Below are 112,489 nucleotides of genomic sequence, written 5' to 3'. Positions count from 1 at the left end.
GGCCGGCTCGGACAGGATGCGCGCCGAAGCGATAGCGTAGAAATTGCGGTTCTTGAACAGGCGTTTCCAACTGCCTTTCTGGGCAGGTGCATCCTTGAGACGCGATTCCTGGCCGTTGAGAATATAGTCACGCTCGGCATCGCCCAGACGCTTCTGGTCACGCGGGTGCTTGTACAACAGCAGCCATAGCCCGCTCCACACGATACCCAGACCACCGACAATCAGAAACGCCAGCTCCCAGCCACTTTGCAGGATGGCCCAGACCACCAGCGGGGGCGCAAGCAATGCGCCGAACGACGAGCCAATGTTGAACCAGCCGATGGCAACCGAACGCTCCTTGGCCGGAAACCATTCGGTCGTGGCCTTGACGCCTGCCGGCAGGCCCGCTGCTTCGGTCAGCCCGAGCATGCCACGGAAGATGGCCAGGCTCTGCCAGCCGGTTGCGAACGCTGCGGCAGCGCAGGCAGCCGACCAGGCAATGGCAAAAATCGCAAAACCCATTTTGGTGCCGATGGCGTCGATAATGTAGCCCGCCACCGGCTGCATGATGGCGTAGCACAGCTGCCAGGCGACGACGATGTGCGCGTACTGCTCGGTGGAAATGCTCAGTTCGCTCATGAGCGTCGGCGCTGCGACGGACAGCGTGTTGCGTGCAAGGTAGTTGACGACCAGGCCAGCTGTTACCAGCCCCACCATCCACCACCGAATGCCTTTTATTTTCATCTCTTCACCCTGTTTATTTTTAGATTGGCGATGAGCGTCCCGCGGCCATGACCGTGAGGCGGCTGGTTTTATGTAACTTCAGGTTACGGGCGTTCCAGGCAGGGCTATCGAGGTAATTCGCCGACAATCGTGCGAAAAAGTCGAAAAAACGGGGGATATAAACTTTTTTATTGCCTGAGAAATCAGACTGGTCATGGACTTGTTACTCTTTGAATTATTTTTGTGGTTGTAATTTTCTGCAAGTCTTAGGTTGTCGTACAACATGGCGCATTTATAGTCATTTGCCGTGCCAGTGTCAAATGACATCATCGCTCGGCTTCCTCAAGAAAAGGGCCCGCGGAGGTTTACTGAAAAGGCTCGGTTTTTTTGTTATACGACAACTGCTTGATCGAAGCATATTCATAGGCCGCTTTGACCTATTCAACGCTGCCCGACGCCCCTGACACGTGACGACTGCCGCCCGATGGCAAGAAACGTGTCTAAAGACTTGTACAACTGTCACAAAAGCTTTCATTCTTGGTCACGGCGTCAGGCAACGGAAATGCCCCGCGAAACCATGTCGGCACAGCCCGACGCTGAATCACCTCATGTCAGGGAGAGGCGTCCACATGCCTGAGCCAAGCAGTCTCGCCAGCTGGACCCCTGCATTGCGCAAGCAGCTCGATGCCTTGGGCTTGGATAGCAACGCGTTGTGCCAGAGCGCTGGCATAGACCCGAGTATGCTGGGTGATCCCGGCGCACAGTTTCCCTCAGACATCACCGCCGACCTCTGGCAGCGAGCGGTACAGGCCTGCCTCGATCCAACCCTGGGTTTGCGTGTCTCGCGCTTTGTCAGCCCCACGTCGTTCCACGCGCTGGGCTATACGCTGGTGGCCAGCGGTTCACTGCGTGAGGTTTTCGAACGCATCGTACGTTACCGCTCAATGGCTGAGGACTCTCTGGAGCTGGACTTCAGAACGGTGGGCGAGCGCTATGAATTCCGCTTCGGCACGCCGAAATCGTGTCAGCTACCCGCGCATGAGTTGCTGGATGCATTCGCCGCCATTTATGTGCGCACCTGCCGCAACCGGTTAGGCAGGGGCTACGCGCCGCTGGCGGTGCATCTGCAACGTCCCGCACCTGATAATCCGCAGCCCTGGCAGGATCTGTTCCGCTCGCCGGTGATGTTCGCGGCGCAAGAGAACTTGCTGGAATTTGGCGGTGATCAGTTCGACAGCCACCTGGATGACGGCCCGGTACAGGTAAACGGGCAGGAATCCAGGGGCGATCCGTTACCTTCGCTGATCTGGGAGCAGCGCGTGCGCTCGGCCATCGAAACCCTTCTGCCGGATGGCGAACCCACCGTCAGAACCATCGCCGAAGCCCTGCACCTGAGCACCCGCAGTTTGCAACGTCATCTGGCCGACGAGGGCTGCTGTTACGACCTGCTGCTCAATCAATGCCGCCAGAACCTGGCATTGCTGCACATGAACGATCCGCAAAGCTCGCTGAGCGAAATCGCCTACCTGCTGGGCTTTACCGACACCACCAGCCTGAGCCGCGCCTTTAAACGCTGGACCGGACTGACACCAGGGCAGTATCGCAACGGATTGGTGCGCTGAGTATGAGGAACGATCATCAACTATCGTGCGACGCTCCGCGTCGCATGCCGTTCTGGACGCTCTGCGTCCTCCCTTGATTAAGCGGTGCGGCGCACACGCAAGGGATTCCTACGCTGGAGCATGAGGAACGATCTTCAACTATCGTGCGACGCTCCGCATCCGACCCTATAGGATAGTGGCGGGCTCAAGCCGCGCCAGCTCAGGCAAATCTCCCGACAACCCCAACGCTTCGCGCACGAACAGTGCCTTGGCTTCGGGCATCCGGTTGACCATTTTCAAACCGGTATTACGCAACCAGCGCAGTGGCAATTGGTTGGCCTGAAACAGCCGCTCGAAGCCTTCCATTGCGGCCATCAGCGCCAGGTTGTGCGGCATGCGACGACGCTCGTAGCGGCCCAGCACGCGCAGGTCAGACCAGCGTTCACCACGCCCGGCAGCGTGGGTCAGGACTTGCGCCAGCACGGCTGCGTCGAGAAAGCCCAGGTTCACGCCCTGCCCGGCCAGCGGGTGAATGGTATGTGCCGCATCGCCAATCAGCGCCAACCCCCTGGCAACGTAACGCTTGGCATGACGCTGACGCAGTGGCACACAAACGCGCTCATCGGCAGACACTACCTGGCCCAGACGCCCTTCGAATGCCTGTTCCAGTTCACGACAGAACAGGTCATCTTCCAGCACCATCAGGCGCTCGGCTTCAGCCGGTGTGACTGACCAGACAATAGAGCACCAGTGCTCGCCCTCGCGCTCCAGTGGCAGAAAAGCCAAGGGACCGTCGTCGGTAAAACGCTGCCAGGCAGTTTTCCTGTGGGAATCAGCGGTGCGCACACTGGTGACGATAGCGTGATGCAGGTAATCCCACTCACGGGTCGGCGTTTCGGTCAGGCGGCGCACCGCAGAATTGGCACCATCGGCGGCAACCACCAGCGGTGCGCGCAACTGGCGACCGTCGGCCAGGGTCAGCAGCCAGTCATCTCCGGAGTGGCGCATCTGCTCCAGCCGCGCATTGGCCAGCAAGCCGATGTCGCTTTCATGCAGGCGATCGAGCAACGCATCCTGCACCACGCGGTTCTCGACGATATGGCCCAGCACATCAGCATGCACGCTGGAGGCAGAGAAGTGAATCTGCCCGGTGCCGCTGCCATCCCAGACCTGCATGTGCGCGTACGGGCTGATGCGACGGGCCGCGATGCCTTCCCATACGCCCAGCCGCTGAAGAATTCGCTGACTGGCTGTCGACAAGGCACTGACCCGTGGCTCGAAAGCCGACTGTTGGTCAAAGGGTTTGACGCTCAGCGGCCCACCGTCGACCACCAGAACATCAAGACCGCTGCCCTCCAATGCAAGAGCAAGGGCGCTGCCGACCATTCCGGCTCCGACAATCAGCACATCTGCGCGCGTTTCCATGGTCAAACCGTTCTCGCTTGCGGCCGCAGCCGTGTGTTTAAAGTGTGTGATTCACACATCGGATCGGGTCCCCAGGCCCATCGCCTGGCGGGCAAACCAGCGCTTGGCGGCTGGCAACAGGTCCAGGCCCAGCAACCCGACGTTACGCCCGGTGGCAACCGCCGACCGGGAGCTGCCGAACAGGCGTGTCACCTTGTCGGAGAAACCCACGGTCAATTGCTGATCATGACGCTGACGCTCACGGTAGAGCTGCAGAGTAGACAACTCACCGGGCGGCGCGGCGCTGTCCAGCAGCGTCTCGGCCAGTGCATCGGCGTCACGCAAGGACAGATTGAACCCCTGCCCGGCAACCGGATGCAGGCTGTGCGCCGCATTACCCAGAATCACCAGATGCGAACGCACCTGCTCTTCGGCCTCGATCAGCGCCAGGGGGTAGACATGCCGTGCACCGACCTGACGCAGCGTGCCCAGACGATAGCCAAACACGCCCTGCAGCTCTTCCAGAAAACTGCGGTCGTCCAGCTCGGCCAGGCGCTGGGTATCGTTGCCCGGACGCGTCCAGACCAGCGCACAGCGGTTTTCCGGCAATGGCAGCAGCGCCATCGGCCCGTCCTCGGTAAAACGTTCGAACGCCTGCCCGCAGTGAGCTTCGCTCGGCGTGATATTGGCAATCAGCGCATGCTGGTCGTAGGGCCGTTGCCGCACTCCAATACCCAGCTGCTCGCGCAGGCTGGAGCGACCGCCATCGGCCAGCACGGCCAGATCACAATCCAGCTCGGTTTCGTCACTCAGGCTCAGGCGATAACCATCGGCCAGCGGCTGCATGTGCCTGACCTCGGCCGGCACACGCCAACTGACGACATCCCGATCCAGCGCCGCCCACAGTGCCTGACCGAGCCAGGCGTTCTCGACCACGTAGCCGAGCGCCGGAACACCCTCTTCAATCGCAGACAAACGGGTCGCGCCGAAGCGGCCACGGTCCGAGACCTGAATTTGCAGAATCGGCTCGGCGCGGCGGGATATCTGCTGCCAGAGGCCAAGCCGCTCATAGATGCGTCGCGAGCCGAACGACAGTGCCGAAGAACGCGCATCGTAGCTGGGCTGCCAGGCTTCACCCGGCGCAAAGGGTTCGATGAGCACGATCTTCCAGCCACGTGCCCTGGCACCGGCCTGAAGTGAAAGCGCGAGACTTGCACCCACCAATCCGCCGCCGACGATGGCGATATTAAAGCGGCTCATGCGACCTGTGCCTTTGCAGCCGCCATCAGCGCCTCGATCTCGGCGACGGTCTTGGGCACGCCACCGGACAGAATTTCACAGCCCTGCCTGGTTACAACCACGTCGTCTTCGATTCGCACACCAATACCTCGCCATTTCTTCGCGACGTCCAGATTGTCGGGGGATATGTAGATCCCGGGTTCAACAGTCAGCGTCATGCCGACCTCCAGTACACGCCACTCGCCGCCGACCTTGTATTCGCCGACGTCGTGTACATCCATGCCCAGCCAATGCCCGGCACGGTGCATGTAAAACATCTTGTAGGCCTCGCTCTCGATCAACTGATCGACGTCGCCTCGCAGCAAACCCAGCTCGACCAGCCCTGCGGTAATCACCTTGACCGTCGCTTCGTGCGCCTGGTTCCAGTGCTTGTCGGGGCCGATGGCCTCGAAAGCCGCATACTGAGACTTGAGCACCAGCTCGTAGATCGCTTTTTGCTCGGGAGAAAACTTGCCGCTCACCGGAAACGTCCGGGTGATGTCACTGGCATAGCAGTCGATTTCGCAGCCCGCATCGATCAGCACCAGATCGCCATCCTTGAGAACCGCATCGTTCTGCTGGTAATGCAGGATGCAACCGTTGCGCCCCGAGGCGACGATTGAGCCGTAGGCCGGCATCTTCGAACCGCCCTTGCGAAATTCGTAATCCAGCTCGGCTTCCAGGCTGAACTCGTGCAGTCCTGCGCGACAGGCCTGCATTGCTCGCACATGGGCACGCGCAGAGATGTCCGCCGCGCTGCGCATGACTTTGATTTCCGCCGCCGATTTGTACAGGCGCATGTCGTGCAACAGATGATCCAGCGCGACAAATTCCTTGGGCGGCTGAGCACCGAGGTGCGCCTTGGAGCGGATCACGTTGATCCAGTCCATCAGATGCCGGTCGAATTCAGGGTTGCTGCCCATCGCCGAATAGACCCGGTCACGGCCCTCGATGAGGCCCGGCAGAATTTCGTCGATGTCGTTGATCGGGAATGCATCGTCCGCACCGAAATCGCGGATCGCGCCTTCCTGTCCGGCGCGCAGACCTTCCCACAATTCGCGCTCGGGGTTGCGTTCACGGCAGAACAAAACGTACTCGCCATATTCGCGTCCGGGAATCAGCACCACCACCGCTTCCGGCTCGGGAAAGCCGCTCAGGTACTGAAAGTCACTGTCCTGCCGGTAGACATGCTCGACATCACGATTGCGAATGGCAACCGCCGCAGCAGGCAGGATGGCAATGCTGTCAGGCTCCATCTGAGCCATCAGAGCCTTGCGGCGGCGGGCGTATTCGGACTTCGGGATCTGAATCATGGGCAGCAGGAGTCCTGATGGAGTCTACCGGGCCGCACTGTCGTCAGCGCGGGCCGGTGTCGCAGTGATGGGCAATCAGTGCAGAGAAGGCTTGGGTTGCGGCGCAGCAGGCTCATTGAATTCGGTGAACAGCAACAATGGCGCTACGCGCATGTATTCCATGACTTCCATATAGTCGGTCTCGCCGTCTTCGGACTCGTCCAGTGCGTCCTGAACCTGGGCAATGGCCGCCAGATCCTCAAGAACATCCTTGGCTTCAGTGCCGAGCGTCTTGTCGCCAATGGCCAGACCGAAGCCTGCCAGAAACCCCTGACACCATTGGCCCAGCGCGGCAGCACGCTCGGTCAGCGGCTCATCGTCGCCCGGCAGCAACAGCACGACGGTCATGTCGTCACCGGTGAGTTCGCCCTTGACCATCTCTTGCAAGCCGATAAGCGCCTGGCGGATATTGTCTTGCGGCTCGGTTTCCAGCAGCACCGAAGCATCGGCAAACCAGCCTTCGTTATCGAAACCGGCACCTGCGCAACTGCGCCCCAGCAGCAGGCCATGCAGCTCGGCAGGGGATACCTGGTGACCGCCACTGTTAAGCAGAGTGGCGAACGCTTTGTACGGAGAATTCTGAATGGGCATGGGTAGCTAGTCGCCAAACGGCGCAATGTCTAGAATGAAGGCCTTGTATCCTAGACTATCCGCGCGACAAGATCACCCGGACGGCGGTTCGAGCTTGAGCACAAGCATCGCCTCCCCTGCCATTCATCAGAAAGTATTCAGTGGAAAACAATGGAAGACACCGACCTGCAAGCGCTGATGAAACGTGTGGAGCTGCTCCTGAAGTATGCCGAGCAACTTAAAGGCCAAAATGCAATCCTATTAGCTCAGGAAAAGACCTGGCGCGAGGAACGCGCCCAACTCATTGAAAAAAACGAAATCGCCCGGCAGAAGGTCGAGTCAATGATTTCGCGCCTCAAAGCCCTGGAGCAAGACTCATGAGCAATGGCAACAGCGTTACCGTTCAGATCCTCGACAAGGAATACTCGATCATCTGCCCTCAGGAAGAGCGCACCAACCTGGTCAGTGCCGCCCGTTATCTGGACGGCAAGATGCGTGAAATCCGCAGCAGCGGCAAAGTCATCGGCGCCGATCGCATCGCCGTGATGGCCGCGCTCAACATCACTCACGACCTGCTGCACAAGGAACATTTGCCTGACGTACAGACTAGCGGTTCGACTCGCGAACAGGTCCGCGATCTGCTCGACAAGGTCGATCTGGTGCTGGCCACAGACACGCCCGGCACACCGGATTCAACTCGGGGCTGATTATTGCGAGGCATTTCTGTATACTCGCGCTGCTCCCTGGAGTGCTTGCCAGTCGGTCATGTCCCTGAGCCGATACGCACAACCACGGGGGTTGCACGTTGGGGTTGGTGTGCATGTCCGCTCGACGGAAAGCCTTAAAACCTCCTGCAATCTCCACCTTGAACTTTCGGGTTCAAGGGCTAAACCGACAGCGGTTCGTCGGGGAGTCCACATTCAGTTCGTTGCCAGCCCTGCTGTCTGGCAACGACGATTCTGCTCTGGTTTCAACTCCCTTCCCGGATCAGCCTGCATGACCTTCTGCTCATGACCAGCGCCCAATCGCTCACCCGTCCGCAACTGCGCCGCCAGCTACGCAAGGCACGCAGGGCGCTGACTCGCAGCCAGCAACGCGAAGCCGCCCGCGATGTTTACCGACAATTGGCGCAGCACCCGCTGTTTCGACGTGCCCGGCATGTTTCGCTATACCTGCCGATGGATGGCGAGATCGACCCGCGGCTGCTGCTGCGTGAAGCACAACGACGCGGCAAGGCCACTTACCTGCCAGTGCTCAATGCATGGCCGCGCACGCGCATGGTTTTTCAGCGCGTGCGTCCAGGCGAGAAATTCATCCCCAATCGCTTCCGCATTCCCGAGCCTCTCATCAACCGCGCGAAACAACGCCATGTGTGGGCACTCGATCTGGTGCTTATGCCATTGGTAGGGTTCGATAACGAAGGCGGTCGCCTGGGCATGGGCGGAGGGTTTTATGACCGAAGCCTGGCGTATCTGGCGCGCAGGAAGGCCTGGCGCAAACCGGTTCTGCTCGGGCTGGCTCACGAATGTCAGAAAGTGGATCGACTGGCGCAGGCCAGTTGGGATGTACCGCTACAAGGCACGGTATCTGATAAAGGCTGGTATCTGACACAGATACTCTGATCGTTCAGCCAACAGGGCAATCAACGATCAGAGCAGAAGCAGGGCTTAATGCCTGCCGGGGACTTTTTGCTGTTGTTGAGTGATCTCGACTGGAGCGTCATCCTTGCTGGTCCACAAGCTTTGCGCATAACCGGTTGTCACGACACCCAAGCCAAACAGAATAACCAGAATCCAGAGTAAATCAGGCTTGCGTTTCATTGACTGCCCTCCTTAGGCAAATCAATACGATGTCAGCATCGGTTTTTGTATAGGCCGTGCAACAGCGTGGAGCTTTAAAGGGCGGCATTTTGCGGTAACGTGAACCAGTACGCAAATAGTGGCGCAAGCCGACTGTCGGTTTGTGATCAAACTGTCGGTAATACCGTGAACTTTTGTCTCTGGAGAGAGAGCAATGGCCTATTGGCTGATGAAGTCCGAGCCTGACGAATTCTCGATCAGCGACCTGCAAAACCGGGGTAACGCTCGCTGGGACGGGGTGCGCAACTATCAGGCGCGTAATTTTTTGAGAACCATGGCAGAGGGTGACGAATTCTTTTTCTACCACTCCAGTTGCCCGGAGCCGGGAATCGCCGGCATCGGCAAAATCGCCAAAGCCGCTTATCCAGACCCCACTGCGCTGGACCCCGACAGCCACTATCACGACGCCAAGGCCACCGCGGATAAAAACCCGTGGAGTGCCATAGACGTCGAGTTTGTGGATGTCTTCAAGAGCGTGCTGGGGCTCGGTTATCTGAAACAACAAAGCCAGCTGGAGCAACTGCCTCTGGTGCAAAAAGGCAGTCGGCTTTCAGTGATGCCCGTCACCGCCGAACAGTGGGCGGCGATCCTGGCACTGCGCTGACACGCGTTATTGAACGATGAAGTTATTGAACAGCAAGTCTTCGACAATCGGCTTGCCTTCTTCATCGTTCATGACGCGTTGCACCTGCTTGAGCGCTTCCTGACGAATGTTTTCCTTCGCTTCAGCACTGCTCATGGAATCAACCGTCTGCTGAGTGAACAGCGACACCAGTTGATTACGGATCAAGGCGTCATTGCGCTTCACCGCCGCCTCGGCATCGGCACCCGTTACACGCAACGCGATGTCAGCCTTGTAGACGCGCAGCTTGGGGCCGCCATCCAGCGCGTAGTTGCCCACGAACGGTGGCGTCAGCGAGACATAGGCCGCTTTGGGCGGGCCGCCTTCTTCCTTGGCTTCCTCTTGCGCCATGACAGGCAATGACAAGGCCAGCAATACCAGAATCCACGCTTTCACAGTCCACTCCTTAATACGGTTTGCCACGTAGCTTACAGCTTATGTGTGCTTATCAGGCCGGGCCATGCTTGTTGACCCGAGAACCCACTTAACTCACTTTATCGGCCATTACCGAAAAAGGAATAGCCTAATGAAAGCCCTGTTATGCAAAGCCTTCGGTCCGGCCAGCACGCTGGTGCTTGAAGACGTGCCTGGCCCCGAGATCAAAAAGAACGAAATCCTCCTCGACGTACACGCCGCCGGGGTCAACTTTCCCGACACGTTGATCATCGAGGGCAAATACCAGTTCAAGCCACCCTTCCCTTTCTCGCCGGGTGGCGAGGCCGCCGGCGTGATAGCGGCCGTCGGTGAAAAGGTGTCCCATCTCAAACCCGGCGACCGCGTGATGGCCCTCACCGGCTGGGGCAGTTTTGCCGAGCAGGTCGCTGTACCCGGTTACAACGTACTGCCGATACCGACGAGCATGGACTTCACCAGCGCTGCGGCGTTCAGCATGACCTACGGCACCTCCATGCACGCGCTCAAACAACGCGCCAACCTGCAAGCCGGCGAAACCCTGCTGGTGCTCGGCGCATCCGGCGGCGTGGGCCTGGCCGCCGTGGAAATTGGTAAAGCCCTCGGCGCCCGCGTCATCGCCGCCGCCAGTAGCGCGGAAAAACTTGAAGTCGCCAAAAACGCAGGCGCAGACGAACTGATCAATTACAGCGAAACCAGCCTCAAGGACGAAGTAAAACGTCTCACCAACGGCAACGGCGCCGACGTCATCTACGACCCGGTCGGCGGCGACCTCTTCGACCAGGCCATCCGCGCCATCGCCTGGAACGGCCGCCTGCTGGTCGTCGGCTTCGCCAGCGGCCGCATCCCGGACCTGCCCGTCAACCTGACCCTGCTTAAGGGCGCATCGGTGGTCGGCGTGTTCTGGGGCTCGTTTGCGCAGAGACAACCGCAGGACAATGCGGCGAACTTCAAGCAGCTGTTTGCGTGGTTTGAAGAAGAGAAATTGAAGCCGCTGGTGTCAACGGTTTATCCGCTGGAAAAGGCCGGGGAGGCGATTGATTTGTTGGGTGAGCGCAGGGCTGTGGGGAAGGTGGTGGTTTTGGTGAATTGATACCTTGAGCCTGTACTATTAAGTAAATCGTTAGTATCAAGTCGAAACTGTTAAGAAAAATATATATCTACACCACCTAACCACTCTTGAGGAAATACTGTATCGCCATACACAAACAAGGACTTAATGTATGGCAGACCAAAACCCTAATGAACAAGAACAAAAGCATCTATACGTAGTACCTAACATGGGAGGTAACAAAAGCGTAAATACCAGTATTACTGGACCTGGAAGTAACACGGGCGGCGGAATTGAAGTAAAGGTCAGCCCTCAGCATACCGGCGCCCCTGATGCTACTCACGGATCCAGAACACGCCAGGGTGGCGATTGGTCGTTCGGCTTCAACAGTGGAACTGGTGGTGGCTTCAATGGAGGACTCAGCGGCGGCTTTGGTGGCTCAAGTAGTAAAAGAGCCAAAAAACGCGCCCGCGCTCGCGCTCAAGCCAGATCAGAAGCTCAGGCTTCGGCCCAGCGGCAAGCGGAAGAACACGCGGCCCACCTCGCAAGAGTAGACGCTGAGGCACATGCCCAGGCAATGGCAGAAGCCGCCGAGCGAGAACGTATTGAAGCGCAAGTACGTGCACAGGCCGAAAAGGATCAGGCTCATCGACTGGCTCTTGAAGCGCTGACGAATGCCTACCCGTCGTTACAATCTGGATTTGCACAAAACTATTTACTGGCTTCTGCGTCGCTGCCGAATACTCTTCAAAAAGAAATAGCGCCGGGTCATGACCTGAATGTTGATTACCCAGGCGACAAGCAGGCTCTTGAGCTGATACTTCAGAAAAAAACCAGCGTTAACTACTTACTCGCAACCAAACAGCCTTTACTGGAAGAGCGTCGCACTCAGGCTATTAGTCTGACCGGTCAAGAACTTGACCATGCCACACAAAAGGACCACCTCAACTATTTGGTGTACTTCAGCCAGGGTGATCCTCTACGTGTGCAGCAGGCCCATGAAGCGTGGGTAAACGCGTTATCTCAAACCTACCAAGCAAAGCTTCTTGCCGAGTCGGTCACGCTGCTCAATGAACAATCAGCAGCACTTTCCATGCGCCATGCTGAACTGTCGCTAGCCGATAAAACGGCGAGTCAGGATGCAGATCGGACATCATCCCGACAGGCCGCTGGCATCAACAAGCTGTGGTCAGCTATTGCCCCCGCGTCAACCACCACCGCAGCACCGGGCATCAGGACCGTTGCGACCAACATCGCGAAAGACCAGCTCATCAGGATCGCGACCAGAACGCTTGGCAGCAATCTGGTCACCTTGCTGGCGATGTATCCACAACCGTTGGGCGACTCAGAGCTGCCGCCTGCTGTGATCGCCACACCTCTGTCGCAGCTCAACCTGCCACCGCATATCGATCTGCAGTACCTTGCCAGCGTCAAAGGCACGCTGGATGTGCCTCATCGACTGACGTCCGATGGAGCTGGCGCAAGCGGCGCTGCACGCTGGGTAGCTGCGGATGGTGTGAAAGTAGGTACCAAGGTTCGCGTAAGAACTTTCACCTATAACGCACTGAACAATTCCTACGAGTTTATCCGAGACGGGGAATCGACACCGGCCCTTATATGGACGCCAATAGCACAACCGGCGGACAGTTCGACAAGCTCACCCGCAGGGCCACCCGCGTTGCCGAAAGATCCAGGCAACGTGGTGACACCTTTTGTACCCGAGCTTGAAGCTTACCCGGCGATTGATCGAGATGATCCTGATGATTACATTCTCATATCGCCGATTGATTCAGGGCTGCCGAATAGCTACCTGCTGTTCAAGGACCCGAGGTCGATTCCGGGGGTTGCGAGTGGGTTTGGTGAGCGCATAACAAACACTTGGTTAGACGCTAGGACTCGGGCTGAGGGGGCTCCAATTCCTTCTCAAGTTGCAGATCAATTGCGTGGGGTACGCTTCAGCAATTTCGGCCGTCAGAGAGAATCCATCTGGAAAGCTGTGGCAAATGACTCAGAAATCAGTCAACAGTTTAGTCAGCGGAACCTGCAATTAATGAGGGCCGGTAACGCACCGCATCCAAAATTAGAAGATCAGGTAGGACGGCGTACAAAATTCGAGATTCACCACAAGGAAGAAATTGCAAACGGCGGGGCGGTGTATGACGTAGACAATCTAGTCATCATGACACCAAAACAACATATAGAGCATCATAGGAACCGTTCACAATGATCATGAAAGAAAAATTTGAAGATTACACTGAAGAAGAGTTTCTTGATTTTTTGAGGGAGTTCTCTCCCGAGCGCAACAAGCTTGAAGGGAAAGAATATGGGGCATATGTCGACGTATTGTTGCAGCATTTCATTAAAGTGACCGAACACCCCGCACAGTCGGACGTAATATTTTATCCTGAGGAAGGCCAAGAGGACAGCCCCGAAGGAGTTCTGAAAGTAATCAAAGAATGGCGAGCTAAAAATGGCAAGCCTGGATTCAAAAGTTAAGCCCTCCATAAACTAACAGCTCAAACACTATAAAAAGGAAATCATCCATGGAAGAATTACATCATCACCTTCAGCAATTACCTGGCTTTCTGCAAGCCGAGCTTGCGGCTCACGTCGGCGACTGGAACGGAACACGTTACATCGATATAACCGATAAACACATACACGCTATCAATCATCTGGTTGCCAGCAAACGTGCGCCCTTGCGACAGGACCACATCGACAATTCGTATTTTTTGTGGGGCACTGCCCCCTGGGATAAATCGTCTCTTGAGTTAAACGCACAGATGCGGGGTATGCCAAGCGGAGTGCCCACTGATTTTTACTATATGACGGGAGACGCCCGCTTTCATATGGAGAGCATCCGCTTTCTAAACGAACTCAAAGGCAATCTCGAGTCGCTGCATGCTCGGCTAATAGAACAGGAACGCGAGTATAACGAGCGCATGGCCCAAGAAGCCGCACACCGCCAAGCCGAAGAAGCAGCGCGCGCAAGAGCCGAGGCTGAAGCGGCAGCTCGACGACTCGCGGAGGAACAAGCAGCGCAGCAGCGGGCCATAGAGGCCGCGTTACAACTTGCACAGCGTCAGGTCGAAGAAGCCAAGCACGCTTTGGCCTTGCGCAACGCCGAGGAAGCTCGCGCTAAAGAGGCCGAATCCCGCCATGCGGTCGAGGTGACATTTGGACCTGAAGCATCGCGAGAAATCGATAATGCAATCAAGGTACTGAGAGGCACTATCGAAATCGCGATCACAGACTTCTCGAACGCGATCAACGCTCACGGCGCGCTCGGACTGAGCCAGCTTGAAACAATTCAACATATGAACGCCACTCACTAATCTTTCGCGACAAGGCCGGGACCAAGGCGATGACGCTTTGGTCCCGGCACTGTGCATCAAGTGGAACTGACACAAGGCATCAAAACAGACCTGATCGCTACTCAAATCATGCTCGACCCTGACCTCCGCCTCCTTGAAATAACTGATAGCAACTTCGCCGTTAACACGATTAAAGCTGTGAGAAAATAGCCGCTTTCCCGACTCGGGCCTTGCTTGTTACGGACGACTTGATTTTGTCAGCATTAACGCCGCCGACCGAGCCTGACTTGGCTTACCAGGTAACGCAGACTGTTTTGGCCACGGCGGATATGCCGACAGCTTATGACTTTTCCACTCTAGACAAAGATTATTGCATCCCTCACCCGACCTCAGGAGAGTTGAGCTTCGGTTACATTTCTATGTACGAAAGCCGCAACCTGACCTTGCCAGGCGGAGAAATTTATTTGCGTGTAGGTAAGCATTTCGGCTTCAGTAGCGGTTTTGGAGTCAACCACATTTGGCAGGGGCACGGTCATGAACTGGCCAAGTCTGGCTGCAAAACCATTCAGGATGTATCTGCATTTGTTGCCGGAATTTTAAGTGCAGGTGCACAGATTTATTGCGAGGGTTATCAGACGCGTGATGGGCATCGACTTACGGTCATACGCAATGCCAGAGGGTGCGCAATTTTGTCGCCACAAGAAGAAGCTGAACGAGGATTTTTCTACTCGGTGGTCACCGCCTACAAAATACTTAGGAGGCGACCGGCGATCAAAGTAGGGACTCTGAAACCAAAAAAAGCGCCATAGGCGCCTTTTTCAGAGTACGAGAGGGCTGGTAGTCGCAGCGCTTGCTTAGCACGTCCAGACACGAGGCCTGAAAGGGGTCGAAAGCCAACCGTTGTCGCCAGTTGCCGCTACCGCACGAGTGACGCCTCGCACAATCCACACCTGCTCGCCGGTATCGTCATTGAATCGAGCAGGCCCTGCTCTTATTGAGCCCTCGCGAGCATTCTGATGAAACACAGGGTCGTCGTCAACCACAGGGCTGCATTCTGAAACTGCTTTGATACTGGCACTTCGCTGATGCCCCGCCCTTCCTACAACACCTTCCTCACATTCTCCGGCAAATAATCCACATACTTACGCATCGGATTCTTTTGACATTGGGCGATAATGCCCGGCGCCGCCTCCAGCAGCTCAACAACCAATGCCTGACGCTCGTCCAGGGTGAGAAATTGCTCTATGACCGGACCGCTCGACAGGTACAGCTCTGTCCGCATTAGCGCATCCGGCTTGACGTCCTTGCGCCATTTGCGACCCTCGAACATTTCCCTGTTCAACTGCCAGCACAACTCCTGCTTCAGCTCGGCATTGGCTGTCAGCGGCGGGTTGCTGTGTGGTCGCCCTGTGAAGGTAAACGTGACTGTGACTGCTTCGCCCTCGGGATGAGAGGCCGGTGGGTCCCAGGGTTCAAAGGTCCATAGTTCAACAGCACTTCGGGTCAGGCTGATGAACCTCGGATCAGTTGCCCCCCGCACTTCAAGAAAGCGCACGCCGCCATCGGCCTGAATGAAAATCCTGACGGTGACACTGTTTTTTACCAAGGCATAACGCATCGACGCCGGATAGTCCGGCTCCGGCATATACAACGGTACCGGATACGACGGCAACGCCTGTGCTGTCCCCGCCGAGAGTAACCCCGCCAACACGATCACACTCAGCACGCGGCTCATTCGCTGCCCTCCGCTTGCTCGGCCAACCCGACCATCAATACCTTGACCGGCCCAGGCAGGTAATCCCCATATAGATGATCCGGATTGCTTCTGCAGTTGCTCACTACCGCAGGTATCGACGCTCCGAGCAATTCAAGCAACGCCTTGCGCTGGGGCTCGCTGCGCTGGTGGGCAACATGACTGCCGAACAGCGCCTGCCCGGTGTACCAGAACACGTCGACTTTACTCAGCGGCTCTTTGGGATAGTCCTGGCGGGCGGATTTCACTTCGTGGTTGAGGTAACCGCAACGGATATTGCCCAAGCCGACGGTGACTTCGGTATTGAAACGCCTATAGCCATGGGAGCCGAAAATCACCGGCACGGTGATCGTGGTCATGGGCGGCGCGCCGACTGTTCCGACCCAGGGTTTGTAACGCCACTGGCGGAGCGCCTGCTCCACCGCTTCGGCGAGTTGCGGGTGGCCGCTCTCTACGGCCCTGACTTCGCGGACCTGACCGTCGGACTTTATCCACAGCTGTGCCCGGACCTTGCCTGCGTAGCGGGTCTTGACCAGTTCAGGAGGAAACACCGGTGCTGGCGTGTACACCGGCACCAGAAATGACTCCGTCGCGCCAACGTGCGGGGCCAGTGCGACGGCAATCATAAAGGCGGAAATTCTCATTGTTGTAAGGGCTCATCGTCGTGGTGCGCCGCTGCGGCGCAATGACGACGATGGTAAAAGCCTGCCGAAAGGCCAGTAAGCACGCGTCTTCCGATACGCCTGTAGGATCCATCCCAAACTTTTGAAACACATACAAACGCTCGCCAAATGTTCATAAAAGAACAGGAAAACGTCCGTATCTCCTACAAAAAATCAGTCCAAAGGCACTGCTTTTTTCTGTAATGAAAATGTAATATTCGCATTCGCAAAAAAACAATAATCAGGAGCTTCTCCATGTTTGGGTTTTTCCGCCCTGCCAGGCATCAGGCACCCCTTCCCGAAGAAAAGGTCGATAGCACTTATCGGCGTCTGCGCTGGCAGATCTTCGCAGGCATCTTTATCGGTTATGCCGGTTACTACCTGCTGCGCAAGAATTTCTCGCTGGCGATGCCGTATCTGATCGACGAAGGCTATACGCGTGGCCAGCTGGGCGTGGCGATGTCGGCCATCGCGATTGCCTACGGCTTGTCGAAATTCCTCATGGGGATCGTTTCGGACCGCTCCAACCCGCGGTACTTCCTGCCCTTCGGCCTGCTGGTATCTGCCGGGATCATGTTCATCTTCGGCTTCGCGCCGTGGGCGACGTCCAGTGTCACGATCATGTTCGTGCTGCTGTTCATCAATGGCTGGGCACAGGGCATGGGCTGGCCGCCAAGCGGGCGGACGATGGTCCACTGGTGGTCGCAGAAAGAGCGCGGCGGCGTGGTGTCGGTGTGGAACGTGGCGCACAACGTTGGCGGCGGCCTGATTGGCCCGCTGTTCCTGCTTGGCATGGGCTGGACCAACGACTGGCACGCAGCATTCTATGTGCCGGCGGCCGTTGCGCTGCTGGTGGCGGTCTTTGCTTTCGCCACCATGCGCGACACCCCGCAATCGGTGGGCCTGCCGCCTATCGAGCACTACAAGAACGATTACCCGGAAGGCTACGATGCCAGCCACGAAGAGGAATTCAGCGCCCGGGAAATCTTCGTCAAATACGTGCTGCGCAACAAGTTCCTGTGGTACATCGCGATGGCCAACGTGTTCGTTTATCTGCTGCGCTACGGCGTGCTGGACTGGGCCCCGACCTACCTGAAAGAAGCCAAGCACTTCACGGTCGACAAGACCTCATGGGCCTATTTTCTTTACGAGTGGGCAGGTATTCCGGGCACGCTGCTGTGCGGCTGGATGTCGGACAGGATTTTCAAGGGTAATCGCGGCCTGACCGGCATGGTGTTCATGTTCCTGGTGACCATTGCCACGCTGGTGTATTGGCTGAACCCTGAAGGCAACCCGACCGTCGACATGATCGCGCTGGTGTCTATCGGTTTCCTGATCTACGGCCCGGTCATGCTGATCGGCCTGCAGGCGCTGGAACTGGCACCGAAGAAGGCAGCGGGTACGGCAGCCGGCTTTACCGGGCTGTTCGGCTACCTGGGCGGGTCGGTCGCGGCGAGTGCTGCGATGGGCTACACGGTCGACCACTTCGGCTGGGACGGCGGCTTTGTGCTGCTGATCGGCGCGTGCATTCTGGCGATGGCATTCCTTGCGCCGACGCTGCGGCACAAACAGGTCGCCAGCACCTCGCGCGATACCAAGGACTGACCCAAAGGCCGGTCAGGCGGTCTCTGACTTGCAGCGCTTGAGCCGCGCCTCCAGATTCAGGTCTGGCATGGCGTGGCTACGCAGGGCCTTGGCCGTCTGTTCCACGTACTCGCGAGTGGTTCCATAGCGCCCGCTGGCGCTGGCCAGCACCTGGCTCAGCACGCTGTCGGGCAGGTTGCCAGCGTAGCTGGGCAAATGCCGTTCCAGCACGAAGCCCAGCGCCTGTACTTTCCTGCCGTCTTCAAGGCGGCAATTGAGCCAGTGCGGGCGATACGACGGATACGGCATCTCACGCTCCCACAAGGCCAGCAGCGATTTCTCCAGGCATTCATCCGGCAGGCGATAGGCAAAGCCGGTGCATGAACCACCGCGATCCAGCCCGAATACCAGGCCTGGCACCTCAGGCGTACCGCGATGTTCGTGCGACCACAGGTAAAGCCCACGGTGATAACCGTGCACTCGACCGCGCTGGCTCTCTACCGCAGTGCACTCGGGACGCCAGATTAGCGAGCCGTAGGCGAACAGCCAGACCGGGCCGCCTTTGTGAAGACGCATGGTGGCGTCCATGGATGCGAGCAGTTGCTCGCGGGTAAGCTGCGGACCCAGATCGATAACGGGCGGGTACGTCAGCCCAAGGCCGTCATGCACTGCAGCGGCCAACTCGTTGATTGGATTCTCCATTTGCCCCCCTGACAGTCTGGCTGTCAGTTTTTACCGAGCCCCGCTGACTCGCTCGTGGGTGAGCGGCATCAGGGTGTCGTGGTTCGGTTGTTGCCACAGACCAAAGGCCTGCCTCTACAAAAAGTTGTCTGGCGGCGAATTGACATCGCCGTAAGCTATAAGCAGCTGAAGCAATTTACACTCCAGCTATGCAGCCGTCAGTCCGGCGTTACGGACGCGGTGCGTAGGCGAATACGTCTGCGCGCATCTGGTGAGCGTCCATTCCGGCACTGACAAGAGCGTCCAGCGTTCCGTAAACCATGGCAGGCGAGCCGCTGGCGTAGACGTAAACCGCCGACAGGTCCATGATGTCTTCGCAAACTGCCTCGTGCAGCAGACCACAGCGCCCTTCCCAGCCACACAGGTCACTGACGACCTTGTGCAGGAACAGGTTCGGCAGTGCCGTCCACTCATCCCAGTGGCTGACCTGGTAAAAATCCTCGGGCCGACGCACGCCCCAGTACAAATGCACCGGATGACTGAAGCCTGCTGAGCGACAGTGCTCAAGCAAACTGTTCATTTGCGCCATACCTGTACCGGCTGCGATCAGTACCAACGGCCCGTCCGGCAGCTCGGCAAGGTGGGTATCGCCAAACGGCAGCTCGACCCGCGCCATTTTGTTGCGTTGCAGTTGCTCGATCAGGCTGCGCGCACTGTCTTCACGAGCCAGTACATGCAGCTCCAGATCACGGCCACTGTGCGGTGCCGATGCGATGGAGAATGCCGACTTCTCGCCATTCTCCCGCTCGATCATCAGGTACTGTCCGGCGTGATAACGCGGTGGTTTGCCTGCCGGGGCGCGCAAGCCTACCCGCCAGACATCGCCACCGATTTCGACACACTCGCTCAACTGGCAGGCAAAGCTGCGCACCGGCAGTTCACCCTTGGCCAGCACGCCATCCCAGAGCACAACACAATCTTCAAGCGGCTCTGCTACACACGTATGAATCTCGCCGTGATCAAGCTCCTGACCCGACTGCATCACCCGCCCCTCGACCAGCAAGGCCGAGCAGATATGACAGTTACCGTTACGACAGCTCTGCGGGCATTCATAGCCCAGACGCTGCGCAGCATCGAGAATCCGCTCGCCCGGCAGGGTGTCCAGCACCGCACCTGACGGCTGCAAGGTTACGCGCATCAGTCTATTCCCAACTGAGTCCAGATCTCGTCCACGCGGCGTGTGGTGGCTTCGTCCTTGACGATAGCCCTGCCCCATTCACGCGTGGTCTCGCCTGGCCATTTGTTAGTGGCGTCCAGGCCCATTTTCGATCCCAACCCGGACACCGGAGAGGCAAAATCGAGGTAATCGATAGGCGTGTTATCGATCATGACCGTGTCGCGCTTGGGGTCCATGCGGGTGGTGATGGCCCAGATCACGTCATTCCAGTCACGAGCATTGATGTCGTCGTCGGTGACGATCACGAACTTGGTGTACATGAACTGGCGCAGGAACGACCAGACCCCCAGCATCACGCGCTTGGCATGACCGGGGTACTGTTTCTTGATGGTCACCACCGCCATGCGATACGAGCAACCTTCGGGCGGCAGGTAAAAATCGACGATCTCCGGAAACTGCTTTTGCAGAATCGGCACGAACACTTCGTTCAGCGCGACGCCCAGAATGGCGGGCTCATCCGGTGGACGGCCGGTGTAGGTGCTGTGGTAGATCGGCTTGATACGGTGCGTGATGCGCTCGACGGTCAACACCGGAAAGCTGTCGACTTCGTTGTAATAGCCGGTGTGGTCGCCATAAGGCCCTTCGTCGGCCATCTCGCCCGGATGAATCACACCCTCCAGCACGATCTCGGCGCTGGCCGGCACTTGCAGATTGCTGCCACGGCACTTGATCAGCTCGGTGCGCGAGCCACGCAACAGCCCGGCGAAGGCATATTCGGACAGGCTGTCCGGTACTGGCGTCACGGCACCGAGAATGGTCGCCGGGTCAGCGCCCAGTGCGACGGCAACCGGATAAGGTTCGCCGGGATGCTTGGCGCACCAGTCGCGAAAATCCAGCGCGCCGCCACGATGACTGAGCCAACGCATGATGATCTTGTTGCGGCCAATGACCTGCTGACGGTAAATGCCGAGGTTCTGCCGCTCCTTGTTCGGGCCCTTGGTGACCGTCAGGCCCCAGGTAATCAGCGGTGCGACGTCGCCCGGCCAGCAGGTTTGAACGGGCAGCATGCCGAGATCGACGTCATCGCCTTCGATGACAATCTCCTGGCAGGGTGCATCCTTGACCACCTTGGGGGCCATGGCGATGACTTTGCGGAAGATGGGCAGCTTGGACCAGGCGTCCTTCAAACCCTTGGGTGGCTCAGGCTCTTTGAGAAACGCCAGCAGCTTGCCGATTTCACGCAGCTCACTGACCGCTTCGGCGCCCATGCCCATGGCTACGCGCTCTGGCGTGCCGAACAGGTTGCCCAGCACCGGGATATCAAAACCGACCGGTTTTTCGAACAGCAGGGCCGGGCCCTTGGCACGCAAGGTACGGTCACAGATTTCAGTCATTTCCAGCACAGGCGAGATCGGCATCTGGATGCGTTTCAACTCTCCGCGCTGCTCAAGCTGCTGCACGAAATCCCTAAGATCTTTGAATTTCATTAACCCGGCCATTTATCCAAATAGACGCACATCGTACCTGCTCCAGCCCTTCAAGGCAGCTAATCGGCGGCGCGCGGGCAAAAAAAATGGTGCCCCGAAGGACACCATTCTTTGTTTCAGCCTGCCAGTTACTTGCGTTTCATGGACAGGAAGAACTCATCGTTGGTCTTGGTCTGCTTGAGCTTGTCGATCAGGAACTCGATAGCCGCGACTTCGTCCATCGGGTGCAGCAGCTTGCGCAGGATCCACATGCGCTGCAACTCGTCATCAGCGGTCAACAGCTCTTCACGGCGTGTGCCGGAGCGGTTGATGTTGATGGCCGGGAACACACGCTTCTCTGCGATCTTGCGATCCAGAGGCAGCTCCATGTTGCCAGTACCCTTGAACTCTTCGTAGATGACTTCATCCATCTTCGAACCGGTTTCAACCAGTGCGGTGGCGATGATAGTCAACGAGCCGCCTTCTTCGATGTTTCGCGCAGCACCGAAGAAACGCTTTGGCTTCTCGAGCGCATGAGCATCGACGCCACCGGTCAGTACCTTGCCGGAGCTCGGGATGACGGTGTTGTAGGCGCGAGCCAGGCGGGTGATGGAGTCAAGCAGGATGACGACGTCTTTCTTGTGCTCGACCAGGCGCTTGGCCTTCTCGATCACCATTTCGGCAACCTGTACGTGACGGGTTGGCGGTTCGTCGAATGTCGAGGCAACCACTTCGCCGCGCACGGTGCGCTGCATTTCGGTTACTTCTTCCGGACGCTCATCGATCAGCAGAACGATCAGGTGCACTTCCGGGTTGTTACGCGTGATGTTCGACGCGATGTTCTGCAGCATGATGGTCTTGCCCGCTTTCGGCGGAGCAACGATCAGACCACGCTGACCTTTACCGATCGGTGCGCACAGATCGATCACACGACCGGTCAGGTCTTCGGTGGAACCGTTACCGGCTTCCATCTTCATGCGAATAGTCGGGAACAACGGCGTCAGGTTTTCGAACAGAATCTTGTTCTTGGCGTTTTCCGGACGGTCGTAGTTGATCGTGTCGACCTTGAGCAGAGCGAAATAACGCTCACCTTCCTTTGGTGGACGGATCTTGCCAACGATGGTGTCGCCGGTACGCAGGTTGAAGCGGCGGATCTGGCTAGGGGAGACATAGATGTCATCCGGGCCGGCCAGGTAGGAAGCGTCTGCAGAGCGCAGGAAACCGAAGCCGTCCTGGAGAATCTCCAGCACGCCATCACCGGATATTTCCTCGCCACTTTTGGCGTGCCGTTTGAGCAGGGAAAAAATGACGTCCTGCTTGCGCGAACGGGCCATATTTTCTATGCCAGCCTGTTCGGCCATTTCGAGCAATTCGGTAATCGGCTTTTGCTTGAGTTCAGTCAGGTTCATATGGGGAATGACGTAATCATGTATGGAGGGGAAAATTAAGCTTTTGGCTTAATGAGGCCGCGCCGCAGAAAAGGCGACAGGATCGCGTACTAAATCGAAAGGAGAGCGTCGGCGACGGCTAGCAGGGGGCAACGGAGAAGCCGTTGCGGGGCCGAATGTACCACCTGATTTTCCAGGCGTCTAGTACGACACCCGAAAAAAACCCCGCTATTTGCGGGGCTTTGAAGTGCTTCAGATGTTGGCGTCGAGAAACGCGGCCAACTGCGACTTCGACAGAGCGCCCACTTTGGTAGCTTCTACGTTGCCATCCTTGAACAGCATCAACGTCGGGATACCGCGCACGCCATGCTTGGCAGGGGTTTCCTGATTCTCGTCAATATTCAGCTTGGCAATTGTCAGCTTGCCGGCATAGGTGTCGGCGATTTCGTCCAGCACCGGGGCAATCATCTTGCACGGACCGCACCACTCAGCCCAGTAATCTACAAGCACAGCACCCTCAGCCTTGAGTACTTCGGCTTCGAAGTTAGCGTCGGTGACGTGTTTGATCTTTTCGTTGCTCATGGAAGTCTCCGAGGTCATAGGCGAAAAACGACGCTCATCATAGCGGGCCGCAAGTCATTCAGGAAGCGAAGGTTCATTGAGTCTGGCTATGGTGGTGCATGACTGGAGTTATGGCAGAGCCTCAGCTGGAAGGCGAAACGAACACAATCCCAGTACGAAGCGCTGCGCCACGGATGTGATCCTGCATGGCCTTTTGCGCGGGCCCCGACGCATGCCGGGCCAGCGCGCGAAGGATCTTGCGGTGCTCCTGCCAGGTTTCCATGACCCTTGCCGCACGTATGAACGGCATTTTCTGGCTCTCAAGGAAGATGTCGGCACCTGCGGTCACGATCCCCAGCATGGCCTGATTGCCACTGGCGACCAGAATATGCCGGTGAAACTCGAAGTCCAGCCGGGCTGCGGCCTCGAAGTCGCCGGCACGCAATTCCAGACGCATGGCCTCGACATTGTCTTCAAGCACGTCTCGTTCATCAGCGGTGAGGGTGACGGCTGCCAGGCCCGCGGCGAAGCCTTCCAGCGCGTAACGCAGTTGAAACGTGTCGGCCGGAGAAACCTGTGCCTCAAAAGGCCAGGAAAAACCACTCGTGCGCTGTTCTGGTTCAGAAATGGACTGCACGAACACGCCTTTACCCGGCTGGACGCTGACCACTCCCAATGCGCTGAGCGATGACAAGGCCTCACGCAATGAAGCACGACTGACTCCCAGCAAAACAGCCAGATCGCGCTGCGATGGCAGGCTTTCGCCGGGCTTGTAGCCTTGCTCGGCAATCAACTTGCGAATGGCCCGGAGGGCTGATTCGGGTACTGCGAGTGAGGTGTGGGGCATCACTGTTCAGGCCAGTCAGTCCAGTAAAAATCCCTTTTATCGCCATCCCGAAGATTCGGCAAGCGACGCCCAGTGCTGGGGCGGCAGCACTTTTCAACGCGCCAAAGCAGGGCGAGCCACACCTTTACTGGTCAGACCAGTAAGACCATAAACACGCTGAAAAGCTTGAGTTATGGCACGTCATCGCCTGATGGCATGCGCTGTGCACTGGAGACGGACCAACATCCTACGTTTCGCCCGGAGATTTCTATGACCAAGCGTTACAGCGCCCTGCTTGCTGCACTGTTTGCCAGCCTGATGCTGAGCCAGACACCCGCCCACGCCAACGGCCTGGACGACGTTGTAGCGCGTGGCACCTTGAAGGTGGCCGTTCCGCAGGACTTCCCGCCATTCGGTTCGGTCGGTCCGGACATGAAGCCTCGCGGCCTGGACATCGACACCGCGCAACTGCTGGCCGACCAATTGAAGGTCAAGCTGGAACTGACGCCGGTCAACAGCACCAACCGCATCCCGTTCCTGACCACCGGCAAGGTTGATCTGGTGATCTCCAGCCTGGGCAAGAACCCGGATCGCGAGAAAGTCATCGATTTCTCCCGCGCGTACGCGCCGTTCTACCTGGCGGTATTCGGCCCACCTGATTCTCCGGTCAAGGACATCGCTGACCTGAAAGGCAAGACCATCAGTGTTACCCGTGGCGCGATCGAAGACATCGAGCTGTCGAAAGTTGCACCGGAAGGCGCAACCATCAAGCGCTTTGAAGATAACAACTCGACCATCGCCGCCTACCTGGCTGGCCAGACCGACCTGATCGCCAGCGGCAACGTGGTGATGGTCGCTATCAGCGAGCGCAACCCCAAGCGCATTCCAGCGCTGAAAGTGAAACTCAAGGATTCGCCTGTTTATGTCGGCGTAAACAAAGGCCAGCCGGAACTGCTGGGCAAGGTCGACGAGATCCTCAACGCCGCCAAGGCTGACGGCGCGCTGGAAAAAGCGTCGCAGAAATGGCTGAAGCAACCGCTGCCTGCCGATCTCTGATCACTGCTTTCCGGTAACAGGATTCACCAATGGCTTATCATTTCGACTTTACACCGGTCCTGCAGAACATTGATGTGCTGTTGCGCGGGGCTTTGTTCACGCTGGAACTGACGGCCATTGGCACCCTGCTGGGCGTCAGCCTCGGCATTGTCGGTGCCGTCGTGAGGGCCTGGAAGATCCAGCCCTTTGCGACGATCTTTGCGATCTATGTCGAGCTGATCCGCAACACACCGTTTCTGGTCCAGCTGTTCTTCATTTTCTTCGGCCTGCCGTCGCTGGGCGTGCAGATCTCGGAATGGCAGGCAGCGGTGCTGGCGATGGTAATCAACCTGGGCGCCTACTCGACAGAAATCATTCGGGCAGGCATCCAGGCGATTCCCAAGGGACAGCTTGAAGCGTCGGCAGCGCTGGCGATGAATCGTTATGAAGCGTTTCGCTACGTGGTGCTGGTTCCGGCGCTGGGCAAGGTCTGGCCGGCACTGAGCAGCCAGATCATCATTGTGATGCTGGGCTCGGCGGTCTGCTCGCAGATTGCCACTGAAGAACTGAGCTTCTTTGCCAACTTCATTCAGTCGCGCAACTTCCGCTCGTTCGAAACCTACATTGTGACCACGCTGATTTACCTGGCCATGGCGCTGCTGATCAGGCAACTGCTGGCCTGGATCGGGCGTCGCTACATATCGAGGAACAGCTGATGGATTTCACCCTCTGGGACATCCTGCGCAATCTGCTGATCGGCCTGCAATGGACCGTTGCCCTGTCGCTGGTGGCCTTCATTGGCGGTGGCTTGATCGGCTTGCTGGTGATGGGCATGCGTACCTCGGAAAAAACCGGCCCGCGTGTGACCGCCAAGCTCTATATAGAATTGTTTCAAGGCACACCATTGCTGATGCAACTGTTTCTGGTGTTCTTCGGTGTTGCCCTGATGGGCATGAACATTTCGCCCTGGGCAGCGGCAGCGCTGGCCTTGACGCTGTTTACCAGCGCCTACCTCGCCGAGATCTGGCGCGGCTGCGTGGAGTCGATCTCCAAGGGCCAGTGGGAAGCGTCTGCCAGCCTGGCGATGACCCCGTTCGAGCAGATGCGCTACGTGATATTGCCTCAGGCGCTGCGTATCGCAGTTGCGCCAACGGTCGGCTTTTCCGTGCAGGTGGTCAAAGGCACCGCGGTGACGTCGATCATCGGCTTCACCGAATTGACCAAGACCGGCAGTATGCTGGCCAACGCTACGTTCGAACCTTTCATGGTCTATGGCTTCGTTGCTCTGGGCTACTTCATCCTGTGCTACCCCTTGTCGCTGTGCGCGCGCCATCTGGAAAGGAGACTGCATGCCTCTGCTTAGAATTTCCGCCCTGCATAAATACTATGGCGATCATCACGTACTCAAAGGCATCGATCTGTCGGTCGAAGAGGGCCAGGTCGTGGCAATCATTGGTCGCAGCGGCTCGGGCAAAAGTACCCTGTTGCGCACGCTCAACGGCCTGGAGTCGATCAACGATGGTGTGATCGAGGTCGATGGCGAATATCTGGACGCCGCACGCGCCGATCTGCGCACCCTGCGTCAGAAGGTCGGCATGGTGTTTCAGCAGTTCAACCTGTTCCCGCATCTGAGCGTGGGCGAGAACGTGATGCTCGCGCCGCAGGTCGTGCAGAAGGTGCCCAAGGCCGAAGCCGCGAAGCTGGCGAGAAAGATGCTGGAGCGCGTCGGGCTGGGCGAGAAGTTCGACGCCTTCCCGGATCGCCTGTCCGGTGGCCAGCAGCAACGCGTGGCGATTGCCCGCGCACTGGCGATGTCGCCCAAGGTGTTGCTGTGCGACGAAATCACCTCGGCGCTGGACCCGGAGCTGGTCAACGAAGTGCTCAGCGTGGTGCGCCAGCTGGCTGCCGACGGCATGACCCTGATCATGGTGACCCACGAAATGCGCTTCGCCCGTGAAGTGGGCGACAAGCTGGTGTTCATGCACCAGGGCAAAGTGCATGAAGTGGGCGACCCGAAAGTACTCTTCGCCAACCCGAAAACCCCGGAACTGGCGAACTTCATCGGCACCGTGGAGCACGCCTGACAAGAGCCGACGCAGAGCGTCGCACGATAGGTGGGGTCATCGTTCCTCCAGTGTAGGAACGCAGTAGTGGACGCCCCTGTGGGAGCGAACTTGTTCGCGAAAGGGCCGGTACATCCGCCGAAGATGCGTCGCCTGGCACACCGCCTTCGCGAACAAGTTCGCTCCCACGGCCTTCGGCCAGAAGCCTGTAAGCTCAATTGTCCGGACTGTGTATAACGCCGAGCACTCCAACGAGGGAACGCAAAGCATCGGCACGACAATGACATAACTATCACATTGATTAGCTAGCCATCCGCCATCTCACAAGAGTAATACCGGGTATTTCCGCTGCCTGGACAGCTTCGCGTTGGCGGCAGGCATGGATCGTGGCACGATGGTCCGGTTATCGAACTGGATTTCCTGACCATGCCGCACTCAACACCCAAGAATTTTTCACTGATCGCCGCCATCGACCTGGGCTCCAACAGCTTTCATATGGTTGTGGCAAAAGCCAATCGGGGCGAAATTCGCATTCTTGAGCGCCTGGGCGAGAAGGTGCAGTTGGCCGCTGGCATCGACGAAGAACGCCAGTTGACTGAAGAATCCATGCAGCGCGGTCTCGACTGCCTGAAACGTTTTGCCCAGCTGATCAATGGCCTGCCGCCCGGTGCCGTACGCATCGTGGGGACCAACGCGCTACGCGAAGCCCGCAACCGCAACGACTTCATTCATCGCGCCGAAGAGATTCTCGGCCATCCGGTGGAAGTGATCTCCGGCCGCGAAGAAGCGCGCCTCATTTATCTGGGCGTTTCGCACACGCTGGCCGACACCCCCGGCAAGCGACTGGTCGCCGACATCGGCGGCGGCAGTACCGAATTCATCATCGGCCAGCGCTTTGAGCCGCTGCTGCGTGAAAGCCTGCAGATGGGCTGCGTGAGTTTTACTCAGCGCTACTTCCGCGACGGCAAGGTGACACCCGCGCGTTACGCACAGGCCTACACCGCTGCCCGCCTGGAAATCATGAGCATCGAACATGCGCTGCATCGCCTGAAGTGGGATGAAGCCATCGGTTCGTCAGGCACCATTCGCGCTATCGGCCTTGCACTCAAAGCCAACGGTTACGGCGCTGGCGAGGTTAATGCCGAAGGGCTGGCCTGGCTCAAGCGCAAGCTGTTCAAGCTGGGTGACGTCGAAAAGATCGACTTCGACGGCATCAAGCCCGACCGCCGCGCGATTTTCCCCGCAGGCCTGGCGATTCTTGAAGCGATCTTCGATGCGCTTGAGCTCAAGCGCATGGATCACTGCGAAGGTGCCCTGCGTGAAGGCGTGCTGTACGACCTGATGGGCCGCCACCATCACGAAGACGTGCGTGAGCGCACGCTCAGCTCGCTGATGGAGCGCTACCATGTTGATCTGGAACAGGCCGCACGCGTCGAAGCCAAGGCGCTGCATGCGCTGGAGCAGGTTGCCGAAAGCTGGGAATTGCAACACGAGAGCTACGCCGAACTGCTGAGCTGGGCCGCCAAGGTGCATGAGATCGGCCTGGACATTGCTCACTATCACTACCACAAGCACGGCGCGTACCTGATCGAGCACTCTGACCTTGCCGGTTTCTCCCGCGAAGACCAGCAAATGCTCGCTCTGCTGGTGCGCGGTCATCGCCGTAATATTCCCAAGGACAAGTTCGCCGATTTCGGCGCAGAAGGCATCAAGCTGATTCGCCTGTGCGTGTTGTTGCGCTTTGCGATTCTGTTTCACCACATTCGTGGCACCCAGGAGATGCCGCGTGTGATCCTGCGTGCCGACGGCCCGAATCTGGACGCCGAGTTCCCCACAGGCTGGCTGGAAAACAACCAGCTGACTCAGGCCGACTTCGCGCTGGAAGCGGAGTGGCTGACCCGAGTCGGCATCGTCTTCAGCGTACGCTGAGAACCGGGTTGCTCAGGCGCTCCAGCAGGGTCGCCTGGGCGCTTCGGGCGTTCTGATTGCCGGTCGGCATGCTACGCACGTAACGCCCGTCTGGCTGCAACAGCCAGCTGTGGGTGTTGTCGGTCAGGTAGCTTTCCAGCTCTTTCTTCACACGCAGAATCAATTTCTTGCCTTCCACCGGGAAGCAGGTCTCGACACGCTTGTCGAGGTTGCGCTCCATCCAGTCGGCACTCGACAGGAACATTTGCTCGTCGCCGCCGTTGAGGAAGTAGAACACCCGCGTGTGCTCCAGGAATCGGCCGATGATCGAGCGCACATGGATGTTGTGCGAAACCCCGGCGATGCCCGGACGCAAACAGCACATGCCGCGCACCACCAGATCGATGCGCACACCGGACTGACTGGCCTTGTACAACGCGCGAATGATCTTCGGATCGGTCAGCGAGTTGAACTTGGCGATGATGTGCGCTGGCTTGCCGTCGAGCGCAAACTGCGTCTCGCGGGCAATCATGTCGAGCATGCCTTTCTTGAGCGTGAACGGCGCATGCAGCAGTTTCTTCATGCGCAGCGTTTTACCCATGCCGATCAGCTGACTGAACAGTTTGCCGACGTCTTCGCACAATGCGTCGTCAGAGGTCAGCAGGCTGTAGTCGGTGTAAAGACGCGCGTTACCGGCGTGATAGTTACCGGTCCCGAGGTGGGCGTAACGCACGATCTCGCCAGCTTCGCGACGCAGGATCAGCATCATCTTGGCGTGGGTCTTGAAGCCAACCACACCGTAGATCACCACCGCACCGGCAGCCTGAAGACGGCTGGCCAGTTGCAGGTTGGACTCTTCGTCAAAACGGGCGCGCAGTTCGATCACCGCGGTGACCTCTTTGCCGTTACGCGCCGCATCGACCAGCGCATCGACGATTTCCGAGTTCGCACCGCTGCGGTACAGCGTCTGGCGCACAGCCAGAACGTGTGGATCCTTTGCCGCCTGACGCAGCAGGTCGACAACCGGGGTGAACGACTCGAAAGGGTGCAGCAGCAGAATGTCCTGCTTGCTGATCACGCTGAAAATGTTTTCGCTGTTCTGCAGCAGTTTGGGGATCGCTGGCGTGAACGGCGGGTATTGCAATTCAGGGTGGCTGTCCAGGCCAGTAATACTGAACAGGCGCGTCAGGTTGACCGGCCCGTTGACCTGATACAGCTCGGACTCGTTCAGGTTGAACTGTTTGAGCAGGTAGTCCGACAGGTGTTTGGGGCAGGTATCCGCTACCTCCAGACGTACCGCATCGCCGTAGCGACGCGAGAACAGCTCACCGCGAAGGGCACGTGCCAGGTCTTCCACGTCTTCCGAGTCCAGCGCCAGATCGGCGTTTCGGGTCAGACGGAACTGGTAGCAGCCCTTGACCTTCATGCCCTGAAACAGATCGTCAGCGTGAGCGTGGATCATCGACGACAGGAAAACGAAGTTGTCGCCAGGGCCACAGACCTCTTCCGGCACCTTGATGACACGCGGCAGCAAACGCGGTGCCGGAATGATCGCAAGGCCCGAGTCGCGACCGAAGGCGTCGATACCTTCGAGCTCGACAATGAAGTTCAGGCTCTTGTTGACCAGCAACGGGAACGGGTGGGTCGGGTCCAGACCGATCGGGGTGATGATCGGCGCGATCTCGTCACGGAAGTAGCGACGTACCCAGGCCTTGAGCTTGGCCGTCCAGTGACGACGACGAATGAAGCGGACCTGATGCTTTTCCAGCTCAGGGAGCAGAATGTCGTTGAGGATCGCGTACTGGCGATCAACATGACCATGCACCAGCTCGCTGATTCTGGCCAACGCCTGATGCGGCTGCAAACCGTCGGCCCCGGCCTGTTCACGGGCAAAGGTGATCTGTTTCTTCAGACCTGCGACACGAATCTCGAAGAACTCATCGAGGTTGCTGGAGAAGATCAGCAGGAACTTCAGCCGCTCCAGCAACGGGTAGGACTCATCGAGCGCCTGTTCCAGTACCCGGATGTTGAACTGCAATTGGGACAGTTCACGGTGGATATACAGGCTGCTGTCGTCCAGGTTCGGAGCGACGATAGCAGGCACTGTAGCGGCAGGTGCCTCAATGGCCGGGATTACTTCGATGTCAGGTTCAACCGCGGGCGTCGCCTGCGGAACATCGACTTCAACAGCGGCTTCGATGAGTGCTTCGGTATTCATGAATGATCCTGTGAGGCTATTGCCCCTTCAACAGTTGAGCGGCGCGAACAGCGAAGTAGGTAAGGATGCCGTCGGCACCGGCGCGTTTGAAGGCCGTGAGGGACTCGAGAATAACCCCTTCACTCAGCCAACCATTCTGGATTGCTGCCATGTGCATCGCGTATTCACCACTGACCTGATAGACAAAGGTCGGCACTTTGAACTCATCCTTGACCCTGTGCAGGATGTCCAGATAAGGCATGCCCGGCTTGACCATCACCATGTCGGCACCTTCAGCCAGGTCAGCTGCGACTTCGTGCAGTGCCTCGTTGCTGTTGGCCGGGTCCATCTGATAGGACGCCTTGTTGGCCTTGCCCAGATTCAGCGAAGAACCCACCGCATCACGGAACGGGCCGTAATAGGCACTGGCGTATTTGGCCGAGTAGGCCATGATCCGCACATTGACGTGCCCGGCCAGCTCCAGCGACTCACGGATGGCCTGGATGCGACCGTCCATCATGTCCGAAGGTGCGATCACCTGAGCGCCTGCATCGGCGTGCGACAAGGCCTGCTTCACCAGTGCATCGACAGTGATGTCGTTCTGCACATAGCCCTCTTCGTCAAGGATGCCGTCCTGACCATGGGTGGTAAACGGGTCCAGCGCCACATCAGTGATGACGCCCAGCTCCGGGAAACGGTCACGCAACGCGCGGGTGGCGCGTTGCGCAATGCCATCCGGGTTCCAGGCTTCAGCGCCGTCCAGAGATTTTTTCTCGGCCGGCGTTACCGGGAACAAGGCCAGCGCTGGAATGCCCAGTGCGACCCAGTGCTCGGCTTCCTCAAGCAACAGATCGACACTGAGACGCTCGACGCCAGGCATTGAGGCAATGGATTCACGACGGTTTTCACCATCGAGGACGAATACGGGGAGAATCAGATCATCAACGGTGACAACGTTTTCACGCACCAGCCTACGGGAAAAGTCGTCGCGGCGATTACGGCGCAGACGAGTGAGAGGAAACAGGCGGTTTGCGGGGGTAAAGCTCACGGCGAGACTCCTGAGCCCGCTTACGCGGGCAAGCGCGACAGTTATAAGCCGCCATTATGACCAATGTGTGACAGTCATGGTTCGACCTGCGACTGCACGTCGCGGTCATGGCCCTTATGAGGATCCAACCATTGTGGTTGTAAGAATCTTTAACGTCGAGACACATATCGACACTTTCATCATTGTCTTGGGCGCGTTAGGCTGCGCGTTCATTTCGCCAGCATCCAGACAATGCTCCAGAATTTCTTGAACGAATTCGGCTACTTTGCCCTGTTCCTCGGCACCTTTTTTGAAGGCGAGACCATTCTGGTTCTCGCCGGCTTTCTGGCGTTTCGCGGATACATGGACCTCAATATCGTCATCCTCGTTGCCTTCTGCGGCAGCTATGCGGGTGACCAGTTGTGGTATTTCATGGGGCGCAAACACGGCCGCAAGCTCCTGGCGCGCAAGCCCCGCTGGCAACTCATGGGCGACAAGGCCCTGCGGCTGGTGCGCAAGCACCCGGATATATGGGTATTGAGCTTCCGCTTCGTGTATGGCCTGCGAACGGTCATGCCGGTGGCCATCGGCCTGTCAGGCTACCCACCGGGGCGTTACCTGCTACTCAACGGTATCGGCGCGGCTGTCTGGGCGGCTGCACTGGGTTCGGCGGCCTACCATTTCGGCGCGGTTCTCGAGGGCTTGCTGGGCAACGTCAAGAAATACGAACTCTGGGTGCTGGGTGCGCTGATATTGCTCGGCCTTGGTCTGTGGCTGCGCCGACGCATCAAGAACGCGCGTATTGCCCGTGAAGAGCGTGAAGAAAAGAGCCGCTTCTGTGCATCTGCAGCGGCGTCCGATCTGGATACACCTGTCCCCGTGCCCGTCGACCTGACGAAAAAATCAGACGAGTAATTTCTCCGTTTCCTTCCCCGAGTGCAGGCTGACAGGCCTCACTCGGCGGCAGTGCGCCGCCGCTGCCTGACCTTGCGAGCATCACCCTTCCCCACGCATTTTTGCGTAGTCTGTAACGCGTCAACTGAACACTCGGCCCATAAAGCGATCAATTAATGGACGAATTAAAAGAAGCCTTAGATTGCTCAAGTACAAGGAGCCGAATCGATGCAGAAAAAAGTGGCTGTAATCCTGTCCGGTTGTGGCGTCTATGACGGTGCCGAAATCCATGAAAGCGTCCTCACCCTGCTTCGTCTGGATCAACGTGGTGCGCAGGTCCAGTGCTTTGCGCCGAACATCGCCCAGCATCACGTCATCAACCACCTGACTGGCGAGGAAATGCCCGAGTCGCGCAATGTGCTGATCGAATCTGCGCGCATTGCACGGGGTGACGTGAAGGACATCCGCGATGCAAACGCAGAAGACTTTGACGCCCTGATCATCCCGGGCGGTTTCGGCTCGGCGAAGAACCTTTCCGACCTTGCCCTGCAAGGCCCTGCCTGCCAGGTGGAAGCCGGGCTGCTGGAACTCGCAGAGGCGTTCGCAGAAGCAGGCAAACCGGTCGGGCTGATCTGCATCACCCCGGCACTTGCAGCGAAGATCTACGGTCCCGGCGTTACCTGCACCATCGGCAACGACCCTGATACCGCTGCGGCCATTACCAAAATGGGCGGCAGTCACGCGCCATGCGCTGTCGATGACATCGTCGAAGACGAAGCACGAAAACTGGTCTGCACGCCCGCCTACATGGTTGCCAAAAGCATCAGTGAGGCTGCATCGGGCATTAACAAGCTGGTTGACCGCGTGCTGGAGCTGACGCACGAGGGCGATGCCTGACCTGCCGAGGGACAAATCCAATGCACCGCCCGTCAGACGAGCGGTGTTTTACAAGCCAGCCATAGTGATAGATCACGGCCTTATGCTTTACTGTATGCATAAACAGTATTTGAGTATTGCCAGATGTCCAGCCCCTATCCGGTTCGTGGCCGCGGTACTGCCAGCAACCCGCATAATCGCTTCGCACCCAGCCAGTCCGTGGCCGAGGACGACGGCTGGTATCAGGAAGTGCCACTGACCCAAGGCACTCAGGTTACCAGCGAGACCGCCAAAAGCATCATTACCCGCAACAGCTCGCCGGATATTCCCTTTGATCGCTCGATCAACCCTTACCGGGGCTGCGAACATGGCTGCATCTATTGTTTCGCCAGGCCCAGCCATGCCTACTGGGACATGTCGCCGGGGCTTGATTTCGAAACAAAGCTGATCGCCAAGACCAACGCAGCGGCGCTGTTGGAGCAACAGCTCTCCAAACCAGGCTACCGCTGTGCGCCCATTACATTAGGGGCCAATACCGACCCGTATCAACCTATCGAACGTGAATACCGCATCACTCGCGCCACGCTTGAGGTGTTGTTGCGCTATCGGCACCCGGTCAGCATCATTACCAAGGGCTCGCTGATCCTGCGCGACCTGGACCTGCTCGCAGAGATGGCCAGACTTCGGCTGGTGTCAGTATTCATCAGCCTGACTACACTGGATGACGAGCTCAAATGCATCCTCGAACCCAGGGCGGCAGCGCCCAAGGCTCGCTTGCGGGCCATTCGGGTGTTGCGTCAGGCGGGCGTTCCCGTCGGGGTGCTGTGCGCGCCCATGATTCCGATGATCAATGACAGCGAACTGGAGGCGCTGCTGAGCGAGGCGAAAGCGGCAGGCGCGCTAAGCGCAAGTTACGTGATGCTGCGCCTGCCGCTGGAGGTCGCCCCGTTGTTCGACGAATGGCTGAAGACGCATTACCCGCAACGCGCCGAACATGTGATGAGCCTGATTCGTCAAAGCCGCGGCGGAGCGCTGTACGACAGTCAGTTTGGCTCGCGGATGCGCGGCGAAGGACCGTTTGCTGATCTACTGGCTCAACGCTATGCCTTGGCAATCAAACGGCTTGGATTGAACAAACGTGGTGGCTTCACACTCGATTGCGATGCGTTTTGTCCGCCAGGAGGACAAATGTCACTGCTGTGACGAACTTGGTACTATCGTGCAAACCCGCGTCCCAGAGCCATCGCATTCAGTTTCGCTTAAGCTTGGGCGATTAGTCTGTAATTCGGAGTGTCACCAGCGATAGCGCTCAAGGGATTTGTTCGTGATACCACTTACAGGGATCACATCCGGCTCTGGTCAAACAGGCATGAAGAATCCACATCAATCCGTCAGAGAGGATGAAGACATGACAGACATCGGTAAACAGCATTCGGCTACGTCGTCCAGCACATCGAGCCATTCAGACAGCGCCGACGTAGCGTTGAAACATATTGTCGATGGCTTTGTACATTTTCGTAACGAGGTCTTCCCCCAGCAGGAAGAACTGTTCAAGAAGCTGGCGACCGCCCAGTCGCCACGGGCCATGTTCATCACCTGCGCCGACTCGCGCATCGTGCCTGAACTGATTACCCAAAGCTCGCCAGGCGACCTGTTCGTGACGCGTAACGTCGGTAACGTTGTGCCTCCGTATGGCCAGATGAACGGTGGTGTGTCCACAGCTCTGGAGTACGCAGTTGTCGCGCTGGGCGTGCAACACATCATTGTCTGCGGACATTCCGACTGCGGCGCCATGCGTGCAGTGCTCAACCCTGACAGCCTGGACAAGATGCCTACGGTAAAAGCCTGGTTGCGGCATGCCGAGGTCGCCCGCACAGTGGTCGAGCAGAACTGCAGTTGCAGCGGCGAGCTGGAAACCATGCAGGTCCTGACTCAGGAAAACGTGATTTCCCAGTTGCATCACCTGCGTACCCACCCTTCGGTCGCAGCGAAAATGGCCAGCGGCCAATTGTTCATTCATGGCTGGGTCTACAGCATCGAAACCAGCGAAATCCTGGCTTATGACGCCGAGCTAGATCGTTTCATACCGCTCGACGGTTCGGGACCGACGCCGATGGCTTCACCGAAAGCACGCTTTTCAGCCGACTGATCACCAGTCCGACTGACGGCAAGCCCTTCTATATCAGCTGATGGCGGCTGCGCAGGATGCGCGTCGCCCGTCTTGCCTCGTCTGAAGAATCCCGGAGAAGCGTCATGGGTATTACAGCATTGAAAACCGCTTTACCACGGGAGCTGCTCGCTTCCGTGGTCGTGTTTCTGGTCGCCCTGCCGCTGTGCATGGGGATCGCCATTGCATCCGGCATGCCTCCGGCCAAAGGTCTGATCACCGGCATCGTGGGCGGGCTGATAGTCGGCTGGATAGCCGGTTCGCCGTTGCAGGTCAGCGGTCCCGCAGCCGGTCTGGCAGTACTGGTTTTTGAAGTGGTACGCGAGCACGGCATGGCTATGCTGGGTCCTATTCTGGTACTCGCCGGGTTGCTTCAGTTGCTGGCAGGTCGATTCAAGCTTGGCTGCTGGTTCCGGGTCACGGCACCTGCGGTGGTCTATGGCATGCTCGCCGGTATCGGCGTGTTGATCGTACTGTCACAGGCACACGTGATGTTCGACAGCGGTCCCAAACCTTCCGGGCTGGACAATCTGATCGCCTTCCCTTCCACACTGATCCAGGCCTTCGGACCAGGCACCGGCATGCAGGCCGGTATGCTCGGCCTGGGCACCATGCTGATCATGTGGGGCTGGGAAAAACTTCGTCCGCAGTCTTTGCGCTTCGTACCCGGCGCGCTGCTGGGCGTGGGTATCGCAACCGGCATCAGCCTGTTCATGGCCTTGCAGGTCAAGCGTGTCGAAGTGCCTGACAACCTGGCCGACGCCATCGACTGGCTGCGTCCGACCGACCTGATGAATCTGGCCGACCCGGCCATTCTGGTTGCCGCTATCGTCGTAGCATTCATTGCCAGTGCCGAAACCCTGCTTTCCGCCTCGGCGGTTGACCGCATGCACAGTGGCCAGCGTTCGGACTTCGACAAGGAACTCAGCGCGCAAGGCGTGGGCAATATGCTCTGCGGCGTGCTCGGTGCATTGCCGATGACTGGCGTTATCGTGCGCAGCTCGGCCAATGTCCAGGCCGGTGCCACCACGCGCTTCTCGACGATCTTCCACGGTCTGTGGCTGCTGGCGTTCGTGTTGCTGCTGTCGAGCGTACTGCAGAGCATTCCGGTCGCGAGTCTGGCTGGTGTGCTGGTCTACACCGGCCTGAAGCTGGTCGATCTGAAGGCATTTCGTGGTCTGGGCCGCTATGGCCGGATGCCGATGTTCACGTATGCGGCGACTGCCGTGGCGATCATCTTCACCGACCTGCTGACCGGTGTACTGGTCGGGTTCGGTCTGACCCTGGTGAAGCTGGCGTTCAAGGCTTCGCGCCTGAAGATCAACGTGGTCGAACTGGCGGGCGAGAAGGAATTCGAGCTGCGTCTGGTCGGTGCCGCGACGTTCCTCAAGGTGCCTGCGCTGACTCAGGCTCTGGGCACCATCCCGCAGGGCAGTACCGTGCATGTGCCGCTGGGCAATCTGTCCTACATAGACCACTCGTGCCTGGAACTGCTGGAAGAGTGGGGACGTTCCAATGCCGCTCACGGCACCCGACTGCTCATTGAGCCGCATGGGTTGAAGCGTCGTCTTGAAGGGCGGATCTACACAACAACGGGTATAGGCTCGGGCGCCGCCTGATAGTCAAAGCGTTGGGGCTGAAGCCTGGAATGACGATAGGAGCCGGATGGGTCTTCGCGTAGCAGCGGAGCGATATCCGGCTCCTTCCATTGCGGGCGAAGACATTGATTCGGGCCTCTGAATCAGATGACGGAGCGTTCCAGCTCTAGGCCGATACCCAATTGTCGTGACAGGCTTGGCCAGCGCTTCCACGCTGCACCTGTATCAGGACTGGTCAGTTTTTCGCGGTAGGCCTCGACAGAGTCCAGCGCGAAACTTTCATCATCAAGCAGCTTGTCGACGGCATGGTGAACCGCCTCGTCCAGCTGGTTGGCAAATTGCTCGCCGATCAACTGGTGGGCAATCACGCTGGCAACCGTGGTATTTGACGGTATCAGCGGCTGACCAAAATGCTTGATGTACAGATCGTTCACCTCCTCGACCAGTCTGTGTGCCAGATAGGCCTCGTCCAGCAGGCTTTCCAGCCCTTCATGTCCGTCCATGATGGAAGGGGGTGCTGCGAAAAAATGCTCTGCGATTTTCAGTACCGGTTTAATCTGCCCTTCGATACCGGCTTCTACGGCGACCTCGTGAGCAGCGTCCAGCAGGTCGGGGACCAAGTCGATGTAAGCAGTGACGAAACGCGTCAACACGTCCTTCGCGTCGACATCCGGGAGGTGAATGGCGGGATGAAGATGTGGGAGCTTTTGTTCCAACTGTTGCAGCAAGTGGCCGGTCTCGGCTTCATGTTGATGGGCTAGTTGTATCTGCTCGCGCAATGCGGCGGTGTTCATGGCAGTGGGGACTCCTGAGGGCATTAAACCCCGTGGTTCGGTTATGGAAAGTCATACGTTAGCTCGGTTAACTAAATGCCTAAGACATTTTTGCTATAACCGAAACGCATTTATATGCATTGGCTATATCAAAGCGCTTTTTGCTCAGTTTCTGACCATTTGCCTACATTGGCGCATAAATACGGCACCTTACGCTGATGTAAGCAGGCTACTCTGAAGCCGCCCGCAGCCCTTTCGACACGCTGTCTGACATAAAAAGTGAGCCCGGCATGACTCAGCCTCTTTTATCCAAGCGGCTTGCTCTGCGTTTGATCTGTTTGCTGGTGATCATGTTCATCTGCGGATTTGCATTGCCGTCGCTCTATGCTTTGCTGACCGGGTATGACAGAAACCGCGACCAGGACGCTTCGCGGCAGATCGAGGTGCAGTTCACCGCGACAAACTCTGCCGGGATGGTCTGGGCGTTCTACCCGCGCGCCAGCCAGATGCAAATCAACCCTGGTGCGGTCAACGAGATGATTTTCGTGGCGCAGAACCCTACTGACAAACCGATGAAAGCCCAGGCTGTACCGGGCATTTCGCCGGGGAAGGCGGCAGAGTGGTTTCACAAGACCGAATGTTTCTGCTTCACCCAACAGACCTTACAGCCGGGTGAGCGTATCGAGATGCCCGTGCGCTTCATCGTTGATCGCGACCTGCCCGCAGAGGTGAAACGCCTGACGCTGGCCTATACGCTGTTCGATGTCACTGCGCCCTAGGCGCTCGAAGCCATATAGGCCATCATCCCTGGCCGCATGCCGATCACTACTCGCGTTGATGCCATGACCACCCGTACCCAGAAAACAGTTTTTATCGCTGCCGCCATTGTTGCCCTCGTTCTGGGCGTGATCCTCAGCCAGTTGCTGCCGGGCAGCGGGTCAGAGGATCAGGCGGCACTTAACGATGCAGGTATTGTGCTGCTACCGAAAAGTCGCCCGTTGCCAGCCTTGAGCATGTCGGACCAGAACGGCGCAGCGGTGGCCCTTGATGGCTTGAAAGGCAAATGGACGCTGATGTTTTTCGGCTACACCTTCTGCCCGGACATCTGCCCCACTACCCTGGCGCAGATAAAGCAGATCAGGACCGAGCTGCCTGAAAAGGTGGTCGAGCGCATGCGTGTGGTGCTAGTCAGCGTCGACCCTGACCGCGACACGCCGCAGCAGCTCAAGCAATACCTGGGTTATTTCGACAAGCAGTACATCGGCCTCACGGCACCTGTCGCTGATATCCAGAAGCTGGCCAACGCAGTGAGCATCCCGTTCATTCCGGCCGATACCAGAAAACCGAACTACTTTGTCGACCACAGCGGCAACCTGGCTTTGATCGGGCCGGACGGCACCCAGCGAGGCTTTATCCGCGCGCCGCTGAACAACCAGAAGCTGGTGAAGCAATTGCCTGGGTTGCTGGAGAGGGATTAGTCAGTGCACTGACACGAAGTCGCCGAGGACGCGGAGCGTCCTGAAGGGCGCTACCACGCGGTAGGGTTGTGTCTGGCGCGGGAATGCAGCCCCCAATGCTCTGCGTCGCAAGGGACACAGAGCATAGGCTCGAGAACCACAAGGTGCGATCAGATCAGAACGCCGGAACCACAGCGCCTTTGTATTTCTCGGCCAGGAAGGTTTTCACTTCAGGACTCTGCAGGGCCGCTACCAGCTTTTTCATCGCGTCTGAATCCTTGTTGTCCGGGCGGGCAACCAGAATGTTCGCGTATGGCGAATCGGCACCTTCGATGATCAGTGCGTCCTTGGTCGGCTCAAGCTTGGCGCTCAAGGCATAATTGGTATTGATCAGCGCCAGATCGACCTGAGTCAGTACGCGCGGCAACGTAGCTGCTTCCAGCTCACGGAACTTGAGGTCTTTCGGGTTATTCACGACATCCGAAGGCTTGGACAGGATATTGGTCGGATCCTTCAAGGTAATCAGACCTGCCTTGGCCAGCAGCAGCAAGGCACGGCCTTCATTGGTGGCGTCGTTTGGCAGGGCGACGTTGGCACCGTTGGGCAGTTCTTCCATCGTCTTGAACTTGTCCGAGTACGCGCCGAACGGCTCTACGTGAACCTTGGCCACTGCGACCAGATCTGTGCCCTTGCCCTTGTTGAACTCATCCAGATACGGCTGGTGCTGGAAGAAGTTCGCGTCCATACGGTTCTGCGACACCTGTACGTTCGGCTGGATGTAGTCGTTGAACACCTTGATGTTCAAGTCCACGCCTTCTTTGGCCAGCGTCGGTTTGACGAACTCGAGAATCTCGGCGTGCGGCACGGCAGAGGCCGCGACGGTCAGGGTTTCGTTGGCCTGCGCGGACAAGGCAGTAACAGCGGCGAATATGGCCAATAGTTTTTTCATGCAACAACTCCTTTGGGCCCGCACAGGCGGGCCGATACCAACGGTTCGATCAACGATGTGTGAAATGCGCGACCAGTCTGTCGCCGATGGTTTGCAGAATCTGCACCAGCACCAGCAACAATACGACCGTCACGAACATCACATCGTTCTGGAAGCGTTGATAACCATATCGGATGGCCAGATCGCCCAGCCCGCCAGCACCCACGGCACCGGCCATGGCGGTGAACGACACCAGCGCAATGGCGGTAACAGTGATTGCAGCCAGAATGCCGGGGCGCGCTTCAGGCAGCAGCGCCTTGACGATGATCTGCCGAGTCGTCGCGCCCATGGCCTGCGTGGCTTCGATGATGCCGCGATCCACTTCGCGCAATGCTGTCTCTACCAGACGCGCAAAGAACGGCGTGGCGCCAGCGATCAGCGGCGGCAACGTGCCGAGAATGCCCAGTGACGTGCCGGTAATGATTTCGGTGAGCGGCATCATCACGATCAGCAGGATGATGAACGGCAACGCACGCAGCATGTTCACAATCAACCCGACCGTGGCGTACAGCTGCTTGTGTTCCAGCAACTGCCGCGGCGAAGTGAGGAACATCAGCACACCCAGCGGCAGGCCAAGCAGGATGGTGAAGCCCAGCGAAACACCGAGCATGATCAACGTGTCGCCGGTGGCGACCCAGATCTCGTACCAGTCGACATTGGAAAACAGGTTCAGAAAAGCGTCCATCAGCGCAGCACCTCCATATGAACGTCGGCGGCGGTGAAGCGCGCAAAAGCAGCGTCCATATCGCCGCCGGTGATGGCCAGCGTCAACTGCCCGTAAGGGGTGTCCTTGATGCGGTCGATGCGTCCGGCAAGGATGCTGTAGTCGACGCCGGTTTCGCGGGCCACGGTGCCCAGCAGAGGCGCATACGTCGCATCGCCCTGAAAGGTCAGGCGCACGATACGGCCTTGAACATGAGCGAAATCGTCACGCTGTTCATTTTCATCGATCTGGTCATCTTCCTGCACAAAACGCTTGGTCGTCGGGTGCTGCGGATGCAGAAACACATCGGCGACCTTGCCTTGCTCGACAATCACGCCAGCGTCCATGACCGCCACCTGGTCACAGACGCGACGAATCACGTCCATTTCATGGGTGATGAGCACGATGGTCAGCTTCAGTTCGCGATTGATCTCGGCCAACAATTGCAAAACCGACGCAGTGGTCTGCGGGTCCAGCGCGCTGGTGGCTTCATCGCACAGCAGGATTTTCGGCTTGGTGGCCAGGGCGCGGGCGATGCCGACGCGCTGCTTTTGGCCGCCGGACAATTGCGCCGGGTATTTTTTCGCATGATCGGACAATCCAACCCGCTCCAACAGCTCAGCCACGCGCTGGTCGATCTGCTTGCGGGGCATGTCACCCGCCAGCGTCAGCGGCATCGCAACATTGTCGGCCACGGTTTTGGAGGCCAGCAGATTGAAGTGCTGGAAGATCATCCCGACTTGTTGGCGGAAGCGGCGCAGGCCATTGGCATCAAGCGCCGTGACGTCTTCACCGTCAACCACGATCTGTCCACCGCTCGGGGTCTCCAGACGGTTGATCAGGCGCAGCAAGGTACTTTTGCCAGCGCCGGAATGGCCGATGATGCCGAACACCTGGCCGCCGTCGACGCGCAGGCTGGTAGGGTGCAGGGCCGGTATTTCCTTGCCTGCCACCCGATAGGTTTTGTGGACGTTATGAAACTCGATCACGGAGCGAACCTTGTGGGGCGCGTTAAAAAATCAGCGCAGTGGCAGGACGCCACCTGCTTCGTTACCTCGGCCGGGTAAAGCCGGGCGCGCATTTTAGCCTGTCCGGCCCGCTGTGCTTAGCATTTATTTGCAGGCTGCCCTGCGCAACGGGCATAACGCGACCGTTGGTAAAGATGTGCGACAAATAAAGGGAACGGCTGTTTTAGGCCTCGGTCACTTCTTGGATACCGTGATTTCCCGCTTACGCCAGGGAAGTCGTATTCAGCGAACCCAACTCAATGATTGGGGCGAGATAAGGAGTCTCTGATGGCTAGCAAGAACGCACCACCTGTAACCGCAACGCCCAAGAGCGAATTGGCAGGTACCGACACCCTGGACCGTGGCAATACCAACGACAAGCTGGAAAGCCTTGAGCAGTTCCGCTCGGACGCGACCCAGCAGGCACTGCGCACCAATCACGGTGTCAAGATTTCCGATAACCAGAACACACTGAAAGTCGGCAGCCGCGGCCCATCGCTGCTCGAAGACTTCATCATGCGTGAAAAGATCACGCACTTTGACCATGAGCGTATTCCGGAGCGTATCGTTCACGCCCGCGGCACCGCGGCACATGGTTATTTCCAGACCTATGAAGACCATGGCGCGCTGAGTAAAGCAGGCTTCCTGCGTGATCCGGGCAAGAAGACCCCGGTGTTCGTGCGCTTCTCTACCGTTCAGGGCCCGCGCGGCTCGGGCGATACCGTGCGCGACGTGCGTGGCTTTGCGGTCAAGCTCTACACCGAAGAAGGCAACTTCGATCTGGTCGGCAACAACATGCCGATCTTTTTCATTCAGGACGCCATCAAGTTTCCTGACTTCGTGCACGCGGTAAAACCAGAGCCGCATAACGAAATCCCGACCGGGGGCTCGGCTCACGACACCTTCTGGGACTTCGTTTCGCTGGTGCCGGAATCTGCACACATGGTGCTGTGGACCATGTCCGACCGTGCCATTCCGAAAAGCCTGCGCACCATGCAGGGCTTTGGTATCCACACCTTCCGCTTTATCAACACCGAAGGTAAGTCGAGCTTCGTGAAGTTTCACTGGAAGCCCAAGTTCGGCGTGTGCTCGCTGGTCTGGGACGAAGCGCAGAAGCTCGCTGGCAAGGACACCGATTTCCACCGCCGCGACCTGTGGGAATCCATCGAGATGGGCGACTACCCGGAATGGGAACTGGGCGTGCAGATCGTTGCCGAGGAAGACGAGCACAAGTTCGACTTCGACCTGCTCGATCCGACCAAGATCATTCCCGAAGAACTGGTACCGGTCACTCCGCTGGGCAAGATGGTCTTGAACCGTAACCCGGACAATTATTTCGCCGAGACCGAGCAGGTTGCCTTCTGCCCGGGCCACATCGTGCCAGGTATCGACTTCTCCAATGACCCGCTGCTGCAAGGTCGCCTGTTCTCCTACACCGACACGCAGATCAGCCGTCTGGGTGGGCCGAACTTCCACGAGATCCCGATCAACCGTCCGATTGCGCCTAACCATAACGGTCAGCGCGATGCGCAGCACCGCACCACCATCGACAAGGGCCGCGCTTCTTACGAGCCGAACTCGATCGATGGCGGCTGGCCGAAAGAAACCCCTGCCGGCCCGGTAGATGGCGGCTTCGAGACCTACCCTGAGCGCGTTGAAGCGCACAAGGTTCGTGAGCGCAGCGAATCGTTTGGCGACCACTTCTCGCAGGCCACCCTGTTCTTCCAGAGCATGAGCCATCACGAGAAAGAGCACATCATCGCGGCCTATAGCTTCGAGTTGGGCAAGGTCGAGCGCGAGTACATTCGTGCCCGTCAGGTCGACGAGATTCTGGCCAATATCGACCTGGAACTGGCCAGCCGCGTAGCCGCCAATCTGGGCTTGCCAGCACCGACTGCCGGGACCGTGCCAGTGCGCCAGACTTCGGTAAAAGAGTCGCCGGCGCTGAGCCAGGTCAACCTGCTTTCTGGCGATATCGTTTCACGCAAGGTTGCCATTCTTGTGGCAGACGGCGTGGACGGCAAAGCGGTCGAAGCCATGAAAGCTGCACTGACTGCCGAAGGTGCACACGCCAAGGTATTGGGCCCGACCTCCGCACCGGTCAAGACCGCTGACGGCCAGAGCCTGCCAGTGGACGCATCGGCTGAAGGCCTGCCTTCGGTAGCGTTCGACGCAGTCTTCGTGCCGGGTGGCAAGGCTTCGATCGAAGCGCTGAAAGGCGACGGCGTGGCACTGCACTTCATCCTGGAAGCCTACAAGCACCTCAAGGCTATCTCCTTTGCCGGGGAGGCCAAGGAGCTGTTGAGCCTGCTACGCCTGGAAGAAGATGCGGGCCTGCTGGAGGTATCCGATAGCAAATCGTTCAAAGCGTTCTTCAACGCGATTGCTCAGCACCGTGTATGGGATCGTGAAGTGAAAGCCAAGGCCGTTCCGGCTTGATCTGACGTGCTAGATCGCTCCCGCGCTCCGGCGTGGGAGCGCCTTTCTGAACCTTCTCGCCCCCCCACATAGACTCCCCAACACTTCTCGTTCCTCACGTTCCGCGTGGGAATGCAGTTCTGGACGCTCTGCGTCCGCTTTGAAGGATCGACTCAGGACTTCGCTGGCGTCAGGATGATCTGCGCTTTTTCATTGCGCTCGATCTGGCGACGCAATTGCAGCTCGAAATCCGGATTGGCCTTGACCACCCGTTTGGTCAGCAACGTGGCCAGCCACGGATAGTCTTCGGTGCGCGGCACCACCAGCAGCACTTCACAGTTGAACGCTACGGTATCCGCTGCGATATCGTCCAGTTGACGACGCAATGCACGCATATCGCCGATCTTGAGTACAATTGTCGTGCTTTCTGCCGACGGATCGATGAGCTTGGCAACCCTTCTGGCTTCGGCCGCCTTCAAATCAGCTTCGGCTTTCTCCAGCTCGGCCTTGCGCGCATGAGCAATAGCGCCGTTGACACCACTGGTCAGTGCCGGTGCCTTGGGCATCAGCGCGCGCGCACGAGTGAGTGCGTTGGCCGCCGCATTCATATCACCCTTCTGCAGGCTGATCTGGCTGCGACTCAGATAGGCTTCGGCCAGACGACGCTGAAAAGGCTCGAGGCGGATATCGGCAGGATTGGCGGCCTGCAATGCGGCCAGTTGATCCTCGGCCGTCGCCAGCTCATTGCTGACGATGTTCTGCTCAAGCTGAGCGAACGCGTCAGGCTGAACGTCGGAGGCAGGCGTCTCGGCAGTGGGCGCACTCTGGCAGGCACCCAGCAGGATGGAAAATGCGACAAGCAGCAGATAGCGTGGGGCGAACGGCTTCATTCCTGCGATTCTCTAGTTTGCGCAAAAAACGAGCAAGTCTACACCGCTCGCCTGGGTAGAACAAAGCTGAGCAAAAACAACGCTGCAGCGGATACCACTATAGACGGTCCTGCCGGGGTGTCCTTGAACCATGACAATGATAGCCCGACACACACGGCTATCACGCCTAACAGACTTGCACCCAGCGCCATCTGCTCCGGCGAGCGGGCGTGACGCTGCGCCGCAGCGGCGGGAATGATCAGCAGCGACGTGATCAGCAGAACGCCGACGATCTTCATCGCCACAGCGATTACCACGGCGATCAGCAGCATCAGCGCCATGCGCAATGCCGCGACGGGCAGACCTTCGACCCGCGCCAGCTCTTCATGCACGGTGATTGCCAGCAGCGGGCGCCACAGCGCAACAATCAATACCAGCACCAGCGCGCTGCCGCCCAGGATCCAGGTCAGATCAGCCGGGCTGATGGCAAGCAGGTCGCCAAACAGATAAGCCATCAGGTCGATACGCACTTCATGCATGAAGCTGAGCACCACCAGGCCGAGCGACAGCGTGCTCGGTGCGAGGATCCCCAGCAGTGTGTCCGAGGCCAGCGGCTGGCGCTGTTGCAGCGTGACCAGCAGCACCGCCAGCAGCAGGCAGCCGACCGTCACTGCAATGGTCGGGCTGATATCCAGCAGGAAGCCAAGCGCCACACCGAGCAATGCTGCGTGGGAAAGCGTATCGCCGAAGTACGCCATGCGCCGCCAGACCACGAACGACCCCAGCGGGCCGGCGACGACAGCCAGAGCAACGCCTGCGAGCAAGGCATACAGTAAAAAATCAGCCATGCTTGCAGTGGTCTCCGTGAACATGAGTGTGAGTATGTGAGGAAGTCGCCGGTGCATCATTCACCACAGCGCCATGCAGATCGTGGGCGTGGTCGTGATGGTGGTGATAGATCGCCAGGCTTTGCGCATTTTTGCCGAACAGCTCGACAAACGCCGGATCATGGCTGACCTGCTCGGGATGCCCGGAGCAGCAAACATGGCGGTTCAGACAGACCACCTGATCGGTCGTGCTCATGACCAGATGCAAATCATGAGACACCATCAGCACGCCGCACTGGTGGCGGTCGCGCAACCGGGTAATAAGGCCGTACAGCTCGGCCTGACCTGCCACGTCGACACCCTGCACCGGCTCATCGAGCACCAGCAATTCAGGCTTGCGCAACAAGGCTCGGGCCAGCAGAACGCGCTGCATCTCGCCACCGGAAATACCTTGAATCGGGCTATCGATGACCTTCTCGGCCCCGACTTCTTCCAGGGCAGACTCTGCAGCCATGCGGTCCACACCGGGCACCAGACGCAAAAAGCGCAGCACCGACAGCGGCAGCGTCTGATCCACATGCAGTTTTTGCGGCATGTAACCGACACGCAGCTTCGGCTTGCGCCAGACGGTTCCGGAGTCGGGCTTGAGCAGCCCCAGCACTGCACGCACCAGCGTGGTTTTGCCAGCGCCGTTAGGGCCGATCAGCGTAACGATTTCGCCCGGCTTTACGCTCAACTGGATGTTGTCCAGAACGCTTTGCCCGGACAGCGTTACAGCGACCTGCTCCAGACGTATCAATGCATCCGTCATCAAGCCGCCTTGCAGCCGGCGCATACACCCACAATCTCGACCGTCTGGCCTTCGACCGCGAAGCCAACGCCTGCAGCGGCATCGATGACGGCATTGCTGATGGCCGGGTGCTGCAGCTCGATCGCCGCGTGACACAGGCGGCAAATCAGAAACTGCCCCTGATGCGCATGAGTGGGGTGATTGCAGCCGGTGAACGCGTTGAGTGAGGCGATGCGGTGCACCAGACCGTTTTCCAGCAGGAAATCCAGTGCACGATAAACGGTTGGCGGCGCAGCGCGGCGACCGTCTTCATCACTCAACACCGCGAGGATGTCGTAGGCACCCAGCGGCTTGTGGCTCTGCCAGACCAGTTCCAGCACGCGACGGCGCAAGGTGGTCAGGCGCAGACCCTGTTTGGCGCACAGCGCATCGGCTTCAGCGAGGGCCGAATGCACGCAGTGAGAGTGGTCATGGGGGCGACTGGCCAGGGGAGTATTGGGCATGAGCAGCGACGATATTGGCTAGAGACGTTATTATGTTACCTGTTCCTGGCTTATATGAGTGATTCGAGTGCGCCGTCTTTTAAATCTTGTTGCTGTTTTGTGGGTCAGTCTGCTGGTCATTTCTCCTGTTCAGGCCGAGGTCCGGGTGCTGACCAGTATCAAGCCATTGCAGCTGATTGCAGCGGCTGTGCAGGATGGCGTTGGTACACCGGAAGTGCTTCTGCCACCGGGTGCCTCACCGCATAACTACGCGCTGCGTCCATCCGACGTACGGCGTGTACAGGAAGTAGAGTTGCTCTACTGGATCGGCCCGGACATGGAAACCTTCCTGCCGCGCGTCCTTCAGGGCCGCAAACTGCCTGAAGTTGCCGTACAGACGCTGCCGGGCATGCACTTGCGTCACTTTGGCGAAGACAATGCCTCGCATGATGACCACGAACATGATCACGACAACGATTCAGACGAACATGATCATGATCACCGGCCCGGCAGCCTGGATTCACACCTGTGGCTGTCGACCGTCAACGCGCGGGTGATCGCCGCAAAAATGGCCACTGACCTGAGCGCTGCCGACCCTGCCAATGCAGCTCGTTATGCGAGTAACGCTGCCGCATTCAGCAAACGCCTTGACGCGCTGGATGCTCGTATCAAGGGTCGGGTCAGTGCAGTGGCAGGCAAGCCTTACTTCGTCTTCCACGAGGCCTTCGATTATTTCGAAGAGGCCTATGGGCTCAAACACGCCGGGGTATTCGCCATCGCCGCCGAGATCCAGCCCGGCGCGCAGCATGTCGCCGCCATGCGTGAACGCCTGAAGGCTGCGGGCAAAACCTGTGTATTCAGTGAACCACCACTGCGCCCGCGTCTGGCTGAAACCTTGAGCGCAGGCCTGCCGGTCAAGCTGGCGGAGCTGGATGGACTGGGCGGCTACACCCCGGCCACCGCGCAGGGTTACGAGCAGGTATTGCAGAAGCTGGCTGATGACCTGGCAGGTTGCCTGAGCAGTCTCTGACTGCCACCGCCCACATCGCAGCACTGCTGTGTGACGCTGAGCGTCACGAACTGCATTCCCACGCTGGAGCGTGAGGAACGATAGTCGTCAGGGATAACACTATCGTGCCCATGCTCCGCGTGGGCATGCCGGTCTGGACGCTTCGCGTCCTCTTGCGACGCGGAGCGTCACGCACTGCATTCCCACGCGGAGCATGGGAACGAGAGTCAACCGTCCGACTGGTTCAGACGCGCGGAGACAGGTCTGGTCTCAGAGCGCAAACGGCAAGGCTATGTGCGCTTCCTGGCGCTCAGCCAGACGGCGCTCGAACTCCGCGGGATCATGAATCAGCACGTCCTGACCGGCGAAGGTTTCGGCGGCGATCAGGCGTGACAGCCAGAAACGCACGCAGGCGATGCGCAACATGGTCGTCCAGAGCTTCGACTCCGCCGCAGTGAATGGTCGCAAACCTGCATAAGCCCCCAGCAGCGCACGAGCACGGACGGCATCGAGCTGGCCGTTTTCACGCGAGCACCAGTCATTGAGGGCAATCGCCAGGTCGTAGAGCATCGGACCGGAACAGGCGTTATAGAAGTCGATCAGCCCGGTCAGGTGCGTGCCTTCAAACAACACGTTGTCACGAAACAGGTCCGCGTGCAGGTTGGCGCGCGGCAACGCCATGATCTGTGGCTTGAAGTCTTCGATCTCTTGAAGGCTCTTTTCCAGCAAGGCTCGCTGGGTTTCGCCCAGATGCGACAGAAAATTGCGCCCCTCACTCAGCATCCAGTCCAGACCTCGATCGGTCTTGCGCTCCAGCAACTGCTCACGGGTCGCCAGATGCAGGTTGGCCAACAGCTCGCCAATCTGCACGCAGTGCTGGGTATTGGGCTCGCTGATGTGCTTGCCTGGCAAACGTGGCTGCAGAAGCGCCGGTTTGTCCGCCAATTGCCGCAGGGCCTCACCGTCGGTGGTGCGCAATGCGTACGGCACCGGCAAATCGGCATCGTGCAGCACGTCGAGCAGCTCGATGAAGAATGGCATCTCCTGCACCGGGCCGCGTTCGACCAGCGTCAGAACGAATTCGCCCTGCTCCAGACTGATGAAGTAGTTGGTGTTTTCGCTACCGGCGGCAATGCCCTGATAGTCAAGCAAACGGCCGAGCCCGTAAGGGGCGAGAAATGCTTCCAGCTCGGGCCGGGCCAACGGGGTAAAAACGGACATATCAGAACTGCCAGCAATTAAAGTGAATGTAGGTGGCTACCATTCGAATATTTTCCACTCCGGGATCAGCATGTCCGGTTGGTCCGAACGGATAAAATTGGGACTTGTACCATCGGATCGCACCAGAAAATAGGGCTTGCCGTGCTTGGGGGTAATCTTTACAGCATACAGAAAGCCGTTCTGGCGGTATTCCTGAATGGTTTTGTCCCCGTCGGTGCGGATAGTAACGTCCGGTGCAGCCGAAGGTGGGTCCTCTGCTGAAACTGCGAGCAAAGGACAAAATGCCAACAGGCCGGTCAATATCAGTCGATTTACCTTGCACATGATAACCTTGTCCCTTTGTCGTCAATGGTCCGCGCATTCTAGCGCCGGCCCCGCCGAAAAGGTTGATTCTGCTCATGACCCAAGCGCCGCTCGTCCTGATAGACGGTTCCTCTTACCTCTATCGCGCCTTCCACGCACTGCCACCACTGACCACGTCCAAAGGATTGCCGACCGGCGCCGTCAAAGGCGTGCTCAACATGCTCAAAAGCCTGCGTCGCCAGTACCCGGACAGCCCGTTTGCGGTGGTCTTCGATGCCAAGGGCGGGACTTTCCGCGACGCGCTGTATACCGATTACAAAGCCAATCGGCCCAGCATGCCGGATGACCTGCGCGTGCAGGTCGATCTGCTGCATGCCTGCGTCAAGGGCATGGGTTATCCGCTGCTGTGCGTGGAAGGCGTTGAGGCAGACGACGTGATCGGCACCCTGGCGCGCAGCAGCGCAGCAGCGGACCGTCCGGTGATCATCTCCACCGGTGACAAGGACATGGCGCAACTGGTCGACGGACACATCACCTTGGTCAACACCATGACCGGCAGCGTGCTGGACGTGGCTGGCGTGAAAGAGAAGTTCGGCGTCGGTCCGGAGCACATCATCGACTACCTCGCACTGATGGGCGACAAGGTCGACAACATACCTGGCGTCCCCGGCGTCGGCGAAAAGACTGCCGTCGGCTTGCTGGTTGGCGTGGGCGGCGGAATCAAGGAGCTTTACGAACGCCTCGAAACGGTCGCGACCCTGCCTATTCGCGGGGCCAAGACCCTGGCGGCCAAGCTTGAAGAGCATCGTGCGATGGCCTTCCTGTCCTATGAACTGGCAACTATCAAGATCGACGTGCCACTGGACATCGAACTGGACCAGCTGCATTGCGGCGAGCCGGACCGCGACAAATTGATGGAGCTGTACGCCGAGCTGGAATTCAAAAGCTGGATCGAAGACCTGCAACGTGATGCCAAACGCGCCGGGCAGGAGCTGGCCGTCGAAGAGCCAACCGTCGAGGCAAAAGAAGCCGCCTATGAAGTCATTCTCGAGCAGAGCCAGTTCGACGCGTGGCTGAAGAAGCTCAACGCCGCACCGCTGTTCGCCTTCGTGACCCAGAGCAACGGCACCGACGCCCAGCGCGCGCAACTGGTAGGTTTGTCTTTTGCCATTCAAACCCATGAAGCCGCCTACATTCCGCTGACCCACTCCTACATGGGGGTGCCGCAGCAACTGGACCGCGACACAGTACTCAAGGCGCTCAAGCCGCTGCTTGAAGACCCGGATAAAACCAAGGTCGGTCAACACGCCAAGTTCGCTATCAACCTGCTTGCCAACTGCGCGCTCGACGGCGATCAGACCCAAGGCATCGACCTGCAGGGCGTCAGGTTCGACACCATTCTGGAATCCTACGTTCTGGATTCCACTGCCACCCGCCACGACCGTGACAGCCTGGTGGCCAAGTACCTGACGCACACGCCGATCAACTTCCAGGAGATCGCCGGCAAAGGTGCCAAGCAGCTGACCTTCGACCAGATCGCCATCGAGCAGGCTGGTAATTATGCTGCCGAAGAAGCCGACCTGACCCTGCGCCTGCATGAAGTCTTCGAAGCGCGTCTGGCCGCAATTCCAACCTTGCAGCCGGTCTTGAACGACATCGAGATGCCGCTGGTGCCCGTCCTGGCAGGCATCGAACGCCAGGGCGCACTGGTCGATGCCAACCTGCTGGGCATCCAGAGCGTCGAACTGGGCGACAAGATGACCGCGCTGGAGCGCGAAGCCTTTGCTATTGCCGGTGAAGAGTTCAACCTGGGCTCGCCCAAGCAGCTCGGCGTGATTCTCTACGAAAAGCTCGGTATGCCGATCCTCAGCAAGACCGCCACCGGCCAGGCATCGACTGCCGAGGCCGTGCTGGCCGAACTCGCCGAGCAGGACTTCCCGCTGCCCAAGGTACTGATGCAATACCGCTCGATGAGCAAGCTCAAGAGCACTTACACCGACCGCCTGCCGGAGCAGATCAACCCGCGCACCGGACGCATTCACACCTCCTATCACCAGGCAGTGGCGGTGACCGGGCGCTTGTCATCCAGCGATCCGAACCTGCAGAACATCCCGATCCGTACTGCTGAAGGCCGACGCATCCGTCAGGCGTTCGTGGCCCCCAAGGGCTACAAGCTGCTGGCGGCAGACTATTCGCAGATCGAACTGCGCATCATGGCGCATCTGGCACAGGACGAAGGCTTGCTGCATGCCTTCCGCAACGACCTGGACGTTCACCGCGCGACGGCAGCGGAAGTCTTCGGCGTCGAGCTGGATAACGTCACCACGGACATGCGCCGCAGCGCCAAGGCGATCAACTTCGGCCTGATCTACGGCATGAGCGCGTTTGGCCTGGCCAAACAGATTGGCGTGGACCGCAAGCAGTCACAGGCTTATGTCGACCGTTACTTCGCCCGCTACCCAGGCGTGCTGGATTACATGGAGCGCACACGTGCGCAGGCCGCCGAGCAGGGTTTTGTCGAGACCATTTTCGGCCGTCGCCTGTACTTGCCCGACATCAACGCCAAGAACCAGTCCCTGCGCAAAGGTGCGGAACGCATGGCGATCAACGCGCCGATGCAAGGCACTGCGGCGGACATCATCAAGAAAGCCATGGTGGCCGTGAATGGCTGGCTGGAAGAATCCGGTCTGGATGCGCGGGTCATTCTGCAGGTGCATGACGAACTGGTGCTGGAGGTGCGCGAAGACCTGGTCGATCAGATCAGTGAACAGATCCGCCCACACATGAGTGGCGCAGCAGAATTGGCAGTGCCACTGCTGGTGGAAGTCGGGGTCGGCAACAACTGGGACGAGGCGCACTGATTCTGAAAGGGCGAACCTGTCAGCAGGTTCGTCAAACATTGTAGGAAATGTGAACTTTTCTTCATTGCTGGAACTTAACCGTTTGGACAGGAGTCAGAGGTCTCGATTGGTTGAAAAATCGATCGTGCTCCTAGTTGTGTTAAGTGTTGGCAGTTATCCAGATCCCACCCTAAGGTCTGGACCTTAAGCCCCGGAACTTCCCCCTCCCCATGCGAAGTCCGGGGTCTTTTTTGCCTGCGATTTACTCCGCAGGCGCCTTGTCTTCCAGTTCCATCCAGTCGGCCAGCACGGTGTAAGCCTCTTCCAGCCCCATGCGCTTGGGAGCCGAGAACAACTGGATGCTCACTGCATCGCCCCAGCCTTTGCGAATTTCGGCCTGAACCTTGAGCAGCGTGTTCTTCGCAGCGCCATAGGTCAGCTTGTCGGTCTTGGTCAGCAGAATGTGCATCGGCATGTTGCTGGCGATGGCCCAGTCCAGCATCAACAGGTCGAAATCGGTCATTGGATGACGGATATCCATCATCAGGATCAGACCCTTCAGGCTTTCGCGGCTGCCCAGATAGGCTTCAAGGTGGCGCTGCCAGTGCAGTTTGAGCGGGATAGGCACTTTGGCGTAGCCGTAGCCCGGCAAGTCGACCAGACGTCGATCTTCATCCAGCCCGAAGAAGTTCAGCAGTTGAGTGCGCCCCGGCGTCTTGGAGGTGCGCGCCAGGCTGGCATGGGTCAGCGTGTTCAGCGCGCTCGATTTGCCTGCATTGGAACGACCGGCAAAAGCGACTTCAAACCCTTCGTCGTCGGGGCATTGGTCGACCTTGGCGGCGCTGAGCATGAACGTGGCCTGTTGGCACAGACCGAGGATGGGGTTTTTGAGTTGCATGTGATTTCCGGTGAAGGCCCTGCCTGCAAAGGGAGCGGCAAGAGGTGTCGGTTTCGTTTGGATGCGTAGGCATATAATGACACACCTGTCCCCCGGCCCACACTGGCACTGTATCGGGCCGCTCTGGCTGGCGGCTGGAACATTCAGACATGACCTGCTTCACTCCTTATGCAAAAAGGCCGTCCGTGGTCGCCCATTTTTACAACCTCAGCGTTACACTAACGAACTCAGGCTTTCGCGTTCGGTCGAAACCACCGTCGCTTGAAGGCGATTCAATCTGCTCAGGAGTAAAGCATGCGTAATCTGATCATCAGCGCCGCTCTGGTTGCCGCCAGTCTGTTCGGTATGTCCGCCCAGGCTGCCACGCCCATCGAGGCAGGCAAGCAATACGTCGAGCTGGCGAGCGCTGTGCCTGTTGCCGAGCCAGGCAAGATCGAAGTCGTCGAGCTGTTCTGGTATGGCTGCCCGCACTGCTACGCGTTCGAGCCAACCATCAATCCGTGGATTGAAAAACTGCCGTCCGACGTCAAGTTCGTACGCATCCCTGCCATGTTCGGCGGCCCGTGGGATGCACACGGCCAGCTGTTCATCACCCTCGACACCATGGGCGTCGAGCACAAGGTTCACGCGGCCGTATTCGAAGCCATCCAGAAAGGCGGCAAGCGTCTGACCGACAAGAATGACATGGCTGACTTCGTCGCCACACAGGGCGTGAACAAGGAAGACTTCCTGAAAACGTTCGACTCTTTCGCAGTCAAGGGCAAGATCGCCCAGTACAAGGAACTGGCCAAGAAGTATGAGGTGACTGGCGTTCCGACCATGATCGTCAATGGCAAATACCGCTTTGACCTGGGTTCTGCCGGCGGTCCGGAAAAGACTCTGGAAGTTGCCGATCAATTGATTGCCAAAGAGCGAGCGGCTGCTACAGCCGCCAAGTAAGCGCCCGCCATGCGCCGCTGGGGCAAGGGCAGCACCCGTATCGTTGGCCTGCATGATCCGCAGGTCAACGAACATCATCTGACGCAAAACGGCCTGCCGGAAGACGGCAGGCTGCGTTTGCTCAGTTTCAATATCCAGGTGGGTATCAGTACCCAACGCTACCACCACTACCTGACGCGCAGCTGGCAGCATCTGCTGCCACATGGCGGCAGGGCAGGCAACCTGCAGAAAATCGGCGATCTGATCAACGATTTCGATCTGGTGGCGTTGCAGGAAGTCGATGGCGGCAGCATGCGCTCCGGCTTCGTCAATCAGGTCGAGCACCTCGCTCAACTGGGTGGCTTTCCGTACTGGTATCAACAGCTCAATCGCAATCTCGGTCGCCTCGCCCAACACAGCAATGGTGTGCTGAGTCGCTTGCGCCCGACCAAGATCGAGGATCATCCGCTGCCAGGTCCGGCCGGGCGCGGGGCAATTCTTGTCCGCTTCGGCGAAGGCGAGGATGCGCTGGTGGTGGTCATGATGCACCTGGCTCTGGGCACTCGTACCAGAACCCGGCAACTGGCTTACATTCGCGACCTGATCGGTGGTTATCGCCATCAGGTGCTGATGGGCGACATGAATACCCACGCCAATGACCTGCTGGAACACTCGCCGCTACGCGATCTGGGCCTTTTGGCACCGCAAATCGAAGCGACCTTTCCAAGCTGGCGACCACAACGCTGCCTTGACCACATTCTGCTCAGCCCGACCCTCACGCTTGAACGCGTACAGGTACTGGCGCAGCCCATTTCCGATCACCTGCCGGTTGCTGTCGAGATTCGCCTGCCAGACTCACTGCGTGGGGACTCACTGCCTGTGCCCTCCGGCGGAAGCCTTGCATGAGCGACGACGCGGAGCGTTGGAAAGAGAAGTACCTCAAGGGAATCGAGCAACAGGACAAGCTCGAAAAGCGCTGGGATGCGCGGCTCGACTTGCTGCGCCGCGGTCTGGTGCGCAGCAGCCTGGCAGCAGAAGGCTCTGACCGCGCCGTCGATGAATGCATGAAGGAAATGCGCGAAATTGTCCGCAAGGACGATATGGACGCCGGTCTGGCAGCCTTGATTCCGCGCCTCGAAAAAGCCGTACTGGACTCCGAGCATCGCCGTGAAGTACGGGTCGGGCAAATTGGCTCGGCACTGACCGCACTGGTTGCACAACTGCAAGCGCTACCGTTGCCACGAGAGGTACGCAAGCCACTCAAGCGCTTTGCCAAGGACCTTGAAGAACGTGCATCGCAGGCGCGCGAGCTGCCTTTGCTGCTCAGCGAGTTGAGTGGTTTGCAGGGCCAGGCCCTGACCCTGCTCGAAAAGCACGAAGAGGGCCCACGCCAAGGGCTTCTGCAGCGTTTGTTCGGTTCGCGGGACGAACATGGCAATGAGCGCCCTCCCGAGGCTGCCCACCCCGAAAACGCCCCTTCTGCTCAGGAAACGCATGAGACGCACGTGCAACCTGAGGCCGCGAACGCTCAAGCGCCGATAGACGTTGCCGCAGCGGAAGTAGAAGCTGCCATTGCCCCCGACATCGTCAACCAGAAGACAAAGGACGCACACACACTGCCGCCACAGGTTTCAGAAGCCGAAACCGCTATCGTTACGGCACCTGAAACACCTGTGCCATCGCCAGCCGCAGCAGCCCTTGCTCCAGCCCTGGCCGAAACAGTCACCGAACCTGCGGTTGTCCCTGTCGAGCCTATCGATTTCACTGACCTGCTGGGCCCCGTTCCGTCAGTGCACTACCAGCAACGGCCTGCTCCAATCATCCAGGCACTGGAACAGCCGCAAGAGGATGCCGAATCAGAAACCGAGACGGTGGAAGGCGAAGAGGGTTATTCGCTGCCCTCCTCGCCAGAACCCAGCTACAGCTCGGTGGCGGCACACATTGAGGAAACCCTGCTGGGCCTGCTCGATGACCTGACCTTGTCGGAGCACTTCCGCCCGCAGGTCGAGGACATGCAGTTACGCTTGAAACATGGGCTCAACTGGTACGAACTGCTACCGATCCTCGACGATCTGGCAGTTCTGATGCTGGCAATCAACAACGGCGGCCAACAGGAATTCAGCACCTACCTCAAACAACTCAATGAGCGGCTCGAATCGTTTCAGAGCCATTTGCAGGCTGCCAGTGAAGATCATGCCGAGGATCAGTCCACAGCCCGCGACCTGAACGAGCAGTTGCGCGAACAGGTAGGCGGCCTGCAAATCAGCGTTCAGGACGCTTCCGACCTGACCAGTCTCAAGCAGGTGCTCGACAACCGCTTTGAAGGCTTGCTCAGCACCATGGACCACTACCAGCTCAAGCGTGACGCACGCGAGCGGGAAGTTGCCTCGCGGCTGCAAGGCCTTTCGGCCCGCGTTGCGAGCATGGAGCAGGAAGCGCTGGGTTTCAGGACTCACCTGGAAGAACAGCGCCAAAAGGCCTTGATCGACCCGCTCACCGGCCTGCCCAATCGCGCAGCCTGGGGCGAGCGCCTCGAACAGGAGATGAGCAAGTGGCAACACGAGAAAAACAGCCTGCTGGTGTGCATTCTGGACCTGGACCACTTCAAGCGCATCAATGACGGATATGGCCACCTGGCAGGCGATAAAGTGCTGAAGATCGTCGCCAACGTTTTCAGGAAACGCCTGCGCAGCGACGATTTCCTCGCCCGGTTTGGCGGCGAGGAATTTGTCATGCTGTTGCCTGCTACACCTCCCGGCACCGGTCTGACACTGCTCGACGAACTGCGCGCGGCGGTGGAGTCATGTCCGTTTCACTTCAAGGGCGAACGCGTGACGATTACCGTGTCCATTGGAGTGACGGCTTTTCGAACGGCTGAACGCAGTGACACTGCGATCAAGCGCGCCGATCAGGCGCTGTACAAGGCCAAGGAAAATGGCCGAAACAGGGTCGAACAAGGCTGACTGAAACATTTTGACCTGAACGAGCACGTCAATGCCGAAGCTATTTGCACGCATGTTGTTATGATATTGCATTTCCCGCTGACGCTGCCGATCCCATGAAACTGTATTTCTCTGCCTTTCTGCTGCTCATCCTCACTGCCTGCGCCAGTGGTCCCAGGCTGGACACCAGCCATCCATCGGTGAATTTCGATGGCCGGGTTCAGTACGTGGTCATGCATTACACCTCGACCTCGATGGAAAAATCCCTCCAGCTTCTGACCCATGGAGAGGTCAGCAGCCACTATCTGATTGGCGATGACAGCAACGCCACTATCTACAAGCTGGTCGATGAAAGCGCCCGCGCCTGGCATGCTGGCGAAAGCGAATGGGAAGGCCGTACCTGGCTTAATTCCAGCTCGATCGGCATCGAGATCGTCAACCCCGGCTTCAAGGACACACCGGCAGGCCGGTTGTGGTACCCCTACACCGAAGCACAGATCCAGTCGATCACAGTACTGCTCAAAGACATTGTCAAACGCAACAAAATCGATCCAAAACACATCATCGGCCACAGCGACATAGCGCCGACGCGCAAACAGGACCCTGGCCCGCTGTTCCCCTGGAAGCGCCTTGCTGCCGAAGGGCTCGGCATCTGGCCTGACGAACGTCTCGTTGCCCAGCATCAGGCATTGCTGGCAACCAACCTGCCAAGTATTAGCTGGTTCCAGCAACAACTGGCACGTCTGGGTTACAGCACCCCGCAGACCGGAGAGCTTGACACCGCCACGCGTCAGGTGCTGGCGGCATTCCAGATGCACTACCGCCCCGCGCGCTTCGACGGCGAACCCGATGCACAGAGCGCAGCCATCTTGCAGGTGCTTAACCGCGTCAATTAATCAGGGCACAACCTGATATTTGATGCTCTTATGAAGGGTATACAGGCAGCGCTTTCAAGGCCGTGCCGTCAAAGCGGCAACGCCATATAAAACTGCGTGCCCTGCCCCGGCCTTGAGTAGACCCCCATGCGCCCGCCGTGCAGCTGGACGATCTCCTTGCACAGCGCCAGCCCGAGTCCGGCACCGCCTTTTTTGCGACCGACCTGCACGAAGGGTTCGAAGATTCGTCCCTGCTGCCCGTAGGCAATGCCCTCACCGTTGTCTTCAACGCTGATGATCGCCCGCTCGCCATGGCGCCTGGCCTGCAGACGAATCAGACCGTTCTGCGGCGTGTGCCGCAGCGCATTGTCCAGCAGGTTGTCCAGCACCCGCTCCAGCTGGGACTGATCGGCATGCAGGCGCGGCATGGGTTCCTGCATATCCAGCATCAGTACGATGTCCTGCTCAAGGGCCTTGTCCTCAAATCGCGCTCTGGCTTCTTCGAGCAAGGTTTCGATGGAGCACGGTGCCAGTTTGAGTTTCTGCAGACCGTTCTGATAACGCGAGAAATTCAGCAGGTCATTGATGAGCTGCATAAGGCGCTGCATTTCTTCGGTGACCGTATTGAGCAGATCGGCCTCACGGGTTTCGGGGGCGAAATGCAGGCGCTCCTGGAGAAGACCGAATGCCATGTGCATACCCGTGACAGGCGTACGCAGCTCATGCGACGCGCGCAGGACGAACTCACTGCGCACCCTCTCGAAAGCACGCTGTTCGGTGACGTCATGCAGCACCATCACCGCGCCGAGGATATGGCCTTTAGTATGACTGACCGGCGTCATGCTGTAGGTCAGCAGGCGCGATTCACCGTCGATTTCGATGGCCAGGTCTTCCGGAGCACGCTCCAGCGTCCCGCCACGCAGTACCAGATGCAATTGCTCATCCAGCTCAGGTCGGCCCAACGCATCTCCAAGGCTCTGCCCGAGGCGACTCTCGTCCCAGCCGAGCTGACGCTGAGCCACAGGGTTCAAGTGCTCCAGATGCCCTTGGCGGTCAATCATCAGCAGGCCATCGTCGATACTGTCGAGAACCGCTTGCAGACGCTGCTGGCCAGCCAGTAACTCATCAATATTGGTCGCCTGATGCTGACGCAGGGCTTCGGCCATGATGCCGAATCGCCGGGTCAACAGGTTCATCTCGGCGGCCGACGAAATGGGCAGCGTGACTTCGTAGTCCCCTTCTCCGATGCGATCGGCAGCCTTGGCCAGCGCCTCGATCGGCGCACCGAAACGCCGGGCGATACCGTGCGCAGTCACAAAGCCGATACACAGCACCGCCAGCCCGACCAGCCCCAGCAAGCCCGCGATCCATAGTGCACGATCACGGGAGTTGATTTCGGCGCTGCTGATGTTCTCCAGCGCCTTGCGATGTACAGCCAGCAAGCCGTTACGCAGGTTGTCGAAGCTGTCACTCAGCTGCGGTACGCCGCGTATGCCTCGCGCATCGTTGCCGTATTGCTTCCAGGTATCGATGAATTGCCGGTAATCGCCCTTGGTCTTTTCGAAACCATTGCGTACGTTTTGCTGGGTATCCTGTACCGAGCCCTCCTCCAGCAGCTCTTCAAACTGACTCTGGATTCTTTCCAGCTCAGCCTGATCGCGCTTGGCACCTGTCATCAACACCAGTTGATCACCCAGGTTCTGGCGCAGCTTCAAGCCCAGATCCAGAATGGCGAAGTTATGCTGGATCAGTGATTCCTGGGTCCGGGCCATTTGCATGACGCTGACGAGCCCCAGCAGCAGTCCGAGCAAAGCAACGGTGATCAGTGCCGAGATACTCAGAAAGAGGCGGGTGCGCAGTTTCATGGCCAGCTTCATTTGAGGCCTTTCACAGGTTGTACTGTTTACGTTTGCGGTAAAGCGTCGACGCATCGATACCCAGCGTCTTGGCGGCCTGGTCAAGTGTTTCGCTGGTCGCCAGCACGGCTCCGATGTGTGCTTTTTCAAGCTCGTCCAGGCTCAAGGCGGCGCCGACACGCGGCGCATTGTTCGCCGGTTGCTCGGCCATACCCAAGTGGCTGATCTCCACACGTTCCTGCGGACAAATGATGCTGGCACGCTCGATGACGTTGCGCAGTTCACGAATGTTGCCAGGCCAGCGGTAGTTGAGCAGCGCTGCACGGGCCTCTTCACTGAACCCTCGAGCCGGGCGAGCGTACTCCTTGACGAAGCGCGCCAAAAACCGGTCCGCCAGGGTCAGGATGTCTTCGCTGCGCTCACGCAGGGCTGGCAGATGCAGAGTGATCACGTTCAGGCGGTACAGCAAATCCTCACGGAAGCGCCCGCTGCGCACCATGTCTTCCAGATTCAGGTTGGTGGCGGCCAGAATACGTACATCGGCACGTCGGGTAACCGGGTCACCCACACGCTCGTATTCCTTGTCCTGAATGAAGCGCAGCAGCTTGGGTTGCAGCGTCAGCGGGAAATCGCCGATCTCGTCGAGGAACAGTGTGCCGCCGTCCGCCTGATTCACACGGCCCAGCGTGCTCTCACTGGCACCCGTGAAGGCCCCGCGACTGTGGCCGAACAGTTCGCTTTCCATCAGTTCTGCGGTGAGCGATGGGCAGTTGATCGTGACGCAGGACTTCTTTGCCCGCTTGCTCCAGCCGTGAATCGCCCGTGCCAGCTCGCCTTTACCGGTCCCCGATTCACCCAGAATCAGGATGTTGGCATCGGTCACAGCAACCTGGCGGGCAGTTTCCAGAATGGCCATCATCGAAGGACTGTGGGAATCCAGTCCGTCTTTGGGCTTGCGAACCTCGCCTTCCAGTGCCTCAAGGCGAGCAGACAGTTGGCGCACTTCAAGCTGTTTGGCGGTAGCAAGACGCAGCTGATCGGGGCTGCACGGCTTTACCAGATAGTCGGCTGCGCCCGCCTGAATGGCATCAACAGCCGTATCGACCGCAGAGTGTGCGGTCACGATGACCACACGCATCCACGGTGCCTGAATACGCATCTGCGCCAGTACATCCAGGCCGTTATCTTCACCCAGACGCAAATCGAGAAAGCACAGGTCGAAAACCTGGCGCTGCATGAGCGTGTCAGCCTGGGCTGCGCTGTTGGCAGTGGCGACACTGTAACCTTCGTCTTCCAGACAGTACCGGAAAGTGCGGAGGATGGCGGACTCATCGTCCACAAGCAGAATACGGCCCTGATTCTCAGTGGCTGCTTCCATTTTTCCTACGCTCCTTAATGAATTGTCTCAGTTAGTCTCGGAATCATCGGGCAAGTTGCATGGTCAATTCTGATTGATTCTTCGGCATGCATGGTAGCTTTCTGAACGCCCAATGGCGAACAGCCTGATTAATCCGCGTTTATGTCGTTAAAGCCGTCCACTCGGAGACGAAATCCCATCTCAAAAGGAACGCTCATATGTTTTCACTGAAAAAGATTGCTCTGATCACCGCCGCCGCTGCGCTGCTTGGCAGCGGCCCGGTACTCGCCCAACCTGATTTGCCCACCCAACTCGCCGAGGCGCGTCAGGAAGGTTCGATCTGGACAGCTTTCGCGCTGAACAAACATCTGAGCCCGTTCAAGATCGATGTAAACGTCGACCAGGGCACTGCGACTCTGAAGGGCAAGGTTGAAAACGAGGTTGATCGTGAGCTGGCCGAACGCATTGCGCTGGATACCAAAGGCATCGAAAAGGTCGACAACCAGCTGGAGGTAGACCCTGCCGTTGCCAGCGAGCCTGGTACGCGAACCAACATGGCCCAGCGTTTCGAAGATGCCACGCTGGTCGCGACGGTGAAATCCAAATTGTTGTGGAGCAGCGTGACTGAAGCGCTGACCATCGATGTTGATAGCAAAGATGGCGTGGTCACCCTCAAAGGCCGCGCGCAAAGCCCCGAGGCCAAAGAGCTGGCGGGCAGCCTGGCAAGCAATACTGACGGGGTGATCAGCGTCAACAACCTGATCAGCCTGAGCGCAGCCGACTCGATCGCTGCCAAGACCCAGCCCCAGACATTGACCCCAACCGAGGAAATGAGCGACGCCTGGATTACCAGCAAGGTGAAGGCGAGCCTGATTTACAGCCGGACGCTGGACGGACTCAACATCAAAGTGGATACCAAAGCCGGTGTGGTAAGCCTGAACGGCGTGGTTGCCAACTTTGCAGAGAAGGAACTGGCTGTGGAAATCGCGCGCAACATTCGTGGCGTCAAGGGAGTGAATGGCGACGCTCTGAAGGTCATGGCGCGTAGCGCAGGCTGATCGCACAGGCGCACAACGCTGAACGCTTCGTGCAGAACGCACGATTACAAAGGTGTAATCGTGCAGCTTGCTGGTAGGACGTCTCTGCAAAACTACGCAAGACATTGATTTTAAAGGACTTAAATTACACCAACAAACTGGCATGCAGTCTGCAATAACCCATTCAACAAGGTCGATATACAACGACCCATCAGATTGAATGCCCACTCAGGCCAGGGGAGTTTGCAGATGAACAGCCAGCGTATTGCACAATTGCGTATCTCCCCCCTGCACATTCAGCAAGGTCTTTTTCTACTCCTTGCACTGCTTGTCACTCTGATCGCCATTCAGCAGTTCCAGCGTTGGAATCAAGCCAACGAAGCAACTCAAGCCAGACAGCAATTCATCCAGACCAGCAGCATTTCTTATCGCGGCGTAAGCGCCCCAGCGGTCAAGGATGCCTCCTCGAGCCTTCGCCCTGTCGATGGCCTGGTGTCTGTAGATGAAGTCGCACCGCAGCAAAAATGGGTTTTCTGACCCGACCTGAAAAATCGCAGTATTCACATTAAAACGGCACCAAAAAGGAGTATCACCATGTTGAGTTGGGCAATCACGTTTCTGATCATCGCCATTGTCGCTGCAGTACTGGGCTTCGGTGGTATCGCGGGCACGGCTACCGGTATCGCCAAGATCCTGTTCGTCGTCTTCCTGGTGATGTTCGTTGTGTCGTTCTTCTTCGGTCGTCGCGGTCGAGGCTGATAATGCACACGTCATTTCGCACACTGGCCGCCGCCCTGTTGATGGGCGGCAGCGCCATGGTCATGGCAGCCAATGATGGACAGTCTCGGGTCAACGAGCTTTTAAGCTCCGCTCCCGAGTACCGCACAACCTGGGCGAAGGTCGTCAAGAAGGAAGAGCGGTTGCCGGATTGGGTGATTAACCTGTCCGGGGCTTCCGAGCAGCAGATGACAGCGGCCACCGAAGACGGTGACAAGTATCTTGTCGGGCCGCTTTGCGAAACTGCCGATACGTGCAAAAGCAAACGCCTGATCGTGGCTTTCAGCCTCGACAAGGAAGATGCTTACGCCATGTTGGTTGAAGTACCTGCGGGCTTGCCTGCGGATAAATCACCAACTCGTCACGCGACTTACCGCTACCTGGGTAAGCCTGACGAGGGTATGCAAAAGCTCTTGAATGAAGAGCTGCGCAAAGACCCGAACTGGTATTGATTCAGAAGAAGGTATCGGCTTCAGAAGCCGATACCTCTCTTGTTTGTGCGGCCTGAGGAAGGTGCGCGCATGACCAAGGGGCCGGGATGCGTTGATCGAATGGATCGGCGTGACCTAGGGGTACAGGGAGTACCTCCGCCAAGGGCCGGGTCAGGCAAGCTGCCGTGCAAGTCCTCAAGAATGCGTCGACCTGTCGAACATCCTCCATGACCCGCACGGCGCTTTATTCCCTTTACGATTCTTTCTAGATAGCATCCCTCGGCAGCATCAGCCCTAAAGGCAGACGCACTCGCGCCTCCAGGCCACCCCCCGAACGATTTCTCAACTCGACGTTGCCGCCGTGCATGGCAGCGATGCGCTTGACGATAGCCAGCCCCAGGCCGGTCCCCTTGCCACTGCGTGCGCGATCACCGCGAATGAACGGGTTGAAGATGGTATCAAGCTCGGAAGGATCGATACCTGCGCCTCTGTCCAGTACGCTCAACACTACGTACGGCGCATTTCTGTCACCGGATACATAAGCGGCCACTTCGATACCGTTACCGGCATGATGCCTGGCGTTGCCGATAAGGTTGGTCAGCAGACGCTTCATCGATACGCGCCTTAGCGGGAAGGGCGGGATCGGTTCCAGACACAGACGGATACTGTCTTCATCGTTATTGAAGGGTGCAACCACGTCGCGCACCAGATGCCCCAGATCGACTTCTTCAATCTCTTCGTCACGCCCATCGCGAATGAACGCCAGGAACTGGTCAAGAATGGCATCCATGTCCTCGATATCGCGCACCATGCCTTCGGAGAACTCATTGTCGTTCATGAGTTCCAGAGACAGGCGCAGACGCGTCAGTGGTGTACGCAAGTCATGGGAGACGCCAGCCAGCATCAGTTCGCGCTCCTGCCCTGCCTGCTCGACGTCTTCGGCCATCTGATTGAAGGCCCGATAGACTTCGGTCATCTCACTGGGTGTGTCACTGACCGGCAAGCGTACGCTGCGCCCCTGCCCCAGCTGTCGAGCCGCAAAGACCAGGCGCTTGAGCGGCTGATTCAATTGACGCACAAAAATCCAAGCCGACGCCGTGGAGAGCAACCCGATGGCCAGGAACCAGCCCAGCACACTCCAGATTTTCTGGCCGCGTAACGGGTGCGGATAAAGCGGTACTTTCAGCCAGCCATCCCCAAGGCTCGGCGCCCTTACCCAGAGCGCGGGCGGTGCGTGCACACGCAAACGCACTTCCGTATCGGCACCCAGCTCGGCCTGCATCTGCCGCTGGTAGATCTCACTGTACGGCCAGTGCTGCTCACCTTCCGGCACGCCACCGCCTACGACCCGAATCAGACCGGCCGCTTCGGCAATCGCTTCACGATCGTTTTCATCGGCAGCCCAATACGCGCGCAGCGTCAGCGCAACGCCGTGGCTGTACTGCCTGTCGACCAGCACGTCCTCGTTCATCAGCAGATAAACCAGCGTCAGGGCCTTGGAAAACAGCACGACGATGAGCACCAGCCAAAGCGTGCGAGAGAAAAAGCTTTGCGGAAACCAGAGCGGAGTCTTCATAACTGCAGCCATACACTTTGCAAGGCGAGCGAGGCTCGCAGGTTTGCCGAACGCGGGCCGGACCCGATGGACGAACGCAAAAAACCAGTACGCCGATAACCTTGAAAGAGATTATCGACGTAACTGGCGGGAATGACGGACTTCTGTGCTGACAACCGGCTTATCAGCGATTACCGGCACCATCCGGAACGAATACATAGCCTACGCCCCAGACGGTCTGGATATAGCGGGGCTTGGAAGGATCCGGCTCGATCAGGCGACGCAGACGGGAAATCTGTACGTCGATGGATCGCTCCAGCGCATCCCACTCCCGGCCGCGGGCCAGGTTCATCAGTTTGTCACGGGTCAGCGGCTCGCGAGCGTGCATGACCAGAGCCTTGAGTACCGCGAATTCACCCGTGGTCAGCATATGCACCACGTCGCCACGCTTGAGTTCGCGGGTTGCCAGGGACAGCTCGTAGTCGCCGAAACTGACCGACTCGTCTTCACTGCCGGGCGCGCCGGGTACAGGCGCAGCCTGACGACGCAGAACAGCCTTGACCCGCGCCATCAACTCGTCCGGGTTGAACGGCTTGGCCAGGTAATCGTCAGCACCCAGTTCGAGCCCCTTGATGCGGCTCAGCTCATCGCCCTTGGCGGTCAGCATGATGATCGGCACCTGATTGTTCGCGGCCCGCAGACGACGGCAGGCTGAAAGGCCGTCTTCTCCGGGCAGCATCAAGTCCAGCACCACAAGGTTGAACACCTCGCGGGCCAATAGTCGGTCCATTTGCTCCACGTTTGCCACGGCGCGGGCCCGGTAGCCCTTGCTGGTGAAAAAACGTTCCAGGAGACTGCTCAGCCCCGGATCGTCATCGACAATAAGGATTTTTTCGCCTTCAGCATTTTGTGCGGTGCTGCTCATCGGATGCTCCTCTGATCTCGGGGCGCATTATGGCGTAGCTGCGGTGATGCGCACCTTGTGCATTGTTAGCAGATTTTACTGAAGGCGGCACTTGTGCAGGCTTTTTCGCCGAAAAAAGACCACATTTGTCGGCCGATCCCCTAATCCGCCTTCGCCGGGTATAATGCGCCGCCCTCAAAGTCAGGCAACGCTGGCCTTGTGGCGGTTCGCCAGCGCTGAAAATAAATGCTGGCGGACGATATTCAGGCAAGGCAATTCGTACATAGCCCAGTTTTTTGCTCACAACTCCAGGTGGTTTTATGGACAGCATCAACAGCCGCATCGCCGAAGAACTCGGCGTACGCCCACAACAGGTCGCAGCGGCCGTAGCACTACTGGATGAAGGCTCGACCGTGCCCTTCATTTCCCGCTACCGCAAGGAAGTGACCGGCAGTCTTGATGACACGCAATTGCGCCATCTGGAAGAACGCCTGCGCTATCTGCGTGAGCTGGATGACCGGCGCGTCAGCATTCTTGCCAGCATTGAAGAGCAAGGCAAGCTGACCCCGGAGCTGGCTCGCGACATCAAGCTGGCCGACACCAAGACCCGCCTTGAAGATTTGTACCTGCCTTATAAGCAGAAACGTCGCACCAAGGGCCAGATCGCCCTTGAAGCCGGTCTGGGCGAGCTGGCTGACGGCCTGTTCAACGACCCGAGCCTCGCTCCTGAAACCGAAGCAGCCCGTTTTGTCGACGCCGAGAAAGGCGTGGCCGATGTCAAGGCTGCGCTGGAAGGCGCCAAGTACATCCTGATGGAGCGCTTCGCCGAAGACGCATCGTTGCTCGACAAGTTGCGCAGCTTCCTCAAACAGGAAGCAGTAATCAGCGCACGCGTGGTGCCGGGCAAGGAAGAGGAAGGTGCCAAGTTCCGCGATTATTTCGAACACGACGAGCCGCTCAAGAGCATGCCTTCGCACCGCGCACTGGCGATTTTCCGCGGCCGCAACGAAGGTTTTCTCAGCTCCGCACTGAAAGTCGGTGAAGAACTGCCGGGTGCCATGCACCCTTGCGAACTGATGATCGGTGAACGCTTCGGCATCCAGAACCAGAACCGCCCTGCAGACAAATGGCTGGCAGAGGTGGTGCGCTGGACCTGGAAGGTCAAGTTGTACAGCCACCTGGAAACCGACCTGCTGGGCGAGCTGCGCGACGGCGCGGAGACCGAAGCCATCAACGTTTTCGCCCACAACCTGCACGACCTGCTGCTCGCCGCCCCGGCTGGCCAGCGCGCCACACTGGGTCTGGACCCGGGCCTGCGCACCGGCTGCAAGGTCGCTGTGGTGGACGCAACCGGCAAGCTGCTCGACTACGCGACCGTTTACCCGCATGTGCCGAAGAACCAGTGGGATCAGACCATTGCTGTGCTGGCTGCCCTGTGCGCCAAGCACTCGGTCGACCTGATCGCTATCGGCAACGGCACCGCCAGCCGCGAAACCGACAAGCTGGCCGCCGACCTGATCAAAAAATACCCAGGTCTGAAAATGACCAAGGTCATGGTTTCCGAAGCAGGCGCATCGGTTTATTCCGCGTCGGAACTGGCCGCCAAGGAATTCCCGGACCTCGACGTATCGATCCGTGGCGCGGTCTCCATCGCCCGTCGCTTGCAGGACCCGCTCGCCGAACTGGTGAAAATCGATCCCAAGTCCATCGGTGTCGGTCAGTATCAGCATGACGTCTCGCAGCTCAAACTGGCGCGCGGCCTGGACGCGGTGGTTGAAGACTGCGTGAACGCTGTTGGCGTGGACGTGAACACCGCTTCGGTGGCGTTGCTGGCGCGGATTTCCGGCCTTAACACCACACTGGCGCAGAACATCGTTGCGCATCGCGATGAAAACGGCGCGTTCAAGACGCGTGCAGCGCTGAAGAAAGTCAGCCGTCTGGGCGAAAAGACCTTTGAACAGGCCGCAGGCTTCCTGCGCGTGATGACCGGTGACAACCCACTGGACTCTTCTGCCGTTCACCCGGAAGCCTATCCACTGGTGCAGCGTATTGCGGCAGAAACCGACCGCGATATTCGCTCGTTGATTGGCGATGCGAGCTTTCTCAAACGCCTGGACCCGAAGAAATTCACCGACGAGACCTTTGGTCTGCCGACCGTGACCGACATTCTGCAGGAACTCGAAAAACCGGGTCGCGACCCGCGTCCGGAGTTCAAGACGGCAGAGTTTCAGGACGGTGTCGAAGAACTCAAGGACCTGCAACCGGGCATGATTCTCGAAGGCGTGGTCACCAACGTCACCAATTTCGGTGCGTTCGTCGATATCGGCGTGCATCAGGACGGTCTGGTGCACATCTCGGCATTGTCCGAGAAGTTCATCAAGGACCCGCGTGAGGCGGTCAAGGCCGGTGATGTGGTGAAAGTGAAGGTCATGGAAGTCGACATTCCGCGCAAACGCGTCGGCCTGTCGATGCGCATGAGTGACACGCCTGGCGAGAAGGTCGACGGCGCACGCGGTGCACGCCCAGGCTCCTCGCCTCGCCAGCAGAACAGCGCTCCACGCAAGGAAACCACGGCACCCGCGCCCATCAACAACGCAATGGCTTCGCTGTTTGCCAATGCCAAGCAGTTGAAGAAGCGCTGATGGATATTCCTGAAGATCTGACCCAAAGTGCCTATTTCAAGATGCTCGGCTGCGAACTGCGGCGTCTGGACGAGGGCGTGGCGGAGGTTGCGTTGCCGCTGGAGGCGCATCTGCGCAATCGCGGCAACGTGATGCACGGCGGGGCAATCTTCAGTCTGGTCGATATCGCCATGGGGCTGGCCTGCTCCAGCTCCCACGGTTTCGACCAGCGCAGTGTCACCATCGAGTGCAAGATCAACTATGTGCGCGGCGTCTCCGAGGGAGAAGTCCTGTGCATCGCCAAGGTGCTGCACGCGGGTCGCCGCACGCTGGTGGTCGAGGCTGAAGTCGTTCAGGGCGACAAACTCGTCGCCAAAGCCCAGGGCACATTCGCAGTCATCTAGACTGCAATAAAGGCTGATGAAAGCAATCACTGTGAACAGAACCTAGCCGTATCGACATCATTTAGGTTAATTTCGGCACCATTAGCGTGGTGCCGAGTCCATTTGGGTGGTACGACATAGAGCAGTGATTGTGAACAGGCGCTACAGACCAACCAGGCGACTACGCCAGTTCCTTTCTTCACCCTTGTAGACCGTCAAGTCCACCCCCATATCGGGGCGACCGATGCGTGAAGGATTACACCTTGAGCGAACTTTTAAACCGTCGTCTTGCATTGCTCGGCGAGCGCAACAACCTCTCTCTGCTGGAGCAGTGCCTGCACGGTATCGAGCGCGAGTGCCTGCGCGTTACCGCAACCGCAGAACTGGCACAGACGCCTCACCCGCAAGCTCTGGGTGCTGCACTGACCAACGGTCAGGTCACGACCGACTATTCCGAATCGCTGCTGGAGTTCATCACGCCTGCGCTGAAGAACCCGGCCGAGACCATCGATAGCCTGGACAAGATCCATCGCTTCGCCTACAGCAAGCTGGGCGACGAGTTGCTCTGGAGCCCGTCGATGCCATGCCCGCTGCCCGATGAAGAGCACATACCGATTGCCTATTACGGCACGTCGAACATCGGCAAGCTCAAATACGTGTACCGCAAAGGCCTGGCGCTGCGGTATGGCAAGACCATGCAGTGCATCGCTGGCATTCATTACAATTTCTCGTTGCCGGAAGACGCCTGGGCACTGCTCAAGCAGACCGAAGACTTCGCTGGCGACGCGCGCGACTACCAATCGCATTCCTACATCGCGCTGATCCGCAACTTCCGCCGCTACAGCTGGCTGCTGATGTACCTGTTCGGTGCTTCACCAGCGCTGGATGCGGGCTTCCTGCGCGGCCGCAAACATCAGTTGGAACAACATTTCGACGCCGACACCCTGTATCTGCCGTACGCCACCAGCCTGCGCATGAGCGATCTGGGCTATCAAAGCGACGCCCAGGCCGACCTGACCCCTTGCTACAACGACTTGGTCAGCTACACCGACAGCCTGCGCAAGGCCGTGGCCACGCCTTATAAGCCTTACGTCGATGTCGGCACTCATGACCAGAACGGCGAGTGGGTTCAGCTGAACACCAACGTGTTGCAGATCGAGAACGAGTACTACTCCAACATTCGCCCCAAGCGTGTGACCTATAGCGGCGAGCGCCCTATTCAGGCGCTTGTGGCCCGTGGTGTGCAGTACGTTGAAGTGCGCTGCCTGGACATCAACCCGTTCCTGCCTACCGGCATCAGCCTGGAGCAATCACGCTTCATCGATGCGTTCGTGCTGTACTGCGCGCTTGAGGAAAGCCAGCAACTGGCAAGCCATGAGTGTTCCAATGCAAGCTCGAACTTCCTGGCAGTGGTCAAGGAAGGTCGCCGTCCGGGCCTGAGCCTGCAGCGCAACAACAGCCCTGTTGATCTCAAGACCTGGGCAACCGAGCTGCTGGAAAAAATCACACCAATTGCCCGACTGCTGGATCAGGCCCAGGGCATCGATGAGCACATCAAGTCGATTGCCGTGCAACAGGCAAAGATCGACGATGCGTCGCTTACACCTTCCGCCCAGGTGCTGGCCAGCATGAAAGCGCATAACGAGGGCTTTACCGCTTTCTCTTTGCGCCAGAGTCAGGCACACGCCGAATACTTCCGCACTCACCCGCTGAGCGCTCGGGAACAGGCAGACTTCGAAGCCCAGGCCAAAACCTCGATCGAAGAACAGGCCGAGCTGGAAGCGACCGAGGAAGTGGTGGATTTCGACACATTCGTGGGGTCGTATCAGGCGAGCATTCTGTCGATCAGCAATTGATACGCGCAATTACTATGGGAGTGAGCAAGCTCACTCCCACAAAATACTTATCGTGCGACGCTCCGCGTCGCATGCCGTTCTGGATGCTCTGCGTCCAACCTCAGGCTTAAATCGCCTTTTCGAAGATCTTCGAATTACGCTGGTAGTTGTACAGCGACGCACGGGCGCTTGGCAGGCGGTCGACGCTGCTGGGCTCGAAGCCACGCTCACGGAACCAGTGCGCGGTACGGGTGGTAAGGACGAACAGGGTCTTGATACCCAGCGCTCTGGCGCGGTTTTCAATGCGCTCCAGCAATTCGTCCCCGCGCCCACCGTGGCGATATTCCGGATTGACGGCCAGACATGCCAATTCGCCTGACTCCGAGTCCGCAATCGGGTACAGCGCCGCGCAGGCAATGATCAGCCCTTCCCGCTCGACCACGCTGAACTGAGTGATCTCGCGCTCCAGCACTTCGCGGGAACGACGTACCAGAATGCCCTGCTCTTCCAGCGGCGTGATCAGGTCCATCAAGCCGCCGACATCCTCAATGGCCGCTTCGCGCACCAGCTCGAACTGCTCCTGCGCAACCAGCGTACCGCCACCGTCGCGGGTGAACAGCTCGGTCAGCAGTGCGCCATTCTCGGCATAGCTGACGATATGGCTGCGCGCCACACCACCGCGGCAGGCCTCGGCCGCTGCATCGAGCAATTCAGCCTGATAGTTGGCACCCAGACGCTGCAAGTGCGCAGGTACCTGTTGCGGACGCAGCTCGCGCACCAGTCGGCCCTGCTCGTCCAGCAACCCGGTTTCGGCACCGAACAGCAGCAGTTTGTCGGCAGCCAGATCAATGGCCGCACGCGTGGCAACGTCTTCACAGGCCAGATTGAAAATCTCGCCGGTCGGTGAATAACCCAGCGGCGACAGCAGCACGATATGACGCTCATCCAGCAGGCGATTGATGCCCTTGCGGTCAACCCGACGCACTTCGCCGGTGTGCTGATAATCGACACCTTCCAGCACGCCGATAGGCCGTGCAGTCACCACATTGCCACTGGTCACCCGCAGCCGCGAGCCCTGCATCGGTGAAGCAGCCATGTCCATCGACAGGCGCGCCTCGATCGAGATGCGCAGCTGACCCACAGCATCGATCACGCACTCCAGCGTCTCGGTATCGGTGATGCGCATGTCGCGATGGTAACGCGGCGTAATGCCGCGCTGGGCCAGGCGGCTTTCGATCTGTGGACGCGAGCCGTGCACCAGCACCAGACGCACGCCCAGGCTGTGCAGCAGCACCAGGTCATGGACGATATTGCCGAAGTTAGGGTGCGCAACGCCGTCGCCGGGCAGCATGACGACGAAGGTGCAATCACGGTGAGCATTGATGTACGGAGACGCGTGGCGAAGCCAGTTGACGTATTCGGGCATGACAACAAGAGCCTGTAGAGAAAATGGACGAAGAGAAAAAGCACGCACAACGGTGTGGTGGTTATCGTCGGAACAGGCTTGGCAACACGCGCAATCTCCTTTTATTCAACGTTGGTAGTACCGGGCTCACTGGGGAGTCAGGCAGTAATGTTCGATCAATTGACGTAACAGACGCACTGTAGGGTCCAGACGTGACATTTCGAGGTATTCCCCCGGCTGATGCGCACAGGCGATATCGCCCGGGCCGAGCACCAGCGTTTCACAGCCAAGGCGCTGAAGATAAGGCGCTTCGGTGCCGAATGCTACTGCTGCAGCCGTATGACCGGTCAGTCGTTCAGCAACGCGCACAAGTTCAGCGTCAGCAGCCTGTTCGAAGGGTGCACACTCGGGGAACAGCGGAGCATAGTCGATCTTTACCTGGTGCAGCTCGGCCAGCGGCTCAAGCTTGTGGCGAATGGCTGCCCGCAGCACCTCAGGGTCCATGCCCGGCAATGGGCGCAGGTCAAATTCCAGCGAGCACTGGCCACAAATCCGGTTCGGGTTGTCGCCACCATGAATGCAGCCCAGATTCAGGGTCGGTTGCGGCACAGTGAACTGCGGGTTGCGGTATTGCGCCTGCCATTGCGCACGCAGGCCCTTGAGTTCGCTGATCGCGTCGTGCATGGCCTCCAGCGCGCTGTGGCCAAGGCTCGGGTCGGACGAATGTCCGCTGCGCCCGAGGATGTGGATGCGTTCCATCATTACGCCTTTGTGCAGGCGAATCGGCTTGAGCCCGGTCGGCTCTCCGATAACTGCTGCGCGGCCCAGCGGACGTCCGGCCTCTGCCAGTGCGCGAGCCCCGGCCATCGAGCTTTCTTCATCGCAGGTGGCGAGGATCAGCAGCGGCTGTTTGAAGGGTTGACCAATAAGCCCACGCACCGCCTCGATGATCAGCGCAAAGAAGCCCTTCATGTCGCAGCTGCCCAGCCCGACCCAGCGGCCATCGACTTCGGTGAGCTTCAACGGGTCGGTTTTCCACAGCGCCTCGTCGAAAGGTACGGTGTCGCTGTGGCCCGCCAGCACCAGGCCGCCCGGGCCTGTGCCATAAGTTGCCAGCAGATTGAATTTGCCGGGGGAAACCTGCTGGATGTCGCAGGCAAAACCCAGCTCCCCGAGCCATCCGGCGAGCAGATCAATGACAGGCCGGTTGGTCTGGTCCAGAGAAGGCTGCGTGCAGCTCACCGATGGCGCAGCGATCAAGGCGGCGAACTGGTCTTTCATGGACGGCAACGGCATGGGCGCTTCCTGTAATCAAGACGAAACACGGCCCATCATAGGGCCATAGCAACCCAGGAATAAACCGTTTCGGGCCATGTCCTGTACACTGACGGCCTTAGCAGCCGTTCAGTCATGGGCTGCGCTCCCGTTTATCAGTATCAGCGTTTGGATTCCCCCGGCCATGCAAAAAGAAACAGAAATCAAACTCCGCGTCAGCCGCGAGACCCTCGCTGCACTGCGCGAACACCCGTTGCTCAAGAAGCGCAACAAGAGTGGCTGGGAGCGCCTTGAACTGTCGAACCAGTATTTCGATACCCCAGAGGGCGAGCTGGCACAGGCCAAAGTCGCCCTGCGCATCCGTCGCGATGGCGATCAGATCATCCAGACCATGAAGACGCGCGGGCAAAGTGTTGCCGGCCTGTCCGAGCGCAATGAATACAACTGGGACCTGAGCAAAGCCAAGCTCGACCTGAAAAAGCTCGAAGGCGATTGCTGGCCCGAGCAACTGGCCGGGCTGGACAAGAAAACCATCAAGCCGTTGTTCACCACCGATTTCATCCGTGAAAAGGCCGAAATTGCCTGGGGTCGTGGCAAGACCAAAGTGGTGATCGAAGCCGCGCTGGACCTGGGCCAGGTGGTTGCAGGCAAGCAAAAGGAAGAAATCTGCGAGCTGGAGCTTGAGCTGCGCGAAGGCGAACCTGCCGCGCTGCTGGAACTGGCCGCCGAGCTGGCTGCAACGCTGCCGTTGATGCCGTGTGATATCAGCAAGGCAGAGCGTGGTTATCGCCTGCTTGATGCCGGCAGCTACTCGCTGAGCCTGCCAGCACCCGCACTGAATGCAGAAACGCCGCTCGACGAAGCCTACTCCGCGCTGGCCTGGCATCTGCTGGGCAGCAGCCAGCGTCTGGCCGAGCAATACCGTTTCAACGGCCACTGGCGTCTGTTGCAGGACTGGGTCGAGATGCTCGCCGAGTTGCGTGCCCTGACCAGCAGCCTTGGCCAGGCCGCCCCACGGGCCTCGACCGCGCAACTGCGTACCTCGCTGGACGCCTTGCTGGAAGACTGGCGCCCGCTGGTTCAGGCCGGGCAGGAAGATGCCGATGTACGCGGTGCCGCCCACGAGCAGTTTCTGGAAGAGTTGCAGGACACCCGCTGGGGCGAGTTCTCGCTGAACACTTCCCGTTGGTTGCTGGCGCGCAGCTGGACCACAGAGCGCAACACCCGTGGCAATCGTCAGGGCGCTGCGCTGTTGAGCAGCTGGCTGCCACGCCTGCTGGGTGAAGAAGCGACGTCGCTGCAACTGAGCCGCTATCAGCAGCAGCCAGAAGACCTGGCCGAACAACTACCGCGCATCGAGCGCATTCAGGCCTGGCTGCACTGGGCACGCGGCGCACTGGACCTGCCGGAGCTGGACCGCCTGTACGGCGAACTACGCAAGCTGGAAGAGCTGGCCAATCTGGATATCAGCGATGAAGTCCTTGATGCACGCGTGCAACAGGCAATCACCGTATTCCAGAGCCGCGCGTGGAAAACCCTGTTGCGTTTGTAACGGCTGGATTTCGTGGCGTTGATTATCGTCCCCACGCTCCGCGTCCGATCTTGAACATGTGGTGCGGCGCAAATTTGTGACGCAGAGCGTCACGAACTGCATGCCAACGCGGAGCATTGGCACGATAGTCATCTTGATGCGTAGGTTAACTATCGTTCCCACACTCCGCGTGGAGACGCCGTTCTGGACGCTCCGCGTCCGATCTTGAGTATTCGGTGCGGCGCAAACTTGTGACGCACAGCGTCACGAACTGCATGCCAACGCGGAGCATTGGCACGATAGTCATCTTGATGCGTAGGTTAACTATCGTTCCCACGCTCCGCGTGGAGACGCCGTTCTGGACGCTTTGCGTCCGATCTTGAGTATTCGGTGCGGCGCAAATTTGTGACGCAGAGCGTCACGAACTGCATGCCAACGCGGAGCATTGGCACGATAGTCATCTTGATGCGTAGGTTAACTATCGTTCCCACGCTCCGCGTGGGGACGCCGTTCTGGACGCTCTGCGTCCGATCTTGAGTATGCGGCGCGGCGCAAACTTGTGACGCAGAGCGTCACGAACTGCATGCCAACGCGGAGCATTGGCACGATAGTCATCTTGATACGTCAGTTAACTATCGTTCCACGCTCCAGCGTGGGAATGCCGTTCTGGACGCTCCGCGTCCGATCTTGAGTATTCGGTGCGGCGCAAACTTGTGACGCACAGCGTCACGAACTGCATGCCAACGCGGAGCATTGGCACGATAGTCATCTTGGTGCTTAGGTTAACTATCGTTCCCACGCTCCGCGTGGAGACGCCGTTCTGGACGCTCTGCGTCCGATCTTGAGTATTCGGTGCGGCGCAAATTTGTGACGCAGAGCGTCACGAACTGCATGCCAACGCGGAGCATTGGCACGATAGTCATCTTGATACGTCAGTTAACTATCGTTCCCACGCTCCGCGTGGGGACGCGGTTCTGGACGCTCTGCGTCCGATCTTGAGCATGCGGGATGGTCAAAAGCGCACGTTCAGCCACCCTGGCGCAGCAGCGGCAGGCTGGTGGTGGATTTGATCTCGGACAGCGCCACTGTCGAGTTCACTTCCTGAATGCCGGGCACCAGCGACAGTTTTTCGAAGAAGAACCGCTCGTATGCCTCGATATCCGGCGTCACGATACGCAGCAGAAAATCCACTGACCCCATCAGCACATAGCACTCCAGCACTTCCGGGAAGCCACGAATCGAGTCGGTGAACTCGGTGAAGTTGGAGCGCCCGTGGGCGTTGAGTTTCACCTCGGCGAAAATCTGTGTGTTCAGGCCGATTTTCTTGCGATCCAGCAACGCAACCTGACGACGAATGACCCCTTCATCCTTGAGCCGCTGAATGCGCCGCCAACAAGGCGATTGCGAGAGGCCGACCTGCTCGGCAATCTGCGCGCTGGAGAGCGACGCGTCCTCTTGCAGCAGCGCCAGAATCTTGCGGTCGTAAACGTCCAGCTCGGTTTGCATAATTAATTTTCCGCATTGGCTTTTTACGCATTAACAAGTCCAATCAAGCCTAATCCAGATGATGATGGACCAGAAATTTCTTTTTTGGCATGTAAAGATTCTCCCACTGTTCTGGAGTATCCACATGCCTGACCTTGAAGCCGTTACCGCCCCTTTGCAGCGTCCCGACAACTGGTCATCCAGTAAGGCGGCATGCTGTGCGCGCTACCAAATTGTTGCTGCAGCCGAGCCTGCATTGCTTTGTCAGGTGCTGAACCTGTTTGCAATGCAGTACCTGATTCCCGACCAGCTCAGTGTGGCGCGACAAGAGAAGACGCTGCTCATCGGTCTGCAAGTTGCCAGCCTGAGCTGGCACAGAGCGCAGGTGATCGGCGAAAAAATGCGTAACCTGATCGATGTATGCTCCGTGGAAGTCGAACAGATCGACGCGCAGAACAGCCCACAAACGCACGTGGCCCTGGCGACCGGCTGAATCAATTTAGCCGCTTCGGCAATTCCCGGTCGCATAGAACGAGTAACGCTGTCACGCTTGGCGTCTACTCTTGTTCATCGCCCAATGACGAATTGCCTCAAGGAGCGCACATGGCAGCCCTGGCCCCCTCTTCACAGGATCGCTGGCTTGACCTGAATGATGTGCTGCGAGATCTGGTTGCCGAAGGCTATCTCGGCCAGGACGACGCAGAAACGGCACTCACCCAGCGTCGCAGTGCGGTGAACATCCAGCTGCATCCTCTCGAATTTCTCGCTTCACTTCAGTTTGACGACTTGAAGCGGCCTGGCAAGAAGCTGGACCTGGAAACCCTGACCGCTTGGCTGGCCAAAGCCTGTGGCCAGCCCTACATGCGCATCGACCCGCTGAAAATCAACGTGGCAGCCGTCACGCCATTGATGTCCTACGCCTTTGCCCAGCGCCACAAGATTCTGGCTGTGGCGGTTGACCGCGAGTCGGTGACCATCGCCAGCGCCCAACCCTACGTGCGCTCCTGGGAAGGCGATCTTGCGCATGTGCTCAAGCTGCAGATCAAGCGTGTGGTCGCCAACCCGACAGACATTCAGCGCATGGCGATGGAGTTTTTCAGGCTGGCCAAGTCGGTCAGCGGTGCCAGCGCCTCTGAGCAAAAAATGAGCAACATGGGCAATTTCGAACAGTTGCTCAAGCTAGGCGCCAGTGATCAGGAGCCGGACGCCAACGACGCGCACATCGTCAATATCGTCGACTGGCTGTTCCAGTACGCATTTCAGCAGCGCGCCAGCGATATTCATATCGAGCCGCGCCGCGAACAGGGCACCGTGCGGTTTCGCATCGACGGCGTGCTGCATAACGTTTACCAGTTTCCGGCGCAGGTGATCATGGCGATTGTCAGCCGCCTGAAAAGCCTTGGCCGGATGAACGTCGCCGAAAAACGCAAACCACAGGACGGGCGGGTCAAAACCACCACACCCGAGAATCGCGAAGTGGAGTTGCGCCTGTCGACGCTGCCGACGGCGTTCGGCGAAAAAATGGTGATGCGGATCTTCGACCCCGAGGTGCTGCTCAAGGACTTCGACCAGCTGGGTTTTTCCAGTGATGACCTGCGTCGCTGGCAGGAAATGACCCGCCAGCCCAACGGCATCATTCTGGTCACCGGCCCGACCGGTTCGGGTAAAACCACCACGCTGTACACCACCCTCAAGAAACTGGCGACCTCCGAGGTCAACCTGTGCACCATCGAAGACCCCATCGAGATGGTCGAGCCGGCCTTCAACCAGATGCAGGTGCAGCACAACATCGAACTGAGCTTTGCCGCCGGCGTGCGCGCGCTGATGCGACAGGACCCGGATATCATCATGATCGGCGAGATTCGCGACCTGGAGACCGCTGAAATGGCCATTCAGGCGGCACTCACCGGGCATTTGGTGCTGTCGACGCTGCACACCAACGACGCACCCAGCGCCATCAGCCGTATGCTCGAGCTGGGTGTGCCGCATTACCTGCTCAAGGCGACCATCCTTGGCGTCATGGCCCAACGTCTGGTGCGGACCCTGTGTCCGCACTGCAAGGCACCGATCAATCTGAACGAAACCGACTGGCAAACCCTGACCCGCCCGTGGCAGGCACCCGTACCGCCCGGTGCGCATCAGGCGGTCGGTTGTGTGGAATGTCGCGATACCGGCTATCGGGGACGGGCCGGGGTTTACGAGATCATGGTCATGTCCGACAACATCAAGGCATTGATTTCTGCGGACCTGGACCTGACCGCCATGCGTCGCCAGGCCTTCAAGGAAGGGACGCGCAGTTTGCGTCTGTCCGGTGCCCAGAAAGTCTCGACAGGGCTGACTACACTTGAGGAAGTGCTGCGAGTGACACCGCAGAGCGAGCAACGCTGATCAGGGTTGAAAGCGTTGTTCCAGACGGCTGTGCATCGTGGTGAACCAGCTAAAGTGAACTACTTGGTACACCTTGATTGAACTAGTTCGTGGCTTTGGCTATCCAACCCCTCAGAACAACCACAGTTGGAGTAACTCATCATGCGTCTCAAGTTTGCTGTCGCCACCGTAGCCTTGCTTTCCATCCCAATGGGTTCAGCGATGGCTGACACCTTCTGGCGTAATGTGCTGTCTTCAGGTGCAACCACCGGCTCGACTTACCTGACCTTCAAGGATCACAAGCTGATCGTTGCCGCCCAAGACGACGCAGGCAGCTTCGTCGCCAGCGACGGTGGCATTCGCGGTCCGTTTCTGGAAGCGGCCATCGAGCAGGTGCGCAAAGACAATCCAGGCCTGAAAGCCACCGACATGGAACTGGCCAACGCGATCCTGGATAAGAATCTGGTCGCTGAAAACCAGTAAGCCTTGCCGATTAGCTTCGCGCATAAAAAATGCCGCTCCATGAGCGGCATTTTTGTGAGCGGCAATCGGTTATTCGCCGATAGCGCTCTTGTACCCGGCTGCATCCAGCAGCTTGGCCAGATCGCCGCTGGCGTCGCTTGGCTTGAGCTTGAAGATCCAGGCGTCGTACGGATCCCTGTTGAGCGACTCGGGCGAATCGCCCAGCGCTGCGTTGACTTCGATCACCTCGCCAGCAACCGGCGAGTAGATATCCGAAGCAGCCTTGACCGACTCCACAACACCGGCGGTGTCACGGGCGGCAAACACTTTGCCGATTTCCGGCAGCTCGACGAAGACCACATCGCCCAGTGCTTCCTGTGCATGGTCCGAGATGCCGACGGTCACGGTGCCATCTGCTTCAAGACGTGCCCATTCATGACTTTCGGCGAAGCGCAGCTCGGCGGGAATATTGCTCATTTAGTCATCCTCAACATCGGGTCAGCGGAAAACCCGCCATAGGTTAAATCAGGGTCTTGCCGTGGCGCACAAACGCTGGCTGCACCACCCGCACCGGATACCACTTGCCGCGGATTTCCACCTCGGCCCGGTCAGCGGTTGCCATCGGAACGCGCGCCAGAGCAATGGATTTGCTCAGCGTAGGAGAGAAACTACCACTGGTGATCTCTCCTTCGCCAACTTCTGCGACACGTACCACCTGATGCGCCCGTAAAACGCCGCGCTCTTCGAGCACCAATCCCACGAGTTTGAAGGCGGTACCTTCAGCCCGTTCGCTCTCCAGCGCCTTGCGACCGATAAAATCACGGTCGGCAGGTTCCCAGGCAATGCTCCAGGCCATATTCGACGCCAGCGGTGAAACATGCTCGCCGATGTCCTGACCATACAGGTTCATGCCTGCCTCCAGACGCAACGTATCGCGAGCGCCCAGACCGATCGGGGAGATACCCGCGCCAACCAGTTCATTGAAAAAACGCTGGGCCTCTTCGGCAGGCAGCATGATTTCCAGGCCGTCTTCACCGGTATAACCGGTGCGCGCGATGAACCAGTCGCCATCATCAAGACCTTCAAACGGCTTGAGCTGGTGGATCAGTTCGACGCGGGCGCTTGAAACCAGCTCGGCGATACGGGTTCTGGCCTTTGGCCCTTGAATCGCGAGCATCGCCATTTCGCTGCGCGCGATCAGTTGTACATCGAAGTCGCCCAGCTGCGACTGCATCCAGGCAAGATCCTTGACCCCGGTCGCGGCGTTGACCACCAGCCGATAACCTTCGGGCGTGAGGTAGACGATCATGTCATCGATGACCCCGCCTCTCTCGTCCAGCATGGCGCTGTACAAGGCTCGACCCGGGGTCTTCAGTTTTTCCACATCGTTGGCCAGCAGGTGACGCAGCCAGGTTCTGGCTTGACGGCCAACCACATCAATCACGTTCATGTGTGAGACATCGAAGACCCCACAGTCGCGACGCACCTGATGGTGTTCCTCGACCTGCGATCCGTAATGCAACGGCATGTCCCAGCCACCAAAATCGACCATTTTCGCGCCAAGGGCGAGGTGCAGGTCGAACAGGGGGGTACGCTGTCCCATGGGTTTCTCCTTCCGGGCGTGGCGAAGGTGCGGGCAGAAAAGATCGGCAAGCCCCCAATAAACCGGAGTTTGCAGCACTTACAGCTGGCCGAATTTTCTGACAGACCGCACCAATTGCGGCGCATTGTAGCGGCAAGGTGAAGTGCCCGCACCTAGCCAATCTGACGGGCAGAGCGACGAATCAACCCGATGACGGGTAATAATCCTACAAGCACCAGCGACAAAGCTGGCAATGCCGCTCGTGCCCACTCACCCTCGCTGGTCATTTCAAACACGCGTACCGCCAGCGTATCCCAGCCAAACGGGCGCATCAGCAGGGTCGCAGGCATCTCTTTGAGTACATCGACGAACACCAGCAACGCAGCACTCAAGGCTCCCGGAACCAAAAGCGGCAGATACACGTTGAGAAACAACTTTAGTCCGCTGACACCCAGACTGCGTGCGGCTTCAGGCAATGAGGGACGGATACGCGACAGGCTGTGCTCCAGCGGGCCGAAGGCGACCGCGATGAAACGTACAAGGTAAGCCAGCAGCAGCGCCGAAAGGCTGCCCAGCAACAACGGCTTGCCTGCACCGCCCAGCCAGCCGGAAAGCGGAACGACCAGCTCACGGTCCAGATAACTGAACGCCAGCATGATTGAAACGGCCAGTACCGAACCCGGCAGCGCGTAACCGAGGTTGGCGAGGCTGACGCCAGAGCGGATCGCAGGTGTAGGCGCCATACGCCGGGCAAAGGCCAGAATCAGCGCCACGCTGACAGTGATCAACGCCGCCATACCGCCCAGATAAAGCGTATGCAGAATCAGGCCGGTATAGCGCTCGTCGAGGTCGAATCGGCCGCGCTGCCAGACCCAGACAATCAATTGCAGCACCGGCACGACGAAGGCACAGAGAAACACCAGCCCGCACCATAAACTGGCTCCCCAAGCCTTGATACCGCTAAGCGGATAAAGCGCAGCGCCACGCGGCCGTTCATTGGTCGGTCGGCTTGCACCGCGGGCACGACGTTCGCCATACAGCAGCACCAGGACTGCCAACAGCAGCAGGCTGGCCAGTTGCGCGGCGCTGGACAGACTGAAGAAGCCGTACCAGGTCTTGTAGATGGCGGTGGTGAACGTGTCGAAATTGAACACCGATACCGCACCGAAATCGGCCAGGGTCTCCATCAGCGCCAAAGCTACGCCCGCACCGATGGCTGGACGCGCCATTGGCAGCGCCACACGCCAGAACGCCTGCAAGGGCGTGTTGCCCAACACTCGTGCAGCTTCCATCAGCCCCTTGCCCTGCGCCAGAAACGCCGTGCGCGCCAACAGGTAGACATAGGGATAGAAGACCAGCACCAGGACGATGATCACCCCACCGGTGGAGCGCACCCGAGGCAGGCGCAGGCCGGAGCCGAACCATTCACGCATCAGGGTTTGCACCGGGCCGGAAAAATCCAGCAGCCCGACAAATACAAACGCCAGTACGTAGGCAGGGATTGCGAACGGCAGCATCAACGCCCAGTCCAGCCAGCGCCGCCCGGGAAATTCACACAGGCTGGTCAGCCACGCCAGACTCACCCCCAGCAGCGTCACACCCACACCGACACCCAGCACCAGAATCAACGTGTTGCCCAGCAGGCGGTACATCTGGGTTTCCAGCAGATGTGACCATATCTGTTGGTCAATGGTCTCCCACGACAGCAGCAGCACGCTCAGCGGCAATAACACCAGCGCAGCGATGGCGAAGACCAATGGGTACCAGCGGCGTTGGACAGGATGGGCCAAGGAGGTTCTCGAAATGAGGGGGGTTCAAGAGGGTAAGCAGAGCGTGCGCACAGGTCTGCTTCTGATTCTGGCTGAAAGCCGTAGGAGCGGACTTGTCCGCGAAAAGGCCGGTACATTCTCAGAAAATGCACTATCTGAACTGACGGCTTCGCGGACAAGTCCGCTCCTACGCCCTGCGGGCAGAAGCCTGAAAGCCACGCTTTTCGGGCTATTCAAGATTTGTGTAATGAGCGCGAAGCGTATCAACGAGAGTCAGGCACTGGGTATTAAATCAATTCCAGCCCGCGCGATCCATCATGCGGATCGCTTCTGCCTGGCGCTTGCCTGCCACTTCGACCGGAATGGTGTCGGCCTTGAACCGGCCCCAGCTCGCCACTTCTTCTGACGGCGCCACGTTCGGGTTGGCCGGGAACTCCTGATTGACGCTTGAGAAAATCTTCTGTGCATCGGGACCGGTCATCCACTCGACCAGCGCCTTGGCAGCCTCAGGGTGCGGGGAATATTTGGTCAGGCCGATACCCGACAGATTTACATGTACACCCCGGTCCGCCTGATTCGGCCAGAACAGCTTCACCGCCAGGTCAGGTTTTTCCTTGTGCAGGCGACCGTAATAGTAGGAATTGACGATGCCCACATCGCACTGCCCGGCGTTGATCGCCTCAAGCACTGCGATGTCGTCGGAAAAAACATCGGTGGACAGGTTGTTCACCCAGCCCTTGAGGATTTTCTCGGACGCTTCGGCGCCATGGGTTTCGATCAATGTGGCGGTCAGCGACTGGTTGTAGACCTTCTTCGCGGTGCGCAGGCACAGGCGCCCTTCCCAGTTCTTGTCGGCCAGCGCTTCATACGTGGTCAGCTCGACAGGTTTCACCCGGTCAGTGGAGTAGGCGATGGTTCGTGCGCGAAGGCTCAGGCCGGTCCAGCCGTGAGTGGATGAGCGGTATTGCGGCGGAATGTTGGCTTCTATCACCGGTGAGGTAAATGGCCGCAGAATGCCCATCTGTTCGGCTTGCCAGAGGTTACCGGCATCGACCGTCAGCAACAGGTCGGCAGTGGCATTCTCGCCCTCGGCCTTGATGCGCTGCATCAATGGCGCTTCCTTGTCGGTGATGAACTTTATCTTCACCCCGGTCTTGGCCGTATATGCATCGAACACCGGCTTGATCAACTCGTCGATCCGGGACGAATACACCACCACTTCATCGGCAGCCTGAGCGGTACTGCCCAGTAAAGTCAGTGTCAGAGCAGCCAGAAGACGCTTGCTTGCCTGCATCGGGGTATCTCGCGTTCGCAAATGAGGCGAAATGGTAGTGAATCCCATTTGCTATCTCAATCGAAGAGGCAGCGGAGCCGTTACCGGATGTTTCTGGCTGACAGCCTGATCAACAAACGGCCCTGGCTTTGGAAAAGTTCGCAACCCTGCGCAGCTTGTCCACATCGAACACTTCCAGCTGCCCTTCCCCCAGGCGCACGATCTTGCGTTCATGCAGATCCTGAAGCACTTCCAGCAAGGCCGGCGGGGATAGCGCGAGGCACTCCACGGCCTGAATGTCCTCCAGCACAATCAGGCGGCGTGCATGGCTCAACGGGCCATAACCCTCACTGAGCATCAACAGACGCCATGCGACCCTCGCTCTGGGAGGCAGTCGGCGCATTTTCTCGGGGTTCTGCAGCGGCAAACCGATTTTCTGGCTGAGTAACGCGGCAAACCAGCGCCAATATTCCGGGTGCCTGTCGAGCAACTCGAGCAGAAATTGCTGAGGGACATGCAGAAAGATACTTTGCTCCAGTGAGCAGACCTCGAAACGGCGCGGCAACCCGTCGAACAGCGAGACTTCGCCAAACCACATAGGCGCACGCATCGGCTCCACACCCGAAAGCCGCTGCTCATGGGCAGCGCCGATACGCACACAGCCCTCCAGCAACACATAAAGACCGCAAGGCAGATCGCCTTTCTCGAACAGCGTCCTGCCAGGCGTCCTGCGCTGCTGGCGAGCAGCGTCCAGCAGGCTATCCTGCAAACCGGCAGGTAAATGAGAAAACCAGTAATCGGATAGCAGTCGTGACCGCCACGACACTCCATTTGTCATTTTTGCTCCCTTTTATTTCAGGCATGCGTGTTGTACAACAATCCTGGCTCAAGCCGATCATCGTCTCAGGCAGGAATAATAATGAAAACCCTTGTCGATCATCTCAGCCAATACGCTGCGTATCACCGTGATTCACGCAATATCGTGACGCACTTCGTGGGCATTCCATTGATTGTACTGGCCGTGGCGGTACTTCTGTCGCGCCCGGGCTGGACTGTAAGCGGCGTGTGGGTTTCGCCTGCGGCCCTGCTAGCCCTGGGTTCGACGATTTTCTATCTGCGTCTGGACCGTCCGCTGGGCGTGGTCATGGCAGTGCTACTGGCACTGTGCATCTGGGCCGGGGCCAACCTTGCGCAACAGGCGACCATGGTCTGGCTGAGCGCGGGCGTCGGGCTCTTTGTGATCGGCTGGATCATCCAGTTCATCGGCCATTACTACGAAGGGCGCAAACCGGCGTTTATCGATGACGTGACCGGCCTGATCATCGGCCCGCTGTTCGTGATTGCGGAGCTGGCGTTCCTGATGGGCTTGCGCAAACCGCTGCAACACGCCATCGAAGAACGCTCCGGCCCAGTGGGGCGCAATACCCGTAAGGCTGCGATGTAGCGACCGTTAACGATCAGTCTCCGTGCTCTGGCCCGTCAGTCCGCTGGTCCCGCTGGTGTGGTGCAGCCCGGCCAGCAGCAGTCGCTGATACAACTCTTCGCGCAAGCCCTGAGGCTGGTCGAGTTGCATTCGTTGCAAGTGCTCCGGGAAGGCTTCGGGGTCGGGAGCGTCCAGAGTGGCCTTGCCCAACTCGAGGATTTCGGTGAGTTTGAGCTTGCTCTTCAGCCAGTTCAACGCACGCATCAGGTCGCGCTCTTCACCTGTAAAATCGCATCCCAGCGGGTATTCAGTAAACAGCGACGGATAGCGCGATGCCGTGTCCTTGAGGCGTTTCGGGGTGTTTTCTGTGAAGCGTGGATCAAGGCGGAATTCCCTGGGCAGCTTTCCGGCCTTTTGCGCCTGCTCGATCAAGCCGGGCTGAAAGCGCGAGTCAGTGATGTTGAGGATGCGCTCGATCACCGTGGCGTCGGTCTGACCGCGCAGATCGGCAATGCCGTATTCGGTCACGACAATATCGCGCAGGTGCCGGGGGATCGTGGTGTGGCCGTACTGCCAGACGATATTGGAGCTGACCTCGCCACCTGACTCACGCCAGCTGCGCAGCATCAGGATCGAACGAGCGCCCTCCAGGGCATGAGCCTGCGCCACAAAGTTGTATTGGCCACCCACACCGCTGAGCACTCGGCCATCTTCCAATTGATCGGCCACGGCTGCGCCCATCAGGGTGACGGTGAACGCACTGTTGATGAAGCGCGCATCGCGGCGTTGCAGGCGTTTGAGTTCTTCCTGACCGTAAAGCTCGTTGATATAGCTGATGGCAGTCATGTTGAACTGCGCCAGTCGCTCGGCGGGCAGCTCGCGCAAGCGCTCGTAGAAACTACTCGGGCCAAGGAAAAAGCCGCCGTGCACCACCACGCCTTCGGGATGGGCGTCTTCATCCAGCGTGCCCAGGTTGGCCAGCCGTTGCAGCTCTGCGTCGGCATACACCTTGCGTCGCACGATCCCGGCATCGGCCAGTACCAAAAGACCGTTGACGAACATTTCGCTGCAACCGTAAAGGCCGTTGGCGAACGGCTGAACGCCGCCTTCGCGGTCGATCAGGGTCTGCCAGTTACTCATGTTCAACTCGGCCAGCAGACTGCGCCAGGTTTCATTGTCGGCTTGCCTGGCCAGCAGTGCGCCGGTCAGCGCATCGCCCATCGAGCCGATGCCGATCTGTAGCGTGCCGCCGTCGCGCACCAGTGTACTGGCATGCAGACCAATCAAATGGTCTTGATAACCCACCGGCATGTTCGGGGTGGAAAACAGCGTACTGCGCTCATCTTCGTTGATCAGCAGGTCAAACGCATCGACATCCAGCTCCGAGTCGCCCGGCATGTAAGGCAGGTCGGCGTGGACCTGACCCAGCATGAGGATCGTTTCTCCGGCGGCGCGGCGTTTGGCGATCATGGGCAGCAGGTCGAGGGTCACATCAGGGTTGCAACTCAGGCTCAGCTTGCCCGGGTGCTGATCGTCACGGGCCACCAGTTGCGCGACCAGATTCAGGCCGTTGGCATTGATATCGCGGGCGGCATGACTGTAATTGCTGCTGACGTAGTCTTGCTGGGCTGACTCGCTATTCAGCAGGCTGCCCGGCTGCATGAAGAATTGCTGCACGCGAATGTTGTGTGGAAGTTTGTCGCGACGCAGCGCGGCTAGAAACTCCAGCTCCGGATAGTCACCGAAGACCCGCTCCAGAAACGGCTCCAGAAACCGCGCCTGCAAACCCTCTCCCGGCGTTGGCCGCCCGAGTGTCAGCGCGGTGTAGATCGTCAGCCGTCGCTCGGGCAACTGGCTGATGCGCTGGTACAGCGCATTGACGAACCGATTGGGCTTACCCAGCCCGAGCGGCATGCCGAGGTGAATATGCTCGGGCAACTGCGCCAGAACGTGATCGACAGCGTGCTCGATGGAACAGGAATACGGCATCCCAGCTCTCCTGAATTGTTATTGGTGCAGCTTGGACCGGTGGCAATCTGAAATTGCTGCATGCTCGCTGCGCAACTATCGTTCCCACGCTCCAGCGTGAGAACGGAGTGCACCTCACTTCAACCCGGACATGCTCTGAATGGCGCTCTTCAGTTCGTCGTTAGTGCAATCGCCGCAGGTGCCTTTCGGCGGCATGATGCCAATGCCTTTGATGGTGCTGGCCAGCAGGCCGTCAAGGCCGCCTTTTTGTCTGGCCCGCTCTTCCCAGGCGGCCGTGTCACCGGTTTTCGGCGCGTTGAGCAGGCCGACGCTGTGACACGCGACGCAATGGGCGGCGATGATGTCGTCAGGGGCTCGGGCGGTATCGGCGGCTTGCACATTGAACACCCACAACGTCAGAACGCCAGCGTTGCTCAGAATCTTCCGGGTCAGCTTCACGCGTCACTCACTGCAAGGGGCGGGTCAGAAATTGGCTGGCGTTGCCGCACTGATCAATCGTGCCGGGACGTCGAACGGGTTGCGGAAGCGGTGCGGCCGGGTGCTTTCAAAATAATAGCTGTCCCCGGCTTCCAGTACGTAGGTGTCGAGACCCACCACCAGCTCCAGTCGCCCCTCGACGAGGATTCCGGTTTCTTCACCGTCGTGGACGAGCATTTCTTCGCCGGTATCGGCACCCGGCGGGTAGGTTTCGGTAAGAAAGGCGATGGCACGGCCCTGGTGCGACTTGCCGACCAGCTTCATGGTCACGGCACCGTCCGAGATATCAATCAACTCGCTGGCCTTGTACACCACCTGCGCTGCGTTTTCCGGAACGGTTTCTTCCGAGAAAAACTCGACCATGGACATGGGAATGCCGCCGAGCACCTTGCGCAGCGAGCTGATCGAAGGGCTGACGCTGTTTTTTTCGATCATGGAGATGGTGCTGTTGGTCACGCCTGCGCGCTTGGCGAGTTCACGCTGGGACAGGCCCTTGAGCTTGCGGATCGATTGCAGTCGTTCACCCACGTCCAATGCGATATTCCCCCAGGTTTTGTCAGGTCTAGTCGAGATGAACGCCATCATGGCAACAGCGTTCAATATTTACAACACTTCGACAGAGACCAGACATACAGCGGCCTGACGGACAGGGGCTCGATCAGTCTTGGGAATAGATACGCGGAACGCGACGCAGATTGCAGAAGATTTCGTAGGGAATCGTTTCTGCCCGTGTGGCCACTTCACTGGCGAGCACGTGCTTGCCCCATAACTCGACCCGGCTGCCAAGCCCGGCCTGCGGAACGCCGGTCAAGTCTACGCAAAGCATGTCCATGGACACTCGCCCGAGCAGCCGGGAGGGCTGACCGTCGATCTGCACAGGCGTGCCGGTCGGCGCATGACGCGGATAGCCGTCGGCGTACCCCATCGCCACCACGCCAATACGCAATGGCCGATCACAGACAAACGTCGCGCCATAGCCCACGGCTTCACCGGCAGGCAGCTCACGCACACTGATGATCTTCGATTCCAGGGTCATGACCGGTTGCAGGCGGTCAGCCAGCGGGTGCGGCTGACCAAACGGCGTGGCACCGTAGAGCATGATGCCGGGGCGCGACCAGTCGCTTGGAATATGCGGCCAGCCCAGAACGGCCGGGGAGTTTTTCAGGCTGGTTTCTGCAACCAGGCCTTTGCGAAAGCTCTCGAATACAGCGAACTGTTCATCACTGCATCCACTGTTCAGTTCATCGGCGCGGGCGAAGTGGCTCATCAGGACGATTCTGGCCACTTTGCCGGTTACCAGCAGGCGTTGATAGGCGGACTGATATTCATGCGGGTACAGGCCGACGCGGTGCATGCCCGTGTCAATCTTGAGCCAGACCGTTAAAGGTTTGGCGAGCTGCGCCTGCTCGATGGCCTCCAGCTGCCAGGTCGAATGCACGACCGTCCAGAAGTTGTGCTCGACAATCAGCGCCAGTTCATCGGCTTCGAAAAAACCTTCAAGCAGCAGAACAGGTGCGCGGATGCCTGCCGCGCGTAGCTCGAGCGCTTCTTCGATGCAGGCCACTGCGAAACCGTCGGCCTGGGCTTCCAGTGCCTGGGCGACGCGTACCGCGCCGTGACCATAGGCATCGGCCTTGATCACCGCGAGCGCTTTGCCGCCGCTGTGTTCACGAGCCAGTTGGTAGTTGTGACGCAGTGCCTGAAGATCAATTAAGGCGCGGGCTGGACGCATGATGACGTTTCTTGCCTGAAGGGTGAAAAGGGTCAGAAAAACCCCGACGCAGAGATGCGTCGGGCACAACAGTATGAAGACAGCAGACTCAAGGCAGCGCGGCGACAACCGACAGTTCGACGAGGATTTCCGGCTCGCACAGCTTGGCCTCGACGGTTGCACGCGCAGGCGCGACACCCTTGGGCAGCCATTTGTCCCAGACGCTGTTCATGCCGGCAAAATGAGCATCGATGTCTTTCAGATAGATCGTGACCGACAGAATGCGAGTCTTGTCAGTGCCGGCCAGGTCGAGCAGGCGCTCGATACTGTTCAGAACCTCGCGAGTCTGTTGCTCGACACCTGCAGTCATGTCATCGCCGACCTGGCCCGACAGATAGACGGTGCCGTTGTGGACAACGACCTGACTCATGCGCTCATTGGTGAGCTGGCGCTGGATTGACATGCTGTGCATTCTCCTGAGTGTTGCCGTAACGAGAGATATCGAGGCCTTCGGCACTGATACGGGGTGTCTTGCGGGCAATGAGGTCTGCCAGCAAGCGACCGGAACCACACGCCATCGTCCAGCCCAATGTGCCATGGCCGGTATTGAGGAACAGGTTGCGGAACGGTGTTGCACCCACAATCGGTGTGCCATCGGGAGTGGTCGGACGCAACCCGGTCCAGAAACTGGCCTGGGTCAGGTCGCCACCCTGAGGATAGAGGTCACCGACGATCATCTCCAGTGTTTCGCGTCGACGCGGATTGAGCGACAGGTCGAAACCGGCTATTTCCGCCATGCCGCCGACCCGGATGCGGTTGTCGAAGCGGGTGATGGCGACCTTGTAGGTTTCATCGAGAATGGTCGAGGTCGGAGCCATGGCCGGGTCAGTGATCGGCACCGTCAGCGAATAGCCCTTCAGTGGGTAAACCGGAGCCTTGATACCCAGCGGTTTGAGCAGTTGCGGAGAATAGCTGCCCAGCGCCAGCACGTAGCGGTCGGCTGTTTCCAGCTTACCGTCGATCCACACACCATTGATGCGGTCGCCAGCGTGGTCGAGGCGCTCGATGTTCTGTCCGTAGCGGAACTCGACACCCAGCTCTACAGCCATTTCTGCAAGGCGCGTGGTGAACAACTGGCAATCGCCGGTCTGGTCATTCGGCAAGCGCAGTGCACCGCTGAGAATGCTGGTCACACCGGCTAGTGCGGGCTCGACACGGGCGATGCCGTCGCGATCGAGCAGCTCGTACGGAACACCGGACTGCTCGAGCACGGCAATATCCTTGGCAGCGTTGTCCAGTTGCGCCTGAGTGCGGAACAGCTGAGTAGTACCCAGGCTGCGCCCTTCGTAGGCAATACCTGTTTCCAGGCGCAGTTCATCGAGACAATCGCGGCTGTATTCGGACAGGCGCACCATGCGCTCTTTATTCACGGCATAGCGGCTGGCGGTGCAGTTGCGCAGCATTTGCGCCATCCACAGGTATTGATCGATATCTGCCGTGGCCTTGATCGCCAATGGCGCGTGGCGCTGCAGCAACCACTTGATCGCCTTCAGCGGAACACCCGGCGCGGCCCATGGCGAGGCATAGCCTGGCGAGACCTGGCCGGCATTGGCAAAGCTGGTCTCCATGGCGGCAGCTGGCTGGCGGTCTACCACGGTCACTTGAAAACCGGCACGCGCCAGATAATAAGCACTGGTTGTACCGATTACACCACTTCCAAGGACCAGAACGCGCATGTAGATGACCTCATCGCGGATATCCGCTGACGTTTTGAAGTTTTAAGCAAGAATGTGCGCAGTATATTGAGCAATGGGCAGTGCTTCTCACTGTATAAACATCTATATTTGGCGTTTATTCCCGGTGATAAACGCTTTGGTAGAGGGGAAATAACCCATGCGCACTCAACACCAGTCAAATCGTGAACTGGACAAGATCGACCGCAATATCCTGCGCATCCTCCAGGCAGATGGGCGTATCTCGTTTACCGAACTGGGCGAGCGCGTCGGCCTCTCGACCACTCCGTGTACCGAGCGGGTTCGCAGGCTGGAACGCGAGGGCATCATCATGGGCTACAACGCCCGCCTGAACCCGCAAAGCCTGAAGGCCAGCCTGCTGGTATTTGTGGAAATCAGTCTGGACTACAAGTCTGGCGACACCTTCGAGGAGTTCCGCCGTGCCGTGTTGAAGCTTCCGCATGTGCTGGAGTGCCACTTGGTATCAGGCGACTTTGACTATCTGGTCAAGGCGCGCATTTCCGAGATGGCGTCCTACCGCAAACTGCTGGGCGATATCCTGCTCAAGCTGCCGCACGTGCGTGAGTCCAAGAGCTATATCGTGATGGAAGAAGTGAAAGAGAGCCTGAACCTGCCGATTGCCGACTGATTGCGCTAGGTTCTGTACGAAAAGTCGGCGAGCGAAGGTCAGGCAAGGCAAAAACAGGCGAGGAAGCGGAGTCTACGTGTTGTAAATGAGCATTCCGAGCCTGTTTTTAACGCAGCATCACCGAGCGCAGCCACTTTACGTACAGAGCCTAGACCAGCACTTGTCGGGTGGAAGCCATATATTCGTGTATCTGCTTCTCTACCCGCGGGTGAATCAGTTCGACCGGGCGACGGCCATTCGGGCATGGCAGGCTGTCGGTGGTGCCGAACAGACGGCAGATCAACGGGCGTTCGTCATACACGGTGCAGCCCTGTGGGCCAAGGTGCACGCAATTGAGCTCATCGAGCGCGGCGTCCTGTTCGGCGGCAGTCTTGCGCGGCAAGCGCGACATTTCTTCGGGCGACGTGGTAACCGGGCCGCAGCAGTCGTGGCAGCCAGGCACACACTCGAACGAGGGAATCTGGCGGCGCAGATCACTTATTTTCTGACGGTTGCAGCTCATTGAATCAACCATTCCTACACAATGCGCTGAGTTTGCCCCAGTTGGCAGGCTCATGACAGCGGCTTATCCTCCCCACACGCAAACCGCCACCGACAGGACCCGCTCATGAACGCCCGCGTTCAGCACCCGACTCTTCACGACGACCAGCATGTTGCCTCCTACTACGCCGCCAGCAGCCATCCGCAACCGGATCACCCTGCGCTGCAAGGCGAGGTGAAGGTTGATGTGTGCGTGGTGGGCGGCGGATTTTCCGGCCTCAACACTGCCATCGAGCTGGCCGAGCGCGGGCTGAGTGTCGCGTTGCTTGAGGCACGCAGGATTGGCTGGGGTGCCAGCGGACGCAATGGCGGCCAGCTGATTCGCGGGGTCGGCCACGGCGTCGAGCAGTTCGCCAATGTCATCGGCAGCGAAGGTGTGCGGCAGCTGAAGCTGCTGGGCATCGAGGCGGTCGATATCGTGCGTCAGCGCATCGAGCGGCACGCTATCGATTGCGACCTGAAATGGGGTTATTGCGACCTGGCCAACAAGCCGCGCGACCTGCACAGCCTTGCCGAAGATGCCGATGAACTGCGCAGCCTGGGTTACCGTCATGAGCTTAAGTTGCTGCAAGCCGATCAGATGCGCAGTGTCGTAGGCTCCGACCGTTACGTCGGCGGTTTGATCGACATGGGTTCCGGACATCTGCACCCGTTGAATCTGGCTTTGGGAGAAGCGGCCGTAGCGCAGTCACTGGGCGTTCGGCTGTTCGAACATTCTGCGGTGACGAGAATCGACTACGGCCCGCAGGTCAAAGTGCATACGGCTCAGGGGGCGGTGCTGGCGAAAACTCTGGTGCTGGGCTGCAATGCCTACCTCAACGATCTGAATCCGGAAATAAGCGGCAAGGTATTGCCCGCGGGCAGTTACATCATCGCGACCGAACCCTTGAGCGAGGCTCAGGCCCGGGAAGTGTTGCCGCAGGACATGGCGGTCTGTGATCAGCGCGTGACTGTAGATTACTACCGGCTGTCAGCGGATCGGCGTTTGCTGTTCGGGGGCGCCTGTCACTATTCGGGCCGCGACCCACGGGACATCGCCGCTTACATGCGGCCGAAGATGCTCGATGTGTTTGCGCAACTGGCTTCAGTGAAGATCGATTACCAGTGGGGTGGGATGATCGGCATCGGTGCCAATCGCCTGCCGCAAATTGGCCAGCTCAAGCAGCACCCCAACGTTTTTTATGCGCAGGCTTATTCGGGGCATGGTCTGAACGCGACACACCTTGCAGGTCGCTTGCTGGCCGAAGCCATCGCCGGGCAACACAGCGATGGCTTCGAGTTATTCGCCAAAGTGCCACACATGACCTTTCCGGGCGGTAAACACTTGCGCTCGCCGTTACTGGCATTGGGCATGCTCTGGCACCGGCTCAAAGAGCTGCGCTGAACGGCTCAGGGCCTCCAGAACGGTTTCATCGCTTCGACCCGCGCCTGCTGGAAATCCAGCCCGATGTCGCGCAACTGATCGTCCGTCAGCTCCAGCAAGGTGCGGCGAGAGGCCCAGCGGTGACGATACAGCGCCCAGCGACCCATGCCCGCCAACAGATCGGCCTTGTTTGAGCGGACCGTTCTGACCGCAGTTGGCCGATAGTCATTCAATTCCTGGCTGTGAAGCGCAAGGCGTACATCGCTGAACCCGTTCATTTCCGTTTCCCTCATCCTGGGTGGGTGTGGGTCTATGATGAAACGAACGGCCAAACCATTACAGATTCAAAAACAGGTTATATTTTCCATACAGATGAGGCAAAAACAGCACTGAATGCTATATTTTTGCCCAATCTGTATTGCTATACCATGCTCACCATCCTGAGAGTACGTCATGACGCTTTACGTCAACCTCGCCGAACTGCTCGGCTCGCGGATCGAAAACGGCTTCTACCGCCCTGGCGACCGCCTGCCATCGGTGCGTGCGTTAAGTGTCGAACATGGCGTCAGCCTGAGCACCGTGCAGCAAGCGTATCGGGTGCTGGAGGACAACGGCCTGGCAGCGCCGAAACCTAAATCCGGCTATTTCGTATCGGTCAGTCGAGCGGCACCTGCGTTGCCTGCTGTCGGGCGACCCGTCCAGCGGCCTGTGGATATCTCTCAATGGGATCAGGTGCTGGACCTGATTCGGGTGGCACCTCTCGAAGCGGTCACGCAACTGGGGCGCGGCATGCCCGATGTCACCAGCCCTACCCTGAAACCGTTGATGCGTGCGTTGAGTCAGTTGAGTCGCCACCAAGACATGCCGGGGCTGTATTACGACAACATCTACGGCGTGCGCAGGCTGCGTGAGCAAATCGCCCGACTGATGCTCGACTCGGGCTGCAACCTGACCGCCAATGACCTGATCGTCACCAATGGCTGCCATGAAGCGCTGTCAGCGAGCGTCCGTGCCATTTGCTCGCCGGGTGATATCGTTGCGGTGGACTCGCCCAGTTTCTTCGGCGCCATGCAGACGCTCAAGGGTGTGGGCATGAAGGCCCTCGAAATCCCCACCGACCCATTGACCGGCATTAGCCTCGAGGCGCTGGAACTGGCCCTTGAGCAATGGCCGATCAAGGTCATTCAGCTGACGCCCAATTGCAACAACCCGCTGGGTTACGTCATGCCCGAAGCCCGCAAACGTGCGTTGCTGACGCTGGCGCAACGTTTCGATGTGGCGATCATCGAGGACGATGTGTATGGCGATCTTGCTTACAACTACCCTCGCCCGCGCACCATCAAATCCTTCGATGAAGACGGTCGTGTCCTGCTGTGCAGCTCGTTTTCCAAGACCCTGGCACCCGGCCTGCGAATTGGCTGGGTAGCGCCGGGGCGGTATCTGGAGCAGGTGCTGCACATGAAATACATCGGCACTGGCTCGACTGCACCGCAGCCACAGTTGGCCATCGCCGACTTCATCGAAGGCGGCCATTACGAGCCGCATGTACGGCGCATGAGAACCCAATACCAGCGCAGTCGCGACCAGATGATCGACTGGGTGATGCGCTACTTTCCCGAAGGCACCCGCGCCAGCCGCCCGCAAGGCGGTTTCATGCTGTGGGTGGAACTGGCCGAAGGCTTCGACACGCTGCGCCTGAACCGCGCGCTGCTGGGCAAGGGTGTACAGATCGCGGTGGGCAGTATTTTTTCCGCCTCGGGCAAGTACCGTAACTGCATGCGCATGAACTTCGCGGCCAAACCGAGCCGCGAAATCGAGAACGCTGTGCGTATCGTGGGCGAGACAATTGCACTACTGAATGCGCAAACTGACTGACGCTGGCAAATCTTTCCCGGTTTTTCGGGTCATAACGCCAAGTCGAGCCATGTACAGACGCGGAAGATCAATTTGAATAACTCATGGGCCTTGCCCTTTTGCCTGCTGGTTGCACTGTGCGTCAGCGGTTGCGCACATCAGCAACTTGCCAGCGAGCCAAGCCAGGCCATGCCGCCCTCGAGTTCTGCTTTCGGCCGCTCTATTCAAGCCATGGCGATGCCCCACGACGGGCGTTCCGGCTTTCGCCTGCTGCCCGACAGCAGCGATGCATTCAAGGCGCGCGCCGAGCTGATCCGTAACGCCAAAAGCAGCCTCGACCTGCAGTATTACATCGTCCATGACGGCCTGAGCACGCGCGCCCTGATCGACGAACTGCTCAAAGCGGCAGACCGTGGCGTGCGGGTGCGCATCCTGCTGGACGACACCACCAGCGACGGGCTGGATCAGGCCATCGCCACCCTCGCCGCGCACCCGAACATTCAGATTCGCCTGTTCAACCCGCAAAATCTGGGGCGCGAGACCGGCGTCACGCGCAGCTTGGGGCGTTTGATGAACCTGTCGCGTCAGCACCGGCGCATGCACAACAAACTTTGGCTGGCCGACAGCAGTGTGGCCATCGTTGGCGGGCGCAATCTGGGCGATGAATACTTCGACGCCGAACCGAACCTGAACTTCACCGATATCGACATGCTAAGCGTGGGACCGGTCGCCGAACAGCTCGGCCAGAGCTTCGATCAATACTGGAACAGCACGCTCAGCAAGCCCATCGATGCGTTCATGTACTTCCTGCCCGACGGTGAGGATCTGGCCCAGGCCCGGCAGCGGCTGGACGATTCGCTGGAGCAGGCGCATCAGCAACACAAGGCTCTGTATGAGCGATTGATGGCCTACAAGACTCAGCCACGCATGAAGACCTGGCTCAACGAGCTGGTCTGGGCGCACAACCAGGCATTGTGGGACGCGCCGACCAAGGTACTGGCGCAGGGAGATCCGGATCCGCACCTGCTACTGACCACGCAACTGGCCCCCGAGCTGCTGAACACTCGCAAGGAACTGATGCTGATTTCGGCTTACTTTGTGCCGGGTCAGGAAGGTTTGCTGTACCTGACCGGCCGTGCCGATGCCGGCGTCAACGTCAGCCTGCTGACCAATTCACTGGAAGCCACCGACGTTCCTGCCGTGCATGGCGGCTACGCGCCTTACCGCAAGGCGCTGCTGGAGCATGGCGTGAAGCTGTTCGAACTGCGCCGCCAGCCTGGCGATACCGAAACCATGCGCGGCAGCGGCCCGCATTTGTTCAAGAAAAGCAGCTCGTTGGCCAGTTCGGAATCAAGCCTGCACAGCAAGGCGATGATCTTCGATCGGCAGAAAGTCTTTGTCGGCTCATTCAATTTCGACCCGCGTTCTGTGCTGTGGAACACCGAAGTCGGCGTGCTGGTCGACAGTCCGCAACTGGCCGAAGAGCTACGCGAACTGACGCTTCAGGGTATGGCTCCCTCGCTCACTTACCAGGCGAAGCTGGAGGATGGCAAAGTGGTGTGGGTGACCGAAGACAATGGCCAGATCCACACGCTGCATACCGAACCCGGTGACTGGTGGCGGCGTTTCAACGCGTGGATGAGCCGTGCCATCGGCCTGGAAAGAATGCTTTAGGCGGGCGCAGCCTGGGCAACCCCGAACGCTCCACGTCGCCTGATCAGAATCAGCAGGCCAAAGGCACCTGCCGCCATCAGCAACGGCAAGGCCTCACCGCTGACCCACTGACTGCCCGCGCCCGCTATCAGGGGCCCGATCAGACAACCGATGCCCCACAGTTGAGCGACATGCGCATTGGCGCGGACCAGTGAATCATCTCGGTAACGCTCGCCGATCAGGATCAGCGACAGGGTAAACAGCCCGCCGGCACTGGCACCGAACACTGTCCAGAGCGGCCAGATCAGAACGGTATCGATCAGTAACGGCACCAGCAGACTGGACGCCAGCAACAAAACGGCGCATCCGGTAAACATTGCGCGGCGCGAAACGCGATCAGCGAGCATGCCGATCGGCAGCTGCAGTAACGCGTCACCTATCACCACCACACTGACCATGATCAGGGCGATTTCCGGGGTGAACCCGTGGCGTATGCAGTAGAGCGGCAGTAGCGTGAGGATCAAGGCTTCGAATGCAGCGAACAGCGCCACTGCCCAGGCGATAGCGGGCATGCCGCGACAGAAGCCCGCCAGATCAGTGAAGGTCACGTTGCAGGATTCAGTCGATGGCGCACCCGTGCGACCCAGCAGCAGGAACGGGGAGCCGACCAGTAGCAGCACGCCAATCCAGAAGCCGTAGTCGGCCTGAGGCCGATAACGCCCAGTAACAGCGGGCCAGCCAGTTGGCTCAAGGCGTAAGTGCTGCCATACAGCGCTACCAGCCGTCCGCGCAGACGCTCGATCACCAGTTGGTTGATCCAGCTTTCACCCAGCACGAAGACGATGGTCAGAATCACCCCGAGCGCCAGGCGCAAGACCAGCCAGACTCCGTAATACGGCAGCAGCGCCAGTGCGCCGACCGAAACGGCGCCACCCCACAGGCACAGGCGCATCAGCTTGGCGGTACCGAAGCGCGCGGCGAGACGACTGGCCAGCGCCGCACCCACCAGCACACCCATCGCAGGCATCGCCGCCATGATGCCAATGGCAAACGAGCCGTAGCCCCAGCCTGCCAGACGCAATGAAACCAGCGGCATGCTGACGCCCATTGCCAGCCCGACGCCCAACACGGACGCCAGCACGGCAAAATAAGTACCCCAACGCATTATCAAGCTCCTGCTGCCCTAACGGCGCAATCAAGACCGGACGCAGAGCGTCCAGAACGGCATGCGACGCGGAGCGTCGCACGATAGTTGAGGTTATCGCTCCTCACGCTCCAGCGTGGGAATGCCGTGCGTGACGCTCCGCGTCACAAATCTGCGCCACGCCGCAGACGCAAGCCAGGACGCGGAGCGTCGCACGATAGTTAAGGTTATCGTTCCTCACGCTCCAGCGTAGGAATGCCGTGCGTGACGCTCTGCGTCACAAATCTGCGCCACGCCGCAGACGCAAGACCGGACGCGGAGCGTCCAGAACGGCGTACCGACGCTGGAGCGTCGGCACGATAGGTGTCACGCTCCTGACTTACAGCTTGATCCAGGTGGATTTCAGCTCGGTGTATTTGTCGAAGGCATGCAGCGATTTATCACGACCGTTGCCTGACTGCTTGAAGCCACCGAACGGGGCAGTCATATCGCCGCCGTCGTACTGATTGACCCATACGCTGCCCGCGCGCAGTGCCTTGGCGGTCAGGTGCGCTCTTGAGATATTGGCGGTCCACACGGCAGCAGCCAGGCCATAAGGCGTGTCGTTGGCTATCTGTATCGCTTCTTCGTCGCTGTCGAACGTCAGCACTGAAAGTACAGGGCCGAAGATCTCCTCTTGGGCGATCTTCATGGCGTTGTTCACGCCGTCGAAAATGGTCGGTTCGACGTACGTGCCGCCGGTTTCCTGCAGAATGCGCTTGCCGCCCGCAACCAGTCTGGCACCCTCGGCGTGACCGGCTTCGATGTAAGACAGCACTGTGTTCATCTGCTGGGTGTCGACCAGCGCGCCCACATTGGTCGCAGGGTCCAGCGGATTGCCGGGCTTCCAGGTGGCCAATGCCTCAAGCACCATCGGCAGGAAGCGTTCCTTGATAGAGCGCTCGACCAGCAGCCGAGAACCGGCAGTGCAGACTTCGCCTTGATTGAAGGCAATTGCGCTGGCGGCTGCGTCGGCGGCGGCCTGCAAATCCGGCGCGTCGGCAAAGACGATATTCGGGCTTTTGCCACCGGCTTCCAGCCAGACGCGTTTCATGTTCGACTCGCCTGCGTAAATCATCAGTTGTTTGGCGATTTTGCTCGAACCGGTAAACACCACGGTATCCACGTCCATATGCAGCGCCAGCGCCTTGCCGACGGTATGACCGTAACCCGGCAATACGTTGAGCACGCCCGCAGGAATGCCTGCCTCGATGGCCAGCTGCGCAATACGAATGGCGGTCAGCGGAGACTTCTCCGACGGCTTCAGGATCACGGAATTGCCGGTGGACAGTGCAGGACCAAGCTTCCAGCAAGCCATCATCAACGGGAAGTTCCACGGCACGATGGCCGCGACGACGCCGACCGGCTCTCGGGTAACCAGGCCCAATTGGTCATGAGGCGTTGCGGCGACCTCGTCATACAGCTTGTCGATGGCTTCGCCGCTCCAGCTCAGGGCTCTGGCAGCACCGGGGATGTCGACACCGAACGAGTCGCCAATCGGTTTGCCCATGTCCAGAGTCTCAAGCAGGGCCAGCTCTTCGGCATTTTGCTTGAGCAGCCCGGCGAAACGGATCATGGTTTCCTTGCGTTTGGCCGGAGCCAGTCGCGACCAGGCACCTGAGTTGAAGGCGCTACGCGCACTGTCGACAGCGCGTTGCGCGTCAGCGGTGTCGCAACTGGCGACCTTGGCAAGCATCCGGCCATCGACCGGGCTGATGCAATCAAACGTCTCGCCGGAGGAGGCTGCGGTGTATTCACCTTGAATGAAGGCACGGCCTTCAATCTTCAAATGCTGGGCGCGTTGCTCCCAGTCAGCACGAGTCAGGGTGGTCATTTGCATGTCCTCCTCTTGTTGAATGTGGGTGTGTCATGATTGATTAAAGACACAATCTGAAATTTTTCAGGAAGGCCGTTACCCTAAACCAGCGGCCCGACAAAACCAATATATTTGACATAAATAGCCGCCAAGGCGCTTTTATGTTGATTTTATTAAACAGCTCCGCACGCGCGCCGAGGCACTAACGCACAGCACGCACGTCAAACCCTCAACGCATTCAGGACAAGGGGCCCATCATGAGCATCGAAAGCATCGTCGACTTCAGTGAAGCCAGCACCGCCGCCGAGCACTATCGCCCTGCACCGGAAAAAGTCTTTAAGGGCGATCCGGCACAAACCCTCTACAACCACTACAACAGCCCCTGCGGACAGATGAGCGCGGGGGTCTGGAATGGCGAGCCCGGGCAGTGGCAGGTGAATTACTCGGAGCATGAGTATTGCGAGATTGTGCAGGGTGTTTCAGTCCTGCGCGACGAGCAGGGCAACGCGAAAACCCTGCGCGCAGGCGACCGTTTCGTGATTCCAGCCGGCTTCAAGGGCACTTGGGAGGTGCTGGAAACATGCCGCAAGATTTATGTGGTGTTTGAAGCCGCTGCGGATAAATAAGTACTGCTCTTGCAGCTATGCCAGGAGCGCAGACACAAAAAAACCCGCCGAGGCGGGTTTTTTTGTAGCCGACAGAATCAATTACTTGATTTTGCCTTCTTTGTAGATCACGTGCTTGCGTACAACCGGATCGAATTTTTTGATTTCGATTTTATCCGGGGTAGTACGTTTGTTCTTGTCGGTGGTGTAGAAATGGCCTGTACCAGCGCTCGACACCAAACGGATCAATTCACGCATGATTCTCTCCCTTAAATTTTGCCGTCGCGACGCAGTTCAGCGAGCACAACTTCAATGCCACGCTTGTCGATGATACGCATGCCTTTAGCAGATACGCGCAGACGAACAAAACGCTTCTCGCCTTCAACCCAGAAGCGGTGATGCTGCAGGTTTGGCAGGAAACGACGACGGGTTTTGTTGTTTGCGTGGGAAATGTTATTCCCAGTCACCGGACCCTTACCGGTAACTTGACATACTCTCGACATGCCTCAGCCCTCTAAAACCACATGCCCAACCCGGCATGGGTTGGCCGCTTAATCTCTCAGTCATTTGGCGCCAGGCGCCGCGTTTCTTTAAGGGTCTTACCGGCTACACCTACAGTGAAGGAACCGGGCCCCTAGAAAAGAGCGCTGCTTTATACCAGAAACCCTTGGACGCAACAACAGGCAAAGCACTTTGACCCGAATGAATCCGCTCTGCGCGGCGGTATGCTCAAGCAATGCGGGGGCACAGGCAAATCGACCGCTCGTCGCACCGTGACGATTGTTCTACGCCAGTAGATGGTCTAGGGTTAGTCCCTCACCAGACTGCGCCGGCAGATGGGGCCCTTTCTGAACAGGAAATAACGCCATGCGCCTAGCTGCACTCCCTTTTTTGCTTGTTCCGTTGCTGCTTCCGATTGCCGCCCAGGCATCGAGCCTTGTGGTTTGTACCGAAGCCAGTCCCGAAGGCTTCGACGTTGTGCAGTACAACTCACTGACCACCACCAACGCATCGGCCGACGTGCTGATGAACCGTCTGGTGGACTTCGATGCCCAGAGCGGCAAGCTGGTACCGAGCCTGGCAGAAAGCTGGACCGTATCCAAAGACGGCCTGACTTACGACTTCAAGCTGCGCTCCGGAGTGAAATTTCATACCACAGACTATTTCAAGCCGAGCCGCGAGCTGAGCGCCGATGACGTGCTGTTCAGCTTCCAGCGCATGCTCGACCCGCAGAACCCGTGGCACAAGATTGCCCAGAGCGGCTTCCCGCATGCGCAATCCATGCAGTTGCCCGCGCTGATCAAGAGCATCGAAGCGCCTGACGCGCACTCCGTCCGCTTTACACTCAATCGGGCGGACTCGACCTTCCTGGCCACGCTGAGCATGGGTTTTGCGTCGATCTACTCGGCCGAATATACCGCGCAACTCCTGAAAGCCGGCACACCGGAAAAACTCAACAGCCAGCCGATCGGCACCGGGCCGTTCGTGTTCAAGCGCTTCCAGAAAGATGCAGTGGTGCGTTATGAGGCGTTCAAGGATTACTTCGCCGGCAAGTCTGATGTCGACACCTTGGTGTATGCCATCACAGCGGACGCCAATGTGCGCCTGCAGAAAGTCCGTCAGAACGAGTGCCAGATAGCGCTTTCGCCAAAGCCTCTGGATATTCAGGCGGCCAGCGAGGATAACTCGCTCAAGGTCGAGAAGACTGAAGCATTCATGACCGCGTTTGTCGCGATCAACAGTCAGCACCCGCCATTCGACAAGCCTGAAGTTCGTCAGGCCATCAACCTGGCGTTCGACAAGGCCAATTACCTGAAGGCCGTGTTCGAAGGCACCGCTGAAAAAGCCAATGGTCCTTACCCGCCCAATACCTGGAGTTACGCCAAGGACCTGCCTGGCTATCAGCACGATGTTGCCAAGGCCAAGGCGTTGCTGGCCAAGGCCGGTGTAAAGGAAGGCTTCAAGACCACTATCTGGACGCGACCTTCCGGGAGCCTGCTGAACCCGAACCCGAGCCTGGGCGCTCAATTGTTGCAGGCTGACTTGAAGCAGGTCGGCATTGATGCCGAGATCAAGATTATTGAGTGGGGCGAACTGATTCGCCGCGCCAAGGCTGGCGAGCATGACCTGCTGTTCATGGGCTGGGCAGGCGACAATGGCGACCCGGATAACTTCCTGACCCCGCAGTTCTCGTGTGCAGCCGTGCAGTCGGGCACCAATTTCGCCCGTTATTGCGACAAGACACTGAACAAGCTGATCGCAGACGGTAAATCAGTCAGTGACCAGGCCGAACGCAGCAAGCTGTACCATCAGGCGCAGCAGCAGATCCAACAGCAGGCACTGTGGATACCCCTCGCCCACCCGACCGCAGCAGCCCTGGTACGCAAGGACGTCACGGGTTATCAGGTCAGCCCGTTTGGCAGGCAGGATTTCTACAAGGTGCAGGTCAAGTAAATCGCCAGACCTAGGCCTGTCTGCGTAACTGGCGTGCCAATGCCCTGCATTGGCACGCCCCACCTCAAGACCGGACGCAGAGCGCGGGAACGATAACCCGAGTCTCGGCCTACCGCTCTGCGTGAGCGCTACATCAACCCGCGCTCAACCATCGACAGTGGCTCGCCGTCACCCACGATCACGTGGTCCAGCACATGAACATCCACCAGCATAAGTGCTTCCTTGAGGCGCTTGGTCAGGTCAATGTCGGAACGGCTGGGCGTGGTGATGCCGGAAGGATGGTTGTGGCAGAGGATCAGGCTGGCGGCGTTGTGAGCCATCGCTCGCTTCACCACCTGGCGCGGATGCACATAGGAGGCGTTGATCGTCCCGCGAAACAGTATCTCGAAGGTCATGACCCGGTGTTTGTTGTCCAGAAACAGGCAGGCGAATACTTCATGCTGTTCATGTCTGAGCTGAGCCTTCAGGTAGTTGCGCACCTGAGTGGGGTTTTCCAGCGCTGAGTCACGGCGCAAGGACTCGGCCATGTGCCGGCGCGCCATCTCCATGACAGCCTGCAACTGAGCAAATTTGGCAGGCCCCAGCCCGAGTTGGGAGGTAAACGTGGACAGGTCAGCATCCAGTAACGATCTGAGCCCGTCGAATTGATTCAGAAGATGACGGGCAAGGTCTACGGCGCTTTTTCCGGCCACCCCGGTGCGTAAAAAGATAGCCAGCAACTCGGCGTCGGAAAGGCTCCCCGCCCCCAACTCCAACAAGCGTTCCCGCGGGCGTTCGGCCGCGGGCCAACTGCGAATACTCATAGCACCTCCATGTGATTGGGCACCGCTGTTGCGGTGCAGTCGCTGTGCTATCTTAGCCCATCTTTTTTGCGCGACGGCCTGGCCTGGGGAGGCGTCATGGGCGTCGCGTATTCACTCGACCAAAAAGGCAGGTCTATGCAGCGGCTGTATCGAAAACGCATCGTTCTTGGCGTCGGCGGCGGCATCGCGGCCTACAAGAGCGCCGAGCTGGTCCGCCGCCTGCGCGATCAGGGCGCTGAAGTGCGTGTCGTCATGACCAAAGGCGGAGCAGAGTTCATTACGCCGCTGACCATGCAGGCCCTGTCCGGGCACCCTGTGCACCTGGACCTTCTCGACCCGGCCGCAGAGGCCGCGATGGGCCATATCGAACTGGCCAAATGGGCCGACCTGATCCTGATCGCTCCGGCCACCGCCGACCTGATCGCGCGCCTGGCGCAAGGTATCGCCAACGACTTGCTGACCACCATCGTGCTGGCAACCGATGCCACCGTCGCCATCGCACCGGCGATGAATCAGGCAATGTGGCGTGACGCCTCAGTGCAAGCCAATACCCGGCAGCTTGAAGAGCGTGACTTTCGTGTGTTTGGGCCAGCGTCCGGCAGTCAGGCCTGCGGTGATGTCGGCTTCGGGCGCATGCTGGAGGCCGACGATCTGGCCCAGTGCGCAGCGGACTGTTTCCAGCGCCTGAGCCTGACCGGCAAGCATGTGCTGATCACCGCTGGCCCGACCCAGGAAAACATCGATCCGGTGCGCTACATCACCAACCACAGCTCCGGAAAAATGGGCTTTGCCCTGGCCGAAGCGGCTGTGGAAGCCGGTGCGCGCGTCACGCTGATCACCGGGCCAGTCAATCTGACGACGCCGGATCGCGTCTCGCGCATCAATGTGGTCAGTGCCCGCGACATGCTGGCGGCGTGCGAGGCTGCCATCCCCTGTGACCTGTTCATCGCCTCGGCAGCGGTGGCTGACTACCGTCCGGAAGTTGTCGCCCCGCACAAATTGAAGAAAGATCCTTCAAACGGTGACGGCTTGCTGCTGCAGATGGTCCGCAATCCGGATATTCTGGCGACCATCGCAACCCGCCCGGATCGCCCTTTCAGCGTCGGTTTCGCCGCCGAGACCGAACACCTGCTCGACTATGCTGCCCGCAAGCTCAAGGACAAGAACCTGGACCTGATTGTCGCCAACGATGTCGCCAACCCCAGCATCGGCTTCAACAGTGAAGAGAACGCTTGCAGCGTGATTGACCGGGCGTTGCACGCAACGCTTTTTGCCCAGACCAGCAAGGCCAAGATTGCCCGCCAGCTGATCACTTTTATCGCCGACCGCATGAATCAGGTTTAACTACGAATGCACGCTCTACAAGCCAAGATCCTCGACCCTCGCATTGGCAACGAATTTCCACTCCCGGCCTACGCCACTGTTGGCTCGGCAGGCCTGGACCTGCGTGCCATGCTCAAGGAGGATACCGTCCTCGAGCCCGGCCAGACCCTGCTGATCCCTACCGGCCTGTCGATTTACATCGGCGATCCGGGCCTTGCCGCGTTGATCCTGCCACGCTCCGGCCTGGGTCACAAACATGGCATCGTGCTGGGTAACCTGGTGGGCCTGATCGACTCCGATTATCAGGGAGAATTGATGGTGTCGTGCTGGAACCGTGGCCAGACTGCATTCAACATCGCGGTGGGCGAGCGTATTGCGCAACTGGTGTTGGTGCCTGTGGTGCAGGCGCACTTCGAGCTGGTTGAAGCATTCGACGAAAGTCAGCGTGGCGCAGGCGGCTTCGGCCACTCCGGCAGCCATTAATCGTCATTCGGCAAATAATCCGGGTTCGGAAAAAGGCTCAGGGAGAGGTCGGTGAAAGGCAGTCAGCACAGCGCTCCAAAACACGCTATTGCGGCCGATAACTCTCCCCCTGCAGCGAGCCTGAAAGGGCTTGCTCCAGGCCTTGTGCCTGCGACAATCGGCCTGATAATCGCCGCGGCGCTGGTCTGGGTTGCGCTGATATCCAGCCCCCAGCAGCAGGATCAGCTTGTTCAGGCATGGGGCGGCAGTCAGGCGGCAGCCATTGGTCTGGCGCTGCGGCAGATCAATGCCGACACTCGATCGGCCGCCTCCGGCGCAACACTTGTACAGACGCTTCAGAGCAATGATGCCTCCGCATTGCTGGCAGCACAGGATCGCTTCACTCGCTGGGACGGCCTGACAGGCGCGCGGCTTTACCCCAAAGGCCTGGCTGACGTCGATACGCAGGGCGCGTTGCCGGTAAGTTTTGCCACGCTGGATATGCTCAACAAGGCTGCACAAGGCGAGGTCGTCGCCCCGGAGGCTCGCAAGGTGGGCGAGCGCTGGTTGATCTACAGTGCTGCGCCGGTACGTGCCGCGCCAACTCAGCCGGTGGTGGGCACATTGCTGCTGGCCTTTGACCTGCAGCGCTTGCTCAATGCCTTGCCGGCACTGCCTGCCGAGGCCGGGCAAGTGGTGCTCAGCCAGCAGTTTGGCAACGGACCTGCGCAGGTTTTCCTGCAGCGCGGTCAGGCCGACGGCGGCAAACCGCAGGTGTTCGATACCGGCTATTCAGGCTGGAAACTCGAATTCACGCCCGGCCCCGGCCTGAAAACTTCGCCTTCCGTCGTACTTTTGCTGCTGGCGCTGGTTATCGCTGCAGCGGGCGTGCTGCTTGGCTTGCATCGCAGCGAGAGAGCTCTGCAACGGCGTATTTGCGCCGACGCACGACAACTGGATCAGTTGCTCCAAGAACTCTCACGCGGAAAAGCCGTCAAACCCTTCGGTTTGAGCCTCCCGGCCCTGAGTGGTCTGGCCCAGGCCCTTGCTCGTGTCTCGCTTCGCAGTCAACCCCAGGCAGTGCCTGCGTTGGTTGCAGGTGAGCAGCGCGATGCAGATATTGTCAAAGGCAGTGCTCCGTCCACAGTGGCTGCATCACGCACCGACTGGACCGGTCCACTGTTTCAAGATACCGATATCCTTGATATCGACCTTCTCGATGAAAACCAGGACTTCCTGAGATCGGAGCATCCCCTCGCTATGAACAGCCCAGCATCCGTGGCACCCAACCTTCCCGAGACTATTTTCCGCGCCTATGACATCCGTGGCGTGGTCGGGGACACCCTCAACGCTGAAACGGCTTACTGGATCGGCCGCGCCATCGGCTCCGAAAGCCTGGCGCAGAACGAACCCAACGTCAGCGTCGGTCGCGATGGTCGCCTTTCCGGTCCGGAACTGGTGCAGCAACTGATTCAAGGCCTGCACGACAGCGGCTGCCATGTCAGCGATGTGGGCCTGGTGCCGACGCCTGCACTGTATTACGCCGCCAACGTGCTGGCAGGCAAGACCGGTGTGATGCTGACCGGCAGCCACAACCCCAAGGACTACAACGGTTTCAAGATCGTCATCGCGGGCGACACTCTCGCCAACGAGCAGATCCAGGCGCTGCACGAGCGTATCAAGACCAACAACCTGACTTCGCAGAAAGGCAGCATCACTAAAGTCGACATCCTCGATCGCTACTTCAAGCAGATCAAGGACGACATCGTCATGGCCCGCAAGCTGAAGGTCGTGGTCGACTGCGGCAACGGCGCGGCAGGCGTGATCGCGCCGCAGCTGATCGAAGCGCTGGGTTGTGAAGTGATCTCGCTGTTCGCGGAAGTGGACGGCAACTTCCCCAACCACCACCCGGACCCGGGCAAGCTGGAAAACCTGCAGGATCTGATCGCCAAGGTCAAGGAAACCGGTGCCGATCTGGGCCTGGCATTCGACGGTGACGGCGACCGTGTCGGTGTCGTGACCAACAAGGGTAATGTGGTTTACCCGGATCGCCTGTTGATGCTGTTCGCGCTGGACGTGCTCAAGCGCAACCCGGGTGCCGACATCATTTTCGACGTCAAATGCACACGTCGCCTGACTCCGCTGATCAGCGAACATGGCGGTCGTCCGGTGATGTGGAAAACCGGCCACTCGCTGATCAAGAAAGAAATGAAAAAGAGCGGAGCGCTGCTCGCAGGTGAAATGAGCGGCCACATCTTCTTCAAGGAGCGCTGGTTCGGTTTTGACGACGGCATCTACAGTGCGGCACGTCTGCTGGAGATCCTCAGCCAGGAGTCAGCCAATGCCGAAGACCTGTTCGAAACCTTCCCGAACGATATTTCGACGCCTGAAATCAACATCAAGGTGACGGATGTCACCAAGTTCAGCATCATCAAGGCCCTTGAAACCGACGCGCAGTGGGGCGACGCCAAACTGACCACCATCGACGGTGTCCGCGTGGACTATCCGAAGGGTTGGGGTCTGGTTCGTGCGTCCAATACCACGCCGGTACTGGTGCTGCGTTTCGAGGCCGAAACCGAGGCTGAGTTGCAGCGCATCAAGGACGTGTTCCACGCTGAGCTGAAAAAAGTTGCACCGGATCTCGACCTGCCATTTTGATTGTTTTTCCTTTTGACTGGAGCCCTGAATGACCCTCGAACGTGATGCCGCCTCTAATGTAGCCAAGGTCCTTTCCGAAGCGCTGCCTTACATTCGCCGCTTTGTCGGCAAGACGCTGGTTATCAAGTACGGCGGCAACGCCATGGAGAGCGAAGAGCTGAAAACCGGCTTTGCGCGCGACATCGTGTTGATGAAGGCGGTGGGCATCAACCCGGTGGTGGTTCACGGCGGCGGGCCGCAGATCGGTGATCTGCTCAAGCGCCTGTCCATCGAGAGCCACTTCATCGATGGCATGCGCGTGACCGATGCGCAGACTATGGATGTGGTGGAGATGGTCCTGGGTGGCCAGGTCAACAAGGACATCGTCAACCTGATCAACCGTCACGGCGGCAGCGCGATCGGCCTGACCGGCAAGGACGCTGAGCTGATTCGTGCGAAGAAACTCACCGTCACGCGCCAGACGCCGGAAATGACCAAGCCTGAAATCATCGACATCGGTCAGGTCGGTGAAGTGGTCGGGGTCAACACCGGGCTGCTCAACATGCTGGTCAAAGGGGATTTCATTCCGGTCATCGCGCCTATCGGCGTGGGTCCTGATGGCGAGTCCTATAACATCAACGCCGATCTGGTAGCGGGCAAGGTTGCCGAGGCCCTCAAGGCCGAGAAGCTGATCCTGCTGACCAACATCGCCGGCCTGATGAACAAGCAGGGCGAAGTCCTGACTGGGCTGACCACCGAGCAGGTCGATGGCCTGATCGCCGACGGCACGATCTACGGCGGCATGCTGCCGAAGATCCGTTGCGCGCTGGAAGCGGTTCAGGGTGGGGTCAATAGCTCGCACATCATCGATGGACGAGTGCCCAATGCGGTCCTGCTGGAAATCTTCACCGACAGCGGTGTAGGTACTCAGATCACCAACCGCAAGCGGCACTGATTCAGGCGTAACACCCAAAGGCCCCGTGAGCTGACGCTGACGGGGCCTTTTTGTTGGCTGATGATGATCGCTGATTATCGTTCCCACGCTGGAGCGTGAAGAACGATAGGTGTCTGGCTTCGACCCCTTTCGCGAACAAGTTCGCTCCTACGGCCTTCGGCCAGAATCAAAAACAGGCGTGGGCATGCGCTTCTGGACGCTCTGCGTCCGGTCATTGAGTCAGGCGCTGGACGCGTGCACGATCGACGGCGAAATCTGCTTCAGCCTTCACCCGTGCGGCCTGATACCCGGCGATATCGGTTTGCAGCTTCTGCTGCTGATCGCGCAAGTCATTCAACTGATCGACCAGCCCCTGCTGAACAGGACGCCCCGCACGCTCCAGGTCGGCTGCCTGGCCTTGCAGATTGCGCTGCTGAGCCGCCAGCCCCTGAATGTTGCCCTGAGCAACGCCAATCAGCGCATCCAGCTCGGCCAGTTTACGGGCCTTGACGCGGTCCACCTCATCGACACTGCTGTAAAGGCTTAACAGCTGTGCATCCGCAGCGGCCTGGCGCTTGTCTGCTTCGGACTGACGAATCTGCTCGGCAGTCGGCGCGGGCGGTACGACCTGTATCACCCGGCCACGACCATTGAGCACTTCATAGCCTTTGGCAACGTAGTCGGGCGGCACGCCTTGCGTATCGATCACGGTCACGCCACGGCTGTCGACGTAGCGATAAAGTCGAGCTTCAGGCGCATCAGCCGCTTGAGCGAGCAAGGGCGCAAGCATGCCAAGAGCCAGCCAGAACCCCAAAACGCTCAGTACGCCTGAAACCGAAGCCCCCTCCGTGCCGCTGACTGCCATAGGCTCGTCCTCAGATTCCGTATTGCGCGCGATAGGCTTCGACGGCAGGCAGATGCTGCTTGAGCTGCGGATCGTCGGCCAGGAACTCAAGCACTTGATTCAATGACACGATACTCACTACCGGGATGCCGAAGTCACGCTCGACCTCCTGAATCGCCGACAGCTCGCCATTGCCGCGCTCCTGGCGATTGAGGGCAATCAGGACACCTGCCGCAGTCGCGTTCTGGTCCTTGATGATCTGCATAACCTCGCGAATCGCCGTGCCCGCAGTAATGACGTCGTCGATAATCAGCACGTTGCCCGCCAGCGGGGAGCCCACCAGGCTGCCACCTTCGCCGTGCGCTTTGGCTTCCTTGCGGTTGAAACACCACGGCAGATCACGGTCATGATGCTCGGCCAGCGCCACGGCAGTTGCCGAGGCGAGCGGAATACCCTTGTAGGCCGGACCGAAAAGAACGTCGAAGGCAATACCGCTTTCAACCACGGCTGCTGCGTAGAAACGCCCCAGTTGTGCCAGTGCGGAACCGGTGTTGAACAGCCCCGCATTGAAGAAGTACGGGCTGGTGCGCCCGGACTTGAGAGTGAACTCACCGAAGCGCAGAACACCGCGATCGATGGCAAAACGAATAAAATCGCGCTGATACGCTTGCATGGAAAAAGCTCCGGATACCACGGATTTAGCTAATTAGGTAGAGCTCGGGTATCATACACGCACGTGATTTTTGGGGCCATTTATGCGGATCATCAGTGTGAACGTAAATGG

107 protein-coding genes, 1 other RNA gene and 1 pseudogene (2 of these 109 cut by a window edge) are annotated in these 112,489 nt (G+C 58.8%); 54 read left to right on the top strand and 55 right to left on the bottom strand.

The window, feature by feature from the left end:
* Window positions 1-696: the 5' portion of an MFS transporter gene (locus RYB66_RS24660; RefSeq protein WP_005744768.1), read on the bottom strand. Its footprint begins 588 nt before the window's first position; 696 of the gene's 1,284 nt are visible here — the first part of the coding sequence; its start codon is at window positions 694-696; its stop codon lies beyond the left edge, outside the window.
* A gap of 635 nt (window positions 697-1,331) precedes the next feature.
* Here RYB66_RS24660 and RYB66_RS24655 point away from each other — a divergent pair.
* The gene (locus tag RYB66_RS24655) at window positions 1,332-2,324 is read left to right on the top strand and encodes an AraC family transcriptional regulator (RefSeq protein WP_005778574.1); all 993 of its coding nucleotides are present in this window, start codon (window positions 1,332-1,334) and stop codon (window positions 2,322-2,324) included.
* A 165-nt stretch (window positions 2,325-2,489) separates the two neighbouring features.
* On the opposite strand, the gene RYB66_RS24650 is transcribed toward RYB66_RS24655, so the two are convergent.
* The 4 genes from RYB66_RS24650 to RYB66_RS24635 all read right to left on the bottom strand — a co-directional run bounded on the left by RYB66_RS24650 (window position 2,490) and on the right by RYB66_RS24635 (window position 6,928).
* Window positions 2,490-3,728 (bottom strand): 2-octaprenyl-3-methyl-6-methoxy-1,4-benzoquinol hydroxylase, encoded by a 1,239-nt coding sequence (locus tag RYB66_RS24650; RefSeq protein WP_316895710.1) that lies wholly within the window; start codon window positions 3,726-3,728, stop codon window positions 2,490-2,492.
* A gap of 51 nt (window positions 3,729-3,779) precedes the next feature.
* Entirely contained in the window at window positions 3,780-4,967 is a 1,188-nt protein-coding gene (gene ubiH, locus RYB66_RS24645) for a 2-octaprenyl-6-methoxyphenyl hydroxylase (RefSeq protein WP_005744763.1), read from the bottom strand.
* Complete coding sequence (gene pepP / locus RYB66_RS24640) at window positions 4,964-6,298, bottom strand: Xaa-Pro aminopeptidase (protein WP_004655140.1); 1,335 nt, start codon at window positions 6,296-6,298, stop codon at window positions 4,964-4,966. Before pepP ends, ubiH begins: the two co-directional genes overlap by 4 nt.
* Window positions 6,299-6,373: 75 nt before the next feature.
* A complete protein-coding gene (locus RYB66_RS24635) occupies window positions 6,374-6,928 on the bottom strand; it encodes a YecA family protein (RefSeq protein WP_004655142.1) in 555 nt (184 codons plus the stop codon).
* A gap of 150 nt (window positions 6,929-7,078) precedes the next feature.
* Between RYB66_RS24635 and RYB66_RS24630 the strand changes: the two genes are divergently transcribed.
* From RYB66_RS24630 to RYB66_RS24615, 4 genes are all read left to right on the top strand, one after another.
* A complete protein-coding gene (locus tag RYB66_RS24630; protein WP_004655143.1) occupies window positions 7,079-7,288 on the top strand; it encodes a TIGR02449 family protein in 210 nt (69 codons plus the stop codon).
* Window positions 7,285-7,614 carry a cell division protein ZapA gene (locus RYB66_RS24625; RefSeq protein WP_003317331.1) on the top strand — a complete coding sequence of 110 codons (330 nt, stop codon included), beginning with the start codon at window positions 7,285-7,287 and terminating at the stop codon, window positions 7,612-7,614. Before RYB66_RS24630 ends, RYB66_RS24625 begins: the two co-directional genes overlap by 4 nt.
* Before the next feature lie 30 nt (window positions 7,615-7,644).
* Window positions 7,645-7,823: non-coding RNA, 6S RNA (gene ssrS, locus RYB66_RS24620), on the top strand.
* A 94-nt stretch (window positions 7,824-7,917) separates the two neighbouring features.
* Window positions 7,918-8,529: a 5-formyltetrahydrofolate cyclo-ligase gene (locus RYB66_RS24615; protein WP_005778569.1), complete on the top strand. Its 612-nt coding sequence runs from the start codon at window positions 7,918-7,920 to the stop codon at window positions 8,527-8,529.
* A gap of 45 nt (window positions 8,530-8,574) precedes the next feature.
* On the opposite strand, the gene RYB66_RS24610 is transcribed toward RYB66_RS24615, so the two are convergent.
* Window positions 8,575-8,727 carry a hypothetical protein gene (locus RYB66_RS24610; protein ID WP_004655149.1) on the bottom strand — a complete coding sequence of 51 codons (153 nt, stop codon included), beginning with the start codon at window positions 8,725-8,727 and terminating at the stop codon, window positions 8,575-8,577.
* 193 nt (window positions 8,728-8,920) lie between these two features.
* On the opposite strand from RYB66_RS24610, the gene RYB66_RS24605 reads away from it, so the two are divergent.
* Window positions 8,921-9,370, top strand: a complete 450-nt coding sequence (locus RYB66_RS24605; RefSeq protein WP_010192464.1) for an EVE domain-containing protein — start codon at window positions 8,921-8,923, stop codon at window positions 9,368-9,370.
* 6 nt (window positions 9,371-9,376) lie between these two features.
* Here RYB66_RS24605 and RYB66_RS24600 read toward each other — a convergent pair whose 3' ends face one another.
* Window positions 9,377-9,784: a flagellar basal body-associated protein FliL gene (locus RYB66_RS24600; RefSeq protein ID WP_002551568.1), complete on the bottom strand. Its 408-nt coding sequence runs from the start codon at window positions 9,782-9,784 to the stop codon at window positions 9,377-9,379.
* A gap of 130 nt (window positions 9,785-9,914) precedes the next feature.
* Here RYB66_RS24600 and RYB66_RS24595 point away from each other — a divergent pair, with 130 nt between their 5' ends.
* From RYB66_RS24595 to RYB66_RS24575, 5 genes are all read left to right on the top strand, one after another.
* On the top strand, window positions 9,915-10,892 hold the full coding sequence (locus RYB66_RS24595) for an NADPH:quinone oxidoreductase family protein (protein WP_010192459.1): 978 nt from the start codon (window positions 9,915-9,917) through the stop codon (window positions 10,890-10,892).
* 535 nt (window positions 10,893-11,427) lie between these two features.
* The gene (locus tag RYB66_RS24590) at window positions 11,428-13,077 is read left to right on the top strand and encodes an S-type pyocin domain-containing protein (protein ID WP_316895888.1); all 1,650 of its coding nucleotides are present in this window, start codon (window positions 11,428-11,430) and stop codon (window positions 13,075-13,077) included.
* Window positions 13,074-13,346, top strand: a complete 273-nt coding sequence (locus RYB66_RS24585) for a bacteriocin immunity protein (protein WP_054078398.1) — start codon at window positions 13,074-13,076, stop codon at window positions 13,344-13,346. Before RYB66_RS24590 ends, RYB66_RS24585 begins: the two co-directional genes overlap by 4 nt.
* A 47-nt stretch (window positions 13,347-13,393) precedes the next feature.
* A complete protein-coding gene (locus tag RYB66_RS24580; RefSeq protein ID WP_005778559.1) occupies window positions 13,394-14,185 on the top strand; it encodes a hypothetical protein in 792 nt (263 codons plus the stop codon).
* A gap of 209 nt (window positions 14,186-14,394) precedes the next feature.
* On the top strand, window positions 14,395-14,973 hold the full coding sequence (locus RYB66_RS24575) for a hypothetical protein (protein WP_223886826.1): 579 nt from the start codon (window positions 14,395-14,397) through the stop codon (window positions 14,971-14,973).
* A gap of 290 nt (window positions 14,974-15,263) precedes the next feature.
* On the opposite strand, the gene RYB66_RS24570 is transcribed toward RYB66_RS24575, so the two are convergent.
* The gene (locus RYB66_RS24570) at window positions 15,264-15,899 is read right to left on the bottom strand and encodes a hypothetical protein (protein WP_005778557.1); all 636 of its coding nucleotides are present in this window, start codon (window positions 15,897-15,899) and stop codon (window positions 15,264-15,266) included.
* Window positions 15,896-16,561 (bottom strand): energy transducer TonB, encoded by a 666-nt coding sequence (locus RYB66_RS24565; protein ID WP_011167426.1) that lies wholly within the window; start codon window positions 16,559-16,561, stop codon window positions 15,896-15,898. The genes RYB66_RS24570 and RYB66_RS24565 overlap by 4 nt, the downstream gene beginning before the upstream one ends.
* A 273-nt stretch (window positions 16,562-16,834) precedes the next feature.
* Here RYB66_RS24565 and glpT point away from each other — a divergent pair, with 273 nt between their 5' ends.
* Window positions 16,835-18,184 (top strand): glycerol-3-phosphate transporter, encoded by a 1,350-nt coding sequence (glpT, locus tag RYB66_RS24560; protein WP_002551564.1) that lies wholly within the window; start codon window positions 16,835-16,837, stop codon window positions 18,182-18,184.
* Window positions 18,185-18,196: 12 nt separating this feature from the next.
* Here glpT and RYB66_RS24555 read toward each other — a convergent pair whose 3' ends face one another.
* From RYB66_RS24555 to RYB66_RS24530, 6 genes are all read right to left on the bottom strand, one after another.
* Window positions 18,197-18,865 (bottom strand): gamma-glutamylcyclotransferase, encoded by a 669-nt coding sequence (locus tag RYB66_RS24555; protein ID WP_002551563.1) that lies wholly within the window; start codon window positions 18,863-18,865, stop codon window positions 18,197-18,199.
* A gap of 208 nt (window positions 18,866-19,073) precedes the next feature.
* A complete protein-coding gene (locus RYB66_RS24550) occupies window positions 19,074-20,042 on the bottom strand; it encodes a CDP-6-deoxy-delta-3,4-glucoseen reductase (protein WP_316895706.1) in 969 nt (322 codons plus the stop codon).
* Window positions 20,042-21,508 (bottom strand): 4-hydroxy-3-polyprenylbenzoate decarboxylase, encoded by a 1,467-nt coding sequence (gene ubiD / locus RYB66_RS24545; RefSeq protein WP_002551561.1) that lies wholly within the window; start codon window positions 21,506-21,508, stop codon window positions 20,042-20,044. The genes RYB66_RS24550 and ubiD overlap by 1 nt, the downstream gene beginning before the upstream one ends.
* 128 nt (window positions 21,509-21,636) lie before the next feature.
* Entirely contained in the window at window positions 21,637-22,896 is a 1,260-nt protein-coding gene (gene rho, locus RYB66_RS24540) for a transcription termination factor Rho (RefSeq protein WP_002551560.1), read from the bottom strand.
* Window positions 22,897-23,127: 231 nt separating this feature from the next.
* Window positions 23,128-23,457, bottom strand: a complete 330-nt coding sequence (gene trxA / locus RYB66_RS24535; RefSeq protein WP_005744794.1) for a thioredoxin TrxA — start codon at window positions 23,455-23,457, stop codon at window positions 23,128-23,130.
* A 121-nt stretch (window positions 23,458-23,578) separates the two neighbouring features.
* The gene (locus tag RYB66_RS24530; protein WP_002551558.1) at window positions 23,579-24,283 is read right to left on the bottom strand and encodes a FadR/GntR family transcriptional regulator; all 705 of its coding nucleotides are present in this window, start codon (window positions 24,281-24,283) and stop codon (window positions 23,579-23,581) included.
* Between the two features lie 249 nt (window positions 24,284-24,532).
* Here RYB66_RS24530 and RYB66_RS24525 point away from each other — a divergent pair, with 249 nt between their 5' ends.
* The 5 genes from RYB66_RS24525 to ppx all read left to right on the top strand — a co-directional run bounded on the left by RYB66_RS24525 (window position 24,533) and on the right by ppx (window position 29,289).
* Entirely contained in the window at window positions 24,533-25,318 is a 786-nt protein-coding gene (locus RYB66_RS24525) for a transporter substrate-binding domain-containing protein (protein WP_002551557.1), read from the top strand.
* Between the two features lie 29 nt (window positions 25,319-25,347).
* Entirely contained in the window at window positions 25,348-26,013 is a 666-nt protein-coding gene (locus RYB66_RS24520; protein ID WP_004666535.1) for an amino acid ABC transporter permease, read from the top strand.
* Window positions 26,010-26,660 (top strand): amino acid ABC transporter permease, encoded by a 651-nt coding sequence (locus RYB66_RS24515; RefSeq protein ID WP_032074436.1) that lies wholly within the window; start codon window positions 26,010-26,012, stop codon window positions 26,658-26,660. The genes RYB66_RS24520 and RYB66_RS24515 overlap by 4 nt, the downstream gene beginning before the upstream one ends.
* Window positions 26,647-27,381: an amino acid ABC transporter ATP-binding protein gene (locus RYB66_RS24510; RefSeq protein WP_003317352.1), complete on the top strand. Its 735-nt coding sequence runs from the start codon at window positions 26,647-26,649 to the stop codon at window positions 27,379-27,381. Before RYB66_RS24515 ends, RYB66_RS24510 begins: the two co-directional genes overlap by 14 nt.
* 405 nt (window positions 27,382-27,786) lie before the next feature.
* Window positions 27,787-29,289: an exopolyphosphatase gene (gene ppx / locus RYB66_RS24505; protein WP_005744799.1), complete on the top strand. Its 1,503-nt coding sequence runs from the start codon at window positions 27,787-27,789 to the stop codon at window positions 29,287-29,289.
* Here ppx and ppk1 read toward each other — a convergent pair.
* Window positions 29,276-31,486: a polyphosphate kinase 1 gene (gene ppk1 / locus RYB66_RS24500; RefSeq protein ID WP_004655199.1), complete on the bottom strand. Its 2,211-nt coding sequence runs from the start codon at window positions 31,484-31,486 to the stop codon at window positions 29,276-29,278. The two genes, ppx and ppk1, sit on opposite strands and share 14 nt — an antisense overlap.
* A 16-nt stretch (window positions 31,487-31,502) precedes the next feature.
* Window positions 31,503-32,513, bottom strand: coding sequence for a porphobilinogen synthase (gene hemB / locus RYB66_RS24495; RefSeq protein ID WP_004655202.1), 1,011 nt, complete (start codon window positions 32,511-32,513; stop codon window positions 31,503-31,505).
* Window positions 32,514-32,744: 231 nt separating this feature from the next.
* Between hemB and RYB66_RS24490 the strand changes: the two genes are divergently transcribed.
* The 5 genes from RYB66_RS24490 (at window position 32,745) to RYB66_RS24470 (ending at window position 38,048) form a co-directional block, all read left to right on the top strand.
* Complete coding sequence (locus tag RYB66_RS24490; RefSeq protein ID WP_004655204.1) at window positions 32,745-33,407, top strand: DedA family protein; 663 nt, start codon at window positions 32,745-32,747, stop codon at window positions 33,405-33,407.
* A 207-nt stretch (window positions 33,408-33,614) separates the two neighbouring features.
* Window positions 33,615-34,283, top strand: coding sequence for an isoprenoid biosynthesis glyoxalase ElbB (gene elbB / locus RYB66_RS24485; protein ID WP_004655205.1), 669 nt, complete (start codon window positions 33,615-33,617; stop codon window positions 34,281-34,283).
* Window positions 34,284-34,406: 123 nt separating this feature from the next.
* On the top strand, window positions 34,407-35,465 hold the full coding sequence (locus tag RYB66_RS24480) for a PA0069 family radical SAM protein (RefSeq protein ID WP_004655208.1): 1,059 nt from the start codon (window positions 34,407-34,409) through the stop codon (window positions 35,463-35,465).
* 205 nt (window positions 35,466-35,670) lie between these two features.
* Window positions 35,671-36,411 (top strand): carbonic anhydrase, encoded by a 741-nt coding sequence (locus RYB66_RS24475; protein WP_004655211.1) that lies wholly within the window; start codon window positions 35,671-35,673, stop codon window positions 36,409-36,411.
* Window positions 36,412-36,515: 104 nt separating this feature from the next.
* The gene (locus RYB66_RS24470; protein WP_004655212.1) at window positions 36,516-38,048 is read left to right on the top strand and encodes a SulP family inorganic anion transporter; all 1,533 of its coding nucleotides are present in this window, start codon (window positions 36,516-36,518) and stop codon (window positions 38,046-38,048) included.
* A 122-nt stretch (window positions 38,049-38,170) separates the two neighbouring features.
* Here RYB66_RS24470 and RYB66_RS24465 read toward each other — a convergent pair whose 3' ends face one another.
* Complete coding sequence (locus RYB66_RS24465) at window positions 38,171-38,821, bottom strand: hypothetical protein (protein WP_002551545.1); 651 nt, start codon at window positions 38,819-38,821, stop codon at window positions 38,171-38,173.
* 269 nt (window positions 38,822-39,090) lie between these two features.
* Between RYB66_RS24465 and RYB66_RS24460 the strand changes: the two genes are divergently transcribed.
* Together RYB66_RS24460 and RYB66_RS24455 are read left to right on the top strand one after the other, a co-directional pair.
* The gene (locus tag RYB66_RS24460) at window positions 39,091-39,579 is read left to right on the top strand and encodes a cytochrome c oxidase assembly protein (RefSeq protein WP_005778543.1); all 489 of its coding nucleotides are present in this window, start codon (window positions 39,091-39,093) and stop codon (window positions 39,577-39,579) included.
* Between the two features lie 63 nt (window positions 39,580-39,642).
* Complete coding sequence (locus RYB66_RS24455) at window positions 39,643-40,278, top strand: SCO family protein (protein ID WP_080164849.1); 636 nt, start codon at window positions 39,643-39,645, stop codon at window positions 40,276-40,278.
* Between the two features lie 154 nt (window positions 40,279-40,432).
* Here the strand turns inward: RYB66_RS24455 and RYB66_RS24450 are convergent, their stop codons facing one another.
* The 3 genes from RYB66_RS24450 to RYB66_RS24440 are packed head-to-tail and all read right to left on the bottom strand — an operon-like array spanning window position 40,433 to window position 42,937.
* Window positions 40,433-41,206, bottom strand: a complete 774-nt coding sequence (locus tag RYB66_RS24450) for a MetQ/NlpA family ABC transporter substrate-binding protein (RefSeq protein WP_005744804.1) — start codon at window positions 41,204-41,206, stop codon at window positions 40,433-40,435.
* Window positions 41,207-41,255: 49 nt separating this feature from the next.
* A complete protein-coding gene (locus RYB66_RS24445) occupies window positions 41,256-41,930 on the bottom strand; it encodes a methionine ABC transporter permease (RefSeq protein ID WP_004666537.1) in 675 nt (224 codons plus the stop codon).
* Window positions 41,930-42,937: a methionine ABC transporter ATP-binding protein gene (locus RYB66_RS24440; protein WP_002551540.1), complete on the bottom strand. Its 1,008-nt coding sequence runs from the start codon at window positions 42,935-42,937 to the stop codon at window positions 41,930-41,932. The genes RYB66_RS24445 and RYB66_RS24440 overlap by 1 nt, the downstream gene beginning before the upstream one ends.
* Before the next feature lie 306 nt (window positions 42,938-43,243).
* On the opposite strand from RYB66_RS24440, the gene katE reads away from it, so the two are divergent.
* Entirely contained in the window at window positions 43,244-45,394 is a 2,151-nt protein-coding gene (gene katE / locus RYB66_RS24435) for a catalase HPII (protein ID WP_005744805.1), read from the top strand.
* 152 nt (window positions 45,395-45,546) lie between these two features.
* Here the strand turns inward: katE and RYB66_RS24430 are convergent, their stop codons facing one another.
* From RYB66_RS24430 to RYB66_RS24415, 4 genes are read right to left on the bottom strand one after another with little or no spacing between them, the layout of a single operon-like run.
* Window positions 45,547-46,263, bottom strand: a complete 717-nt coding sequence (locus RYB66_RS24430; RefSeq protein ID WP_316895703.1) for a PA5502 family lipoprotein — start codon at window positions 46,261-46,263, stop codon at window positions 45,547-45,549.
* Window positions 46,264-46,301: 38 nt separating this feature from the next.
* Window positions 46,302-47,090 (bottom strand): zinc ABC transporter permease subunit ZnuB, encoded by a 789-nt coding sequence (gene znuB / locus RYB66_RS24425; RefSeq protein WP_005731662.1) that lies wholly within the window; start codon window positions 47,088-47,090, stop codon window positions 46,302-46,304.
* Complete coding sequence (gene znuC, locus RYB66_RS24420; RefSeq protein ID WP_005757620.1) at window positions 47,083-47,880, bottom strand: zinc ABC transporter ATP-binding protein ZnuC; 798 nt, start codon at window positions 47,878-47,880, stop codon at window positions 47,083-47,085. The genes znuB and znuC overlap by 8 nt, the downstream gene beginning before the upstream one ends.
* The gene (locus RYB66_RS24415) at window positions 47,880-48,362 is read right to left on the bottom strand and encodes a Fur family transcriptional regulator (RefSeq protein WP_002551451.1); all 483 of its coding nucleotides are present in this window, start codon (window positions 48,360-48,362) and stop codon (window positions 47,880-47,882) included. Before RYB66_RS24415 ends, znuC begins: the two co-directional genes overlap by 1 nt.
* A 67-nt stretch (window positions 48,363-48,429) precedes the next feature.
* Between RYB66_RS24415 and znuA the strand changes: the two genes are divergently transcribed.
* The gene (gene znuA / locus RYB66_RS24410; protein WP_316895701.1) at window positions 48,430-49,371 is read left to right on the top strand and encodes a zinc ABC transporter substrate-binding protein ZnuA; all 942 of its coding nucleotides are present in this window, start codon (window positions 48,430-48,432) and stop codon (window positions 49,369-49,371) included.
* A 249-nt stretch (window positions 49,372-49,620) separates the two neighbouring features.
* On the opposite strand, the gene RYB66_RS24405 is transcribed toward znuA, so the two are convergent.
* Both RYB66_RS24405 and RYB66_RS24400 read right to left on the bottom strand, forming a co-directional pair.
* Window positions 49,621-50,571, bottom strand: a complete 951-nt coding sequence (locus RYB66_RS24405) for a homoserine kinase (protein ID WP_316895700.1) — start codon at window positions 50,569-50,571, stop codon at window positions 49,621-49,623.
* Between the two features lie 36 nt (window positions 50,572-50,607).
* Window positions 50,608-50,895 (bottom strand): DUF2782 domain-containing protein, encoded by a 288-nt coding sequence (locus RYB66_RS24400; RefSeq protein WP_004655238.1) that lies wholly within the window; start codon window positions 50,893-50,895, stop codon window positions 50,608-50,610.
* A 74-nt stretch (window positions 50,896-50,969) separates the two neighbouring features.
* Between RYB66_RS24400 and polA the strand changes: the two genes are divergently transcribed.
* Window positions 50,970-53,735: a DNA polymerase I gene (gene polA / locus RYB66_RS24395; RefSeq protein ID WP_005744809.1), complete on the top strand. Its 2,766-nt coding sequence runs from the start codon at window positions 50,970-50,972 to the stop codon at window positions 53,733-53,735.
* A 241-nt stretch (window positions 53,736-53,976) separates the two neighbouring features.
* Here polA and yihA read toward each other — a convergent pair whose 3' ends face one another.
* Window positions 53,977-54,612, bottom strand: a complete 636-nt coding sequence (yihA, locus tag RYB66_RS24390) for a ribosome biogenesis GTP-binding protein YihA/YsxC (RefSeq protein WP_057404330.1) — start codon at window positions 54,610-54,612, stop codon at window positions 53,977-53,979.
* A 294-nt stretch (window positions 54,613-54,906) separates the two neighbouring features.
* On the opposite strand from yihA, the gene RYB66_RS24385 reads away from it, so the two are divergent.
* The 4 genes from RYB66_RS24385 (at window position 54,907) to RYB66_RS24370 (ending at window position 59,368) form a co-directional block, all read left to right on the top strand.
* Window positions 54,907-55,551: a thiol:disulfide interchange protein DsbA/DsbL gene (locus tag RYB66_RS24385; protein ID WP_002555687.1), complete on the top strand. Its 645-nt coding sequence runs from the start codon at window positions 54,907-54,909 to the stop codon at window positions 55,549-55,551.
* A 9-nt stretch (window positions 55,552-55,560) separates the two neighbouring features.
* Entirely contained in the window at window positions 55,561-56,436 is an 876-nt protein-coding gene (locus tag RYB66_RS24380; protein WP_002555686.1) for an endonuclease/exonuclease/phosphatase family protein, read from the top strand.
* Window positions 56,433-58,493, top strand: coding sequence for a GGDEF domain-containing protein (locus tag RYB66_RS24375; protein WP_316895697.1), 2,061 nt, complete (start codon window positions 56,433-56,435; stop codon window positions 58,491-58,493). The genes RYB66_RS24380 and RYB66_RS24375 overlap by 4 nt, the downstream gene beginning before the upstream one ends.
* Before the next feature lie 95 nt (window positions 58,494-58,588).
* Window positions 58,589-59,368 carry an N-acetylmuramoyl-L-alanine amidase gene (locus tag RYB66_RS24370; protein ID WP_057404328.1) on the top strand — a complete coding sequence of 260 codons (780 nt, stop codon included), beginning with the start codon at window positions 58,589-58,591 and terminating at the stop codon, window positions 59,366-59,368.
* A 68-nt stretch (window positions 59,369-59,436) separates the two neighbouring features.
* Here RYB66_RS24370 and RYB66_RS24365 read toward each other — a convergent pair whose 3' ends face one another.
* Together RYB66_RS24365 and algB are read right to left on the bottom strand one after the other, a co-directional pair.
* Window positions 59,437-61,224, bottom strand: a complete 1,788-nt coding sequence (locus RYB66_RS24365) for a KinB sensor domain-containing domain (protein ID WP_005744815.1) — start codon at window positions 61,222-61,224, stop codon at window positions 59,437-59,439.
* Window positions 61,225-61,234: 10 nt separating this feature from the next.
* Window positions 61,235-62,581 (bottom strand): sigma-54-dependent response regulator transcription factor AlgB, encoded by a 1,347-nt coding sequence (gene algB, locus RYB66_RS24360; protein ID WP_005744816.1) that lies wholly within the window; start codon window positions 62,579-62,581, stop codon window positions 61,235-61,237.
* Between the two features lie 197 nt (window positions 62,582-62,778).
* On the opposite strand from algB, the gene RYB66_RS24355 reads away from it, so the two are divergent.
* The 4 genes from RYB66_RS24355 (at window position 62,779) to RYB66_RS24340 (ending at window position 64,826) form a co-directional block, all read left to right on the top strand.
* The gene (locus RYB66_RS24355; protein WP_005731654.1) at window positions 62,779-63,618 is read left to right on the top strand and encodes a BON domain-containing protein; all 840 of its coding nucleotides are present in this window, start codon (window positions 62,779-62,781) and stop codon (window positions 63,616-63,618) included.
* 228 nt (window positions 63,619-63,846) lie between these two features.
* Window positions 63,847-64,134 carry a hypothetical protein gene (locus tag RYB66_RS24350; RefSeq protein WP_002555680.1) on the top strand — a complete coding sequence of 96 codons (288 nt, stop codon included), beginning with the start codon at window positions 63,847-63,849 and terminating at the stop codon, window positions 64,132-64,134.
* 57 nt (window positions 64,135-64,191) lie between these two features.
* Window positions 64,192-64,356 (top strand): DUF1328 domain-containing protein, encoded by a 165-nt coding sequence (locus tag RYB66_RS24345; RefSeq protein WP_002555679.1) that lies wholly within the window; start codon window positions 64,192-64,194, stop codon window positions 64,354-64,356.
* A 2-nt stretch (window positions 64,357-64,358) separates the two neighbouring features.
* Entirely contained in the window at window positions 64,359-64,826 is a 468-nt protein-coding gene (locus tag RYB66_RS24340) for an inhibitor of vertebrate lysozyme family protein (RefSeq protein WP_044319611.1), read from the top strand.
* Window positions 64,827-65,070: 244 nt separating this feature from the next.
* On the opposite strand, the gene RYB66_RS24335 is transcribed toward RYB66_RS24340, so the two are convergent.
* A complete protein-coding gene (locus RYB66_RS24335) occupies window positions 65,071-66,381 on the bottom strand; it encodes an ATP-binding protein (RefSeq protein ID WP_004655259.1) in 1,311 nt (436 codons plus the stop codon).
* A gap of 163 nt (window positions 66,382-66,544) precedes the next feature.
* A complete protein-coding gene (gene ompR, locus RYB66_RS24330; RefSeq protein ID WP_002555676.1) occupies window positions 66,545-67,285 on the bottom strand; it encodes a two-component system response regulator OmpR in 741 nt (246 codons plus the stop codon).
* Between the two features lie 299 nt (window positions 67,286-67,584).
* Here ompR and RYB66_RS24325 point away from each other — a divergent pair, with 299 nt between their 5' ends.
* From RYB66_RS24325 to gshA, 3 genes are all read left to right on the top strand, one after another.
* Complete coding sequence (locus tag RYB66_RS24325) at window positions 67,585-69,906, top strand: Tex family protein (protein WP_004655263.1); 2,322 nt, start codon at window positions 67,585-67,587, stop codon at window positions 69,904-69,906.
* Window positions 69,906-70,289 carry a PaaI family thioesterase gene (locus RYB66_RS24320; RefSeq protein ID WP_005731649.1) on the top strand — a complete coding sequence of 128 codons (384 nt, stop codon included), beginning with the start codon at window positions 69,906-69,908 and terminating at the stop codon, window positions 70,287-70,289. The genes RYB66_RS24325 and RYB66_RS24320 overlap by 1 nt, the downstream gene beginning before the upstream one ends.
* Window positions 70,290-70,531: 242 nt before the next feature.
* Window positions 70,532-72,124, top strand: a complete 1,593-nt coding sequence (gshA, locus tag RYB66_RS24315) for a glutamate--cysteine ligase (protein WP_005744822.1) — start codon at window positions 70,532-70,534, stop codon at window positions 72,122-72,124.
* Window positions 72,125-72,230: 106 nt separating this feature from the next.
* Here gshA and argA read toward each other — a convergent pair whose 3' ends face one another.
* Together argA and argE are read right to left on the bottom strand one after the other, a co-directional pair.
* The gene (gene argA, locus RYB66_RS24310; RefSeq protein WP_002555672.1) at window positions 72,231-73,529 is read right to left on the bottom strand and encodes an amino-acid N-acetyltransferase; all 1,299 of its coding nucleotides are present in this window, start codon (window positions 73,527-73,529) and stop codon (window positions 72,231-72,233) included.
* A gap of 126 nt (window positions 73,530-73,655) precedes the next feature.
* Window positions 73,656-74,804: an acetylornithine deacetylase gene (gene argE, locus RYB66_RS24305; protein ID WP_005744824.1), complete on the bottom strand. Its 1,149-nt coding sequence runs from the start codon at window positions 74,802-74,804 to the stop codon at window positions 73,656-73,658.
* A gap of 163 nt (window positions 74,805-74,967) precedes the next feature.
* Here argE and RYB66_RS24300 point away from each other — a divergent pair, with 163 nt between their 5' ends.
* Complete coding sequence (locus tag RYB66_RS24300; RefSeq protein ID WP_004666548.1) at window positions 74,968-76,335, top strand: inorganic triphosphatase; 1,368 nt, start codon at window positions 74,968-74,970, stop codon at window positions 76,333-76,335.
* A 1,005-nt stretch (window positions 76,336-77,340) separates the two neighbouring features.
* On the opposite strand, the gene RYB66_RS24295 is transcribed toward RYB66_RS24300, so the two are convergent.
* Window positions 77,341-77,820 (bottom strand): Lrp/AsnC family transcriptional regulator, encoded by a 480-nt coding sequence (locus tag RYB66_RS24295; RefSeq protein WP_002551538.1) that lies wholly within the window; start codon window positions 77,818-77,820, stop codon window positions 77,341-77,343.
* Window positions 77,821-77,944: 124 nt separating this feature from the next.
* On the opposite strand from RYB66_RS24295, the gene RYB66_RS24290 reads away from it, so the two are divergent.
* From RYB66_RS24290 to RYB66_RS24280, 3 genes are all read left to right on the top strand, one after another.
* Window positions 77,945-78,292: a hypothetical protein gene (locus tag RYB66_RS24290; RefSeq protein WP_316895886.1), complete on the top strand. Its 348-nt coding sequence runs from the start codon at window positions 77,945-77,947 to the stop codon at window positions 78,290-78,292.
* Between the two features lie 110 nt (window positions 78,293-78,402).
* The gene (locus RYB66_RS24285) at window positions 78,403-80,187 is read left to right on the top strand and encodes a GspE/PulE family protein (protein WP_316895694.1); all 1,785 of its coding nucleotides are present in this window, start codon (window positions 78,403-78,405) and stop codon (window positions 80,185-80,187) included.
* Window positions 80,188-80,328: 141 nt separating this feature from the next.
* Window positions 80,329-80,649, top strand: coding sequence for a DUF2388 domain-containing protein (locus RYB66_RS24280; RefSeq protein WP_002551535.1), 321 nt, complete (start codon window positions 80,329-80,331; stop codon window positions 80,647-80,649).
* A 69-nt stretch (window positions 80,650-80,718) separates the two neighbouring features.
* On the opposite strand, the gene gcvH is transcribed toward RYB66_RS24280, so the two are convergent.
* The 5 genes from gcvH to RYB66_RS24255 form a co-directional block, all read right to left on the bottom strand.
* Window positions 80,719-81,105: a glycine cleavage system protein GcvH gene (gene gcvH / locus RYB66_RS24275; protein ID WP_316895692.1), complete on the bottom strand. Its 387-nt coding sequence runs from the start codon at window positions 81,103-81,105 to the stop codon at window positions 80,719-80,721.
* Window positions 81,106-81,148: 43 nt separating this feature from the next.
* Window positions 81,149-82,231 (bottom strand): glycine cleavage system aminomethyltransferase GcvT, encoded by a 1,083-nt coding sequence (gcvT, locus tag RYB66_RS24270; RefSeq protein ID WP_316895690.1) that lies wholly within the window; start codon window positions 82,229-82,231, stop codon window positions 81,149-81,151.
* Window positions 82,232-82,383: 152 nt separating this feature from the next.
* Window positions 82,384-84,000, bottom strand: coding sequence for an ABC transporter permease (locus RYB66_RS24265; RefSeq protein WP_039847261.1), 1,617 nt, complete (start codon window positions 83,998-84,000; stop codon window positions 82,384-82,386).
* 271 nt (window positions 84,001-84,271) lie between these two features.
* The gene (locus RYB66_RS24260; RefSeq protein ID WP_005778513.1) at window positions 84,272-85,273 is read right to left on the bottom strand and encodes an extracellular solute-binding protein; all 1,002 of its coding nucleotides are present in this window, start codon (window positions 85,271-85,273) and stop codon (window positions 84,272-84,274) included.
* A 109-nt stretch (window positions 85,274-85,382) separates the two neighbouring features.
* Window positions 85,383-86,090 carry a Crp/Fnr family transcriptional regulator gene (locus RYB66_RS24255; RefSeq protein WP_005778512.1) on the bottom strand — a complete coding sequence of 236 codons (708 nt, stop codon included), beginning with the start codon at window positions 86,088-86,090 and terminating at the stop codon, window positions 85,383-85,385.
* Between the two features lie 81 nt (window positions 86,091-86,171).
* On the opposite strand from RYB66_RS24255, the gene RYB66_RS24250 reads away from it, so the two are divergent.
* Entirely contained in the window at window positions 86,172-86,696 is a 525-nt protein-coding gene (locus RYB66_RS24250) for a DUF962 domain-containing protein (protein ID WP_005731642.1), read from the top strand.
* A gap of 6 nt (window positions 86,697-86,702) precedes the next feature.
* On the opposite strand, the gene RYB66_RS24245 is transcribed toward RYB66_RS24250, so the two are convergent.
* From RYB66_RS24245 to dadA, 6 genes are all read right to left on the bottom strand, one after another.
* Window positions 86,703-88,664, bottom strand: coding sequence for an acetyl-CoA hydrolase/transferase C-terminal domain-containing protein (locus tag RYB66_RS24245; protein ID WP_316895688.1), 1,962 nt, complete (start codon window positions 88,662-88,664; stop codon window positions 86,703-86,705).
* A 114-nt stretch (window positions 88,665-88,778) separates the two neighbouring features.
* On the bottom strand, window positions 88,779-89,102 hold the full coding sequence (locus RYB66_RS24240; RefSeq protein WP_016982492.1) for a c-type cytochrome: 324 nt from the start codon (window positions 89,100-89,102) through the stop codon (window positions 88,779-88,781).
* Window positions 89,103-89,126: 24 nt separating this feature from the next.
* Entirely contained in the window at window positions 89,127-89,675 is a 549-nt protein-coding gene (locus RYB66_RS24235) for a cupin domain-containing protein (RefSeq protein WP_004655316.1), read from the bottom strand.
* Between the two features lie 124 nt (window positions 89,676-89,799).
* Complete coding sequence (gene alr, locus RYB66_RS24230; RefSeq protein WP_316895686.1) at window positions 89,800-90,873, bottom strand: alanine racemase; 1,074 nt, start codon at window positions 90,871-90,873, stop codon at window positions 89,800-89,802.
* 88 nt (window positions 90,874-90,961) lie between these two features.
* Window positions 90,962-91,315 carry a RidA family protein gene (locus tag RYB66_RS24225; RefSeq protein WP_002551525.1) on the bottom strand — a complete coding sequence of 118 codons (354 nt, stop codon included), beginning with the start codon at window positions 91,313-91,315 and terminating at the stop codon, window positions 90,962-90,964.
* On the bottom strand, window positions 91,287-92,588 hold the full coding sequence (gene dadA, locus RYB66_RS24220; RefSeq protein ID WP_316895684.1) for a D-amino acid dehydrogenase: 1,302 nt from the start codon (window positions 92,586-92,588) through the stop codon (window positions 91,287-91,289). Before dadA ends, RYB66_RS24225 begins: the two co-directional genes overlap by 29 nt.
* Before the next feature lie 157 nt (window positions 92,589-92,745).
* Between dadA and RYB66_RS24215 the strand changes: the two genes are divergently transcribed.
* Window positions 92,746-93,234 carry an Lrp/AsnC ligand binding domain-containing protein gene (locus RYB66_RS24215; protein WP_004655323.1) on the top strand — a complete coding sequence of 163 codons (489 nt, stop codon included), beginning with the start codon at window positions 92,746-92,748 and terminating at the stop codon, window positions 93,232-93,234.
* Window positions 93,235-93,382: 148 nt separating this feature from the next.
* Here the strand turns inward: RYB66_RS24215 and RYB66_RS24210 are convergent, their stop codons facing one another.
* On the bottom strand, window positions 93,383-93,736 hold the full coding sequence (locus tag RYB66_RS24210; RefSeq protein ID WP_004655325.1) for a YkgJ family cysteine cluster protein: 354 nt from the start codon (window positions 93,734-93,736) through the stop codon (window positions 93,383-93,385).
* A 105-nt stretch (window positions 93,737-93,841) separates the two neighbouring features.
* Between RYB66_RS24210 and RYB66_RS24205 the strand changes: the two genes are divergently transcribed.
* Window positions 93,842-95,158 carry an NAD(P)/FAD-dependent oxidoreductase gene (locus RYB66_RS24205; protein ID WP_005744842.1) on the top strand — a complete coding sequence of 439 codons (1,317 nt, stop codon included), beginning with the start codon at window positions 93,842-93,844 and terminating at the stop codon, window positions 95,156-95,158.
* Window positions 95,159-95,163: 5 nt separating this feature from the next.
* On the opposite strand, the gene RYB66_RS24200 is transcribed toward RYB66_RS24205, so the two are convergent.
* Window positions 95,164-95,415 (bottom strand): DUF1127 domain-containing protein, encoded by a 252-nt coding sequence (locus RYB66_RS24200; protein WP_004655331.1) that lies wholly within the window; start codon window positions 95,413-95,415, stop codon window positions 95,164-95,166.
* A 175-nt stretch (window positions 95,416-95,590) separates the two neighbouring features.
* Here RYB66_RS24200 and RYB66_RS24195 point away from each other — a divergent pair, with 175 nt between their 5' ends.
* Window positions 95,591-97,012, top strand: coding sequence for a PLP-dependent aminotransferase family protein (locus tag RYB66_RS24195; RefSeq protein ID WP_016982489.1), 1,422 nt, complete (start codon window positions 95,591-95,593; stop codon window positions 97,010-97,012).
* A 72-nt stretch (window positions 97,013-97,084) separates the two neighbouring features.
* Window positions 97,085-98,665: a phospholipase D family protein gene (locus RYB66_RS24190; RefSeq protein ID WP_316886662.1), complete on the top strand. Its 1,581-nt coding sequence runs from the start codon at window positions 97,085-97,087 to the stop codon at window positions 98,663-98,665.
* On the opposite strand, the pseudogene RYB66_RS24185 reads toward RYB66_RS24190, so the two are convergent.
* Together RYB66_RS24185 and RYB66_RS24180 are read right to left on the bottom strand one after the other, a co-directional pair.
* A pseudogene (locus RYB66_RS24185) lies at window positions 98,662-99,809 on the bottom strand (MFS transporter). The gene RYB66_RS24190 and the pseudogene RYB66_RS24185 overlap by 4 nt on opposite strands.
* Window positions 99,810-100,167: 358 nt before the next feature.
* Entirely contained in the window at window positions 100,168-101,661 is a 1,494-nt protein-coding gene (locus tag RYB66_RS24180; RefSeq protein WP_005744845.1) for an aldehyde dehydrogenase, read from the bottom strand.
* 239 nt (window positions 101,662-101,900) lie between these two features.
* Between RYB66_RS24180 and RYB66_RS24175 the strand changes: the two genes are divergently transcribed.
* The gene (locus tag RYB66_RS24175; protein ID WP_004666557.1) at window positions 101,901-102,269 is read left to right on the top strand and encodes a cupin domain-containing protein; all 369 of its coding nucleotides are present in this window, start codon (window positions 101,901-101,903) and stop codon (window positions 102,267-102,269) included.
* 81 nt (window positions 102,270-102,350) lie between these two features.
* On the opposite strand, the gene rpmG is transcribed toward RYB66_RS24175, so the two are convergent.
* On the bottom strand, window positions 102,351-102,506 hold the full coding sequence (gene rpmG, locus RYB66_RS24170) for a 50S ribosomal protein L33 (RefSeq protein WP_002551515.1): 156 nt from the start codon (window positions 102,504-102,506) through the stop codon (window positions 102,351-102,353).
* Window positions 102,507-102,517: 11 nt separating this feature from the next.
* A complete protein-coding gene (gene rpmB, locus RYB66_RS24165; RefSeq protein WP_002551514.1) occupies window positions 102,518-102,751 on the bottom strand; it encodes a 50S ribosomal protein L28 in 234 nt (77 codons plus the stop codon).
* A gap of 364 nt (window positions 102,752-103,115) precedes the next feature.
* Between rpmB and RYB66_RS24160 the strand changes: the two genes are divergently transcribed.
* Window positions 103,116-104,702, top strand: coding sequence for an ABC transporter substrate-binding protein (locus RYB66_RS24160; protein WP_005744847.1), 1,587 nt, complete (start codon window positions 103,116-103,118; stop codon window positions 104,700-104,702).
* Window positions 104,703-104,830: 128 nt separating this feature from the next.
* Here RYB66_RS24160 and radC read toward each other — a convergent pair whose 3' ends face one another.
* Window positions 104,831-105,505, bottom strand: coding sequence for a RadC family protein (gene radC / locus RYB66_RS24155; protein WP_002551512.1), 675 nt, complete (start codon window positions 105,503-105,505; stop codon window positions 104,831-104,833).
* 135 nt (window positions 105,506-105,640) lie between these two features.
* Here radC and coaBC point away from each other — a divergent pair, with 135 nt between their 5' ends.
* The 4 genes from coaBC to argB are packed head-to-tail and all read left to right on the top strand — an operon-like array spanning window position 105,641 to window position 110,882.
* Window positions 105,641-106,849 carry a bifunctional phosphopantothenoylcysteine decarboxylase/phosphopantothenate--cysteine ligase CoaBC gene (gene coaBC / locus RYB66_RS24150; protein ID WP_005744848.1) on the top strand — a complete coding sequence of 403 codons (1,209 nt, stop codon included), beginning with the start codon at window positions 105,641-105,643 and terminating at the stop codon, window positions 106,847-106,849.
* Window positions 106,850-106,855: 6 nt separating this feature from the next.
* The gene (gene dut / locus RYB66_RS24145) at window positions 106,856-107,311 is read left to right on the top strand and encodes a dUTP diphosphatase (protein ID WP_005731629.1); all 456 of its coding nucleotides are present in this window, start codon (window positions 106,856-106,858) and stop codon (window positions 107,309-107,311) included.
* 51 nt (window positions 107,312-107,362) lie between these two features.
* Complete coding sequence (locus tag RYB66_RS24140; RefSeq protein WP_057404324.1) at window positions 107,363-109,948, top strand: phosphomannomutase/phosphoglucomutase; 2,586 nt, start codon at window positions 107,363-107,365, stop codon at window positions 109,946-109,948.
* A 28-nt stretch (window positions 109,949-109,976) separates the two neighbouring features.
* On the top strand, window positions 109,977-110,882 hold the full coding sequence (gene argB / locus RYB66_RS24135) for an acetylglutamate kinase (RefSeq protein ID WP_002551508.1): 906 nt from the start codon (window positions 109,977-109,979) through the stop codon (window positions 110,880-110,882).
* Window positions 110,883-111,093: 211 nt separating this feature from the next.
* Here argB and RYB66_RS24130 read toward each other — a convergent pair whose 3' ends face one another.
* Together RYB66_RS24130 and pyrE are read right to left on the bottom strand one after the other, a co-directional pair.
* Window positions 111,094-111,726, bottom strand: coding sequence for a hypothetical protein (locus tag RYB66_RS24130; RefSeq protein WP_005744850.1), 633 nt, complete (start codon window positions 111,724-111,726; stop codon window positions 111,094-111,096).
* A gap of 10 nt (window positions 111,727-111,736) precedes the next feature.
* A complete protein-coding gene (gene pyrE / locus RYB66_RS24125; protein ID WP_005744851.1) occupies window positions 111,737-112,378 on the bottom strand; it encodes an orotate phosphoribosyltransferase in 642 nt (213 codons plus the stop codon).
* 82 nt (window positions 112,379-112,460) lie between these two features.
* Here pyrE and RYB66_RS24120 point away from each other — a divergent pair, with 82 nt between their 5' ends.
* On the top strand, window positions 112,461-112,489 hold the 5' end (the start) of the coding sequence (locus RYB66_RS24120) for an exodeoxyribonuclease III (protein WP_002551505.1). It continues 751 nt past the right edge of the window; 29 of the gene's 780 nt are visible here — the first part of the coding sequence; its start codon is at window positions 112,461-112,463; its stop codon lies beyond the right edge, outside the window.

It is taken from the genome of Pseudomonas syringae group sp. 243L2 (assembly GCF_032587875.1).
Taxonomy (GTDB): domain Bacteria; phylum Pseudomonadota; class Gammaproteobacteria; order Pseudomonadales; family Pseudomonadaceae; genus Aquipseudomonas; species Aquipseudomonas amygdali.
The sequence above is the reverse complement of the archived record's forward strand: the minus strand, read 5'-3'. Positions and strand labels throughout refer to the sequence as shown.

What these genes read in the sequence shown, in the direction of transcription:
- RYB66_RS24655 (WP_005778574.1), top strand. Translation starts at nt 1,332, where the DNA reads ATGCCTGAGCCAAGCAGTCTCGCCAGCTGGACCCCTGCATTGCGCAAG.
- RYB66_RS24650 (WP_316895710.1), bottom strand. Translation starts at nt 3,728, where the DNA reads ATGGAAACGCGCGCAGATGTGCTGATTGTCGGAGCCGGAATGGTCGGC.
- ubiH (WP_005744763.1), bottom strand. Translation starts at nt 4,967, where the DNA reads ATGAGCCGCTTTAATATCGCCATCGTCGGCGGCGGATTGGTGGGTGCA.
- pepP (WP_004655140.1), bottom strand. Translation starts at nt 6,298, where the DNA reads ATGATTCAGATCCCGAAGTCCGAATACGCCCGCCGCCGCAAGGCTCTG.
- RYB66_RS24635 (WP_004655142.1), bottom strand. Translation starts at nt 6,928, where the DNA reads ATGCCCATTCAGAATTCTCCGTACAAAGCGTTCGCCACTCTGCTTAAC.
- RYB66_RS24630 (WP_004655143.1), top strand. Translation starts at nt 7,079, where the DNA reads ATGGAAGACACCGACCTGCAAGCGCTGATGAAACGTGTGGAGCTGCTC.
- RYB66_RS24625 (WP_003317331.1), top strand. Translation starts at nt 7,285, where the DNA reads ATGAGCAATGGCAACAGCGTTACCGTTCAGATCCTCGACAAGGAATAC.
- RYB66_RS24615 (WP_005778569.1), top strand. Translation starts at nt 7,918, where the DNA reads ATGACCAGCGCCCAATCGCTCACCCGTCCGCAACTGCGCCGCCAGCTA.
- RYB66_RS24610 (WP_004655149.1), bottom strand. Translation starts at nt 8,727, where the DNA reads ATGAAACGCAAGCCTGATTTACTCTGGATTCTGGTTATTCTGTTTGGC.
- RYB66_RS24605 (WP_010192464.1), top strand. Translation starts at nt 8,921, where the DNA reads ATGGCCTATTGGCTGATGAAGTCCGAGCCTGACGAATTCTCGATCAGC.
- RYB66_RS24595 (WP_010192459.1), top strand. Translation starts at nt 9,915, where the DNA reads ATGAAAGCCCTGTTATGCAAAGCCTTCGGTCCGGCCAGCACGCTGGTG.
- RYB66_RS24590 (WP_316895888.1), top strand. Translation starts at nt 11,428, where the DNA reads ATGGCAGAAGCCGCCGAGCGAGAACGTATTGAAGCGCAAGTACGTGCA.
- RYB66_RS24585 (WP_054078398.1), top strand. Translation starts at nt 13,074, where the DNA reads ATGATCATGAAAGAAAAATTTGAAGATTACACTGAAGAAGAGTTTCTT.
- RYB66_RS24580 (WP_005778559.1), top strand. Translation starts at nt 13,394, where the DNA reads ATGGAAGAATTACATCATCACCTTCAGCAATTACCTGGCTTTCTGCAA.
- RYB66_RS24570 (WP_005778557.1), bottom strand. Translation starts at nt 15,899, where the DNA reads ATGAGCCGCGTGCTGAGTGTGATCGTGTTGGCGGGGTTACTCTCGGCG.
- RYB66_RS24565 (WP_011167426.1), bottom strand. Translation starts at nt 16,561, where the DNA reads ATGAGAATTTCCGCCTTTATGATTGCCGTCGCACTGGCCCCGCACGTT.
- glpT (WP_002551564.1), top strand. Translation starts at nt 16,835, where the DNA reads ATGTTTGGGTTTTTCCGCCCTGCCAGGCATCAGGCACCCCTTCCCGAA.
- RYB66_RS24555 (WP_002551563.1), bottom strand. Translation starts at nt 18,865, where the DNA reads ATGGAGAATCCAATCAACGAGTTGGCCGCTGCAGTGCATGACGGCCTT.
- RYB66_RS24550 (WP_316895706.1), bottom strand. Translation starts at nt 20,042, where the DNA reads ATGCGCGTAACCTTGCAGCCGTCAGGTGCGGTGCTGGACACCCTGCCG.
- ubiD (WP_002551561.1), bottom strand. Translation starts at nt 21,508, where the DNA reads ATGAAATTCAAAGATCTTAGGGATTTCGTGCAGCAGCTTGAGCAGCGC.
- rho (WP_002551560.1), bottom strand. Translation starts at nt 22,896, where the DNA reads ATGAACCTGACTGAACTCAAGCAAAAGCCGATTACCGAATTGCTCGAA.
- trxA (WP_005744794.1), bottom strand. Translation starts at nt 23,457, where the DNA reads ATGAGCAACGAAAAGATCAAACACGTCACCGACGCTAACTTCGAAGCC.
- RYB66_RS24530 (WP_002551558.1), bottom strand. Translation starts at nt 24,283, where the DNA reads ATGCCCCACACCTCACTCGCAGTACCCGAATCAGCCCTCCGGGCCATT.
- RYB66_RS24525 (WP_002551557.1), top strand. Translation starts at nt 24,533, where the DNA reads ATGACCAAGCGTTACAGCGCCCTGCTTGCTGCACTGTTTGCCAGCCTG.
- RYB66_RS24520 (WP_004666535.1), top strand. Translation starts at nt 25,348, where the DNA reads ATGGCTTATCATTTCGACTTTACACCGGTCCTGCAGAACATTGATGTG.
- RYB66_RS24510 (WP_003317352.1), top strand. Translation starts at nt 26,647, where the DNA reads ATGCCTCTGCTTAGAATTTCCGCCCTGCATAAATACTATGGCGATCAT.
- ppx (WP_005744799.1), top strand. Translation starts at nt 27,787, where the DNA reads ATGCCGCACTCAACACCCAAGAATTTTTCACTGATCGCCGCCATCGAC.
- ppk1 (WP_004655199.1), bottom strand. Translation starts at nt 31,486, where the DNA reads ATGAATACCGAAGCACTCATCGAAGCCGCTGTTGAAGTCGATGTTCCG.
- RYB66_RS24490 (WP_004655204.1), top strand. Translation starts at nt 32,745, where the DNA reads ATGCTCCAGAATTTCTTGAACGAATTCGGCTACTTTGCCCTGTTCCTC.
- elbB (WP_004655205.1), top strand. Translation starts at nt 33,615, where the DNA reads ATGCAGAAAAAAGTGGCTGTAATCCTGTCCGGTTGTGGCGTCTATGAC.
- RYB66_RS24480 (WP_004655208.1), top strand. Translation starts at nt 34,407, where the DNA reads ATGTCCAGCCCCTATCCGGTTCGTGGCCGCGGTACTGCCAGCAACCCG.
- RYB66_RS24475 (WP_004655211.1), top strand. Translation starts at nt 35,671, where the DNA reads ATGACAGACATCGGTAAACAGCATTCGGCTACGTCGTCCAGCACATCG.
- RYB66_RS24470 (WP_004655212.1), top strand. Translation starts at nt 36,516, where the DNA reads ATGGGTATTACAGCATTGAAAACCGCTTTACCACGGGAGCTGCTCGCT.
- RYB66_RS24465 (WP_002551545.1), bottom strand. Translation starts at nt 38,821, where the DNA reads ATGAACACCGCCGCATTGCGCGAGCAGATACAACTAGCCCATCAACAT.
- RYB66_RS24460 (WP_005778543.1), top strand. Translation starts at nt 39,091, where the DNA reads ATGACTCAGCCTCTTTTATCCAAGCGGCTTGCTCTGCGTTTGATCTGT.
- RYB66_RS24455 (WP_080164849.1), top strand. Translation starts at nt 39,643, where the DNA reads ATGACCACCCGTACCCAGAAAACAGTTTTTATCGCTGCCGCCATTGTT.
- RYB66_RS24450 (WP_005744804.1), bottom strand. Translation starts at nt 41,206, where the DNA reads ATGAAAAAACTATTGGCCATATTCGCCGCTGTTACTGCCTTGTCCGCG.
- RYB66_RS24445 (WP_004666537.1), bottom strand. Translation starts at nt 41,930, where the DNA reads ATGGACGCTTTTCTGAACCTGTTTTCCAATGTCGACTGGTACGAGATC.
- katE (WP_005744805.1), top strand. Translation starts at nt 43,244, where the DNA reads ATGGCTAGCAAGAACGCACCACCTGTAACCGCAACGCCCAAGAGCGAA.
- RYB66_RS24430 (WP_316895703.1), bottom strand. Translation starts at nt 46,263, where the DNA reads ATGAAGCCGTTCGCCCCACGCTATCTGCTGCTTGTCGCATTTTCCATC.
- znuB (WP_005731662.1), bottom strand. Translation starts at nt 47,090, where the DNA reads ATGGCTGATTTTTTACTGTATGCCTTGCTCGCAGGCGTTGCTCTGGCT.
- znuC (WP_005757620.1), bottom strand. Translation starts at nt 47,880, where the DNA reads ATGACGGATGCATTGATACGTCTGGAGCAGGTCGCTGTAACGCTGTCC.
- RYB66_RS24415 (WP_002551451.1), bottom strand. Translation starts at nt 48,362, where the DNA reads ATGCCCAATACTCCCCTGGCCAGTCGCCCCCATGACCACTCTCACTGC.
- RYB66_RS24405 (WP_316895700.1), bottom strand. Translation starts at nt 50,571, where the DNA reads ATGTCCGTTTTTACCCCGTTGGCCCGGCCCGAGCTGGAAGCATTTCTC.
- RYB66_RS24400 (WP_004655238.1), bottom strand. Translation starts at nt 50,895, where the DNA reads ATGTGCAAGGTAAATCGACTGATATTGACCGGCCTGTTGGCATTTTGT.
- polA (WP_005744809.1), top strand. Translation starts at nt 50,970, where the DNA reads ATGACCCAAGCGCCGCTCGTCCTGATAGACGGTTCCTCTTACCTCTAT.
- yihA (WP_057404330.1), bottom strand. Translation starts at nt 54,612, where the DNA reads ATGCAACTCAAAAACCCCATCCTCGGTCTGTGCCAACAGGCCACGTTC.
- RYB66_RS24385 (WP_002555687.1), top strand. Translation starts at nt 54,907, where the DNA reads ATGCGTAATCTGATCATCAGCGCCGCTCTGGTTGCCGCCAGTCTGTTC.
- RYB66_RS24380 (WP_002555686.1), top strand. Translation starts at nt 55,561, where the DNA reads ATGCGCCGCTGGGGCAAGGGCAGCACCCGTATCGTTGGCCTGCATGAT.
- RYB66_RS24375 (WP_316895697.1), top strand. Translation starts at nt 56,433, where the DNA reads ATGAGCGACGACGCGGAGCGTTGGAAAGAGAAGTACCTCAAGGGAATC.
- RYB66_RS24370 (WP_057404328.1), top strand. Translation starts at nt 58,589, where the DNA reads ATGAAACTGTATTTCTCTGCCTTTCTGCTGCTCATCCTCACTGCCTGC.
- RYB66_RS24365 (WP_005744815.1), bottom strand. Translation starts at nt 61,224, where the DNA reads ATGAAGCTGGCCATGAAACTGCGCACCCGCCTCTTTCTGAGTATCTCG.
- algB (WP_005744816.1), bottom strand. Translation starts at nt 62,581, where the DNA reads ATGGAAGCAGCCACTGAGAATCAGGGCCGTATTCTGCTTGTGGACGAT.
- RYB66_RS24355 (WP_005731654.1), top strand. Translation starts at nt 62,779, where the DNA reads ATGTTTTCACTGAAAAAGATTGCTCTGATCACCGCCGCCGCTGCGCTG.
- RYB66_RS24350 (WP_002555680.1), top strand. Translation starts at nt 63,847, where the DNA reads ATGAACAGCCAGCGTATTGCACAATTGCGTATCTCCCCCCTGCACATT.
- RYB66_RS24345 (WP_002555679.1), top strand. Translation starts at nt 64,192, where the DNA reads ATGTTGAGTTGGGCAATCACGTTTCTGATCATCGCCATTGTCGCTGCA.
- RYB66_RS24340 (WP_044319611.1), top strand. Translation starts at nt 64,359, where the DNA reads ATGCACACGTCATTTCGCACACTGGCCGCCGCCCTGTTGATGGGCGGC.
- RYB66_RS24335 (WP_004655259.1), bottom strand. Translation starts at nt 66,381, where the DNA reads ATGAAGACTCCGCTCTGGTTTCCGCAAAGCTTTTTCTCTCGCACGCTT.
- ompR (WP_002555676.1), bottom strand. Translation starts at nt 67,285, where the DNA reads ATGAGCAGCACCGCACAAAATGCTGAAGGCGAAAAAATCCTTATTGTC.
- RYB66_RS24325 (WP_004655263.1), top strand. Translation starts at nt 67,585, where the DNA reads ATGGACAGCATCAACAGCCGCATCGCCGAAGAACTCGGCGTACGCCCA.
- RYB66_RS24320 (WP_005731649.1), top strand. Translation starts at nt 69,906, where the DNA reads ATGGATATTCCTGAAGATCTGACCCAAAGTGCCTATTTCAAGATGCTC.
- argA (WP_002555672.1), bottom strand. Translation starts at nt 73,529, where the DNA reads ATGCCCGAATACGTCAACTGGCTTCGCCACGCGTCTCCGTACATCAAT.
- argE (WP_005744824.1), bottom strand. Translation starts at nt 74,804, where the DNA reads ATGCCGTTGCCGTCCATGAAAGACCAGTTCGCCGCCTTGATCGCTGCG.
- RYB66_RS24300 (WP_004666548.1), top strand. Translation starts at nt 74,968, where the DNA reads ATGCAAAAAGAAACAGAAATCAAACTCCGCGTCAGCCGCGAGACCCTC.
- RYB66_RS24295 (WP_002551538.1), bottom strand. Translation starts at nt 77,820, where the DNA reads ATGCAAACCGAGCTGGACGTTTACGACCGCAAGATTCTGGCGCTGCTG.
- RYB66_RS24290 (WP_316895886.1), top strand. Translation starts at nt 77,945, where the DNA reads ATGCCTGACCTTGAAGCCGTTACCGCCCCTTTGCAGCGTCCCGACAAC.
- RYB66_RS24285 (WP_316895694.1), top strand. Translation starts at nt 78,403, where the DNA reads ATGGCAGCCCTGGCCCCCTCTTCACAGGATCGCTGGCTTGACCTGAAT.
- RYB66_RS24280 (WP_002551535.1), top strand. Translation starts at nt 80,329, where the DNA reads ATGCGTCTCAAGTTTGCTGTCGCCACCGTAGCCTTGCTTTCCATCCCA.
- gcvH (WP_316895692.1), bottom strand. Translation starts at nt 81,105, where the DNA reads ATGAGCAATATTCCCGCCGAGCTGCGCTTCGCCGAAAGTCATGAATGG.
- gcvT (WP_316895690.1), bottom strand. Translation starts at nt 82,231, where the DNA reads ATGGGACAGCGTACCCCCCTGTTCGACCTGCACCTCGCCCTTGGCGCG.
- RYB66_RS24260 (WP_005778513.1), bottom strand. Translation starts at nt 85,273, where the DNA reads ATGCAGGCAAGCAAGCGTCTTCTGGCTGCTCTGACACTGACTTTACTG.
- RYB66_RS24255 (WP_005778512.1), bottom strand. Translation starts at nt 86,090, where the DNA reads ATGACAAATGGAGTGTCGTGGCGGTCACGACTGCTATCCGATTACTGG.
- RYB66_RS24250 (WP_005731642.1), top strand. Translation starts at nt 86,172, where the DNA reads ATGAAAACCCTTGTCGATCATCTCAGCCAATACGCTGCGTATCACCGT.
- RYB66_RS24245 (WP_316895688.1), bottom strand. Translation starts at nt 88,664, where the DNA reads ATGCCGTATTCCTGTTCCATCGAGCACGCTGTCGATCACGTTCTGGCG.
- alr (WP_316895686.1), bottom strand. Translation starts at nt 90,873, where the DNA reads ATGCGTCCAGCCCGCGCCTTAATTGATCTTCAGGCACTGCGTCACAAC.
- RYB66_RS24225 (WP_002551525.1), bottom strand. Translation starts at nt 91,315, where the DNA reads ATGTCAATCCAGCGCCAGCTCACCAATGAGCGCATGAGTCAGGTCGTT.
- dadA (WP_316895684.1), bottom strand. Translation starts at nt 92,588, where the DNA reads ATGCGCGTTCTGGTCCTTGGAAGTGGTGTAATCGGTACAACCAGTGCT.
- RYB66_RS24215 (WP_004655323.1), top strand. Translation starts at nt 92,746, where the DNA reads ATGCGCACTCAACACCAGTCAAATCGTGAACTGGACAAGATCGACCGC.
- RYB66_RS24210 (WP_004655325.1), bottom strand. Translation starts at nt 93,736, where the DNA reads ATGAGCTGCAACCGTCAGAAAATAAGTGATCTGCGCCGCCAGATTCCC.
- RYB66_RS24205 (WP_005744842.1), top strand. Translation starts at nt 93,842, where the DNA reads ATGAACGCCCGCGTTCAGCACCCGACTCTTCACGACGACCAGCATGTT.
- RYB66_RS24200 (WP_004655331.1), bottom strand. Translation starts at nt 95,415, where the DNA reads ATGAACGGGTTCAGCGATGTACGCCTTGCGCTTCACAGCCAGGAATTG.
- RYB66_RS24195 (WP_016982489.1), top strand. Translation starts at nt 95,591, where the DNA reads ATGACGCTTTACGTCAACCTCGCCGAACTGCTCGGCTCGCGGATCGAA.
- RYB66_RS24180 (WP_005744845.1), bottom strand. Translation starts at nt 101,661, where the DNA reads ATGACCACCCTGACTCGTGCTGACTGGGAGCAACGCGCCCAGCATTTG.
- RYB66_RS24175 (WP_004666557.1), top strand. Translation starts at nt 101,901, where the DNA reads ATGAGCATCGAAAGCATCGTCGACTTCAGTGAAGCCAGCACCGCCGCC.
- rpmG (WP_002551515.1), bottom strand. Translation starts at nt 102,506, where the DNA reads ATGCGTGAATTGATCCGTTTGGTGTCGAGCGCTGGTACAGGCCATTTC.
- rpmB (WP_002551514.1), bottom strand. Translation starts at nt 102,751, where the DNA reads ATGTCGAGAGTATGTCAAGTTACCGGTAAGGGTCCGGTGACTGGGAAT.
- RYB66_RS24160 (WP_005744847.1), top strand. Translation starts at nt 103,116, where the DNA reads ATGCGCCTAGCTGCACTCCCTTTTTTGCTTGTTCCGTTGCTGCTTCCG.
- radC (WP_002551512.1), bottom strand. Translation starts at nt 105,505, where the DNA reads ATGAGTATTCGCAGTTGGCCCGCGGCCGAACGCCCGCGGGAACGCTTG.
- coaBC (WP_005744848.1), top strand. Translation starts at nt 105,641, where the DNA reads ATGCAGCGGCTGTATCGAAAACGCATCGTTCTTGGCGTCGGCGGCGGC.
- dut (WP_005731629.1), top strand. Translation starts at nt 106,856, where the DNA reads ATGCACGCTCTACAAGCCAAGATCCTCGACCCTCGCATTGGCAACGAA.
- argB (WP_002551508.1), top strand. Translation starts at nt 109,977, where the DNA reads ATGACCCTCGAACGTGATGCCGCCTCTAATGTAGCCAAGGTCCTTTCC.
- RYB66_RS24130 (WP_005744850.1), bottom strand. Translation starts at nt 111,726, where the DNA reads ATGGCAGTCAGCGGCACGGAGGGGGCTTCGGTTTCAGGCGTACTGAGC.
- pyrE (WP_005744851.1), bottom strand. Translation starts at nt 112,378, where the DNA reads ATGCAAGCGTATCAGCGCGATTTTATTCGTTTTGCCATCGATCGCGGT.